The following is an 89,939-nucleotide window of genomic DNA, read 5'->3' on the forward strand; positions in this document are numbered from 1 at the left end:
ATTTCTCACAGCATACTGGTATCTCTGAAGATAAAAACGTTAAAGATGGCAATACCTGTGTAAAAGGCGTAGTAACTGGCCTACAAGAGCTTATCGAAGAGCAACGCCAAGTATCTACCCTAGCGGCAGAAAGCGATGACCAAGGTTCAGCTGACTTAGTTGATGCTTACGTACAAGAGCAAGAAAAACTGGTCTGGATGTATAACGCCTTTTTAGCTTAACATTATCTAGCGCTCTAATTAAAACCATAAAAAAGCACCTATATAAGGTGCTTTTTTATGGCTTAGGCTTTATTAAAATATAGTTATTTACTGCTGAATCCATTGACGCATTTTTTCACGCTCAGCCGGTGTTGAATCAAGCCATAGCTTCATAAACTGATCGAGGGTCTTGCTAGACTGGCTGACAGTGGTCGTTGGCGTCTGGTTGATAGTGGCGGTTGGCGTAACCGTATACTTCGTTGAAGACACTGCTCCAGAGTTCACATTATTCTGATTAGCTCTAGTAGCCTCAGTTGGCTGGCCTAAAGCGGCAATAGCTCGCTGGTTTTGTAATTCAGCATTACTACTGCCACCAAATACGCCGCCTAAGGCTTTACCTAATCCTGAGAAGATACTGCCATCATTACTGTTAACGCTCTGCTGACTTGCGATGACGGTATTGTTCTGTTGTATGGCTAGCGTTGGACGCTCAGCATAAGTTTTAGCCGCCGCATAGTCTTCTGGTTGACCTGGCATAATTAAACGGTAGGTTTGGTTGTCCGTCATGTCTGCGGCCACACTGATGTTGCCTGAGCGCAGATAATCATGCTCATCACGACGCAAATTATATAAACGGTCATATTTAGCAGTAATCACATGCTGACCAGGCTGCAAAGTAAATTCTTTAGTTATTGGCTGAAAGACGCTTGCTTTAAGCTCCTGACCATTAATAGCGGTAACCTTGATATTGTCGTCGACTAACAAGGTGACTGCGGCATGAGACAGCATAGAAACTGACCCTCCCCCAACCAATAGCATGCTGACGGTTAGTTTTTTTAGCCCAGAGAGGGTGTTTTTCATAAGAATTCCTGTCAATGGTAAAAGCATTTGGGGGTGAAAATATTTGATAATAATAAATTTTATGAGAAATTTTTTATAAGAAAGTTAGTTTTAATTTTCTAAAAAACTAATGGCTAAAAGTCTAATGGAATAGTATGGTTGTCATGATCAGCGGCTCGTTTGTCCACTTGTGTTTCTTGAGTAATGTCGGCGAGCTCGGCGACAAGCGTTTGCTCATCAATAGTACGCAGAGCGTCACTAATCACCGCTTTAGAGATGTTGCTACGTCCAAGATTAGAGAACATCGGCTGGATATAGTTGAGTACCACCATCATGGCACCGATACGATGCGGTCCTTCATTTAGCAGATGATCACTAATACGCTCATCAAACTGCCAACCACGGCGACGTAAGATAGACTGCAGTAAAGCTTGGCGGTCAGCTAAATCACGCCCATTAGGCACTTTAAAGGTAGGCGCTTGCGACAGCCTACTCAATAAATCGGTCAACTGAAATGGTAGCTCACCCGCCGGTTTGTTGGCGGCAAATAATAACTGACGCTGCCCCTCGCGACTACGATTAATCAGATGAAATAAAGCCTCTTGCCACTGACTGCTATGCTCAAGCACCTCCAAATCATCAATAGCGATAACATCGAAGTTCTCAAGTGAGGATAGGACATTGACATCGGTATGTATCAGCTCGTTGAGCGATAGACAAATCGCTGACTTGTCCATCTCAATGAATGACTCACAAATAGCGGATAGCAGATGAGACTTACCCGTAGCAGGGCTGCCAAACAGGTACAGCTGGCCAATCAGGCCGACATGTAACTGCCGCACTGCATCAATAATCGACATCCAACCGGGACCGGCAAAGTCGCTGAGACTCGCGTCGTGCTTGATATCTAGATTGAGACTTAGCTGTGCTTCTGCCATGAATCATCCACTCGGTTCGCGTAGCGCAATAAGCAATAGATAATTAGAAGGCTACTTTCTATACTATCTTTTCTCTCTATACTGTCTTTTTTTGAACTGTCTTTTATTAAACTAACTTTAAATCTGCGTTATATAAACTTAATTTTTTAATTGAAAATTTTTGTCTGTTTAATAGCGTAATGACATATTACGCTATTAAACCCATTATAGTAACGGTCACATCATAAACATAGGACCTATATATACCATGTTTACAAAATGACTGACAAGCCTTTTACAGCCTAGCAGCGCTGAGCATCACATTTATAACAATAGTTCTTGCGCTAAATACCTGTTATTTCAAATAATACTGAAATTTAGCTTAATTTCAGTATTATTTTTTCCCGAACAAATCCAGCTGCTTACGACCTTTATAAAAATCAGTCGCTTGGTAATAAGTGTATAAATGCCGGAACAAAACATTTAGCACGGCAGATACTGGTAGCGCAATAAGCATGCCAACAAAGCCTAATAAACTGGCGCCTGCCAATACCGCAAAAATTACCCATAACGGTGATAGACCAATTTTATCACCCAATAATAAAGGCTGTAGTACATAGCCTTCAGCTGCCTGTCCTATTAAAAAAGCCCCAACTATTAGTGATAAATGTAACCAGTCAAGACCAAATTGGAATAAGCCGGCAATAATTGCCGCTATGAACCCAAGCCCAAAGCCCAAGTAGGGTACGAAACTGGCAATACCAGCGCCCATACCGATGATCAGCCCGAGCTCAAGGCCAATCAATTGCAGCTGTACTGCGTAAATGATACCTAATAATACCATGACCAGCAGCTGGCCTTTGATGAATGCCATCAACGCCCGATCACACTCTTGCGCAATTCCGATAACTTTTTTGCTATAGGCGTTAGGAATGGCCATCTTCCAAGTATACAGACGTTTGTCCCAATTGAATAAAAAATAAAAGGTCAAAATCGGCACTAACACAATAAGACCAGCGCTATTGATAAAATTCATACTTGACGATAGTAATTGCGTCATCACCGTACTGGCATCAGAAAACTTATAATGCGCTTGCATATATTCTACCAGCGTTTCAGAAAAACCCTTAGCTTCTAAAGGCGGCAGACGAATGCGGGTGTTACCGACAAACCACTCACGCACCACTTGATTATACCAGTTCAGAACTTGGGGCAAATATTCCCAAGCAGCTTGCAGTTGGTACCACAATGTCGGTATCAGCCACCACAAGAGCAGCACCATACCTAAGGTAATAGTCGCATAAACGACAATAATAGCAATCCAGCGTTTGACGTATTTTGACAAATGCTTGACCAGCGGATTGAATAAATAAGCGAGCACAAAAGCGACGACGAACGGTACAATAACCGGCATCATCAAATGCAACAAAACAAATATCATCACCAACACTATGACGATGAATAAGCGCCGAAAAAAAGGATCTATCGGTTGGTTTATCATTAATTACAATCCTACGAGTAAGCTGATAGCGATGATTTAAGTGGTCAATGCTAAATTCCTTATTATTACAGAGTACATAAAAAAAGCAGTCATTTTTTGTTTCCTAGCTTTTTTATTTAGCATTTATTTTTAGTGTTAGCCCCATTATCGACCATGTTAATCGAATATGGACAAGTCGCTTTGCGAGTGCGGTCTATTTTTGGGTATAATGCACGCACTGTAATCAAATCCTTCTACACTGATTTCGATCACTGACTCCAATTACCCACCCTAACTGTGAGATGACCATGAGTGACAAGCCTTCTTTAAGCTACAAAGATGCTGGCGTTGATATTGATGCCGGCGATGCGCTGGTCCAGCGCATCAAATCCGTGGCAAAAGCCACTACTCGTCCTGAAGTGGTGGGCGGACTTGGTGGTTTCGGTGCTCTATGCCGTATTCCGACCGGCTATACCTCACCGCTACTGGTTTCAGGTACTGATGGCGTGGGCACTAAGCTAAAATTAGCATTACAGCTCAATCGCCATGACACTATCGGCATTGACTTAGTCGCCATGTGTGTCAATGATTTGTTGGTTTGCGGCGCTGAACCTTTATTCTTCTTAGATTATTATGCGACAGGCAAACTTGATGTCGATACTGCCGCGACTGTGGTAACTGGCATTGGTGAAGGCTGTAAGCTTGCCAATTGCGCTCTCATCGGTGGTGAAACGGCTGAGATGCCAGGTATGTACCAAGACGACGATTACGACTTGGCCGGATTTTGCGTCGGCGTGGTCGAAGAAGCGGAAGTCATCACTGGCGAAAATGTAGCAGAAGGCGATGTACTGATTGCCTTAGCTTCAAGTGGCGCGCATTCTAACGGTTATTCATTGGTACGCAAGGTCATTGACGTCAGCGGCATTGATGTGGTTAATAGCACTGAACAGTTAGATGACCAGTCTATCCAAGACGCGCTAATAGCACCAACGCGTATCTATGTTAAAGCCATTAAAGCGCTACAAGATACCCTTGGTAATCAAAATCTTCATGCCATGTCGCATATTACCGGTGGCGGCTTAACGGACAATTTACCACGCGTCCTCCCTGATAACTTAGCAGCCAGTATCGATACTAAGAGCTGGCAGTTCTCAGAGCTGTTCACTTGGCTACAAGCTCAAGGTAATATTGACCAAAGTGAGATGTATCGTACCTTTAACTGCGGCGTAGGCTTTGTGATTGTGGTTCCTAAAGATCAGGCGAATACTGCGATTAAAACTCTGAATGATGCTGGTGAACACGCTTGGCAAATCGGTGAGATGGTCAGTCGTGACTTAGATACAGATGCAGACGCCGTGGTATATCGCTAATGTCTGTTGATAACTTACAGCAACCAAGCAAGCAACAGCAAACCAGCCCGTTACGCATTGCCGTTTTGGTATCAGGCAACGGCAGCAACCTACAAGTTTTAATAGACGCCATGCAGGCTGGTGCGCTACCGATTAATATCGTTGGCGTTATTAGCAATCGTGATGATGCTTATGCTATCACTCGTGCTCAGCAAACCAATATCCCAGTGACCGTGCTATCCCATACTGCCAACGGCAAACGCATGGCAATTAAAACTTTTGAGACTCATGCCAGTGCGCAATTTGCAACATGGAAACCGGACTTGATTGTGCTTGCCGGCTTTATGCGGGTATTAAGTGCCGCATTTATTGACAGCACGCCAGCGCCGATGATTAATTTGCATCCGGCGCTATTGCCTGCTTATAAGGGAATGAACACCCATCAGCGCGCTGTACAAGCTGGTGAGCGTTATCATGGTTGTAGCGTCCATGTGGTCACTGTTGAGCTTGATGCAGGTCAAGTACTAACCCAAGCCGTGCTCAATGTAAATGCAAAGGATAACGCTGATAGCTTGCAAACACGCGTGCAAGTGCTGGAGCATCAGTTATTACCGTGGACAATATTGTTATTAGCAAAAGGCGTTCTACCGCTCAACGCTAATGATAAACTGCCAGATACAATATCTCATTTACCGATTTTACCCTTACGGCTTTGTTTAGATAATTAAGATTTATTATCCAAAATAAACAGAAGCGCTGTAAGCTACAGATATAAAAATACCCCGCTGCTGAGCAACGGGGTATTTTTTATTACTATCTTAAATAAGGTAATCTCAAAAACTTAAGAGCAAATATAAAAACTAAGCAGGTTTTTTGCCAACTACATGTACCGATTTGATGTTAACGAACTCTTTTATACCAAAGCCACCATGCTCACGACCATAACCTGAGTCTTTGACCCCACCGAATGGTAATCCCGGATTAACCAAATCATAACCATTGATATAAACCATACCGGTATCGAAATACTGTTGGGCTAGGCCGATAGCCTTATCTTCGTCTTTGGAGAAAATAGCACCGCCTAGTCCATAACGGCTGTCATTAGCAATACGCAGCGCATCATCTTGGTCTTTAGCACGAATTAAGGATGCCACAGGGCCGAACAACTCATCTTTATAGGCAGGCTGATCCGGTGTAATGTTTTCCAAAATCGTTGGTGGATAAAAAGAACCGGGCTCATCTGGTACTTCACCGCCTAAGGTAATGGTTGCGCCTTTACTGACACTTTCTTGGACTTGCTTGTGCAAATCATCACGTTGCTTGCTACTCGATAGTGGGCCTATATCAACTGAATCGTCCATTGGGTCGCCCACTTTATAGTTATTGAACTTCTCAATGACTAGCTTACGAAACTCATCATAGACACTATCCACTACCACAAAGCGTTTGGCAGCAATACAGGTTTCGCCATTATTATATAAGCGAGCATGGGCACAAGTTGCGGCAGCTAAATCTAAGTCTGCATCTTCTAATATGATGAATGCGTCATTAGACCCAAGCTCCATGACTGTTTTCTTCAGAGCTTTAGCCGCTTGTTGGGCTACGACTCTACCGGCTACATCACTACCTGTCAGCGTCACACCGCGTACTTTTTCATGTTCAATAACTTTTTCTGATTGATCATGACCTATAATTAGTACTTGGAACAAATCATTAGGTAAATCAGACTCATGGAGTATTTTTTCGATCAATAAGGCAGAACCCGTAACGTTTGAGGCATGTTTTAATAAAATGCTGTTACCTGCCATTAAGTTCGCGATAGTATAACGAAACACTTGATAGGCTGGGAAGTTCCATGGTTGGATACCATAAATGATACCAATAGGCTCATAGCTGATTAAACCTTTCTTTATACCCGCAATATCGCGCTCGTCTTCGGCTAGGGCGGCTACACCATTACCAGCCGTGTAATCACAGATACCTTTACATAAATCAACTTCACCTAAGCTGTCCTCATAAGTTTTGCCGCGCTCTTCGGTCATCAGCTTGGCAAGTTCTTCTTTATGCTTCATTAAAGAATCACCTATAGAGTTGATAGCTTTTGCACGCTCTTCGTGACTAACCCCACGCCACTCTAAAAAGGCCTTATGAGAAGCATCAATTATTTTATCGATCTCTTCTGCACTCATATAGCTATAATCTTTGATGTCTTCACCCGTCGTTGGGTTCACGGTCGTAATATCTGCCATGATAATTATCCTTTTTTTAGTAAAATCTAGTTTTAGTTATTTCTACTCAACTCTAATTTTCTTAGCGAACGTTATCTTTTAAACTATTCATCTTCGTTACTAACTATTGATTTACTTAGAATTTTAGTATTATTTATCTCTACGCATTCACTAATCTTTATCTAATATAGCAGAAGCATTACCCTTAAAGTTTTACAAGATATTGTGAAATGTGTTTGAGTTGTTAACCATGTTAACGACTTACTAAATATCGAAATAATAAAAAAACCAGCACAATGACTGGTTTATGTTAATAGTTAATAGTTAATAGTTAGTACGTTGTTATATAAACAACACCCTAAAACAAGTGATTAATAATCGGTATATCTTGCTCTTGGTTTTCTTCTTCAGCCACCAATTGCCGCGCCACATGCATAATCAATTGGCGTAACCATCTGTGTGCAGGATGGTGTTGCAACAGCGGTGACCATGCCATCGTTAGCTCAAATTCAGGAATAAAAAATGGCGGCTCTTTCATAATAATGCTGTCATTGGTCGCTTGCATGCGCGCAACACGGGTCGGCAAGGTTGCAATAAGGTCTTTGTTTGCAGCCAACATCGCAGGCATCTGATAATGACGAGTGAAGACGCTAATCTTCCGCTTTTGACCCAGACGCTGCAAGGCTTGATCAATAGACCCAAGACCGCCAGACTTTTCTGGATTAACGCCGAAGCCTACACCCATGCCGGTCTTAGATACCCAAACGTGCTGGCCTTTTAGATAGTTTTTTAGGTTAAAGCGATTGGCGTAAGGACTGTCAGCCGATAATAAACAGCTAAAGGTATCGCGCCAAACCAAAACTTGATGGAAACTCTGGGGAATCTCATTAAAGCGGTTAATAGCCAAATCAACGCGCCCCTGCTCCATGTCACGATAAGACACATCAGACGGGGTTAGGAAGTCCAAGATAATGTTTGGCGCCTCCGACCGTAATGCTTTGACCAATTTAGGGACGAGTGTGGCTTCGGCATAGTCTGAGGTCATAATACGAAAGACGCGCGAGGTACTATAAGGACGGAACTCGGTACGCGGCTCTAGGACTTGAGTTAAGTCAGCGAGTACTTCACGGATGCGTGGCTGCAGCTCAAGCGCGCGCTCAGTTGGCGTCATGCCCTCAGACGAGCGCACCAGTAATGGGTCATTGAATAGCTTACGCAAGCGCCGCAAGATATTACTCATGGCAGGCTGGGTTATTCCCAATTGCTCCGCTGCCCGTGTAACATTTTTTTCTCTAAGCAATACATCTAAATGTACCAATAAATTCAAATCAACCCGCTGCAAATTCATATGTATGTCTCTTTGCCTTAGAATAAATGCCACTCAAATCTTGGCAATTTTATGTGCTATTCCTGTCCAAATGCGACTTAAAATAGCACGATAGGACTATTTTTCATTTAGATTCTATTTATCCAGTTGTATTATGATGTGACTTATTATACTCAAAATATTGTTTTTACTACATTATCAAATTAAAAAATGTCTAAGATAAAGATCATGAACTAGATAAATCTTGGCAAGACCGTTATAGTGAGTACTATATATCAATCAAGTACATACTTTAAATCTCAATTCGAGCCACAAGCTGTTTTATATAATTTATATAAAGGCCATACAATAAAGGCGAGAGATAAGAGATAGTCACCACTGATTTATAATATTGGAATACTAAACTTTATAAGTATGACGCTATCACTACGAAGTTAGGGTTGCTGACTATTTATTAGCTACATTCATATTAAATATTTACTTGGTTTTAGATTAACTGAACTCAGTAACACTATGAGAATTTGAATTTGCTACAATAGGTAGCGATCAATAATTAGCTATAACCTACCTGAAACTTAACTAGCAATATTCAACTGGTTATTATAGCATTTCTTATCGGTAAGTAGCGAAACTGCCGTCTTGTAACTACTCAAAGTTGATCACATTGTAAGCATTAAGTAAATACCTTGCCTGTTTATGCGCTGATTGCTGATTTTTAGCAATATGCTCACGCAAAACACTTGTATTTTTCGACAGGTTTGTTTAGGGTAATAGGCCTAAGAGGATTGGACAATCACTGGTTGTCGTTTACGGATAGAACTCCAATACCCTCTTAGCCATAGCAGCAACAATTAAGTTTCGATATAACCAATGTAATCGCAATCCCCCGCAACTCCAATACAACATAGTTATAATCACTTTATTACTTGATTTTTTGTGCGTTAATTTTTTATACCCCACCAAGGAGAAGTCTAGATGTCAAATTATACATCTGCGTTAGAATTAGTACGTAAACTAAAGAAACAACATGGCAATTGGGAAAATATCAGCGAAAATGATGCCGCTCGTATGATGGTACAAAATCGCTTTAAAACTGGCTTAGATATCGCTCAATATACTGCAGATATCATGCGCGAAGACATGGAAGAGTATGATAAAGATAGCTCTCAGTACACTCAGTCTTTAGGTGCTTGGCATGGTTTTGTTGCCCAACAAACTATGTATGCTAAGAAAAAACACTTCGGCACTACATCAAAAACCTACATTTATCTATCAGGTTGGATGGTTGCAGCCCTTCGCTCAGAGTTCGGTCCATTACCTGACCAATCTATGCACGAAAAAACAGCGGTACCAGATCTTATCGAAGAGATTTATCAGTTCTTGCGTCAAGCGGATACTAAAGTATTGAATGACTATTTCCGTGAATTGAATGCTGCGGAAGAAGCTGGTAAAGATACTAAAGAGATTCAAGACAAAATCGAAAACTTTGAATCACATGTTGTGCCAATTATTGCTGATATCGATGCCGGTTTCGGTAATGAAGAAGCGACTTATCTATTGGCTAAAAAGATCATTGAAGCGGGTGCTTGTGCCCTACAAATCGAGAACCAAGTTTCTGATGTCAAGCAGTGTGGACATCAGGCTGGTAAAGTGACTGTACCGCATGAAGACTATATCGCAAAGCTTAACGCTATCCGTTATGCCTTCTTAGAGCTTGGTATCGAAAATGGTATCATCGTTGCTCGTACTGACTCTGAGGGTGCATCATTGACCCAAAAAATCCCAGTATCAAATGAACCTGGTGATTTGGCCTCTAAATATATCGACTTTATCGATATGGAAGAAGTTACTCTTGAAACTGCAAACGAGAATGACAGCTTACTTAAGCATGACGGTAAACTAGTTCGTCCAGTGCGCCTAGCAAACGGTCTATACCAGTTCCGCGAAGATACTAACGTTGATCGCGTTGTACTTGACTGCGTAACTGCTTTAGAGAATGGTGCTGATTTACTATGGATCGAAACGCCAACACCAGATATCGAACATATCAAAATGATGGTTGATCGTATTAGAGAAGAGCAGCCTAAAGCGAAATTGGTCTATAATAATAGCCCATCGTTTAACTGGACGCTAAACTTCCGTAAGCAAGTCATGGCTAAGTGGGAAAAAGAAGGCCATGACATCTCTAAATATAACAAAGACGACTTGATGAGTTCTGATTACGACAATACTGAACTCAATACAGAAGCTGACAAGCTTGCGAAGAACTTCCAAAAAGACGCAGCACGTGAAGCGGGTGTATTCCATCACCTCATTACGTTACCTACGTATCACACCACTGCTTTAGAAATGAATAACCTTTCTAAAGGTTACTTCGGTGAAGACGGTATGCTTGCATATGTAGCTGGCGTACAGCGTAAAGAAATCCGTGAAGGCGTATCCGCCGTTAAGCACCAAGCAATGGCTGGTTCTGACATCGGTGATGATCATAAAGAGATCTTCTCAGGTGAAAACGCGCTAAAAGCTGGCGGCGGCAAAAATACTATGGGTCAGTTCGGCTAGACCACAAGTATGTATTGTTAAATACAGCTTGAAGTAAAAAAACCGCTCTACTCTAGGTAGGGCGGTTTTTTTATGGTGTTTAAAATAATGGTCTTTAAAATAGTTCTGCTTATCATTCTATAACGAACGCCCCTTATAGGATGATAGAATCAATTATCATTATTCAAAACTATTATTCAAAATTGAGGGGAAAAGTCATGCACGAAATAGAATTGAAGTTCTTAGTACCAGAGGCACGATTAAAGGGTCTAATACGCCAAGCAAAGGTTAAGTCCTCGCAAGATATTCACATGGCAGCCCACTATTTCGATACCCCCAAGCAAACGTTAGCAAAGGCGGGCATTGGTCTGCGTATTCGTAAAGAAGGTGATACGTGGGTACAGACTATTAAAGCAGGCGGCGATGGTATTGCAGCGCGCTTAGAGCATAATGCGGGTCTTGATAACGAACATATACAAACCATGCTAGATAATGATAGCTTAATGCCTGACTTAAGTATTTATAAAGAAACTTCAATCGCGCCCGTTCTGGCTGATTTTAAGTTAAAAAAACTAACTAAAGCCTTAACTCGTCAGTACGTAACCAATGTACAGCGCACCACGCGCCTACTAGAAGATGGCAGTAAAGACGACGGCAGTGAAAATAACAATAGTATTGAAATGGCTTATGATTCTGGCGAGCTTATCCACGGTAATGATGACAGCCAGCGGCAAGCGATTCAAGAAATTGAGTTTGAACTGGTTTCGGGTGATCTGGAGTTTTTATTTGCGACCGCTAAAATCTGGTGTAAGCGCTATAAGCTCTGCTTGTCTACCGTAACCAAAGCGGAACGTGGCGGTTTGCTCATCAAAAGGCAAGACTATAGCCCAGCAGTCAAAGCTGATTTGCAACTGCTGAACGTCAATAAAGACAGCAGCATCTCTGCCTTTATACGTGCCACTGTGCACAACTGTCTACTCCAAATACTACCGAACAGTAGCGCCATTGTCGCTGGTAGCGAAGATAATGGTCATCTCTTACAGCTGCGTATTGGTTTGCGCCGCCTGACGGTCGCTCTAGATACATTTAACAAATTCTCAGAGCAGCTGAATCCTGAATGGCAGCCCATACTCAAACAAACTGCTGCCCTACTTGACGACTACCGCGAGCTTGCTTATCTAGCATCGCATATTGAGCCAACGTTAGAGCAGCATGGTGCGCCTAGTATTGATTGGACGGCTGACGTTAAGCAAATTAAAGTGACCCCTATTAATGCGGTAGGTGCCAATGACTTCCAGCTGACTTTATTAGAGCTGATTGCCTTTACTATGAGTGATGCGAGTACTGAATCGCAAGCAGATAAGCTCGCAATAGATAAATTGGCAAAAATCTTATCCAAAAAATATATGAAATTACTCAAAGCTGAACAAAATTTTGACGATTGGAGTTATAATAATTCGGATTGTGATGACTGGGGTTGCGATGACAGGGAGACTGAAAGCTCTAAGATTGTTAATCTAAGAAATGATGATTCAAATCATAGCTGTTCAATTGGTAGTATTTTGCAGAAGACCCACAGTCACTTAAAAGACTTATGCTACATCAGCGAGTTTGCCGCACCGTTATATGCCAAAAAGAAAAGCAAACGTTGGTTTAAGAATTTAGCTAAAGCACAAAAATCACTGGGCCAATACTATGACCATCTGCAATACCAACAGCGCTATCAGCAAAAGGCCGCAACAGACGCTAACGCCTTGTATGGTGCCGGATGGTTTACTGTGACGCTAAAAAATGATTATAAACGTTGTCAAAAGGACTTAAATCGTATCCAAGATAATGCTGCTTTTTGGTAATAGTACCTTGCTAAGAAAAAATGGCTATAAAAAAGACAGCGCCATTAATATGGGCTGTCTTTTTTTGATCTTGAATTTATTGGCTTTTAACTTAATAGATTTTAACGTATTGCGCTCTTTAGCTATCAAGTCCCAACACTTTCATACGTTCATTAAGCGGCTGATAAGTTTTCTCTCCAGCGGACTCTAGGATATTGCCAAATGGCATTTGCGCGACCAATTCCCAGTTATCAGGAATAGAAAACGTAGCGGCAATATCGTTATCAATCAGGGGATTATAGTGCTGCACACTCGCTCCAACATTTAAGGTACTCAATTCTATCCACATCGCATACTGATGCATGGCTGAAGTTTGGTGCGCCCATAGAGGAAACTTAACAGCATATAGCGCAAACTTTTCTTGTAGCGATTTGACAACGTCTTTATCTTCAAAAAACAGTACCGTCCCCGCCGCTGCACGAAAGCTGTCCATCCTTTGTTTGCTACCCGAGAAATCGCCGTCACCCACTTGCTTACGCAATTGAGCTTCGGTAATATCCCACAGTTGCTGATGCTGCTCACCAAATAAGACGACCAGCCGCGACGATTGAGAATTAAAGGCAGAGGGAGTATGTAGAAGTACGCGCTCAGCAATATTGACAATGGCCCGTGGATCTACTGGCAAATCGTTACCCAACTCATAGATTGTACGACGTTCATCAAAAGCCTGTTGCACCGTTACTAGTGTTGCTGTCGTCATTATTATTATCCTCGTTGCTATGGTTTATCTTTATTATCTATTCATTCTGTCGTTTGATTATTTAGGTATCTAATAGCTCATCAAGCATCATCTAATCGTGCTTCTGATTTGCTGCTATTAAATACGATAACTATTATAACAACGCCTTAGCGTTACCGCGTTATTATTAAATTTATTTTATAAATAGTCTTGTAACCTTGTCTGTTCAGCATTTCAAATATTGAAATTAGCTATTAGTCGTTACTATTCTTTAATCAGCAACGATAGTGACTGGCGTACCCTCACCTACCTGTGCAAACAGCTCAATAATATCCTGATTACGCATACGCACGCAGCCGTGTGAGCGCGGTATCCCCATCGGTTGGTTATCAGGTGTGCCATGAATGTAGATATAACGCTGATAAGTATCGCAGCCTCCTTGGTTATTGCAGCCTTTATTGCTGCCTTCTTCTAAACCTGCCAGCCATAAAATCCGGCTTAATATCCAATCGCGTTCAGGGTTTTGTGCATCAAGAGTAGCGCTATAGATTTCACCGGTTGGCACGCGCCCAACAAATACTGAACTAATAGGCTGACTGCCACCTATTTTTTGGGCGATAATATGAGCACCAAGTGGTGTACAGCCGCTATCTTGCTGACTACCGATGCCGTTCTTAGCGGTAGAAATACCATAGCGGCAAACTTCTATCCCTTGTTGGTATAAAATCAGTATCTGCTCAGCAATATTAATCAGTAGCTCTGAGGCTAGTTTCTGATTGTCAGTCATAGGCTTTATTGTCCGATTATTGTAGGTTTTCTGCCACAAAATAGTTTGTAAATAAGTTATAAACAGGCTGTTTATAAGAAAAATTCTAACTTTAAGGGATTGTATCGAGGCAATTGGCACCGTAATATAGGTGCACACTTTTTGATGCTAGCAGATTATGACGACTATTTCACCGACACGTGTGTCGATGTATGATTTTTTATATCAAGATATCCAGCCGATGGTATCGCTATTAGCCGATGCTGCACAGCTGTCATTGCCACAAACGCATCTAGCGATAAGTCACAGCTTGCAGGCTATCGTCAGCGCTCTACTCGCTTATCAGCAGCACTATCAAGGTCAAGCCATTAGCAAAAAGTTATTTACCCGTAGTGCCGTCAAAGAGCTACGCAAATATAACTCGATGAACTTTGTGACCACGAATGCTATCTTATATCATCGTCATGATGTGGCAGATGCGTTATTTGGTAATAGTGCACGGGTCATTACTACTAGCGAATATATTGCCCAACAGATCAAGACCACAGCGCCACAAGCGCAAATCCTGCTTACTTCTCTATGTGTGATTGCCTTACGTGAATTGGCTATCTTAGCCGATTATAGTCAGCTAGATTATGAAGAAATTGATAACTGGTTCGTATTGCAACCGCAATTTTTATCAGCCGAGCGCTTTGCTCATACCGACTCCGTAATACCGATTATGGTGTCGATAGACGCTAAAGCAACAAATACCGAATCAATAAATGCTGATAAAAACACCAACAGTAAAACGGACATTAATAATAACATCTCAGAAAGCACAATGCTGCCTGAAGTGGTAACTACAAATCCAGCAGAGGCTAGCGTTCATGCTACAGTTATGGATCTGACTCCGCCACCTTTCGACCGTTACTGGTACGAGCTGAACAAGTTTACCCCCAAGAGTACCGTGCCCATACAAGACATGCAGCAGGCCACCTCTAACTATCTAAAAGCAATTGGCCGCTCACCAGAAAATATGCAAAGCGGCTCCCACAATGATATGTTGGTATTTTCGCAGATGCCAGCTATCTACTTGCCTCATCAGCGTTGGTTGCTACAATTGGCAAAAATTTCTGACATTTATCTTAGCCGTAATCGTCTGCGTATCACCTCCGAACCGATAAACCCACCGACGCGACCGCTGGTTAATTTACGCTCAATTGGTAACAAAAATGACAATCCATCCAAGCCTGCCAGTGAGACTACTATTAAACACGATACAACATATCCTATTTGGAAAAACCCGATTATTCTTATTATTATTGTAGTGCTTGGTACGCTTAGCGCTCTAGCTACTCTCAAATACCAAACGAAAAAATCCAACGGAGTACTACCCGCAACTGAAGCGGTCATAGAGCAAGACCTTGCCCAAGAGCGCGCCCGACGAGAAGCAGCTGCAGCTAATGATACAGATAAACAAGAAAAACCCACAACCAATTAAAAGCGTTCGACAATAAAAAGCAGAGACATCATGCCTCTGCTTTTTATTACTTTTTTTAGCTCAGCTTATTTAAATAAACGGCTTAAATCTTTTATTTAGATAAGTCGCGACCACGGCTGGCTTCAATTGCCAAACGCAGACCGTTTAGACGGATGAAACCTTCCGCGTCTTTTTGATCATACGCGCCAGCATCATCTTCAAAAGTAGCAATTTTCTCATCAAATAATGAATCATCTGACTTACGACCAACCACACTCACGCTACCTTTATATAGTTTCAAACGCACAGTACCATTGACATATTCTTGTGACTTGTCAATTAAGGCCTGTAGCATGAGACGCTCAGGGCTGAACCAATAGCCGTTATAGATAATCTTTGCGTAGCGCGGCATAAGCTCATCTTTTAGATGCGCCGCTTCTCGGTCTAGCGTTAGTGATTCGATACCACGGTGCGCTTTTAGCATAATCGTACCTGCTGGAGTCTCGTAGCAACCGCGTGACTTCATGCCAACATAACGGTTTTCTACGATATCCAAACGACCGATACCATGATTGCCACCGATTTCATTCAGTTTAATCATAATCTCATACGGCTTAAGCGTCTCGCCATCGATAGCAACAATGTCGCCTTTCTCGTATTCTAACTCTAAATACTGTGCTTCATCTGGCGCTTCTTCTGGGCTGACTGTCCAGCGCCACATGTCGTCTTCTGCTTCGGCGTATGGGTCTTCTAGAATACCGCCCTCATAAGAGATATGCAATAAGTTGGCATCCATTGAATAAGGAGACTTGGTCTTATTACCAGCATAGTCGATAGCAATGTCATGTTCTTTGGCATACTCCATCAAGCTTTCGCGGCTAGACAAATCCCACTCACGCCAAGGAGCAATGGTTACTACGTCAGGCGATAGAGCAACAGCGCCAAGCTCAAAACGTACTTGGTCATTACCCTTACCGGTTGCGCCATGGCTGATGGCATCCGCGCCATGCTCGGCAGCAATTTCAACCAAACGCTTGGCAATAAGCGGACGTGCAATAGAAGTACCTAGTAGATATTCGCCTTCATAAATGGCATTAGCACGGAACATGGGGAACACATAATCACGCGCAAACTCTTCGCGCAAATCTTCAATATGGATACTCTTGATACCCATGGCTTCCGCTTTGGCACGTGCCGGCTCAACTTCTTCGCCTTGACCAATGTCAGCGGTAAAAGTAATCACTTCAGCGTCATATGTATCTTGTAGCCACTTGGCGATGATGGACGTATCGAGACCACCAGAATAAGCCAAAACAATTTTATTAATATTTTTTGGGTCGAGCTGAGCCATAAATAACTCCTCATATTAGAATTTAGTGATAAAAATACTGATTAGAATAAATTAAAAAATAGAGTGCCTACTCAGTGTACATCATATTTGGGATAGGCAAAAGTGTAACCACCGCGTGACGCTAGGATTTATCACAGTTTCACCTATTGTTTAAGTGTACGAGTACTCAGCTCACAATCATTTAATCCCATATTCAGCCACATATTTAGTCAGACAAGCAAATCTGTTATTATAGCTATAGATCAAAGGCTATCAATATCCGCCTTCTACCCCTTCTTTTTATTCCCGTATTGACGATACAGAGCACTGTGACCCCTATGACTGATTCAATTACAGAGTTAACCCTTCTGCAACCTGACGATTGGCACATCCATTTACGTGACGACAACGCACTGGCGACCACTGTGCCACACGCAGCGACGAACTTTAACCGCGTTATCTGTATGCCAAATCTGGTGCCGCCAGTCAAAAATGCTGACGATGCCCGCGCTTATCGTGAGCGTATATTGCACCACCTGCAGGCTAGTGACGTGAGTGCCGCACGCAAAGCTGCCTTTAACCCACGCATGACCTTATATATGACTGACCACACCTCGATCCATGATATCGAAATGGCCGCAAAATCTGGTATCGTGCAAGCGGTTAAGCTTTATCCTGCCGGCGCCACCACCAACTCTGCTGATGGCGTGACTGATATTAATGCCCGCGCCAAGGTATTTGCAACCATGGAAAAGTATAATTTACCACTATTGCTACATGGTGAAGTGACTCACGACCATGTGGATATTTTCGACCGTGAAAAACGCTTTTTGGATGAAGTCTTGGTGCAAATTATTGCTAATTTCCCCACCCTAAAAATTGTGCTGGAACATATCACTACCAGTGATGCTGCAGATTTTGTCTTAGCTCAGGGTAGTCAAGTTGCTGCTACGATAACGCCGCAGCATCTGATGCTTAACCGCAATCATCTACTACTAGGTGGTATCAAGCCGCACTTTTATTGCTTGCCAATTTTGAAACGTGCTACCCATCAACAGGCGCTACTGGCTGTAGCAACCAGCGGCAGTCCAAAATTCTTTTTGGGTACCGATTCAGCGCCACATGCGACGGATAAAAAAGAAGCCACTTGCGGCTGTGCAGGTTGCTACAGTTCAGCTACTGCCTTGCCCTTGTATGCGACTGCTTTTGATAGTATCGGTAAAATTGATAAGTTAGAAGGTTTTACCAGCCGCTTTGGCGCAGAGTTTTATGGACTACCGGTTAATACCAATACTGTAACTATAATCAAGACCCCGATGCAAGTACCCACAGACTATCCCTATTTTGATGGCTCAACGCTCACACCGCTGATGGCTGGCGAGACGTTACCTTGGTCTATTAAGGCATAATCTAGCTACTGTGTGTTTCCTTAACATAAAGAACAGCTGGTTTGACCCGATGGTGTAGGCGACATGATTGAACTATATGATTAGATCATTGACGTCACTAATCACCCTATACCATCTTGCACTTATTTATTTTTAATATATCTTGTACGACCGATAAAAGTGATTTGATCTGATATGACCTTCCCAAATAGCACCGACTTACCTACTGATGATTTAATAACTGATACATTAACCGACGCAAAAAATCAGCCAGTAACCAATCAAGACGATAATCCAAAGACCAGTACCAATTCTAACAATACCGTTAATAGTCATAGGGTTAATAGTAATACGGTTAATAATGAAGGCACTCCTAATAGTGAAACTTCTACTGATACCGAAGAGTTAGCACCGATGACCTTAAAAGAGCGGTTTCGCAAGTTCTTGCCAGTGGTCGTCGATGTCGAAACTGCGGGCTTTAACTCGCAGACTGATGCGTTGTTAGAAATTGCTTGTATCCCTATCTTATTAAATGAAGATGGAGTATTTTATCCAGGCGAAGCTTTGAACGCTCATATTGAGCCTTTTGAAGGCGCAAATCTAGAGCCTAGCGCTTTGGCATTCACTGGTATCGATCCTAATAACCCGATGCGCAAAGCCATTGCGGAGGACGAAAAAACCGCACTACGACGAATATTTAAGGGTTTAAAAGAAGTACGTAAGGCTGAAGAATGTCGCCAATGTGTCCTCATAGGCCATAACGCCCATTTTGATTTAAGCTTTTTGAATGCAGCAGTGTTACGTACTAATAGTAAAAACCACAACCCTTTCCATCAGTTTTCGGTATTCGATACCGTCACCTTAGCCGCACTGGCATTTGGGCAAACGGTACTAGCAAGGGCTTGTAAGGCTGCTGGCCTTGATTTTGATGGTAATAATGCCCACTCCGCCTTATACGACACTGAAAAAACGGCAGAGCTGTTTTGTCATATTCTGAATAGCTACCCCATGCTGGCCAACGCTTTACATACTAAACCAAGCACGGTAGAGTTAACTGACAACAACAATAATAATAAGTAAACAACAAATAAAGAGATTTCGTTTATAATTAATGGTCAGTAGCGATTTATGGATAACTGTCTACTGACCATTAATTATAAAAGACAATAATACTGTTTTGCTCATTTAATAAATTTTAACTCACTAACCAACTAACTTTACCATCTTGATTTCGCAATCAATAAGGATATGATTGATACGATGATAAGCAAGTCAACTGTCAGCCCAAATTGGTTTGATGTACTGTCTAAATGGAATTGATAGTTCACTCACTTGTTACTGTTCTCGTCTTAGATGACGCCCTGATATCCTGTCGATGATTTAAGTTGCTCACCCCGCCTCGATGGCATGCACCATGCTATTCTAGGCCTAATAAGAGGGACTTTACCATGGAACTGGAACCGCATCACATATTATGGGGAACAATTTTTGGTTATATGCTACTCGCTTTAACCATCAGCGCTTGCACTTCCCTATGGATTCGTCATCATTTAAAAAACAATGACCTGCACCCACGTCGCGCTATTAGAAAAAATTATTTAACTGCGAAAAGACGTCAAAAGTATAAAAATTCAAAAAAAAATCGAAAATAGCTTGACAGTATTTAAGATTGCCACTATTATGTGCACCACTTCAGCGTAAACAGTGAAATTAGCTGAAGTATCACTAGTCCCCATCGTCTAGTGGCCTAGGACACTGCCCTTTCACGGCGGTAACGGGGGTTCGAACCCCCCTGGGGACGCCACATATTAAAAAGCTATTAATAGGTGTTAGTAATAATAGTTATCAGCGTTAATAATAGCTTTTTTAAAACCCTCAAAGTCTATAAGATTTTGAGGGTTTTTTTATGGCTGTGAGCTTTTGACTTTATACATACTCTCAGGCTTTCAGCCCGCCGCAAAATTTATATATCCTCTAACTTATACTACTATGCTTTAGCACTCTGATTTTTAGATCAACCTGAGCCTGCCTCACTAGTATTTGACTGCTATAGAACACAAAAAAGCCAGCAAAGCGCTGACTTAAATTATAAAACCTTCGAGTCTTTTAACTCTTAAATTAAAACATCCTTAGATAAGCTTATCTGCCAACATAAGCCACAGTAGAGTTAGTACAATGAGCGCGCCTAACACCGTCTGAATCAAGAAAAACGCTTGGTGCTCGCCGACTACTTTGGTAAGGGTTAGACCTAAAGCACTATACTTAATAGGCTGAGTATCTACCTCACCTAATCGTTCTTGGTCTTTATAGTGGTGCTGTAATAATTCTAAGAACTGTTGGCTCTCTTCCTCACTCCAAACATAGGGCTTGAATGGCATCAAAGCTTTGGCTCTAGGATCTTTGATTAACCACCGTTCCAGAACGATAGAACGTAGCGACCAGCCTTGAAAATGACGCGCTTCAATCGCTGAAAAGTCTAACGTTTGTAAATCTTTATGTCGTCCATCCATCAACAACTGATTTTTTAGATTGGTCAACGCCTGCTCAGTTCCCTCAACACACTGAAAAAAATACCCATTACCATAACAAAGAATGCCAGTAATATTATTTTCTTTATTATTTTTTATAGATACTTCGGCAATATCATTGAGCGTGCTAGCGCCTGATAAGCCACTTGAGGTGATTCGGCTTATATATACAAATTGGTAAAGATCCATCACTTCTGGACGGGTCCTATCAATGAGAGTCGACAATCAGCTTCTCCTTATTATTAGGCAAACTTGGCTAAGCAAGTCAGCTGATGGCTATCAGAAAATAACGTAGCAGGCGCAGTACTGAAATGGCTTGGTATGTTATTGTTTTTATAACTAATTATAGTTATTGTATTAACTTAGTTACATCATAGGTTAGTTCAGTCAACAAAGCAAATTATTACGATAATACAACAATTATTTATTGTAACCAAACAAAATTTATTCGTCTATTTATATGGATAAAAGTGAATATATGATGTCCTATGGCTGAGTGGGATATCCAGACAATGTAGAGCCACCAACGCTAATAGAAAAGGCGCGTGATAATTTGATATCTTATAATAGGCAATATAATAGTTACTTGTAGAGAAGGTTTTGATAATGGTAGGCGTGAGAGGATAGCTTGTGGAAGAGTCTTCGGGGATGGAAAAATATACCAAAAGCCGCTCATAGAAACAAGCAACCTCAAAGTGGCTCTATGTATGAGGTCATATCCTTGAAGCGAAATTCATAGTGCTCTGTCTATAAAAAAAGAGGTTATTGTTGGGCTTCAAGAATCGCTGCTATTAAAATGGCGTCATCAGGATAGGTGAGCTTAATATTTTGGCGACTGCCGCTGACCAGACGGATAGGCAGGTTTAAATGTTCAAAAGCACTGGCTTCATCGGTAATAGACAGATCACGCGCAGCAACATACGACAGTACTTTGCGCAACTGACGCACACGGAATACCTGCGGCGTTTGCGCTTGCCAAATATTGGTACGATCAATGGTTCGCGCGGCATAGCGATAAACATTATCATTGGGGCAGAGAGTAGAATTAGATTTAGCCTGCTTCAAGGTATCAGCAACCGGTGTGGCTAAAATAGCCCCGTAAGGCTCACACATTGCCGCTGTAATGACATTATCAATATCATTATGAGGTACGGCTGGGCGCGCAGCATCGTGAATCAACACTAAGTCTGTATCGTTAGCACCAGCATCAATAATTGCCTCAAGCCCCGCTCGTACCGACTGCCAGCGTTCAGCGCCACCAAAGGTATAATGAATAGGTAACGCAAAATCTAACTTCTGCGCGGTTTTATCGTCTGCGGCAATAACGAGTAAGCAATCATCGATATAACGGCTACCTGCCAATCTTGCGACACTATGTTGCAATAAGGTTTGACCGTTAAGTGCCAAATATTGCTTAGGTATAGATGTACCAAAGCGACTACCGCGACCGGCAGCGACAATCATGGCGTACACTTGCGGATTAGTTTTCATGGTTAGCTAGCTGCGGCTTGATAGTTATAGTTTAGTAGTTATGAGGTAAGTTTTATTTTATCGTACAAAAGGGAGAAGTATAAAAGGTAATAGAAAATAATAAGAAGAAAATAGGAAATCAAAACTATTACTATAAAGTCATAAATAACAAAACTGAAACTCTAATTATTAAAGGTGGTTAACGGCTATGGGTCGTAGGTGCAGTAGACACTTGCACAAAAGTCTCATTAGGTTTAATTAACCCTAAATCTAAACGCGCATGTTCTTCTACCGCCTCTAGACCATTTTTTAAATCATGAACATCAGTACGCAGTAAGTTATTTACAGAAGTTTTATTGCCATTTAAACGTTGCTGCGTCTCAATTTGAGTCAGTAATTTATTATGCTCAAAACGCCCATTTTCACCCAGCCAATATTGATATTGCAGACCTAATAATACTGCAACCGCTAAGGCGAATAACATAAACTGGCTAAAGTATTTCATATAATAACAACGTGTCTCATATAATAATGACGCCAAACAAGATAGCAATAAGAAGATATAGAACGGCTGAACACGCTAGGCAGTATATAAAAATAATTCTATACTACCTAGCTGGATAATTAATCTAGTTTTAGCCATAATAGCTAAAATTAGGTTAATTAAATTGGACTCTAAGCAGCCTAAAATTCTTAGCTGCGTAAACCGATAAACTCTTCACGACCACGATAGCTTGCACGTACTTGCTGTTCGATACGTAGCAATTGGTTGTATTTTGCAACGCGATCTGAGCGGCATAGCGAACCGGTTTTAATTTGGCCGGCAGCGGTACCAACGGCAAGATCTGCAATAGTCGTATCTTCAGTTTCGCCTGAACGATGCGAGATAATAGTAGCGTAGCCGTTTTCCTTCGCTAAATAAATAGCATCTAAGGTTTCTGATAGCGTACCAATTTGATTGAATTTAATCAAAATAGCATTGGCAATATGCTTATCAACACCTTCTTGTAAGATAGCAGGATCGGTCACAAACAAATCATCCCCGACTAACTGTATTTTATCGCCAAACTGCTCAGTTAAATATGCCCAGCCATCCCAATCCGACTCATCAAGCCCATCTTCGATAGAAATAATAGGGTATTGACGGGCAAGTCCAACTAAGTAATCCGAGAAGCTCTGGCTGTCAAAGGTTTTATTACCCTCGCCCGCTAAGATATACTTTCCATCTTTATAGAACTCGCTAGCAGCGCAATCAAGGGCTAAGTGAATCTGGTCACCTGATGTATAGCCGACTTGTTCGATCGCCTGTAGGATGACAGTGATGGCTTCTTCATTGCTCCGTAAGTTCGGCGCAAAGCCGCCTTCGTCACCTACCGATGTATTTAAGCCTTGCGACTTCAATACTGACTTTAGACTATGGAAAACTTCAGTACCGGCACGTAACGCTTCTGAAAAGCTATTAAAACCAACTGGCGTAATCATGAATTCTTGAATATCTACGGTATTGTCCGCATGCTCGCCACCATTGATAATATTCATCATCGGTACCGGCATAGTCAGCGAAGTCTGATCACGTAGGTTAGCGATATACTGATGTAGTGGTAGGCTTTGTGATTTTGCGGCGGCTTTGGCAGCAGCCAGTGACACCGCTAATATGGCATTAGCACCAAGGCTGTCTTTATTATCCGTACCATCAAGCGCAATCATCGCGTCATCAATACGTTGCTGCTCGGTCACGTCGGTATTCATTAACATACTGCGAATTTGGCTGTTAACATTAGCAACCGCTTTTTTAACCCCTTTGCCCATGTAGCGGTCTTTGTCGCCATCACGTAGCTCAACTGCTTCACGTGAGCCTGTTGATGCGCCACTAGGGGCTACCGCACGCCCAATGGTTCCATCAGCGAGAATAACATCGGCTTCGATCGTTGGGTTACCGCGCGAGTCTAAAATTTCACGAGCGCGAATGTCTTTAATTTGGGTGACGTTCTTGGTTTCTTCAGCGTACATGGTGTCTATTAATTCCTTTGGTCATGCCAAGTTTGTGGGATAAAAAAGGGACAGTAAAATAAAAAAAATCAAATCATGGTATAGTCAGTCTACTACCAAACAGTCAATTAATCTGGCTTATAAAGCAGGTTATAGAGGCGCTTGGGCTGTTGATCATACTTAGCTACAATGCTTGGCATCATAGCATAAATCTCATAAAACATCGCCCATCTTAAGGCGCAGCATTATGGATTAAATCAAGCGTTAACAGTACTGTTTTTATTGGTATCAGACTCAGTCATGGTTACCGTGTTGTCTAGCTCGACATCCGTTTTAAAGGTAGTTAAGCGCAATGCATTCATCAATACTGAGATGGAACTAAGCGCCATTGCTGCCGCCGCAATCATTGGGTTTAGGAAACCAAAAGCGGCAAGCGGAATACCAAGGCAATTATAAACAAAGGCAAAGAATAAGTTTTGTTTGATGTTGCGCACTGTCGCGTGAGCAATCTTTTGCGCCGCATCGATATGCATGAGCGACTCACCCATTAAGCGTGCAGAAGCACTGTGCTGTGCGACATCTGTCCCTTCGAACATCGCAAAGCTAGCATCAGCCGTCGCCATCGCGGGCGCATCATTAACGCCGTCCCCTGCCATGGCTACTTTATGACCTGCTGTCTGTAATTTGGCGATTTGGCTGGCCTTATCACGCGGACTCATCCTACCGTAGGCCGCCGTGATACCCAAATGGTCAGCAACATGGTCGACTACCGACTGCTTATCGCCACTCATTAAAATCACACTTAGACCCCCATCTTGCAGCGCAGTAATCGCTTGCGCAGTATCGGCTTTTAAATCATCTGCTAAAGCAAAAGCGCCTAACGGTTCATCGTTAATGCTAACCGCAACGGTACTGGCAATTTGCCATACCTTTGGCATTAATTTTGGTAGGGTCAAATTCGTAAATTCTGCAGTACCGACTTTTACTATGCCAAGGCCTTCAATTTTTGCTTGAATGCCAGCACCTTTAATAACGCTAATATCAGTAACCGCTAATAATGACAAGCGACGGTCTTTAGCAGCATTGACCACGGCTGTCGCTAGTGGATGACTGGCATGAGCCTCGACACTGGCGGCCAGCTGTAACACGTCATTAATGGCTATTGATTTATCAACCATCATTTGCTCAACGATGGCAGGTTTACCTATGGTCAAAGTACCCGTTTTATCCAATACCACAGTATCGATATCACCTGCGGCCTCCAAGCTTTGCGCGTCTTTAAACCAGACACCATGACGCGCGGCCACACCCATACCCGCCATAATGGCAGCGGGTGTTGCTAGCCCAAGGGCACAAGGACAGGCAATAACCAGTACAGATACCGCATGCATGAGGGCAGTATCGACCATACCGGTGAGCCACCACGTCAGCCCAAAGGTGAGCAATGATATTCCGACTACCACTGGCACAAAAATTGCGGTTATTTTATCGGCAAGGCGCGCCAACTTAGCTTTTGAGCCTTGGGCATCGCTAAGCGCTTGTACCATATCGCCAAGTTTGGTATCGCTACCTTTAGCACGGACACGGTATAATAAGCTGCCGTTTTCGACCAATGCCCCTGCTAATAGCTCATCGCCTTCCTCCTTTTTAAGGGGGACCGACTCACCCGTTAAATGACTCTCAACGCACCAACCACTACCATCAATGACCACACCGTCAGTTGCGACACGGCTGCCTTGCTTGGCTCGCAAAATATCGTCTACCTGTACGTCTTGTAGCGAGACATTATGAAAGTCGCCATTGGGCTGCTGCTGTTCAACCTTATCTGGAGTCAATGATAGCAATAAATCGATACTGTTTAGACTGTGTTTCTTGGTACGATCCTCTAAATATTTACCGGTGCGCACAAAGGCAATGACCATCACCCCGGCTTCAAAATATACCTCAGGGCCATGATTAACCGCATCTTGCAGCATAGCTCCCATACTACTGTCGCCATGAGTGAGCCAAATATAAGTCGAATACGCCCAAATAGTCACCGTACCGATGACTACCAGCACATCCATATTAGCCAGACCACCTTTGATTGATGCCCATGCGCTTTTATAAAATGGCAATGCCAAGCCAAACTGTACAATCGTGGCTAACACAAACTGTATCCAAACCGGCGGCATCCACGCCATACCCTGTCCGATCAGCATGCCAGCCATACCCACTAAAAACGGCAGTAAACAGATCCACAGTGCAATCAGTCGCCACGGCAAACGGGTAGCAGTATCTTCATCCGTCTGCGCAAATAAACTATCAGCAGCTTGCAAGTTTGCCACAAAGCCTGTTTTATCAACCCATTCAGTGATTTGCTCCGGCGTTGTTTCAGTTGGATTATAATCGACATTGGCCGTCTCACCCGCGAAGTTGACGCTTACTTCATAAACAGACGGCTTTTTGTTCAACACTTTTTCTATTCGCGACGCACACGCCTGACACGACATTCCATCAATCGCCAGTTGCAAATGTGCGCGTTGCGGCCGCAACTGAGTATTGGCTTGGATATCGGTCTCTACATCATAGGATGGTTCAGTAGTGCGTGGAGCATCATTCATAACTAAAACTCGTCATGGTATTTATAAAATCATAGGAGTGTAACAGGGTAAAAACATGTCATCCGGTTAGTTTATTCATACAGATAACAATACAGGTCAAGCTTGCATTGAGATTAGGCTTTCGTTTGGATTTTCAAGTAGGTGAGCGTCAAAACTGAGGTTATTATACTAAAAAACATACTAACTAGTCCATTAAGAACAGGGACAATATATGGCTTTTAGAATCAAATGAAGGCATCGATAAGTCCGATAATTTTGTTTGTCAATTTTAAGACTAAGCTTAAAAATGGCCTTTATATTTATGGCCCATAATTTCAAGAAGCTGTCAGATGTAAAGAACACTGTTAAACAATCCCTCTTAAAAAACTCCAATAAAAAGAACCAGCTATTATAGCTGGTTCTTTTTATTGGGTTTACTTAGTTTATGAGTTAGCAACGCTGGTTTCGTAGCCAGCATCTTCAATTGCTGAAGCAATTTTCTCAGCACTTGTCATGCTATCATCAAAGGTCACCGTGGCTTGATTGGTTGGTAGCTCGACAGTCAGACTAATTAGACCATCAATGTCACCTGTGACACTGTGTACGCTTTCAACACATTTTTCGCAAGTCATACCATCGATTTTAATAATACGCGTTTGATTGGCCATGGTAGGGTCCTTATTGTTGTTTATAAAAGTTTCTATTTATAGTCTTACTAATAATATATAGCTTAATTAATCACTATTAGTGAATTAACCACTATTAGTGAATTAACCACTATTAGTGAATTAACCACCTATACGTTAAGTGATATCAACCTTAACATCAAGTCAGTTTAGTAGATGCTTTATTACAATTTTAGTAACTATTTAAATAATTCTTAGTAGTTTAGGCAATTAATGATAGCGTGGATTTTGCGGTGCATCGATAGGATAGGGCTGAGTGACATAATCAACCATGCTGATCGCGGCGGTAAACGCATGGATCGTAGTATCCGTGTCATCATAGCGTATCAAAGCGGTGCTAGTAGCAGGATCAAGCTCAATAGCCGTCACACCAGTAATATTTTTGAGCGCGGTCATTACGCTATCAACGCCTTCAGCATCGTCAATATTTTCGATACTCACTTTTGCAATTTTAATCGCCATTATCTTATCCTCTTATTATGATTGAATAACTATTGAGTATCTAGAATATCAAAACCTTTAACCAAGTCATCAATTTGCTTTAGCTGCTGCAAAAATGGCTCTAATTGATTCATCCGTAATGCGCATGGACCGTCACATTTTGCAGTTTCTGGACTGGGATGCGCTTCTAAAAACAACCCTGCCAAACCGGTTGCCATACCAGCCCGTGCAAGCGTAGTAATTTGCTCGCGGCGACCGCCAGCACTATCACTACGCGCGCCCGGCTGTTGCAAACTATGGGTCACATCAAAGAAAACTGGCACATTCATTTGCTTCATAGTATCAAAGCCAAGCATATCAACGATTAAATTATTATAGCCAAAGGCGCTACCACGCTCACATAAGATCAGCTTATCATTGCCAGCTTCTAAGCATTTATTCATAATATGGCGCATCTCATGCGGCGCTAAAAACTGGGCTTTTTTAATATTAATAACTGCACCAGTCTTGGCCATAGCTTCTACTAAATCGCTCTGTCTCGAGAGGAAAGCAGGCAGCTGGATAATATCGGCAACCTCAGCAACGGGTGCGGCTTGATACGGTTCATGAACATCAGTGATAATCGGTACTTGATACTTCTCTTTAATTTGCCCGAGCCAATCGACGCCTTTTTCTAAACCAGGGCCACGAAACGAATGCAAACTTGAGCGATTGGCTTTATCAAAGCTGGCCTTAAACACATAGCTAATACCCAAACGCTTACAAATATCGATATATTGCTCAGCAATCTCAAAGGCTAATTGTTTTGACTCTAAGACGTTCATACCACCAAACAATACAAAGGGTTGGTCATTACCGATATTGATGGTGGCGTTGCTGCTACCATTATTATTGCTATGAGGCGTATCAAGCTGAATATGCGATTGTGCCGTTAATAAATTATCCATTAAAGTGCTGCCCTCTTTATTGTTATTGATGATTTTGTTGTTAATAGCTTTGTTGTTGATAATCTCGTTATTGATGCTACTAAATATATTGTAACCGATACCGTGATAAAAAAAAGACCATAGACGTAACTTAACGCTAGTCATTCAATAGCTTAAACCGCCTAGTAACCGTAATCTTCCTATTTAGGATAACTGTATCTAAAAGACAAAAAAAAGACCAATCTAAGAATTGGTCTTTTTTTTCACTTGGCTATATTACTTGGTCAAAAAATATCTAATTGGATTCTTACTTACTCGCGCTATAGGTTTTTGCTGCTTTCACAAAGCTATTGAATAGCGGATGACCACCACGTGGCGAGCTGGTAAATTCAGGATGGAACTGCACCGCGATGAACCAAGGATGATCAACAATTTCAACCGATTCAACCAAATGCTGCTTGGCAGAATAGCCTGATACGGTCATACCGGCTTGCTCTAATGGTTCGATATAACGACTGTTCATCTCATAGCGATGGCGATGACGCTCAGTAATAGTGGTTGCGCCATAGATTTGGCTAAGTTTGCTGCCAGCGACCAGTTCTGCTTGCTGCGCGCCTAAACGCATCGTGCCGCCCAAATCTGAATCGTCACTACGAATTTGTAACTCGCCGCGCTCATCCAACCATTCAGTAATCAGACCAATGATAGGCTCAGCAGTCTTACGATCAAACTCAGAAGAATTGGCATTGATATTGAGCACATTACGCGCGTATTCGATTACCGCTAGCTGCATACCAAGGCAAATACCTAAATATGGTACGTTGTTTTCACGCGCATAAGTAATGGCTTTTATTTTACCCATCGTACCGCGCTCACCAAAACCGCCGGGTACTAAGATTGCATCGGCATCACTTAGCCGCGCCAGTAAAGTAGCATCGTCTTCTAAACGCTCGGCATCAATATAGTCAATCTTGACCGCCGCTTTATGCGTAATTCCGGCATGGAGCAGTGCTTCGTTAATAGACTTATAAGCGTCAGGCAGCTCAACATATTTACCCACCATCGCGACCGTCACGGTCGACTCGGGATTAAGCTGGGCGGCAACTACTTTGTCCCAATCACTCAAATCAGCTTCAGGCAAATCAAGACCAAAACGCTCACAAACTAGATCATCAAGGTCTTGCTCAAAGAGTGTACGCGGAATCTGATAGATGCTTTTGGCATCTTCACACATAATAACCGCACGCTCTTCAACGTTAGTAAATAGCGAAATCTTACGGCGATTATCAAGTGAAATATGGTGCTCAGAGCGACAAATCAAGATATCAGGTTGCAGACCGATAGAGCGCAGCTCTTTAACCGAATGTTGGGTAGGCTTGGTTTTGGTCTCGCCAGCACTAGCGATATAAGGGACGAGCGTTAAATGCATGAGCATGGCGTTGTTACGACCCAGCTCTACTTGCATTTGACGTACTGCTTCCATAAACGGCAAAGACTCAATATCACCGACCGTACCGCCAATCTCAATAATGGCAACATCGTAGCCTGCGCCACTGGCGATAATTTTACTTTTAATCTCATCAGTGATGTGCGGAATGACTTGTACCGTACCGCCAAGATATTCACCGCGTCGCTCTTTATTCAGAACGTTCTGATAGATGCGACCACTAGTGAAGTTGTTGCTTTTGCTCATCTTTGAATGACGTAAAAAACGTTCGTAGTAACCCAAATCAAGATCGGTTTCAGCGCCATCTTCAGTGACGAATACCTCACCATGCTGAAATGGACTCATAGTGCCTGGATCGACGTTGATATACGGGTCCATCTTGGTCATTGTCACATTCACACCGCGGGCTTCAAGTATCGCAGCTAAGGAAGCTGCGGTAATACCTTTTCCTAGTGAGGACACTACCCCACCGGTCACAAATATAAACTTGGTCATAGTATTCTTCGGTAATTGGTAAAGGAGGATTTTACTAAAAATACGTCACAAAATATAGGGCAAAAGCCAAACTCTCTTAAACTCTTAGGTTTTAGTGCCCAGCTATCATATCGTCTTAACCTTTTAAATGCTTACAACAAAAAAACTCATCCCCAGAAGGATGAGTCTTTTAGCATAAGGTCTACGCGATGGTTTGATTTAGAAAAGATATTCTAGACCACCGCCGATAGCGAAGACATCAGCATCGCCACGTGCGCGAACTAATTTATTAGCATCGCCGTCTTCGTCTCTCACAACATAAAAATCATTCTCCAAATCAGCAGAATTTTGACCAATATAGGCATGAGCAATCATATTATCTTTAAACTTGTATTTGCCGCCTAGAACGGTTTGGTCTGAATCATTGTTATCAAGGCCACCTAAGTTCTTAGTTTTGTCATACTGAAGATAAACAGAAGCTGGACGGGCAAAGTTCGTTAGGCTCATCTCAGCGCTCACCACTAAACCTTTCTCTATTGCAGAATTATAGACTTTATCGCCGTCATAGTCAGCTTGTTGATATAGAGCGCCTAAGGTTACAGGATAAGCAATATACTCACCTAGATCGACAGTAGCGCTACCACGAAGAATATCACCGCCAAGACTAATAGACATATCTTTATCATAAGCAATACCAGCAGTGAAGCCTGTACCTGGGTTGAACATTAATGAAGCACCAAAGCCATTACCACGGACATCATCGTCAGATACAAAAGCTTCATCAGCGCCATACTGTAGGGCAAGCTCCAATGGCAGGTCCTTATATTTAGGGACAATCCATACGATTGAACTATTGACACGTCCACCATCAGTTAGGGTTAAAGCATTAGTAAACGTATCGTTGTTACCAAGAGAACTTGCGCCGATATTATCCCAATAACCTTCATTGACCGTTACATTATTTATATAATCAGTGACTGAGTAGTTACGGCCGAAGCGGAACTGACCGTAGTCCTTATTGGTAAAACCTAAATAAGTATCACGGCTTTTAAAGCCTATGTTATCGTCACCACTGTCATCAATCTCGATACCATATTCTAATTGATAGATTACATCAGTATTAGCAGTTATCGCCTCAGAGCCTTTAATACCTAGTTTCGAAGTATTTGAGTTGATTTGTACTGAGTTATTATCTTCGTTGATATTGTCATTAGGGAAATCCATAGATTGACTATCAAGTTCAGCGTTGACATAGTCAGCAGTAAGGAAGGCTTTACCATAGAAAGTTGGTGCCGCTTGCGCTGTAGATACAAATAGAGCAGCAACTGCTGTAGCTAAAAGTAATTTTTTCATGAGTATATCTCGACTTTACAATTTTAATGATGGGCGACTTGAATAAGCTAAAACCTAAAATGGTGTCGTTACAAACAACTCAAATTTGTGATGGGTAACTGGTTGCTGAGTAGGCTTAACTCTAGTCCTCCCCGTGCTTTAATATACGGTGCGGGATTACCTGCACCGTACTACCAGACTCTTTTTATTCAGTACTGTCCGACAAATGCGACAACTAGTAAAGTTGTTGCCATGACTCATCTATAAGCGTGGTTATAGTAATTTATTGGTAATTGGCAAAAGAGAATTTTACTAAAAATGCATCATAAGATATAGGACAATACTCAAACTCTCCTAAACTATTGGTTTTTAGCGTTTGTTTATTATGCCATGCTAACTATTTAAAATGGCTATAACAAAAGAAACTCACCCCGAAGGATGAGTCTTTTATTATAAGTCTATACTGTTGCGAGACTAAAAAAGGTATTCTAGACCGCCACCGATAGCGAATACATCGATATCTGATTTGATATTACGGTATTCTGCATCAACAACGTCACCCTTTGCATTTAGGATACCAACTTCACCAACTCGTACATAGTCAGCTGAGTTTTTACCAATATAAGCATGGGCAATCATGTTTTTCTTAAACAAGTATTTGCCGCCTAGAACGATTTGATCTGATTCAGCATCGTCAAAACCGTTTAGGTTATCAGTTTTGTTGTACTGTAAGTAAACAGACGCAGGCTTAGCAAAGTTGCTCAGACCCATCTCACCACTAACTACCAGACCTTTTTCTTTACTAGAACCAGCAAAGTCATAATCTGCTTGCTGATACATCACGCCCATAGTTACTGGATAAGAAACGTATTTAGCTAAATCAGCACTAACCGTAGCACGGATAACGTCGCCGCCATATTCTATATCACGGAAACCGTTTTCTGCTGTAGTATCTAACAGTCTAATTTCGTCATTAACATCCATATCTTTGCTATAAGCAAGACCCGCAGTGATGCCAGTACCTTGGTCAAACATCAATGACGCACCAAAGCCGTTTTTGCTATCGGTAAACTTTTCGTCGGAAGCATACTGTAAAGCCAGCTCTAGTGGTAGATTGTTATATTTAGGGGCGATCCAAACGATCGAGTTGTTTTGGCGTGAGTCATCAAGCATATTTAGCGCTTTAAGTTCATTTTCCGAGTCAAGTTTACTCTCACCTAGGTTATCCCAGTAACCCTCAGTTAGCGCAACGTTATTCACATAACCTAGGACTGATGAGTTACGGCCAACGCGGAACTGACCAAAGTCTTTGTTAACCACACCTAAGTAAGTGTCACGGCTTTTAAAAGTATTGTTCTCGCCATCCACACCAATGCCATACTCCAACTGATACACTAGATCAGTATTAGCAGATAGGGCTTCAGAGCCTTTGAGGCCTAGTTTTGAACCATGTGAGTTAATCTCTACTGTATTTTCATCATAATCTGATAAAGCATTGCTTGGTTTTTCGTACGCTCTAAGATTCATATCTGATTCAACGTTGACATAATCAGCAGTAACGAACGCTTTACCATAGAAAGTCGGTGCTGCTTGGGCTGCAGATACAGATACGGCAGCAATTGCTGTAGCTAAAAGTAGTTTTTTCATGGGGGTATCTCCACTTTACAATTTTAGTAATAAGCTAGCTAAGATTAGCCGGTGCTCATAATGGTATCGTCACAAATCCTCAGAGATATAATGTGTAACTGGCTACCGAGATTAGTCAGAAACAAGTGTGGCGAAGTGCTATTACCGTAAGATGAAAAGAACCCTGACTTACATAACATCCACTATAGATGTAACCCTCATGTAAAATTAGGTCTTTTGCGCTCTAGTGCGTAACATCCGTTACCAAACTCATACTTCGCTTACAATCATAACAACTTTGACATAATTTGCAACAATTTTTTATATTTATCTATAGGCTCTCTATAACAACGGAATCTAAGTAAAAATTTAGTCAATGTCTGATATTTACAATAGCCATAGGTATAAAAAAAACCATCATCTGCTTTAGCGAATGATGGTGTTTTTTTATAAGACTAGTTAGTGAAACTGTCTATTTGAAGCAGATCGTTATTTATTGATAAAAATAAATTTATAGAAAGCAATCTATAGCTATAGCTATTTAGGTTCTTTGAACCATTTAAAAATATAAACTAGGCACTATCCATCAATCGCTTGATGAATAGTGCCTAGTCTTTAAGTTAGCGTATTGTCACCTTAACGTATTGACTTAGATGCTGGCTTTTAGATCTCGACGCGCTTTATGTAATAATGGCTCAGTATAGCCATTCGGCTGCGTCCGACCTTTAAATATCAAGTCACAAGCTGCTTTAAAGGCGTATGAGTTATCAAAATCAGTCGCCATCGGCATATAATCTTCATCACCGGCATTTTGCTCATCGACAACTTTAGCCATACGTCTCATCGCGTCCATAACTTGTTGTTCGCTGACAATATCATGATGTAACCAATTAGTGATGTGTTGGCTTGAAATACGCAGGGTTGCACGATCTTCCATCAACCCGACGTTATCAATGTTAGGCACTTTGGAGCAACCAACGCCTTGATTCACCCAGCGTACAACGTAGCCTAAGATGCCCTGAGCATTGTTTTCAAGCTCTTGCTGTATCTCTTCCTCTGTCCAGTTGGTATCTAGCACTAGGGGGATGGTCAAGATGTCGTCAATATTGGCACGTTCGCGTGACTTTAGACTGTCTTGAACCTCATGAACGTTGACCGCATGGTAATGCATGCTATGCAGCGTTGCCCCTATCGGTGAAGGGACCCAAGAGGTATTGGCACCAGCTTGTGGGTGAGCAATTTTGGTCTCTAACATATCTTTCATATTGTCAGGCCGTGCCCACATGCCTTTACCAATCTGAGCGTGACCTTGCAGACCAGTTTCAAGACCGATGTCGACGTTCCACTGCTCATAAGCCGGTTGCCATGCTTGCAACTTCATTCTGCTCTTACGCACGAACGGTCCTGCATTCATGCTGGTATGCATCTCATCACCGGTGCGGTCTAAAAAGCCGGTATTAATAAAGATGACACGCTCTTTCGCTTGACGAATGGCTTCTTTGAGGTTCACCGTCATTCGACGTTCTTCATCCATTATGCCCATCTTGATGCTATTGCGCGGTAGATTAAGATTATCTTCGGAGGCGGCAAACAATTCATTGGTAAATTTTACTTCATCAGGGCCGTGCATTTTGGGCTTCACGATATACATAGAGCCTTTGCGCGAGTTAGATAGCTTATTATTACCTTTGATATCATTTATAGTTAGTAGCGGCGTGACTAAACCATCCATGATGCCTTCAAATATTTCTTCTTGTCCGTCACCAAGGTCAACTAAGATCGAAGGGTGTTGCATCAAGTGACCGACGTTACGGATTAGGAGCAGTGCGCGTCCTGGCAAAATAAGCGTACCGCCATCCGGAGAGGTGTATTTACGATCTGGATTTTGCGTACGAGTGAGCACTTTTCCATTTTTCTCAAAGGTCTCTTCGAGATCGCCATTCATTAGGCCAAACCAATTGCGATAGGCTTCAACTTTTTCTTCAGCATCCACAGCGGCTACGGAGTCTTCACAATCTTGAATGGCACTTAACGCCGCTTCCATCAATAAATCTTTAATACCAGCTGGATCAGCTTTACCAACCGGACTATTGGGGTCAATCTGTATCTCAAGATGCAAGTTATTGTTCTCTAGTAAGATAGCCGTAGGGCTACTTGCCTTACCTTTATAGCCATCAAACTTGCTAGTGTCTTGCAGCTGAGTACGGTTATCGCCTTGAGCAACTTCAAGCTGACCATCAACCACACTAAAACCAGTAACATCGTTATATGAGCCTGATGCTAGCGCGAAATTCTCGTCTAAAAAGTTTTTGGCATAAGCCACGACAGCTTCGCCGCGAGTCGTATTATAGCTACGAGTGATTTCTTGACCATCATCTTCGCTGATAACGTCTGTACCATATAAGGCATCGTATAAGCTGCCCCAACGGGCGTTGGTCGCATTCAGCGCATAGCGGGCATTAAGTACCGGAACCACTAACTGCGGTCCAGCAATACGCGCAATCTCATCATCGACGTTTTCTGTAGTGACTTTAAAGTCGTCGCCCTCTGGTAACAAGTAACCGATATCTTGCAAAAACTGCTTATAAGTAGGGTAATCAATCTTGCCATTCTTGGCAGGATGATCTAAATGCCATTGATCAATTTTTGCTTGTAATTCGGCGCGGGTGGCCAGTAATGCCTTGTTGCGCGGCGTAAACTCTTTAACGATCTTCTCAAAACCTGACCAATAGCTATCTGAATCCACATCAACTTTCGGTAGCACTTCATTTTCAATAAAGTTATACATCTGTGGGTCGATTGCAAGAATTCCTTTTTGGATGCGATTAGTGTGAGAAGCCTGGCTCATAGTGGTGTCCTTATCTGTTGTGAGAGATGTCAACGTTAGTTTATTGCGTCGGCTGTTTAAACTAATTAACGTTTAGCGCCTAGCATTCATTCCAAATTTGAACGCTAATCTAAACGGATGGCTATATTACGCTTTATAATAGACACTTATAATGAAAAATATATTTGTCTATTATAACTTTAGCTGTATTGAACCATCCAATTTTACCAACCCGTAATATCTAATTATTAATCTATAGTTATCAGCTTAAAAACTGTAATACTTAACCCTGAGGATTCTCAATAATTGTCTTCTAGTTAGGTACTGCTAACTGGGTACTGCCTGACTGTTAATTAAGTAGCCATCTATTACCGATGACTGTTTATAACTAGATAGTTATTAATAGAGAGATTAATAAAGTAAAGCTATTAGTAAAGCATTTAATAAAAAGCTAGTAACAATCAGGTGACAATCAATAGTATGACAAAACGTCCCAAAAGCAAAACGCATCCTACTATCAAATAATAAAATTAACAAGAAATAGCCATTCACAAAATAAATAATGAAGTTTTATAATAATGATACCCTATAAGGTATCGGCCTTTAACAGTATAATAGCCACTGCTCAGTGACATGACTAGAGAGTAAGACTAAACTGTAAGTAATCATTACAAAATCTATTTGTACTTAACGGTCACCTATTATGGTAATTTTTTACTCGTTATCGCTAATAGCCTTTATCAATGCTGCTCTCTAGGCAGATAGACTAAATAATGCTTCATACTGTTAGATATAGTAAGCTAAATAATAACCTTAATATGACCTTCAATACAGGCTCATGAACTTATGACCACGCATCAAAATAAACTCTCAGAAATAGAGTCGCAGCAAGAAGACAGCATCGATACTGCCAAGCTCCGTACTCCCATAAAGGTAGATCTGTCTGCTATTTATAATTTTTTGGGCAGTAGGACCTCGCAAGCATGGGTAGATGCTGCACTTGATAATCTGTCATTAATTATTCAAGACCATGCCAACTGCGAAAAAAAGGCAGCCGGTACCGCGATGAACTTAATTTTTCGCTATGAATTCTCTTATGACTTGCAGTGTAAGCTAGCGCAGTTGATCCGTGAGGAGATGCTGCATTATGAGCAAGTGCTTGGCATTATGAATGAGCGTGGGCAAGATTGGGAGTATCTGAGTGCCGGGCGTTATGCTAAAGGCATGCTCAAGCATAAGCGTACTTATGAGCCAGCAGCAATGGTCGATATATTGATTATTGGGGCATTTATTGAAGCTCGCTCTTGTGAACGCTTTGCAGCACTAGCGGCGGGGATTGATGATGAGCGTTTAGCAAAATACTATCGCTATCTGCTCAAGTCAGAAAGTCGGCATTTTGAGGATTATCTGGCGTTAGCGCAGTCTTTGTCTGAAGATAATATTGATGAGCGCGTGGCGTTCTTTAAAGACGTGGAGGCTGAACTGATAGTCAATCCCGATAGCGAGCTGCGCTTTCATAGCGGCATGCCAGCCTAGAAGTGATTATTAGCCTCCTTACCTATTGGTGATGCTCATACTGCAACAACAGGGCCTACTATTAATAGTAGGCCCTGTTGTTAATACTAAGCTGTTAGTATTCAACATACTTAAAATTATTTATCACTTCTCATTAATGAGCTATTTATTATCTTCCGACAATGAGCTATCGAATTGCTTATGATCTTTGACCACATTGTGCGGGTCATGGTCATTAGTTGCGCGTTCAGCTGCAGCTGGATTGACGTTTTGTAGGGCTTCGTCAGGAACAACACCTTTATTATCTGCCGCGTCCTTTAACTTATAATTTTTACTATTACCCTGTTGGTCATCTTCATGATCACTATTAATATCTTTTGGCGTACTCATAATTATTCCTTATTATAATAATTGTTAAAGAATGGACGAGGTAGATTACAATAGAGTGAGTATGCGAATTTAATCTTCCTCATCAGGAGTCAGAACACGGCTTTGGGCGTTATCGAGAGTAGAATAACGATTCATATCAGTAATATCGTCGCTTTTTGGCTCTTCACTACCAACAGTATCTTCGTTAATGCCTTCATCAAATGGGGTACTGCCTTCCTGATCACGGGGATCGGGCTGACGGGCAGGATTATCACCCTCATTAACATGCTCTGAATCTACTATGCCTTCTTGGAAGGTATCTGTACCTTTATTAACAGTGGTTTGGTCTTCAATATCACCATCATCAACATGTTCTGAACCTACTACCGTTTCTTGAAAGGTATCGGTGCTTTTATTGATGGTGGTATACTCTTCAATATCATTATTAGTAGACATAACATTATTATGATTATGGTCGATATCTCCATGACTATGATCGTCATCGTCACTAACATACCTGCTACCTATCACCGTCTCTTGCAGAGTTTGAGTATTTTTATTCTCATTATTGTCTTCGAGATCGACGTGGCTATGAGAGTTGTTTGTATCACTAGTATTAGCATCAGTAATACGAGTTTTGGTCAATGCAGGGTCTTTGGTTTCCATAGTGTTATCCTTAAAATAGTGTCTTCAAAATATCTAAACAACTGTCTTTAGAAGCTGAATACGGGCTTCTATCCTATATTTAATAGCCAGCTCTTTTATAATAACTTTTCTGAAAACTGTACTTACTTTTCATTGTTTTTCCGGCTTAAATCGTGAGCACTTAGATCTCCGATACTTTTGCCCCCCGCCGGCAGATTTTCTTCTTTACGTGGATCTGTGTATATTTCATCAGTCTCTTGTGACGCCTGCTGAGGGCCATCTATATCTGGATCATACTTGCGTCCCTCGTAGCTGTCTTTTGTATTTTTCGGTGCTAAAGCTGCTGAGTCATGAACCTCCACTTCTTCTTCATTATTCGGCCCCTTACGATTGGCTGCATGATTTGTCATAACGTATACCTCGCGTTTATATTATAAAAGGTTAGATAGTTATTACTTAGCGACTATTTATCGGTCCGTACTTCTTCATCAATGAATGGAACTTGCTGATCTTCGGTTAATTGCTCCGGTACATCAGTTGGTTTATTATCTTCTAAATTTTTTTCAATCTGCTGAACATCTACTTGCTCAGCGGCTTGTTTAATATCTGAGTTACCGTTACTAGGGGTGCTCATGTCGGAACTCCTCGCTGATTCTTACTATTATAGTGGATGAAATTTAATGTCGTTAATAAAACTAACTAGTTACTAAATCGGATTTTATTTATCTAATAGCAATTGCTTTTCCTATATTAATTATAGATAAATTATTGGCCACTGCACCAGTGTACTGCGGTATCAATATGTGAGTATGTGTGAGGTTGAAAGACAGTTTGTAACCAGACAAAAGAAAAACTAAGCACGGAAGTTGCTCTGCACTTGGTTTTTTATCACTAACATTAAAATAAATAGCTATTCATTTTAATGTTAGCCAGCTCCATACCCTATCCTGGCTTACCGACGCTATTGATGACTTTTAATAAGTGATCTTGGGCAATATGCAGCGGCGCATCCCCTACTGGTTGGTTTTGCGTCCAACGCCCTTCCCCATTCAGTGTCCATGCCTGGACGTTATCTTGTAAATAATTCAGCAGTCCGTCTTGATAGATTTGTTTAAATAATGCTTTATCCTCAATTGGAAATGCCACTTCTACACGATGGAATAAATTGCGATCCATCCAGTCGGCACTACCGCAATACATGCGCTCATCACCATCATTATAGAAATAATAGATGCGCGTGTGCTCTAAAAAGCGGCCAATAATGGAACGGACAGTGATGTTCTCAGACAAGCCTTGTACTTGCGGACGCAGGCAACACATGGAACGTAAAATCAGATCAATCTTAACCCCTGCTTGCGAGGCATCATACAGCTTATCAATCAGTTTGCGCTCGGTCAAAGCGTTAATCTTGACAATAATATGCGCCGGCTTACCTGCTTTGGCATGGGCAATCTCATCATCGATAAAGCTCATGAGCTTATCATGCAAGGTAAACGGCGCATGAAGGAGTTTTTTGAGATTGGCAGGTTTGCCCATTCCCGTCAGCTCTTGGAATATTTTGTGCACATCTTCTGAGATATCAAGGTCAGCTGTGAATAAGCCGTAGTCAGTATAGACCTTGGCGTTGGCAGCATGATAGTTACCGGTGCCTAAATGCACGTAACGGCGAATGCGGTCATCTTCACGGCGGACGATAAGCATCAGCTTGGCGTGGGTTTTATAGCCGACGATACCATAAACCACTACTGCGCCCGCTTCTTGGAGATAGTTAGCGACTGCAATATTGGAGGCTTCGTCGAAGCGCGCACGCAGCTCAATAACGGCGGTGACTTCTTTGCCGTTACGTGCAGCAGCAGCCAGCGCTTTGACAACTTCAGAGTTAGTGCCCGAGCGATATAAGGTTTGTTTAATTGCTAATACTTTTGGGTCATTAGCGGCTTGCCATAATAGGTTGATGACTGGGGCGAACGAATCAAACGGATGATGTACCAGCACATCACGCTTACGCATGGCCGCAAACATACTGGTGGTTTTATCCAGCTTATCGATATCACGGCGGAATGGCTTGGGTACAATGTGGGTAAAGGGCTGATAGCGTAACGCTGGGATGTTAAAGTCAAATAATAGCCGCGTTAAATTCACAGGCCCATTAACGCGGTAAAGTTGGTTATTATGCAGCTCAAACTCATTCAACAAATAATCGCTAATAGGCGTTGGGCAGTCGGTGGTCACCTCTAAGCGTACTTTGTCACCAAAACGGCGGTTTTCAAGCTCGCCCTCTAACGCTTTTGCAATATCATCAACATCATCTGCCAAATCCAAATCTGCATTACGGGTCAATCTAAATTGATGACAGCCGGTGACATTCATTCCTGGAAACAGCTCACCGACATGCTCATGAATAACAGCCGACAGCATAATATGATGCTCTTTGCCGCCAGTCAGCTCATCGGGGAGACGAATGACACGCGGTAGACTGCGCGGGGCAGGAACAATAGCCAGATTAATATCACGACCAAAGGCATCTTTGCCCTCTAAGCTGGCGATGAAGTTTAGGCTCTTATTCACTAAGCGCGGGAACGGATGTGCCGGATCAATACTGATAGGGGTCAATACAGGCGAGACTTGTTCTATGAAGTAGCGCTTCATCCACGCTGACTGCTCGGCATTAAGCTCATCGCGCTTTAGATAGCGGATATCCTGCTCAGCAAGCGCCGGCAAAATGTCTTCATTGAGAATACGATATTGCTCAGCAATAGCCTCATGGGTCACTGCTGATATCTCATTAAGAATCTCACTAGGACGCATACCATGTGGACTGGTCACTACATCCCCTAAATTTAGCTTTTGCATAATCCCTGCGACGCGAATCTCAAAAAACTCATCCATATTTGATGAAAAGATAATCAAAAAGAACAGCCGTTCTAATAAAGGATGGTGCGGACTGGCCGCTTGTGCTAAAACACGCAGATGGAACTGCAATAAGGACAGGTCACGATTGATATAACTGCTTGGAGAGTAGTTACCATCTTCTGAGCGTTGCCACCCAATTTGAGTCATGGTGGTAGTGGTATCTTTTATGTGGGTTGATGCCTTAGTTGGCACTGTCGTTTTTGCTGTGGGCTTCTCAATAGACGCTCTAGGTTTTCTGACGGCTTTAGGATTTTCAGTGCTCGTCACTGTTGTTGTCGGCTCATCAGCTATTTGAGCTTGATTGCTGTTATTACATTCACTATTGGTAGTATTATTAATAACACTTTCACTTTGGTCATTATTTGCGCTAGTCATACAATTACTCCCCTATCATCGTAACGATATTACTGGTATTAGTTCTGCTATTGATTTCTTTAAAGTAATTTTTTAGAATCTGTTTATCTTAGTCCTAACTGCCAGCTTTGTCCTTTGCTAAAATGCAATCAGTTCAACAGCGCCTACGTTGCTTACGGCAATACGGCATTATTCAAACGTTTTTGGATAATACGTTGCTTATTACGTAGACGTTTATCACCACGATTTTTTTCGTAGTATTTCGGATTGGTTAGCATACTAATCAGTAGCGCTGACTCGTCACGATTCAGCTTAGCAGCAGACTTATTAAAATAGTGATACGCGGCGGCATCAACACCATAAATACCGTTGCCAAATTCCGCGACATTTAAATAGGCCGTTAAAATACGCGGCTTATCCCATAAAGTTTCAATCATAACGGTAATAATAGCTTCTTCGCCTTTACGCACATAAGAGCGATGGGAGGTTAAAAATAGATTCTTAGCCAGCTGCTGGGTAATGGTAGAGCCGCCTGCAGACATCTTGCCAGTGGCTTCATTCTTTTTCCTTGCCGCCTCAATACCCTTAATGTCAAAACCATTATGTTGACTAAACGTCGAGTCTTCACTGACAATCGCAGCTTGCTTAGCAGTTTTGGCAATGGCGTCGTACTCCGCCCACTGTTGGGTAACGCTCCCACCCGTCAGCCGATGAGTCAGCATAAACATGCTGTTATTAATGGGTTGGGTTTTCCAAATCATCAGCAAACCTGCTACTAACACATGAAAAGCCACGACCAATAGCATCACTGCCAAAAACAGTCGTTTGATAAATTTGCCAATACTTGTCATGCGTGCAATATCCGAGTGATTAAAAGAGTGAATAAGTTAAAGGTGCCACCGTAGCGGAAATATCGATGTTTGACTATGGTGATAAGGAGCAGGCTATCTTATCCTAATCTCACAATCGCTGTCATTATTTGCACAGTTTCTTTATGATATAGAAATAGGCCAGTATGATTAATGCTGATAAACATAAATCTTGCAATGCGTTATTATGACAGTAATACCTAAAATAAATATGAGTGATAGTGGCGGTGTTTGTTTTAGTAGTAGTTATAGCAGTAATAATAATGACAATGAAAATACGAGTACAGCGATGCCTAATAATGACAATATAAAAGCGCTACGGGCGCGTATTATTAATGCGGTTCCTAATTTTAATAAACCTGAATATCACGACGAATGGTGGTTACTGGGCACGCCTGGCTGTCATTTATGTACCGATGCCGAAAAGCTGCTAACACGCTTTCAGGCGGTGCAGCCTATCACTTATCAGCATGTTGATATTGCAGACTTTAATGAAACACTAATGATGGAATTTGCCACCACTATTCCGGTATTACTGACGCCATATAGACGCTTAAACTATCCATTTTCGGTAATGGATTTGCAGCAACTCGTATAAAAATGACCAATTACTGACTCAGCAATCCAGGCAGTAGAGAGAAACCCATGAAAGATTTGAGCAAAATTACTGAAATTGAAGATCTTCGTCAAGTCGCTCAGCGTAAGCTACCGCGCATGTTTTATGATTATGTGGACTCAGGCTCGTGGACTGAGACCACTTACCGTAATAACGAAACCGACTTTGATCGCATCAAATTGCGTCAGCGGGTGCTGGTCGATATGGAAGGGCGCTCACTTGCCACCGAGATGCTAGGCAAGCCAGTAAATATGCCGGTCGCCATTGCACCCACTGGCTTTACCGGTATGATGTGGGCAGATGGGGAAATCCTTGCTGCACGTGCCGCTGAAAAATTCGGTGTGCCATTCTCGCTATCAACGATGAGTATTTGCTCCATTGAAGATATCGCGGAACATACCAGTGCACCATTTTGGTTTCAGCTATATATGATGCGCGATCAAGACTTTATAGCCGATCTCATTCGCCGCGCCAAAGCGGCTAATTGTTCAGCGTTAATTTTGACCGCTGACTTACAAGTGCTCGGCCAGCGCCACAAAGACATCAAAAATGGTCTATCCGCGCCACCAAAACCGACACTTGCCAATATCTTAAACCTGATGACCAAACCGGAATGGTGCATGAATATGCTGGGTACAAAGCGCCGAACCTTTGGTAATATCGTCGGTCATGCTAAAAATGTCGAGGATCTCTCCTCGCTATCAGCATGGACGAGTGAGCAGTTTGACCCGGCACTCAGTTGGGACGATGTGGCGCGCATCAAGGATATGTGGGGCGGCAAGCTAATTATCAAAGGAATTATGGATCCTGAAGATGCGATAATGGCTGCCCGTAGCGGTGCTGATGCGCTGGTGGTCTCAAACCATGGCGGTCGTCAGCTTGATGGTGCACCTTCCTCTATCGCTGCCCTCGCTGATATCGTCCAAGCAGTCCACGCCGAAAGTAGTGATATTGAGGTATGGCTAGACAGTGGTATTCGCTCTGGTCAAGATGTGCTCAAGGCCATAGCATTAGGCGCAAAAGGGACTCTTATCGGACGCGCCTTTCTCTATGGACTTGGTGCTTATGGTGAAGATGGGGTGCGCCGTGCGCTTGAGCTCATTTATAATGAGTGTGATATCAGCATGGCATTCTGCGGTCATACGGATATCAATCAAGTGCGCGATGATATTTTAGTTAAAGGTACGTACGAACACCTTAAATCTGCGCTACCTTATGTCGCACCGATGCGCTGGTAGGCCTTGGTAGGTAAAGAGAAGATAGCTTTCTTTATACCTCCCATACCCTTTATAATCTACCCATACCTTTTAATTAATATATAGCGCTATGACTATTCAACAACTGCTAAAAACGGCTCCGGCCACCACGGTATTACTGGTCTGTTTCATTGGATTGTATGTACTGCAAGTGCTATCAGGCGTTGATGCCAATCACCCATCGACCGAGGCACTGCTAAAATGGGGAGCGAATGCATTGCCCTATACAATGGGCTACGAGCCATGGCGACTGGTCAGCAGTGCTTTTTTACATATTGGCTTTATGCATTTGTTGTTTAATGGCTTTGCTATGTACTTTTTTGGCCAGATTGCAGAGCCCATGTTTGGTTCGACTAAATTTTTGGCACTATTTATCCTGTCTGCCATTGGCGGTAACCTACTGAATAACCATATTACCTGGCAAGGGATTTTGGATGCGACTGCGCAGCCGGGGTTATCTGCTGGCGCGTCTGGTGGTATTATGGGTATCGGGGCAGGGTTATTGATAGCGGCGTTGTTTAAAATATCCGTTAATAACATGGTGCTAAATCTCAAAAGCTTAGTATTTATTATGGCCATTAACTTAGTATATGGTTTTGCCGTACCCGGTATTGATAATGCCGGACATATCGGCGGCGCGCTTACTGGCTTAGTGATTGCACTAGCCATAGGTATTGCACATCGTCAGCGATTAATAACGACACCAGCCATTCCGCCTAACAACTATCAGATGGACTATAAAAGCAATCAATCTAGTAACCAAACGAGCCATCAAACCGATTATAATAGCTATTCAAGCGATAGTACTGTTGATAGCAATAGCCAAACAGCCAATATAAATGCCAGTATTCATAATAGCAGCGCTCCTTTTACTAAACCCGCTATTGCTAAGCCTACCCTTCTTTGGCAGTTATTACCGTGGATAGTTATGTTACTGGTGACCATTGTCTTTATCTGGTGGTGGCAAGATATTCATAATCAAATATTACAAGTGTTAGCTGCCCAATAAATACCGCTTAATCCAACCTTTCTTTACTCGCTTATGAGACCCGTTTATGTCAAACCTTCCTACCTTCAAAAAATCAACATTAAAAAACCCTGCAATCTCTATTATTAGTACGCGCGCCTTGCTTGGCACTTTAACAGCAACGATGCTAGTGAGCGTGGCAAGTATGGCAAATGCTGCGCCCTTTAAAAACTTACCGGCGGATCAAGATGCGGTATTAAGTTTGGGCTTGAATGTCTTAATCAACAATTCAGCTTATGATTTGGATGACGGTACTAAAGTTCGCGCATTGCCTGGTGTTTTTTATGACAATAATAAGTTCTACGCTCGCGGCGCACAAGCCGGCGCCTATTTAATTAATGATGGCACCAATCAGCTCTCCGCCTACGCGCAACTTGCTGGCAATGAGTTTGATCCTGATGATGCCAATGGCGCGCTGGCAGGACTTGATAAGCGTAAATGGTCAGCAGCGGCAGGCCTTAGCTACTTGCGCCGCACTCCTGTCGGTGGCTTCCGTGCGCAAATAGCTACCGATATCTTAGATCGTAGTGGTGGCAATACTGCCCGCTTGACTTATCTTGCTAAAATCAGCAAAGACAAGCTAACCGTCTATCCAAGCATAGGCTTTGAGTTTTATGATAAGGATTACAACAATTATTACTATGGCGTTAGTGATGAGGAGTCGGTGCGTACAGACATTGATGCTTATGAGTCTAGAAATAGTGTAAACCCTTATATTAATATCAGCGCCAATTACGACTTTAATGATAAGTGGGCAGGATTTGCCAATCAAAACTTAAGTGTTCTACCGAATGAGCAACACGATAGTCCGATGGTTGACTCACGTACTGAGTCAACGACGACACTTGGGTTGTTGTATAAATTCTAAAGTATTTTAAGTGATAGATAAAAAAAGACCTTGCTCATTTATCATGTCGAGGTCTTTTTGTTACAAAATGAAAAGACCACATGTTCTTAGTTTTTAAAATTTAACAATTCATAAAATCAAATATTAAGTTCGGAAGCGAACTATAAATGTATACCTGTATAATTTTAGGTGCTATTATTGTGAATATTTCTCGAAAAACACTCCTAAAGGGGGTTCTATGCTAATTGAGTTCACAGTAAAAAATTATAGATCTATCAAAGAAGAGCAAACTTTGAGTATGGTTAAAAATAATGGAGAAGAACTTGAGACTACAAATAGTTTTATTCCAGAAACTCATTCTAGTATACCTTTACTGAGATCAGCTGTTATCTATGGTGCTAATGCGGCTGGAAAATCTAATGTGATAAAAGCTATTATGACGATGGAGTCAATTATCCGAGATTCTGCTTCTGCTAGCCAGGAAGGTGATGATATCGGAGTTACTCCTTTCTTATTCAATAGCCAATCTAGCAATGAGCCCACATTATTTGAAATGATTTTTATTAGTGAAAATGTTAAATACCAATATGGGTTTAGTACAACAAATTCAAAAATTGTTAGTGAATGGCTTTTTGCTTTCCCAAAAGGTGTAGCCCAAACATGGTTTGAAAGACTTTATAACGAAGACACAAAGAAACATGATTTTAAATTTGGTAAACTTTTAAAAGGTCAAAAAGTTATATGGCAAGATGCGACAAGAGACAACGCCTTATTCTTATCAACGGCAGTACAGTTGAATAGCGAACAGTTAAAACCCGTATTTAACTGGTTCAAATCCGTTCTACGCCCTACAAGAACAAGTGGTTATGGATTAGGATTTACAGCATCCCTATGTGATAGCGAAAATAAAGATAAAGTATTAGAATTCCTGAATTCTGCTGACTTTAGTATTCATGACATTGAAGTTGAAAAAGAAAAATTTACCGCTGATCTTTTGCCTGATAACCTACCTTCTTTATTTAAAGAAGAGATTGTAGATAGAATGAAAGATAAGGAAGTTATCGAACTTAAAGCAGTTCACAAAACTGAAGAAGGCAAATTAGTCTCTTTAGATTTTGATGAAGAGTCTGATGGTACTCAAAAATTCTTTTCTTTTGTTGGACCTTGGATTGATAGCCTAGAAAAAGGGTACGTACTAGTTATTGATGAACTTCATAACAACTTACACCCCAAAATGGTCAAATATTTAGTAGATTTATTTAATAACTCTCAGACAAACCCTAAGAATGCACAACTAATTTTTTCAACTCATGAAACATCTATTTTGAGTCAAAAAGTCTTTAGAAGAGATCAGGTTTGGTTCTGTGAAAAAGATACTTCGCAGGCAACTAGACTTTACCCACTGACAGACTTTCATATTCGTAAAGATAAGATTAATTTAGAGTTTGCTTACTTAGATGGTTTGTATGGAGCACTTCCATTTATTCAACCGCTTACATTAAATCAAGAGGTGTAAAAATGGGAACTGACAATTTACACCACAAACGTAAAGCTAGAAAAAATAAAGACTTAAGAAGAAAACAAGCTCAAAAATCTGACTATGAAAAAATTTTAATCGTATGTGAAGGTGAAAAAACGGAGCCTTATTACTTTAATAACTTAATTAACTATCACAAGCTTAATACAGCTAATATTAATGTTGTTGGTGATTGTGACTCAGCCCCTATAAGAGTATTAGAGCGTGCGAAAGAACTATACGAAGAATCTAAAGATACTATTCCATATGACAAGGTTTATTGTGTATTTGATAAAGACAGTCACTCGACTTACTTACAAACATTAAATATAATAAAACAAATACTGCCTTTGGAAATTTTTATAGCTATTACGTCAATACCCTGTTTTGAATACTGGATATTATTGCACTTTACAGATACAACTAAGTCTTATAATAACTATAGAGAGGTTAGCCAAGACTTAAAGATATTTTTACCTCTCTACGAGAAGAAAAACAAAAATATTTATAGTGAGTTATTACCCTATCTCGAAGTAGCAAAAAGAAATGCCAATAAGGCAAATATGGCAGCTATAAAGAATCAAACTGATAATCCAAGTACAAAAATCCACGAGCTAGTTGAAGTTTTAGAAACTTTAAATAAAAAACAGAAATCGCAGGCAAAATATTAGCAAAAAGCAGGAACAGCTCCTAAAACTTCTAATGTAAAAAAAAACTTGCCACATTACATGACAAGGTATTTTTATTGCTCTAATAAACTATTAGATAGCTTAAGAAGGATGCACCATATCAGCAGGCGTTACCCACTCATCAAACTGAGCTTCGGTCATTAACTCCATTTCAACGGCCACTTGCTTAAGGGTTTTGTCTTCTTTATAAGCCGTCTTAGCAATTTTAGCTGCGTTTTCATAACCAACATGACGGTTCAATGCGGTTACTAGCATTAATGAGTTATGTAGGTAGTAGTCTATTTTTTCTTTAACAGGCTCAATACCCGCAGCACAGTTTTCATTAAAGCTATTGCACGCATCGCCCAACAGCTTAATAGACTGCAATAAGTTAAAGGCAATCACCGGTTTAAAGACGTTTAGCTCAAAGTTACCAGACGCGCCAGCCATATTGATGGTAGTGTCATTACCCATGACTTGGGCGACAACCATCGTCATCGCTTCTGACTGAGTTGGGTTCACTTTACCTGGCATGATTGATGAGCCCGGCTCATTTTCTGGAATAGTAATCTCACCAATACCGCAACGTGGACCTGATGATAACCAGCGGATATCATTAGCGATTTTATTTAGGCTACCTGCTAAGGTTTTTAATGCGCCTGAGGCAAATACTTCGGCATCACGAGCCGCTAGTGCTTCAAATTTATTTGATGAGGTCACAAATGGCAAGTCAGTCAAGGTGGCTAATTGCTCAGCGGCTTTTACCGCATAATCAGGATGGGCGTTTAGACCCGTACCAACCGCAGTACCGCCGAGTGGCAATTCATATAAGCCTTGTAGCGCATTATCAATACGTACTAGTGAGTGGTCAAGTTGGCTCACATAGCCGCTAAACTCTTGGCCTAAGGTCAAAGGCGTGGCATCTTGTAAATGCGTACGACCGATTTTAACAATGCTATCGAACTCTTTGGCTTTTTTGTCCAAGGTATCTCGTAAGGCTTTGATTGCTGGAATCAACAAGCTATTAATCTGACGAGCGGCAGACACACGAATAGCCGTTGGGAAGCTGTCGTTGGTTGATTGCGCATGGTTCACATGGTCATTGGGGTGAATCGGCTGATAGCTACCGCGCTCAGAACCGGCAATCTCATTAGCACGATTGGCCAATACTTCGTTCATGTTCATGTTTGACTGCGTGCCAGAACCAGTCTGCCATACCACTAACGGAAACTGGTCGGTTAAGCCGCCATTAATCACTTCATCAGCGGCTTGTATGATTAAGTCACGCTTATCAGTATCTAAACGCTTTAGGCTCGCATTGGTAATCGCTGCGGCTTTTTTGACCAGCGCCATCGCCTCAATCATCGGGCGCGGTAAGGTTTCACCACCAATTTTAAAGTTCTCGCGGCTACGCTGGGTTTGCGCGCCCCAATAAGCATCAACCGGCACTTCTACGTTGCCCATGGTATCTTTTTCGGTACGAGTCGCCTGATTCTGTGTCGACATAACTACCCTCTCTGATGGTTTGTTAACGAATGATTTATCCGTAAAAAGTGCAACACCCGCTGCACATAAGGAAAATAGGATGTAAAGCGCCATTATGATAGCATGACTTATTATAAATTTCTCAAAGACCGCGAGGGGCACGGATGTCCAACCAGCAAACATCATCATCAACTAAAAAGCTTGAAACCACTACTGCAAAAGGCTTATCAAATAACTCAACTACTCCTGTTAGCAACGCTAGCGCAAATGTTACTGAAAGTATGATAGCCAGTAATAACGCTGATGATACGAAAAAATTAATTCCAAATACCATAGCGAGCAATCCGCCCAGACGCCAATTTACCCGTCAGCGCAGACAACTCACTGCTAGTGAACGTCAACAGTGTGCCCGTGATGCCAGTTTACACTTAATTAAACTACAGCAGCGGCTGCCAGCTAACGCCCGAATTGGCTTATATTATGATGGCTTTGGTGAACTACCCACCCAGCCGCTATTGGACTGGTGTCAAAGGTTGAGTTATCAGCCTTACTTGCCAGTGGTCGGCTCATTAGGGAATGACGATAAGCGCCTGCGTTTTGTACCGATTTATCAGCAGAAACTATTAAATGTACCCACACGTATACATAATTTGGGCATGAAGCAAAACCACCATCGCAGGTTATTATGGGCGCGGGAATTGGATGTCATTATCTGTCCATTAACTGCCGTCGATAATGATGGTAATCGTATGGGAATGGGCGGCGGTTTTTATGACACCACCCTTGCTAAGAGCTATCAGTCTGGCACTAAGAAACCCCTTAAAATTGGCTGGTGCTATGACTTTCAAGTAGTCGAGCAACTCCAGCGCCAACCTTGGGATGTGCCGCTTGATGGCTTGATTACGCCTAGTGGCATACGGTGGTTTTGATGACAGACGATAAACGGTTATTACCTACGAAAGAAGTCTCTGGAATAGAAAGCTCTAAAGCAGAACACTCCGAAACGGATACCCAAAAAGACTCCAGCGCTGATAGCGTTAATCGGCATTTGCAAGAGTTAGAAAATAGTAATAATGAAAACCTTGAAATTTTGCAAATTGAGGAGCAAAGTTTTAGTGACGCTGAGCTGGCTCGCCTTGTAAATAACGAAAAATTGCAAAGTTTGCTTAATCAAAGCGATGAGTTTTTAAGCCATTTATCTGGTGAGATAAATGGCTTTGATGAAGGCAGTGATGAATAAAGAGTTTGTTACATAGGTCATCATTCATTTGCCCTGCTGGTAGCTGTCAGTAACTTTAAAACCTTTACCTTACCCAAAAAACTTATCTGGAATTTATCATCTACGCACTTATAACACCATCGCCGCTATCCAACCAAATAATAATAACGGAATATTATAATGGAGAAAAGTAGGTATCACACTGTCTTTGATATGGTCATGCTGTCCATCAACGTTTAGACCTGAAGTCGGCCCAAGGGTTGAATCTGAAGCAGGAGAACCTGCATCCCCCAACGCGCCAGCCGTACCGATAATCGCAACGGTTGCTAAGGGTGAGAAACCCAGCGAAATACATAATGGTACATAAATCGCGGCCAGAATAGGAATGGTAGAGAACGACGAGCCAATCCCCATCGTCACGATGAGACCAAGTAACAACATAATAAAGGCCGCTATAGCTTTGTTACCAGCAAATAATGAGGTAGCCCCATCAACTAACGGTTGAATCTGCTCCGTCGCTTTCATCACTTCAGCAAAGCCCTGCGCGGTTATCATGATAAAGCCAATCATCGCCATCAGCTTAATACCATCATTAAAGACGGTATCGGCATCACGCCACTTGACCACGCCGGTCGCCATAAACACCCCGAAACCAAACATTGAACCGAGCAATAGCGAATCGGTATAAAGCTGTACTACAAAGGCAGTAACAATCGCTGCTAACGCTACCAGTGTTTTAAGCTTACTTTGTTTTTGAGCCTCAGCAGCCGTTTTGCTTAGCGCATCACCTTCTACCACGGCATCACGCGCTTCTTTATCGACTGTAAGCTGCTGATATTGGCGCGGCTTACGATAACTAATAAATATCGCAGTCAACAAACCCACGAACATACCCACTGCCGGAATTGCCATCGCTTTAGTAACCGAAATATTACTGACATCAATCCCAGCTTCACCCACATTTTTGAGCATGATTTGATTGAGATAAATATCACCAAACCCATAAGGAATGAACATATAAGTGGTCACCAAACCAAAGGTAATTAAACAAGCTATCAGCCGTCTATCAATATGCATGCGGTTAAACGCTAATAACAACGGTGGCACTAACAAGGGAATAAAGGCAATATGAATGGGGATTAAGTTTTGGCTAAAGCAGCTCATCATGACGAGACCGGCAAACAGCATATACTTAATCATACCGCTAGTGCCGCCAGCGTCGATACGCTTGATGACCGCACCTGCCAGCGACTGTGGCAGCCCTGAATGAGCAATCGCCACCGCAAAAGCACCAAGCAACGCATAAGACAGCGCAATTTGTGCACCATTGCGAATTCCCTCTTGAAAGGCATTTAAGGTATCGGTCATCCCGAGACCCGCTATCAGCCCGCCCGCCATCGCGCCAATTAATAAGCTTAGCACCACATGTACTCGCGCCAGTGACAGCCCCAGCATAATGACTACCGCCAGTAGCACCGCATTGATTGTCATGTTATCGCCCTCTTCCCTTGCATTTTTAGCTTATTGTTTAACTACTATTGTCTTTTCAACACTCTTGCCTTAGAGCCAAAAACGAATACTCACACTAACTTTTTAGCATGGCGCAGCACGCGTTTAAGACGCGCGCCAGTTTACCTGATTTTATAGCTAAAACCTATGCGCAGAACCTCGCAGGCATAGGTTAAAGTTTGCTTAAAGAAAATGATTGCACTATTTTAAATGTCACATTTATGGTTAAGGGGCTGCGATATGTAGCGGGTTTTGTGTAAAGTTGCTTATTTCAGGCACATAAGCAATATTTTCTATCCTCTTAAACCTTAAGCCTTGTAATTTTTGATGAGAGCACCATTTATCTAAACATGAACCACGAACTTGACTTTACAAGTCTGGTTAACGAGGAAGAGGTACCTATGAGTAAACACGAAACTAATATCGAAAATGATAACATCGAGCAGAATGATCTTGAGCAAGAAGCCCGCGAGACAGAAACGCTTGAGCAAGAGACCGTAGAAAAAGACAGCGTTGAAGAAGAAAATACTGATCCTGAGAACACACCTGTAGAAGCGGACGACGCTGAGACGGATAGCGCTTCAGATGACCCTGTAGATAGCTATCTACCGTTATTGGCACTACGAGATGTCGTTGTCTATCCGCACATGCAAATTGCGTTATTTGTTGGTCGTGCGCCATCCGTAAAAGCCGTTGAGCTAGCACAAGCCGAATATGGCAATAAAGTACTGGTCGTCGCCCAAAAAGATTCGCTAACAGAAGATATTGACCAAGACAACTTATATCAATACGGCACTGTTTGTCGCATCGTTAGCACCATGCCGCATGACAGCGATGAGAATTGCATTAAAGTCCTTATCGAAGGTCAATATCGGGCGCGTGTCGATACCATAGAGAACCATGATGAGCTGCTGATGGCGAGCTTTGAGCGGGCTGACCTTGATGTTCCCATGGATGACAGCCAGCAAAAAAACACGGTAAAAACGTTAACCGGTTTGTTCGAAGGCTATGCCGATGCGCGTCTGCGAAATGCGCGTGAGCTAACCCGTGTGGCAAAACGTATCGACGACTTGCTTGAGCTGGTATATTTCATCTCAACTCGCGTCTCTATGGACCTTGATGTTAAGCAGTCTTTTTTAGAAAACAACGACATCAAAGCGCATATTAATACTTTGACCGAATACTTAGTCAAACAAAGCGCTGAGCAAAATATTGAGCAAGATATTCAAGACGCTGTCCGTCAGCAAATGGAAGAAAATCAGCGCGAATACTTCTTAAATGAGAAGATGAAAGCCATTAAAAACGAGCTGTCAGATATGAGTGACGGCGCGTTTGATGGTGAAGATGATGTTGGCGAGCTTGAACAACGTTTAGAGAAGGCTGATTTGCCAGACGATGTGCGCAAAAAAGCAGAGCAAGAGTTTAAAAAGCTAAAAATGATGCCGCCTGCCTCCTCTGAGTCTTCAGTAGTACGCAACTATATTGAATGGATCTTGGATACGCCGTGGAATGCGACGACTAAGGTAACAATCAACTTAGAGAAAGCCAAAACTATCTTGGATGAAGACCATTATGGCCTGCAAGATGTAAAAGACCGTATCTTAGAATACTTAGCCGTACAGTCACGGGTTAAAAAGCTTCGTGGTCCAATTCTCTGTCTCGTTGGCCCTCCAGGTGTGGGTAAAACCTCACTGGGTGAATCAATTGCGCGAGCAACTGGTCGTAAGTTCGTCCGTATGGCACTAGGCGGCGTGCGCGATGAAGCTGAGATTCGTGGTCATCGCCGTACTTATATCGGGGCAATGCCCGGTAAAATCGTGCAGTCATTGGCGAAAGTAGAAGTCAAGAACCCGCTATTCTTATTAGATGAAGTCGATAAGATGGCGCAAGACTTCCGCGGCGACCCTGCTTCAGCCTTGCTTGAAGTATTAGACCCTTCACAAAATCACAGCTTTAATGACCATTATCTAGATATGGATTTGGACTTATCACAAGTCATGTTTATCTGTACCGCTAACAGTATGGATATTCCGCCGGCGCTCCTTGACCGCATGGAAGTTATTCGCTTGCCAGGTTATACCGAAGAAGAAAAAGTCAATATCGCGCAAAAATACCTAGTGCCAAAAGCCATTACACAAAATGGTCTCAAAGAAGGCGAGATTGAGATAGTAAAAGCGGCATTACATAGCATCGTGCGTAGCTATACGCGCGAAGCGGGCGTACGTAACCTTGAGCGTGAAGTGAATAAAATCTGCCGTAAAGTCGTCCGTGGCTCGGTCGAAAGTCATGGCGCGCGGGCTCCGAAAAAAGCAGAGCGCGAGCTGGTCGTAGTTGACGATACTAACATTGATGACTATCTTGGCGTCCATCAGTATGACTACGGTCTGGCGGAAGAAGAGCCTGAGGTTGGTCGTATTACTGGACTGGCTTGGACCCAAGTTGGTGGCGAGTTACTCACCATCGAAGCGGTAGCCATGAAAGGCAAAGGCGAGCTTGCATTTACCGGCTCCCTTGGCGATGTGATGAAAGAATCTATTCGCGCTGCCATGAGTGTCGTTCGAGCGCGTGGTGACAGCTTAGGTATCGATTACGAAACCTTTAAAACTACGGATGTCCATGTGCATATGCCAGAAGGCGCGACACCAAAAGATGGTCCATCCGCTGGTGGTGCGCTAACGACAGCGTTAGTCTCGGCCTTGACTGGTATTGCTATTCGCCCAGATATTGCCATGACAGGTGAAATTACCCTGCGCGGTAAAATACTACGCATCGGCGGCCTTAAAGAGAAGCTATTAGCAGCGCATCGCGGTGGCATCAAGCATGTATTGATTCCAGCGACCAATGAGCGTGATTTGGCTGATATTCCTGATAACGTTAAAGCCGGTCTGACCATTCAACCAGTCGCGACGATTGATGAGATATTAAAAGTCGCCTTAGTAAGTATGCCAACGCCATTGAAACCCGCTAAAGTAACTGTAGATACAACCTCTAAGAGAGCGCTACATAACTAAGTCTAATATGGATAGATGATTGATATAAAAAAGGCCGCAATTATGATTGCGGCCTTTTTTCGTGGTTGGTATTTGAAGTATATTTTACTTCTTTAAATTTTGATCATTTAAGTTTACTTTTTTATCTATTTAATTGTAACCGTCATATAATAAGGCTTTGGCGTATTGCCCTCGCGCGCTTGGTTGCGTGGTTGTAACACTCGAATGGTATGCTCGCCCGTTTTATCGAGTGTTACTGTCTCAGTGCTTAAATCTGGTGAATTAGTACCATAAAGTACAGGATATAAGTCATCGCTACCAACAATGGTAGCACTTACTTTTTGACCTTTTTTGGCATAAATTTGGTATTCACAGTATTTACTGCCTTTGATTGCCCCAGCTCGGCTCACATCAAAGCTGCCTTTTGCCATGCGCAACTCTTTGACACCGCAATCTGCCGTGTAATGCAAGTCACCACTTTGGCTAGCAGCCGAAGCCGTCGTTATGCCAGTACTCATCATTCCTACAGCCAGTGCAGTCGATCCAGCTAATGTAACCAATGATTTCATATTAATTCCTTATAGCAGTTATTGTAATAGCCGTTATTTTTATCAAAAATCATATTTTGTATAAGCGCTATTCTGCACTACTGCTACCCACTTAACCATTTTATTTCGTTAGCTTATCTTAAGCCTTTGTTAAGGGACTCTCCTTCTGTATTATATAAGATATGTTATCAGTGACTTACATATATTAACGCTTTGTTGCGCTTCTAATGAATATCTATCATCCATGCTTAGCTATACTGGTTATGAGTTTAATAAAGAATATAGCGAGTTTAGATATAGCTATATTTGTAGCAATACATTTAATGACAACTAAGAAAGCTAAATACAACCGTTAACGATGACGGAAAAATATTAATGGAGACAACAATGAAAAAAATTATGCTTGCGAGTGCTTTATTATGTGGTTCGGCTTTGGCGATGACCGGTTGCCAAAGCACCGAAGGTCAGCTGAAAACTGGCAACCCACTTAACCAGCCAGCCCTAAAATCAACACTCAAAACTACCGATGACAGCAATCAAGAAGTCGGACAAGTTTATCTACGTCCAGTTGATGGCGGTGTACAGGTCTATGGTAAGCTCATGAATATGACACCAGGTAAGACTGTGGCACTACACATTCACGAAACGGGTAGCTGTGATGTTATGGGTAAAGCGGCAGGTGGTCACTTTAATCCAGACAACCATCCCCACTCTAACCCAGATGACATGAATGGTCATGCCGGCGACTTACCAAACTTGACTGCTAATGATAAGGGTGTTGCGACTATTAACTACGTGAATAAGCAAATCTCTGCTGCTCAAGCAGGTAAATATAGTGTTTATCGTCGTGCCTTTATCGTTCATGCCGGTGCCGATGACTACACCAGCCAACCAGCAGGCGCAGCAGGTGACCGTATTGCTTGCGGTATCATCGAGGCAAACTAATTATCTAAGCAAACCTATCATAAAAGCTAGCTTAATATAATTAGACTTAAAAAAACCTCTTAGATGATCTAAGAGGTTTTTTATTGGGCGATTTTTAAATCAATTATTACTTATAACAGAAGGGCCTAGGCTGTTCTTGAATCACTCTTCTACCCATTCGCCTTTACGCCAGTACACACCCCAACGTGATGCCTTACCGTTTTTCTCAGAACCAATATACTGCTCTTTTTTCTTACGTGACCATCGCAGAATAGTTGGGTTACCCTCAGGGTCTTCGTCCGGCCCTTCAAACAGATACTGGAACTTATCTTCCATCTGATCTTTAATAACTCGCATTTCTGCCAGTTTTGGCGCACGCGTTTCGCGTACCTTAGGGAACTTAGACGCCGCTAAGAACATGCCAGCCGCTCCTTCGCGTAAGATAAAGTAATCCTCATGCTTAACTGATTTTAGCTCTGGCATGTGGATTGGGTCCATACGTGGCGGCGCAGGCTCGCCGGTTTTGAGAACCTTACGGGTATTATCACATTTCTGGCAAGCAAAGTACGGGCCAAAGCGTCCGGTCTTCAGTTCCATCTGTCCATCACACTTATTGCAGTCAATGGTTGGCGCATCTGAGCCAGGAATTTCGAACTTGCCTTCTTCTAAAATATAACCGTCACAATCAGGATTGTTACCGCAGATATGGAGCTTAAGCCCGCCATCGACGATATAGCCGTCCATTGCCGTTGCACATTTTGGACAGCGCTTTTTCTCCATCAAATCTTTGACTTCCGCAGCTTCGTCATCGCCTTCTCCGTCATCAAGATTGGCAAAAGCTTCGACCGGCATGAGGTTCTTGGTGCCTTTACAGCGCTCTTTTGGCGGCAAGTTATAACCCGTACAGCCTAAGAATACACCAGTAGAACCGGTACGTAGCTGCATCGGACGACCGCACAAATCACAATGAACATCAGGCACATCGGTTGGATCGTTAGGACGCATGCCATCTTTATCTTTAGCATGCTCAAGCTTAACTTTAAAGTCACCGTAGAAGTTATCTAGAACATCTTTCCAATCTTTTTCACCTTCAGCGACGCCATCCAGCTTGTCTTCTAACGCGGCGGTGAAGGTATAATCCATCAAGTCTGGGAAGCTTGCCGTTAATCTATCGGTGACGATATCACCCATTTTTTCAGCAAATAAGCGTTTGTTTTCTAACTTCACATAGCCGCGATCTTGAATGGTTGAGATAATTGAGGCATAGGTGGACGGACGACCGATACCTTTTTTCTCAAGCTCTTTAACCAAACTGGCCTCAGTAAAGCGCGGTGCAGGTTTGGTAAAGTGTTGGCTAGGATCTAGCTTGTCTAAAATAAGCTCATCACCTTTTTTGACATCAGGTAACAAGCTGTCGTCAGTTTTTGCTGGCGCTTGTACTCTAGTATAACCATCAAAGGTCATAGTACGCCCACGAGCCTTTAACTCAACATCATCAGCAGTTACGAATAAATTAACCGATAGATATTTTGCTGGCGGCATCTGACAAGCGACAAACTGACGCCATATTAGCTCATAAAGACGAATGGCATCACGCTCTACCCCCTTCATCTGGGTAGATTTCATATTAACGTCGGACGGACGAATGGCTTCATGCGCTTCTTGAGCATTTTGTTTATTACCGTAGAAGTTCGGCTTTTCTGGCACATATTTAGCACCAAAGCTGTCCTCTAGATAGCCACGAACCGCCGCCAATGCATCACCAGATAAAAAGGTAGAATCGGTACGCATATAAGTGATATGACCCGCTTCATACAGCCGCTGCGCCAAAATCATGGTCTTTTTCACTGAAAAGCCCAAACGCGTACTGGCTGCTTGTTGCAAAGTCGAGGTAATATATGGCGCACTGGGACGCGATTGGGTTGGTTTTTCTTCACGCTCTTTGACCAAATAGCTTGCTGATTTCAGAACGTCTAGTACTTTATCGGTCTGCTCTTTATTACCCAGCTTAAGGGTTTTGCCAGCTTGCTTGGTCGCCTCTAGACGGATACCGATTTGCTCAGCGTCTTTTGCACTGTTGTTGTTAAGGTCTGCGATATGAGTATCCGCAAAAATCTGCCAGTATTCTTCAGGGATAAAGGCGCGAATTTCATGTTCACGCTCAACCACTAAACGCATAGCGACCGACTGTACACGACCTGCGGACAGACCACGAGCGACTTTTTGCCAAAGTAGAGGTGACACCATAAAGCCAACGACCCGATCTAAAAAGCGTCGGGCTTGTTGCGCATTGACGCGATCGATATCAAGTTTGGATGGCTGCTTAAAGGCATTTTGAATGGCTGTTTTGGTAATTTCATTAAAAACCACCCGCTCATATTTACTATCCGCGCCGCCAATAACTTCTTTGAGATGCCAAGCAATAGCTTCCCCTTCCCTATCCATATCCGTTGCCAGATAGATTTTATCAGCGTTTTTAGCTAAGGCTTTTAGCTCTTTAATCACTTTAGTCTTATTGGGAAGTACTTCATAGACGGCATCCCAATCGTGCTCAGGATCAACGCCCATACGCCGTACTAGTGCTTGCTGCGTTTTTTGTTCTTTGGTCAGGCTCTCATCTTTTTTAGTCGCTGCCGCTTTTTTAGCGCCTTTACTGGCACCCACCGGTAAGTCGCGTACATGCCCAATACTGGAACGTACGATAAAGTCATCGCCAAGGTATTTATTAATCGTTTTTGCCTTGGCAGGTGACTCGACAATCACCAAGGATTTCCCTTTAGGATTCTTGGAGGCGGAGTCTGCAGATACGGAACTTTTTTTACTTGTGGTTTTTGCCATGTGTGACGACACCATAATGAATGGATTAAATATAAATAAGGAGGTATTAGCGTTGCCAATTATTATCGCTAAACATTTTATTATAAAGGCAACTGCTAATAAAAATTGGTCATAAAGCATGCAATAACTATAGAATTACTATACAACAGCGGTAAATTCATTAAGACGTTACACTGCTAAGAGTTGAGATGTCAACCGTAAATAATTATAGATGGCCCAAAATAGCTTACTTCTGGATAGTAAGTGCGACTAATAAATATCAATAACCTAGACTCTTATCATTTTTTAACCAAGTATTACTTAAAGGCTTTTATTGAGCATCCTACTACTAGCGCCACTATTATAATAAGCCGTCGCTTTGCCAATACTGTTATTAATGCTATTATCATCGTTAGCGCTATAGCGCGGGCTGGTCTGCATCTGTAAAGCCCACTGCTCCATCTGCACTTTAAGTGCCAATAAATCAGCTTCAATAGCGCTGGTCTTATAGTTAGGATTGGTCAAAGGGCGCACATAAGCGATATCTTCCCAGTACACCACAATACTATTGGCTTTAATCAATAAGGCTTTTATAAAGGGTTCAATAGACGCTGGCAACTCCAATGCTACTTTATCCAAATTAAAACTGGCAGACGACATAGCAGTAGTATTGGCAATGCCATTAATACTAGCATCGCTATCCGGACGCCATTGGCCATCAATCACCCGATAGCGCGTATAAGGCATCTGTACATTGTCCAGCACTAGGCCATATTGCCCCAGCATGCCGCGACCATATTCATTGTTTTTACCTTTTACCCAATCCGGACAGGCAACCAGCTTCGGATTGAGCTGTAAGCGCCGCGCAGTCATACGCAGCTTATCCAAGCGCTGGTCAATGCCGTTAGGTTTGAGCGCCATCATACTCCCATATACGAATAGTACAATGGCAATAACAATCCATACACCCATGATAGTTTGGCCTTTTAGCTGGATTAAAATGTTGCGGGTAAAAGAAGATAGCAGGTATTCATAATGAGCACAAACGATTATAAATCAAGCGTTGCTCTCTCATTTATAATAAAAGCACCATTATTAACAGTTCAATATCAGTCACTTAGCAAGCGTAAATAGTTTCTTACTATAACAAGATGCAAAAAGTTGCTACGCGCAAAAAGTGCTATGATAAATCATAATTTTAAACGCACGCAGGTTTATTATGACTTATATTGTTCAACTAATCTCATCATTCAAGCCTATGATGAAAAAACCTACTGTCAAATCAACTGCCGCGTTGAGCTTGATGTCGGCAGCACTAGTGACGTTATCAGGCTGTGCCACCACTCAAAGCTTAACCCCAGAGCAGTGTCAAGCCAGCAACTGGCAACAAGTCGGCTATAATGATGGCTCGCGTGGACGTTCAGGCGCATACTTTGGGCACTATACCAATAGCTGTGCCAGTGTCGCCGGTGCAACGCCCAATCGTATGCTGTGGGAACAAGGGCGCCAGCAAGGGCTCAAGAAGAACTACTGTACTGAGCTGAGTGCTTATAAGCATGGCCGCGAAGGCTATGATTGGCAGCCAGTCTGTCCACTCGAAGGCATCGATAAGTTAGAAGAAGCCTATGCGCAGGGACGCTATTATTATATCCGCCAACGCGACCTCGATAACTTACGCTCACCCTCTCCATTTGGTTATGGGCATGGGCGTCTTGGTTACGGTTATCACCCCTTTGGCTATGGCTGGTAAAAACTAAATTGGTGAAAGCCTAAAATAGAATAAAGGAAACCTCGCAAAGTAGACTTTGCAAGGCTGGAGGTAAGTTTTATTATTTTATTTGTTCTTCTTATTATCTTAGTTATTTTTTTATTAATAGCAGGGCTGGTTTATGTGACCAGCTTATTTATATAAAAAGCTACTCATTTACAAAGGCTATTTTGCTAAGTCCCGCTTGACTGGCAGAGGCCAATACTTGTGCCACCGCGTCATATTTACTTTCTCTATCCGCCCGCAGCTGAATAGCAGGGTCGCTACCACTGGCACTCTCTTGCTGCAAGCGACTATCTAACTCTTCGATACTAATAGGATCGCTATCCCAAAAGATACCGGCATCTTTGTCAATGCTGATTTGAATCACTTCTGGCGGCTGCTCGTTGACTACTGCGCTGGTCTTGGGCAAATCTAACGGCACGGTAGGATTTAGAACGGTAGCGGTCAATAGAAATATAATCATCAATACCAACATGACATCGATAAGCGGAATGAGGTTCATCTCATTCATACTTTGCGCGTCATCATCACCTAACTGAAATGCCATAATAGTCTCAATCGTGGGTCATTTTTCTATATGAATTTAAGCTTGTATAAAGGGTTGCTTATAGAACTATTTCTAGCACAATTAATTATAAAGCTATTAACTTATAACAGCTGACAATAGCCCTGAACCAGCCTTATGAGCGTGAGGTCACCGAGTTCTGATAGCCTGCATTTTGCTTAGTATTGTTCACATTAGCCGTTGCTACATTGGCTGCCACCTGCGGCTTAACTGCTGGCTGCTGAGCTTCTGTTAACTCGGCAGTTTTTGCCAATAGCTCATGGGCTCTATCATTGGCATGGTACATGACACTACGATTAATACGTACGGCAAGGTTATAAAACACCACCGCTGGAATAGCCACGGCAATCCCCAAACCCGTCATAATGAGTGCTTCACCCACTGGCCCGGCCACTTGTCCAAGCCCTGCTTGTCCGCTAACACCGATATTATGTAGCGCATGAAAAATACCCCACACTGTACCGAACAGTCCGATGAATGGCGCAATGGCAGCAGTCGTCCCTAAAATAGGCAAACCACGCTCACTGTTATAGCGATAACGGCCGATATGTTGCAGTAAGGCTTGCTCGGTAACCAAACGCCGGGCTGCCGTATCTAATCCTGCTAATGCTGAACGCTTTTGTTGAATAGCCTGACTCAAGTCATCAGCCACTTGGCTTGCAAGCTTGCGGCTTTGTAGTACGCGGATAATCCCTGTCACCCAAGAGAGTAACGACAATACCAGCAGTATAAAAAACAGCCCTTTGGTCACAATATCGCTTAATTGCCAGTAGCTTGCAAAGTCCATGTCAGACTCCTTAATGAGTTGTACAATCACATGAAGACGTTGCGACTATCGCATCTGCTCTTATCATGAAAAAGTTATAAATGAATGTTTTTTAATAAAGTTGCTAAAAAATTAATAAAAACAAAATAAAGAATTAATAAACAGTTATTAGGGCACTGCATAGCTGATGGGTAAAGTCACATTGCCGACCACTGGCACCCCATTTTTCTTAAAGGGTCTAAACTTGCCAGAGCGAACTTGACGCTGCGCTTCCCTATCTAAAATAGCGTTACCAGAAGATTTTGCCAAACTAACGCTATCGATGCCACCTTGCTTGTTCACTCGTAGTACCAATACAAGGTTAAAGGTATCGCCCGAACGTGCGCTACGTTTGGCACGATCAGGAAAGCTAAAGTTAGGCGCGGCGGCCCAATTGGCATTACTGGCATTGAAGTTGACCGGTGTATTGCTGGCATCAGCATCGGCTTTCGCTTCGGCATCAGCTTTCGCTCTAGCATCTGCATCGGCTTGAGCATCACGAGCACGTTTTCTAGCGGCGTTTCTAGCAGCATCCTGCTCTTGTGCTGCCAAAGACCTAAGTTGATCATCAGTAGTTGTCGTACCGACTCTAGGTTCTTGTGAAAACTTTTGACTGGGCTGATTCTGACTGACGAAAGGCTCTGACTCTATTTCTTTAGGTTTTGATACCGTATTAGGCTTTTCAGGCTTGGTTTCTTTCACTATCGTTTTTGTTGTGGTGTTTACAACGGGCGGCGTTTCCGGTTCAGGCTTGGCTTCAACCACTGGTTCAGGCTTGGCTTCTGGTTTAGGTTCGACCGCTGGTTCAGGCTCGGTTTTAGGTTCTAGGCTAGCCTTAGATTCAGGCTCAGACGCTGAAAGTGGTTCGGTTTCTATATTTTCTTGAACCTCTTCAACATCTTGTTGAACCTTTGCAACCTCAGTCTGTACTGGTTCAGACTCTACAGCTTCTGTCTCTACTGGTTCAGGTATTATTTGTTCAATTTGTGGTACTTCGGCAGGTAGCGTCACCATTTGTATTTCGATAGGGGCCGGCGTATTGTGCACTTCATCTATAGGTGATGGTGGTTTCATGGCCACTAATGCCATCGCGGTAAGCAAATGTAGCCCCACAACGGCACCAATCGCTATTAATGTCAATTTACGTGGCGGCGCGTTAAAATTGGTTGAGCCCATAACACCCTAACAGTTAGCTGAAATCAAAGTGGCTTAATATTAATACAAACGATAACTATTATCAATAAAATAATAAAACTATTACTGATCTTTGTACTTATTCACTTATAAAAAACGCTCTCAAAGCTTTTAAAAATGGTCAGCACACCGTTTATCTATCCTGTAAAACACTGCTTTTATTATAAACACAAACCTTATTATTAATGGCAATCGTTATCATTATCATTGATAAAAATTATTATTTCCTTTATTATAGGCAATATCAGTTTACTCTTATGCATGATGTCAGCCATGACCAACCAAGCTTAGTTTATAGCATTAATAACAGCCGATGAGCATTGTTTTAGCATCCTATTTATAATGCTAAGCGGGCTCTTTTCCTTTTTATACCTTGCCGGCGTTTTATAAGCGTACTGGTTATAACCTGTAATATACCGAGTGTTTTATGTTGATCAATACCCTAGCCACTGCTAATTCAGCAAGCCCTTCGTTATTCAAACGTCCTCTATTAACAGTAGTGACTGCCGCATTATTCGCCAGTATTAGCTTGACGGGCTGCTCATCGCCTGAATCTAGCGATTCTACACCAGCAGAGACTAAGGTGGAAAATGACACCCCTAATGTGTCAGATAATATTGCTAATAACGATGCGGTCTCTATTGCCTCCGTTGAGGTTGATACGGTTAAAGGTAAGGTAAGCTTACCGATGAATCCATCGCCTATTGTGGTGTACGACATGACGTTGATGCAGGATTTGGCAGCGCTTGATGTGGCTATCGATGGTAAACCAAGCGGTCTACATTTAAATAACTTACAATCAAAAGTACAACCCGATCCAAAAGAGGTGGGTACCATATTTGAGCCGGATTTTGAAGCACTGAATGCTATGAAGCCGCAAGCTATTTTAGTCGGTTCGCGTATGGCTGAAAAATACAATGAGCTATCAAACATTGCGCCAACGCTTGATATGAGTATCGATACTGCCAATATTTATGAATCTAGCAAGCAACGCTTACATGACTTAGGTGCCTTATTTGGTAAAAGTGATCAAGCGCTAAAGCTACAACAAAATATTGATGGCCTCATTGATCAAAATCAAAAGTTAACCAAAAATAAAGGTGATGGCTTGGTGGTGATGGTTAACGGTAACAAGCTGTCAGCATACGGCGATAAGTCACGCTTTGGCTTTGTACATACCATACTTGGCGTACCGATGGTTGACAATCAAATTAAAGATGCCAATCATGGTCAGCCAATCTCGTTTGAATACTTGCAAAAGACCAATCCAGACTGGTTATTTGTGGTTGACCGCAGCGCCGCTATCGGTGAAGACAGCGCAGGTGCCAAAGCAGTATTAGATAATCCATTAGTGGCACAAACCACCGCCTGGAAAAAAGACCAAGTGGTCTATCTTAGCCCAGATTCTTATTTAGCATTTGGTGGCTATCAGCAGTGGATGCAAGACTTGACGGCTATCAAAACTGCCTTTAGCGCTGCTCAGTAGTCGTTATAGTCGTGAATTATGTAGGCTATAAATAGTTATGTCGTTATTTTCTAATCGTAGCAATGATAGCGTTATTGCTGAGCCTGGCGATAGCAATTCCTTGCCAGCTCTTCCAACATGGCGGCGGCGCGGTTTTAGCAGCAGTGGCGCTAATAAAAGCCGCCGCGCTACACTACCACCATGGTTGATAAACACAGGAAGCCTCATTGTAATGGGGCTTTTAGTGTTGCTAAGTTTATCTATTGGGGTAGCTGACTTTTCATGGTCTGGTATCTTTCATAGTCTGATTAATGGGAGCGCTAACTCAGACAGCTCGCTGATGCTGGTCAGCCGCTTGCCGCGTACTATCGCTATTATTTTGACCGGTATTGCGATGGCCGTTGCTGGCATGATTATTCAAGTAGTGCTCAAAAACCGTTTCGTTGAACCGTCAATGGTTGGCGCCACTCAGAGCGCGGCACTGGGTTTATTAGTGGTCAGTCTCTTCTTTCCTGCCAGCGCGCTTATTATCAAGATGAGTGTAGCTACTATCACTGCGGTGTTCGGCATGATGCTGTTTATGCTGCTTATTCACCGTATTCCGCCGACTGACTTTTTGATGATTCCACTTATTGGTATTGTCTTTGGTGGGATTATCGATGCCATAACGACCTTTATTGCTTATCAAACTGAGACTTTACAGATGCTCAGCGTTTGGCAATTCGGTGACTTTTCAGCCGTATTAGCAGGACGCTACGAGCTGCTGTGGCTAACCGGTGGTCTGTGTGTCATCGCTTATATTATTGCTGATAAGCTGACTATCGTTGGCTTAGGCGACAATATTGCCCTGAACTTAGGTATCAGTAAGCGCCATGTGACGTGGATTGGTGTTGGGATGGTTGCAATGATGAGCGCGGTGGTGGTGGTCACTGTTGGAGTCATTCCTTTTATCGGTCTGATTGTTCCTAATATCGTCAGTCGAATAATGGGCGATAAGCTCAGACGTAGCTTGCCAGCGGTTGCCTTACTGGGGGCTTCAGCAGTATTGCTCTGCGATATTATTGGTCGCTCTATTCGCTATCCTTTCGAAGTTCCTGTAGCGACAGTCTTTGGTGTGGTAGGTACGGTGGTGTTTTTATGGCTGTTATTACGTGCGCCTGCGGAGCCATAAAAGCCATAAAATCGGCGATAAGTTATTAGAGGCTTGGTATTATCTAGCAGTAAATTAATAAGCACTTATCCAGGCAGCCATACAGGCGTTAATGGCCTATTTATCGTCTTTTCGTCGCCTTATTTGTCCTATATTCTTATAAGACTAGCTTTATACCATCAGCCTTACAGGATTCGCGCATGCGCTCACCTTCTGCCTCTACTACAACAGATATGGATACTCATATTGAGTCATCTGAGCATGCCAAGTTATTAGGATTTTGGGCAAGGCTGTGGTTGGCAATCACTCAACATCCAAAATCAATTGCTAGCGTTATTTTATTAATCTCAGCCATATTATTTTTGACTGTTAACGTTAATGGTTATTGGGACTTTGCACTGCCATTACGTGGTAAAAAACTATTGGCATTAATGGTAGTTGGCTATGCGATTGGGGTGTCAACTCTTCTATTCCAGACCTTAACCCACAATCCTATTTTGACCCCGTCTTTACTCGGCTTTGACTCGCTATATGTATTACTGCAAAGCTTATTGGTATTTTTCTTAGGCTCCATAAGCTATACCAGTATTAATCCGATAGCAAAGTTTGGGCTTGAGATTGTCTTGATGTTTGGCGCGTCGTTGCTACTGTTTAAACTACTGTTCTCGAAGAGCAGTCAAGATTTAACACGGCTCATTTTAGTGGGTGTTATTTTTGGGGTGCTATTTCGTAGCCTATCGGCATTGATTGCACGACTGATTAATCCTGATGACTTTGTGGTTGTGCAATCGGCCAGTTACGCGCAGTTCAATACGGTTAATCCTGACCTACTTAGTATTAGCGTCATAATTTGTGCGATTAGCGCTGTGTTTGTCTGGCGCTGGCGTTATCAATTTGATGTATTAATGCTAGGTAAAGACCAAGCGATTAACTTAGGTATTAATTATCAACGCTTGGCTTTTGGGCTATTAACCGTTATCGCTATTTTAGTAGCGACCGCTACGGCATTGGTCGGTCCAGTGACCTTTTTTGGGCTATTAGTCTGCGCCTTGACCAATAGACTCGCCCGCCATATGTATCATAGTGAGCGGCTAATACTGGTCAGCTTAGTGGCCATGATTTGCTTGGTATTAGGCCAAACGGTATTCGAGCAAGTATTAGGTATGGCTGGGGTGTTATCAGTAGTCATTGAGCTAGCAGGTGGTTTGGTATTTTTAGTATTAATATTTATGACCCATCGCCGCTAGCGCTTAATTAATCGTATTTGGCACTATAAATAGGCGTACTTGACATTATCAATAAGAAACCGCTTAAAACGTATTAAAAATTCAGCTTAAAATAAGAGCGACTATGATTAAAATAAACAACGTATCGCATCATATCGGTAAGCAGCAAATTCTGCACGACATCAGCTTATCGTTGCCAAGCTCACAAGTAATTGCTCTTATTGGCCCTAATGGAGCGGGTAAGTCTACTTTATTTTCGGTGATGTCCCGCCTGCAACCGTTGCAAGCAGGACAAGTTAGCTTTGCTGAGCACAATATTGTCAGCTGTAATGCGCGTACCCTTGCCATTACAGTCGCTACGCTGAGCCAAGACAACCAAGTCCAAGGGCGACTGCGCGTTCATGAGCTATTAATGTTTGGGCGCTACCCTTATCATCAAGGCCGCCCGACTGCCAACGACCATCAAAAGGTCGATGAGATTATAGAGCGCTTTGAATTAGAGCTATTAGCCGATCGTTTCTTATCTGCTCTATCTGGCGGACAACGCCAGCGAGTACTAATTGCGATGATTGTCTGTCAAGATACGCCTTATTTACTACTCGATGAGCCGCTTAATAGTTTGGATATGTATCACTCTGGACGCTTGATGCGTGAGCTACGTGAGTTAAGTCATACTCAACAAAAAACGGTGGTGATCGTCTTGCATGATATTAATCAAGCCGCACAGTTTGCCGATACCGTAGTGACTATGAAAGACGGTCAAGTAATGGCAACTGGACGTCCAGTTGATGTTATCACCCAAGAAACCATGAAAGAGCTTTACAACGTGGACATCACCGTTCTTAAGCATCAAGGTCGTCCGGTTATTGTCGATAGCTTTTAACCTTTTATAAGTAAAAATCAGTATTAAACCCCACATAAAAAGACCGCCTATAAAATATAAGCGGTCTTTTTATTACCTAGAATCAAAATAGTGTCGTTTAGAATTGATAGGTTAAAGACGCTTTAATATTACGGCCTGGCTCAAAGTCAGTACGCAAGTAACCATCATCAGGGCGTGGCTCAATGATGCGTGACGCGTGGCTGGCATAAGTTTCATCAAAGATATTATATACCCCAAGCGTGGCCTTTAGGCCATCAACTTGTTTTGGCATATAGCTCATAAAGATATCATGCACATCATAGTTAGGCTTTTTAAGTTCTACTTTTTCAGTATTAGGTGTCAGCGCGGTGACGTAAGTACTGCGCCAGCCAAGCTCGGTGGTATCCGTTGGCTCATAAGCTAAGTTAACCATATATTTATCACCAGAGTCAGAGCTACTACCGCTCACTGAAGAGATACTATAGCCAGTTTCCTTGCCCTTACTGCGTGCTCTTGCATAGCTTAGACCCATACTGAAGTTATCGACTTTATAATCGGCTGCGAGCTCTACCCCTTTAATCTTATAGTCTTCGTCTTTATTGATAACACCCTGACAACTGCCATTCAGCTGTCCTGTATTACAATCTAAACCAGGGTGACGACCACCTTCTCGAACAAATTCAATGTAGTTCTCAATATTAGTCTCAAAATATTTACCACTCAGTTGTAGGGCATCATCGGCGGTGGTCAGACCGCGCAAAGTTGTCGCAATACCTACTTCCGCGTTATCGCCTTCTTCTGCCTTTAAGTTACTATTTACATAGGTATCATTACCATCTTGGTTAAAAATAGCTTGGCTTAAGTCTGGGCCATTAAATAACTGGGTATAGCTGGCAAATACTTGCGTGCGTGGCGCTATCTCATAGCTGGCGGCCAGTGCACCTACGACATTGTTATAAGTTTTTCCAGCAGACACAAATTCAGGGGACTCATAGCGGTCATAACGTACGCCAGGGGTCAAAGTTAATTTACCCATCTGCCACTGATCTTCTAAATATACTGAAGTGTTTTTTGCCTCATCAGTACCCGTCTTAATGAAATCTCGCGACATCTCAGACTCTTTTTTATAATGCTCAGCACCAGCAATCAGCTTGTGCGTGCCGGGTATGCCATTGATGATGCTGCTATCGATGACACTGGTATTTTGGATTTTAGCGCCTGTGGTTTTGACCCCCGCCTCCCAATCAAAACCGGGGTTTTCAATGTAATCCGTGTCTCGTGAAATTCGAGTTTTTGATTGATACACATTGGCATCGACATCTATTAAGCTATTTATTGGGTTATAGGTATAATCTAGCGCATAAGTATCACGTTTGACCTTTTGCGGGAGAATTGGGTTCCAGCTATCAGGACCGGGAAGACCGGGGCTCGCTGGAAAATCTGGACGTAGCGGGAATCTTCCTTTATTTTCGGTACTACTAAAGCTGGCACCAACATGATGATCATCTTCAATATAGGCACCGGCTTTTAACAGGATATTCTCACCCTTACTGTCTTCGGTTTGAATCTTGCGACCATCACCATCTTCACCAGCATTCGCATCACGCTTACCATAATAAGCCAATAGGTCAATATTCTCTGTTGGTGCCGCAAAAACGGTTCCTGATGTCAACAGCTCGTCATTATTACTAGCATAGCCAACATGTACCTTGGCACCAATTTTCTGACCTGGTTTAAGCAGGTCTGCGGCGTCGACGGTTTTAAAGGCAACCGCACCGCCTAAGGCATCATTACCTAGCGTGACGGAGTTATTACCGACTGATACATCAGCTTGTTTTAATAAATCTGGGTCAATAGTGACATCGCCCATATGGTAGAACATAGCCCCTTCTTGACGGGCGCCATCAATCGTTATCTTTAGATTGGTATCATCAAGCCCGCGAACCCGTATACGCTGATTGACTGCCGAAGTGCCACCTACTGAGGCCCCTGGAACCACGTTCAAAAAGTCACTTAAATGATCTGCTTGCTGAGCGGGCGTATAGTCATCGATATAAACCTGATCTTCTTGAACCTCTTTTCTAGCCGACTTATTTGCCGTAACCGTAATCGTTTGCAGTGAGGTGTGCATCTCCTCTTCAGCACTAGCTACTTGTGAGCCTAAGACAGCGGCTATACCTACTGACAGTACGGTTAATCGACTAGAAAATATTGCTTCACGCATAACATACTCACTTTATATGACTATAAAAACCTAAGAATTTTTTACAATGTGGCTACTCAATAAAATCTTTACTGAGTATTGACCTGCAAATTAAGGGATGAAATTAAATACTGTAAACGCTATTGTGAATACAAATGATAATAGTTAGCATTTGAAAAAAACATAATAACGAATTGTTAATAAATTAGCAACATTTGAAATAAAAAAATTTAATTCTATAGTAATTACTTAGCGATTGACGCTTAGACGAAACCTATTATTGACGATGTAACTATTATTAGCTTACTCAGTAGCGTGGGGTATATTCAATTATCTTGGCCAAGCTCAATGTTTATTGAACCAAATTTCTTATGTTAATAGTTAGCCGATTATCTCAACCCTGTTCATACTCTCGTTTATAGTGTACTTTTCATTTATTTGCAGAATATATAGTGATTATAATATTTCATATATAGAGTTTTATACTCAATAACTACCGGTGATGAACGCTGCATTTTTGGCGATTAAAGGCTTAGAAGTTAAAATAAGCATTGCAATAGCTCACCCTTTCACTATACCCTAGGTAGAGCTGACCAATTAGTCAGGTTTTAATCTTCGCTGATCAATAAAAATAGTCAATAATCATTCATTATTTTTATTAATTAGCACAAGGACACGTGCGTATTTTTGCTGAATTTATAAGATTAGATGGATAGGCAATACGGTAGGTTGAATATTGAAACGGAATTAATATTAACCTTCGCATTTACCATGTTGCCTGAGACCCTCAGCATAGATAGGACTGTAAAGTTATCTTAGGAGTAAGAAGTCATGAGCGAAAAAGCTCAAGGAAATCCGGATTTATTATACGGACTGCATGACCGTCCCGCCCCTGCCAAAGCATTTTTAGGGGCAGTACAGCACGTACTTGCCGCTTTTGTCGGTATTATTACCCCCTCGTTAATCATTGGGGGTGCCTTAGGTTTAGGAGAACACATTCCCTACCTCATCAGCATGTCGTTGATGGTATCTGGGGTGGCTACCTTTATCCAGACTCGCAAGGTTGGCCCCGTGGGTTCCGGCCTTATGGCACTGCAAGGAACCAGCTTTGGTTTCTTAGCCGCGGTACTCGCCGCCGGTTTTGTAGTAAAAAATAAGGGCGGTAGTCCTGAAGAGATTCTCTCTGTCATCTTTGGGGTCTCGTTTCTTGGGGCATTCATTGAGATATTCTTAAGTCAATTTATTACCAGACTTAAATCGTTGATGAGCCCTATCGTTACCGGTTGCGTCATTGTCACCATTGGTCTGTCATTGACCAAAACCGGTCTGACCGATTTGGCGGGCGGCGTTGGTGCTGAGAACTTCGGTAGTATGGAGAACCTATTACTAGGCGGCGGTGTACTGGTGAGTGTGGTACTGATCAGTATCATCAATAACAAAGTAATTCGCTCGAGTGCTATCTTTATCGGTCTGATGCTAGGTTTAATTGCAGCCATGTTTATGGGACGTATTGATTTCTCATTAGTCTCTGAAGCCCCTATATTTACTATACCAGTCCCTTTTAAATTTGGTTTTGGTTTTGACTGGCAGGCTTTTATTCCTATTGCTTTTATGTATGTCATTACCAGTATTGAGACCTCAGGTGACTTAACCGCGACCTCAATGATTTCAGGCGAGCCTATTAAAGGTCCTATATACGAAAAACGTATCAAAGGCGGTGTTTTAGGCGATGGTGTCAACTCAGTAATTGCCGCCACGTTTAATACTTTCCCAGTAACCACCTTTAGCCAGAACAACGGCGTGATTCAAATGACTGGTATCGCCAGTCGCTATGTTGGCCTTTATGTGGCTGCTATCATATTCACTATGGGTCTGTTCCCCATCCTTGGTGCCATCTTTACCCAGTTGCCGAAGCCAGTCGTTGGCGGCGTAACCCTATTGATGTTCGCAACCGTAGCAACCGCTGGTATTCGCATTTTATCAACGGTTAACTTTACCCATCGTAATATCTTGATTATTGCGACCACGCTAGGTCTGTCAATGGGTATTGCCTTTGTCCCGGATGTACTGGCACAAACGCCACAACTGTTCCGTAACATCTTTGGTTCAGCAGTAACGATGGCAGGTGTCGTCGCTATCACGCTTGATATTATTTTACCGAAGAACTATGGCGCTGAATATGATACTCCAGAGCAAAATGAAGAAGAGGGTGTCGTATTGGTTAAAAAAGCTTCTTAAAGAATTTAGGCTTATTACTTAACTAATAGTTAATAAACTAAGTAATTGGTTTATAAAGAAGAAGCGCAGTAGATTGATGCTACTGCGCTTTATATACGGCCTATCGATACAGACCCTAATACGACTGTTATGATTAAGGCGTTTTTATGTGGGTATTTTTATAAGCTGGAAGTTAGATAGGTATGAACAAGGGAACTGTTATAAACTAAAATTCACTGCGAACTGACAGCTATGAAATAACTGACATTATAAAAGTTGGCGCATTACTTGACGCAATACTCCTTTATTCAAGTCCACAACCGCGTAAAATAAAGGGCACTAAAAAGTCAGCAGCACGCGCTTCATCTTGCTTATCGTAAGCCTTTTTTTCCATTAAGCCGACGATTTCTGTTTCAAATTCAGCATAACGCTGGGTGGTGGCCCAGATTAAAATCAATAGTTGTAGGGGGTCAGTAATACCTATTTTACCTTGCTGGTGCCATATTTTCATCACTTCTGCTTTATCAAGCGCCCATTCTTTCATGGTTGTGGACATAAAGTCATGCAAATGCGGCGCACCGCCGATGACCTCAACGGCAAATAGTTTATGTCGATTGGGATGAGCAAAGGCTTGATGCAGTTTGGTACGCACGAACTTTTCAATGACCGTTTTAGGATCACTATCGACGGTCATTGTGACCAAGCCCTCATTCCATTCTTGAATAATAGAGCGCAGCACTACCTTATATAGATTTTTTTTATTTTTAAAATAGTAGTGAATATTGGCTTTTGGTAGTCCAGCTCGATCAGCGATACCTTGCATGGTCGCGCCGCGATAGCTGCGTAAGACAAACTCTTCTTCTGCAGCGATTAAGATGATAGTCTGATTATGCGCACGAATCTCTGGCTGACTGCGATGAGCAGAAGCAGAAGCGCTTGTAGTATTGGCATGTTCATTTTCATTCATAATGGTCATAACTTAGGCCATTCGGCATTTTTAGTAAAAAAAAGCCATATTCCTGCTAGTAATTACAATAAATACTATTTTTTATGGAACATAGCACGACAAATTGAAATATTTTGTATAAAATAGTTGACCATCTGGTCAGGTTTTAGCACAATAGGTAATATAAACCAATTGGTTCTTAATTAGTATCACTTTAGCATATGATTTATCAGGTTAGACTCTAAGACTGTTTTACAGAACACGTTGTCTCCTAATAAAGAACGTCGCCACATAATAAAATTAGTTTACAAGATAATATTAATTTACATGCGACTAGCATTATGTAAAGGGATTGCTATATCATCATTGCTGATAGCCTCTAGACGAGGCAGGCTTTTATATCAAAAGAAAAGGATGTCCTCATGAGCTTAACGTTACCCCAATTTAACAACCTATCCCAAGAAGATGCCACCGTGCAACTTTTAACCTGTTGCACCAGCGCCAGCTGGGCACGGAATCTTGCTAGCGCGCGTCCCTTTTCAGATATCGACGCTCTGCTTGCCTCTAGCGATGAGGCCTGGAACCAAGCGCAAACCAGCGAAGCCAATTTAATTGAGGCATTCGATGGCCACCCACAAATTGGTAATGTTGCTTCTTTAAAAGAGAAATATCGTAATACGCAAGATAGCGCCGCGCATGAACAATCAGGTGCGAACGATGCAGAAGACCAAGTACTGGAAGCGCTTGCACAAGGCAATCAAGATTATCTCGATAAGTTTGGCTTTATCTTCATTGTATTCGCAACCGGTAAAAGCGCACAGCAAATGCTGGATTTATTGCTCGCCCGTCTTCCTAACGACCGCGCTACTGAACTTACTAATGCCGCTGCTGAACAAAATAAAATCACTAGTTTACGCCTACAAAAACTATTTGGCGCGGCTTAACCGATTAGATTAATACCATATACTTGATGTTTATTAAATAAAAGCATCCTAAAAAATGCGATGCATAAGCATCGACAATTACTTTAATACCATACAAAGGAAGCATTATGTCAGCCACCCTATCATCACACATTTTAGACACCCACCTTGGTAAGCCTGCCGCTGATATCGCAGTTACGTTACATCGCATTAAAGACGGCGGCGAAGCCACTTTACTGGCCAATGGTACAACCAACAACGATGGCCGCGTTGCACCAGACAGCTGGGAATTTGATTCTAACGTCGACAGCGCTGAGTGTAACTTAAGTACGGGTCGTTATACCTTGACCTTTGACACTCAGTCTTATTTTGACGCGCAAAAGCTAACCGCGTTTTACCCGCAAGTTGTGATCGACTTTGTGGTGAGCGACGCCACTCATTATCATGTCCCGTTATTACTTAGCGCCCATGGTTATGGCACCTATCGCGGTTCATAGTTTTAAATTGCTTATCAGGGATATTTAAAACCTGATAAGCACCTAAAACTTAAAACTCAGTTATTTTTTTATTATCTGAGAAAACTTTTTATCACCTAAGAACATTACTAATAGCTAACTCTGGTAGTTTGATTCCTTATTTTAATATATTGATTCAACGAATTGCTTATTGATATAAAGTCGTTTAATTTTAGCTACTTATATGGATGATATCGTAGCAATTAATTTGTATATATCTAAGCCGGCACCTCAACCGTTTGCCTCATTATGTTGGTATCACTAGATTGTTATACCAACATAATGCGCAGCCGCCGTTATCACTTACCAAGACATAGCAACACAAAAGGACACCTGCTGCATGGCATATTATCTCGACTGGTTAAGTCTATTCTTCCGCTGGTTTCACGTCATCGCTGCGGTGGCATGGATTGGCGCTTCATTTTACTTCATATGGTTAGATATGAGTTTACGTAAACCGCCACAATGGAAAACAGATAAAGGTATTTCTGGTGACCTGTGGGCGGTGCATGGTGGTGGTTTCTATGAAATTGCCAAATATAAGCTCGAACCTGAAGAAATGCCAAAAACGCTGCACTGGTTCAAATGGGAAGCCTATACCACCTGGCTAACCGGTATGGCGATGCTGACTATCGTCTATTACGCGAATGCTACTGTGTATCTGATTGACCCAAGCAAAGTCGAATTTACCAAGGTTGGCGCTATTGGTGTCAGCTTACTGTTCTTGTTCGGTAGCTACTTTATTTATGAAGTCATTGTGCGTAGCCGTTTAGGTAAGAACGCACTGGTCTTTAGTGGGTTAATCTTTGTATTAACGGTTATCGCGACTTGGGGTTCTTATCAGCTGTTCAGTGATCGTGCTGCGTTTATTACTGTTGGTGCCATTTTAGGTACAATCATGGTAGGTAACGTGTTCTTTGGTATTATGCCAGCTCAGCGTGCCTTAGTAGATTGCGTACGTAAAGGCGTAAAACCAGGTAAAGAAGTAGCAGATTTGGCACTAATGGCCAGAAACCGCTCGCTGATGAATAACTACTTTACCCTACCAGTTATCTTTATCATGATCAGTAACCACTATCCAATGATGTATTCACATGCACATGGTTGGTTGGTATTGGTCTTTGTCGGTATCATCACAGCAACCGCTCGTCATTACTTCAACCAGAAACACTTGGGTCACAGTAAACCAGGTTATTTAATCGTTCCTGCGATAGCAACGGTACTTCTCATTATCTGGATGCGTCCTGCTCCGATTGAGGCACCACCTGTTTCTCCAGTAAAGTCTGCTGTACCAGTAACTGCTGAGACTGCAGATACTACACCACCAGCTACTGACGGCAGTGATGCTACTGATCCAGCTGCCGGTGCAGATGCCGTCCCTGCGACTGCTGATACTGCAACTGCTGAAGCGGTTCCAGCTTCTGCCTCAGGCGATGATGCCGTTATGGCTATTGTCCATGAACGTTGCACCACTTGTCATGCTCTACATCCTACACACGAAATGTTCAATGAGCCACAAGCAGGTATCATCTTGCAAACGTCCGACGACCTGAAAACTCATAAAGATAAAATCGTGACTGCGGTACAAACCAAATACATGCCATTTGGTAATCTTACTAATATGACTGATGAAGAGCGTCAGCAACTTCTAGCGTATACCTCAGCCTTGTAATTTAGAATCACGATTTGCAAATAAGTGGTTTATTAATAGCTGGTCTAAGTGACTGGCTATTAATATTATGTAGGATCTACGCCACGCGGTAATATTATTAGCCCGTGGCGTAGATTTATTATATTTTATAACCCTGTTATCGTTTTCTATATTTTGCAATATTATCAATATCTTAGATATTATTACGTACATTACGTTTTAGTATTCAGCTCCTTATACCCTTCATTATTAGCCGTTATAGAGATAAATCAATAATTATCTTGACCAATCCGTCGGATGCACTTAAAGTAAAGCAAGATTAGTAATAACTGCTGTTTGTCAGAATGAAAAATGACTGGTTTACGCTACTTGATAAAAGTAAAAATGAATAGCCTCTATCAGTATTTAAAGTACTGGTATTTCAACCAAGTCGTTATTACACTTAGCTTAATTCTGTTATAACTCTCAAACTTATTACTATCTAACTAATTAACACCTAAAAATTCAGTACTGCCACAGCCCCGAAGCTGTATTTAGGTCTGCTAGACAATATCTACAGCCTAACCAAACAACATCTAAAACTTATTCAGCTATACCGCGCCTCTTCACTATTGAGTAATAACTTTGAATGTTAAGTGATCGCTCATAAATTAAAACATACGCTCAAGCGCAAACACATGCTCATAACACCAACCATTAACATCAGCTTGCTGATTTATTCAAGTGTGATCCGCTTGTTAATGTTTAATAGTCTGGGTTTTGACAAGCCTGATATTAGTAAGTTCGATCTTAGTAACTTAAGTCTGACGAGTTAATTTTGAGCGGCTGATTAATTTCGGGCAAATGCTTGGTGTGGAGTACTTGGTCAGTTCTGAATAAATCACTACTCTATTTTTATAAAGGAACATTTACGATGACGCAAAAAATAACTAGCGACTTTGATCAGGACGCTTATCCTCGCGACCTAAAAGGCTATGGCGATAACCCACCTAAAGCAAACTGGCCAGGCGGTGCAAAAATCGCGGTGCAGTTCGTATTGAATATTGAAGAAGGCGCAGAAAATAGTGTCCTTCATGGCGATGGCCAATCTGAACGCTTTCTATCTGACGTTCTAGGTACCCCTGAATTCAATAACCGCCATCAATCTATTGAGTCGGCATTTGAATACGGTAGTCGTGTTGGCGTTTGGCGTGTGCTCGACGTGTTTAAAGAATACGGCTTGCCTATTACGACCTTTACTTGCGCGGCTGCCGCTGAAAAAACACCGCACATTATCGAGCGTATCTTAGAAGATGGCCACGAAGTAGCAAGCCACGGTCTGCGCTGGATTACTTATCAATATATGTACCGTGAGACCGAACGTGCACATGTACAAGCGGCCACTAAAATATTTGATCGGATGCTTGGTGGACAGCCATTAGGCTGGTACACTGGTCGTGATAGCCCTAACACGCGTGAGCTAGTAGCAGAGCAAGGTGGTTATATTTACGACTCCGATTCTTACGCTGATGAGCTTCCCTACTGGCTAGATGTCAAAGTACAGGACGGCAACACCATAACTCGTAAGCCGCACCTAGTTATACCCTATACACTTGAAACTAACGATATGCGTTTTGCCTCAAGCCCTGGTTTTACCCACGCCGAACCCTTTTATCAATATCTAAAAGACAGCTTTGATACCCTATATGAAGAAGGCGAACATACGCCTAAAATGTTAACTATTGGACTACACTGCCGAATGATTGGCCGTGCAGGTCGTATCAAAGCTCTCAAGCAATTTTTACAATACATTACCAGTAAGCCCGACGTTTGGGTATGCCGCCGCGATGAAATCGCTAAGCACTGGTATGAAAATCATCCAGCGACTGCAGATAATAGCGCCGACTGGATGTAACCATAGACAGTTTATACCTCAGTGATTCAATTGCTCAAAAACTACATCTTGTGTCCGGTATTTGCTTAGCTCAAATAAGCAAATAGTGGCGATACTTGGCCTAATAGTTTAATAATATGTGCAGCAAACTGTGGCTAAACTGCCTAACCGTAACAATCGTGCAGCGCAAGTATAAACGCTCACGAATAAAAGCTCGAAGAACCGTAACACCGTTATAGACCACTGATGGTCTATAACTTAATAAGTTGCTAAAACAATTAAATAAATGACACTGCTAACTAACCTAAAGGTGAACTTATGACTACCACAATCATTGCCAAGCCTCTGACTAAAGCTGCATTTGCTCCTTATGGCTCAGTGATTGAGCCTTATGATGATCAAGAAAAAAGTCCTGAAAACAGTTGGGATATCAATCGCGGCTACGCCTGTCGTCATAATGCCATCTCAAAAGTTGCCTTAGATGGCGGTGAAGTTGGTTTTAGTATTTTTCGTACTAAAAGACGTGATTGCCCCATTACGCTATCGGTTATGGAATATCATCCGTTTGGCACGCAAGCCTTCTTTTCTATGAATACCACAGACTATCTAGTCGTTGTGGCCAAAGCTGGCGATGCGCCTAAATCAGCTGACGATTTAGAAGTGTTTTATGCTCATTCGCATCAAGGCGTGCAGTATGACGCTAACGTTTGGCATCATCCGCTACTCGCACTAAACGCTGATTGTGACTTTTTGGTTGTCGATCGCATCAATGGTGATGGCAATAATTGCCATGAATTCGAGATTGATGATTGGGAAGTTTGCATCGATGTATCTGCTGAGCAGGCTAAAACTCAGGCCTAATTACTATAGTCAGATGATTAATAATTTTGGTGGTGTTCTAAAAAGTATGTTGCCATCAGACATAGCCATAATTGACATAAAAAATACCAAATCAAACACTCTAAAATAATTATCGAGCTTTTTAGAGAAACAACAAGTTCTTCTAACGGCTTGTTTTAATCGATGTCTGACACGAGAACGTAGCTTTCTTTGTTTGATCGCTTTATCTTGGCAAGATAGTTCAACAGTTCAAGAAAAAATTGATCATTATGTGTATGATTTGCTATAAAAAATTGGTCAAAAAGCACCAACTTTTAAGCCAACATTTATCGGTTGTTTTAATCAGTGTAAGTCATTGCTTTTATTAACAATAATTACTTGTGTACAGTCTGAACTGCTCCCTGATTTGTAAGGGATTAAGACTCCGATTGTGGCCAAGGGTACCATGCGTGATCAGCCATGGATTGCAGCTTACGAAAATTGGAATGTAGATATTGGCCTTGCATGCGGTTTTTCTGGTAAAGCGCAAATAGGTAAAGGTATGTGGGCGATTCCTGACGAAATGGCCGCTATGATGGAATCTAAAATAGAGCATCCACAAGCTGGTGCGAACACCGCTTGGGTACCTTCACCAACTGGCGCAACCTTGCACGCAATGCATTATCATCAAGTCGATGTTTTTGAATCTCAAAAAAGGCCTTCTTGACAGACCTCGTGCGAACATTGACGATATTCTAATGGTCCCTTTATTAAAGGACCCTGAGGCATTAAGCGCACAAGAAATTGAAAATGAATTAGAAAATAATGCGCAAGGACTGTTAGGTTACGTGGTTCGGTGGGTTGATTTAGGCATGGGCGCTTCTAAGGTGCCTGAGATCAATGACATTGGACTCATGGAAGACAGAGCAACTTTACGTATTTCTAGTCAGCATATCTGCAACTGGTTAGAGCATAGAATTTTAGATGAATCACAGGTCCGTGCGTCATTAGAAAAAATGGCAGCAGTTGTCGATAAACAAAATGAAAACGATCCAAACTACCGGGCTATGTCTAACGATTTTGACAATAGATTAGCCTTTCAAGCTGCACTTGATTTAGTGTTTAAAGGGAAATCCCAGCCAAACGGGTATACCGAATCTTTGCTCCATGAGTTCAGACACAAATTTATCGCGGCACAAAACCACTAAGGAACATTAACAATGTCAACAAAAAGTACTTATTACGCACCAACTGGTGGATTGCCTCCGCAAACACAGTTACTAACCGATCGCGCTATCTTCACCGAAAGTTATGCGATTATTCCCAAACGTGTACTAACCGACATTGTTATTAGCTATTTACCTTTTTGGGAAGGAATGCGAATGTGGGTGCTTGCACGTCCTTTAACCGGTTTTTCAGAAACTTTCTCACAATACATAGTTGAAGTAGCACCAAATGGAGGCTCTAAAAAGCCAGAGTTGGATACTAAAGCAGAAGGCGTATTGTTTGTAGTTGAAGGTGAAATGGATATTACTATTGAAGGCGAAGCGCATAATTTACAAGCGGGTGGCTATGCTTTCTTACCACCGGGATGTAAATGGACGTTAAAAAACAACAGTAGCAAGCACGTTAAATTTCATTGGATCCGCAAAGCTTATCAATTTGTAGACGGTATTGATGCGCCCGAACCCTTTGTAACAAGCGATCACGATGTTGAAGCTATTGAGATGCCGGGCACAGAGGGCGTATGGAAAACCACTAGGTTTACAGAGCAGACTGATATGCGTCACGACATGCATGTGAATATAGTCACTTTCCAGCCAGGTGGCGTGATTCCATTTGATGAAACTCATGTTATGGAACATGGTTTGTATGTACTAGAAGGTAAAGCCGTATATCACTTAAACGGTGAATGGGTAGAAGTTGAGGCAGGTGATTTTATGTGGCTGCGCGCATTTTGCGCACAATCTTGTTACGCCGGCGGACCTGGTCCATTTAGATACTTACTATATAAAGACGTGAATAGACAAATGCCGTTTATTCGCCCAGAATGATAAGCAGTATAGATGCATAATCGTTAATTCGAATATGCATTTATTACTTTTTAAAACTGCGCTAGCAATTGCATTGTTAGCGCAGTTTTTTATGAAAAGGAATAAATCTCTCGAGTTAACCTTCACCCTGCATTAAGTATCGTTTCAAACCCCAATAACGGCAACATCACCTAAGAAAAAATAAATTATAAATCAACATCCTCACGTTATGTAGTCTATAGCGTCAAGAGGCTAGTTGATGGTTTTAAATGACAGCAGTTTCTAAAGTAAAAGCATGTTGCTGACAGCCGTTTAGGTGCTAAATATTTATTTGCAACTGACGACTTCTTCGCTGATAAAAGCCGCATCCTAAAGCCTGAATCTCCACAATTCATGGTTGGTAAATTTGACGACAATGGTAAATGGATGGACGGCTGGGAAACTCGTCGTCGCCGTGAGCCTGGTAACGACTGGTGTATCCTTGCATTAGGTCAACCTGGTATTGTTTAGTCTATCGACATTGATACTGCTTACTTTAAAGGTAACTTCCCGGATTCAATCTCTGTGCAAGCAGTCTATGCACCGAATACACCTGAGCAAACTTTGATTACTCAAAGCATGTTCTGGGACACTTTGCTTGATAACGAAAAAACCGTTGTGCATGAAGTGCATACCTTTGGCAAAAACAAGCTTAAAATTGACAAACCTATTACTCATATCCGTGTCAACATCTTCCCAGATGGCGGCTTAAGCCGTGTACGCGTCTATGGTAAGGTTGCTGACGTTAAGGCGGATTCATGAGCACCAAGTTAATTGCTAAAACATTAGTCAAAGCTGATTTTGCGCCATATGGTGCGGTTATCGAACCGTATGGCAAGGATGAAGAAACGCCTGAAAATTGCTATCATATTAACAATGGTTATGCCTATTGCCATGACGCCATCGCTGAAGCATCACTTGATGCCGGTACGGTTGGCATGAGCATCTTTCGTGCCAAAATGCGCGAATGCCCTATTGCTTTATCAGTGATGGAATATCATCCGTTTGGTACGCAAGCGTTCTTTTCAATGACCGGTCAAGACTATATCGTCATTGTTGCCAAAGCTGGTGAGCCACCAAAATCTATTGATGATTTGACCGCATTCTATGCCAAGTCAAATCAAGGTGTGCAGTATGACGCTAACGTTTGGCATCATCCATTATTAGTACTTGGCAGTGATGCTAACTTTTTAGTGGTTGATCGTATCCATGGTGAAGGCAAGAATTGCTATGAGCTTGAGATTGGCGATTGGAATATTTGTGTTGAGTTAGAAAGTGAGCAAGTTGCAGTATAATTGACTCATCTTGGCCTAGGCCAAGACTAACAAAACTCGATATTTCATTGATGAACTCTTATGTTATAAAAGCCAGTTAATTACGATTAGCTGGCTTTTTTATGTTTATTATTCTTCAAATTAATAACCTCAAACCTTAAAAAAGGCCTTTATCTTTAATAAGAGATAAAGGCCTTCTTGTTAATAAGCACTTGTTAGATAAGCGTTTATCTACACCTTACTCACTAATTCGTTGCAGAAATGCTCGCGTACGCGGATGGGTTGATAGCTTAAACATTTGCTCCGCGCTACCTTCCTCAACTACATGGCCATCCTCAATCAACACCACATGGTCCGCTACTTCACGAGCAAAGTTAATCTCGTGGGTGACGACGACCATCGTCCAACCTTCCGATGCTAACTGCTTCATAGTCGCTAACACCTCTTTAACCAATTCTGGGTCAAGGGCGGAAGTCGGCTCATCGAATAATAATAAAGACGGTTCAATAGCGAGCGCCCGCGCAATGCCTATGCGCTGCTGCTGGCCACCAGACAGCTGAAACGGATAAAGGTCTGCTTTATCCGACAACCCCACTTTATCAAGTAGCGTCAAAGCTTGCTTGCATGCCGACGCTTTACTTGTTCCTTGTACTACCACAGGGCCTAGCATTAAGTTTTCGATAGCCGTTTTGTGCGGAAATAGATTATAAGACTGAAAGACCATACCAGACTTACGCTGTAGCGCTAGTAAGGTTTTTTTATTAGGCTTAATACCAAAGTCTACCGTTAAGCTCCCATCATCAAAAGCAATCACCCCTTGATCCGGGATCTCCAGCGCATTTATACAGCGTAAAAAGGTCGTTTTACCGGATCCTGAGGGCCCTAATATTACCACCACATTGCCTTTACGAATAGTTAAATCAATGCCTTTGAGCACTTGATTGCTACCAAAAGCTTTATGAATATTAGTGACTTGAATCATGAAAATTCCTGTTGCGCGCGTATTAGTGGCTGTTTAAAACGATTGATTATAGAACGCTTAATTAATGGCTTATTTGGCAACATAACGGTCCAGTCGCTGCTCAAGCCTACCTTGAATAAAGGTTAAAAACAGACAGATTCCCCAATAAATAAAGGCAGCTTCGGTATAGACCAGCATAAATTCATAATTACGGGCAGTAATGATCTGTGCTTGTTTAAATAGCTCAGTAACCAACACTAATGACGCTAAAGACGTGTCTTTTACCAAACTAATAAAAGTATTGGATAAAGGCGGTACCGATACTCTGAGCGCTTGCGGCAAAATCACGTGGCGGAAGGTTTGTAGATAAGTCAGCCCGACTGTTGCTCCTGCTTCCCATTGTCCTTTTGGAATGGACAAAATAGAAGCGCGCACCGTCTCCGATGCATAGGCACCAATATTCAGTGAAAAGGCGATAATCGCGGATGGAAAAGGATCTAACTTAAGGCCAATACTAGGCAGCCCATAAAAGATGATGAATAGCTGCACCAGCATCGGTGTACCACGAATAGCCGACACATAAATGCGTGCCAGACGATAAACAATTTCATGCATCCAGCCAGCACGCGGCACGATACGAATCAGTGCCACGCCTAGCGCAATCGACATCCCTATCGCAAAGGATATCAACGCAAGCGGTATCGAATAATAAATACCGCCTTTGAGCATTGGCCAAAAGGAGTTGATGACAATTTGCGCCCGATCTGGGGTCATAAATGGCAATAAAGCCAATAGTTCGGCTAACCAGCTCATTAGTTTTGTCGACTTATATCAGCGCCAAAGAATTCTTCACTGAGCTTAGTTAAAGTGCCGTCGGCTTGCAAAGTAGCCATCGCTTCGTCTACTTTGGCAATTACCGCGTCATCACCTTTACGTAATACCAAGCCTGAACCACGCTGCTCACTGGCTGGTGCGACCAGTTTAATCTCAAGGCTACTATCAGGGAAATTTTTAAGATAGTCTAAGACCGCTAAGTTATCATTCATCGTAAAGTCAGCGCGGTCTTGCTTCACCAGTTGTACTGCTTGTGCCATACCATCAACGGCAACAATTTCGGCCTCGTAGCGTTCGGCCAGCTCACCGTAATTACTGCTGAGCGATTGGGCGGTACGCAGACCTTTTAATCCCTCCCACGAGCTATAACGATTGTCATCAGTTTGGGCTAAGACCACTGCACCTGACCAGCTATAAGCCGTTGCTTTGTCATACTTAGCTTTGCGCTCAGGCGTTGTCAAGCTGACTTGGTTGGCCACCATATCGAAACGTTTTGAGTCGAGACCTGCCAGCATTGCATCCCACTGGGTCTCTTTGAACTCTACGTCCACTCCTAGCTTGCCAGCAATGACACGTGTTACTTCAACGTCATAACCGGTAAGTTTACCGGACACATCGTGATAAGTGAACGGCGGATAAGTGCCTTCGGTACCGACGTTAATAGTACCGCCATTGTTGATACGCTGGAGCAAGTCTGAACCTCCAGCTGCGCTATTGTCAGCTGCATCGGTAGTTGTATCGTTAGTGTTAGATTGACCACAAGCAGTGAGCAATAGCGTACTAACGGCAAGGGTTAGCAGGGCGCGGCGTTTCATAAGTTGTCCTTATGCAAATGGATGAGCAAATAAATAAATCGTAGTCAAAAAAAGACAGCTCATAATAGAATAGTTACTTGGCTGCTCGATTTGAGGGTTCACAAGGTAATTTTCAATATGGGTATTACTTTTAATACTGCCTTTAAGAGTAAATTGAGATGCGTCTATACTATCGCGATTGAGTTAGATTAAACGTACACAAACAGTGTGCATACGTAAGATTGTTAGCATTTGGCTGCCAATAATTATTAATGACCTACTTATTATCCTCTGAACTCCTACTGGTCGGCGGTACTATGAACAATAAAAAGCCCCAACCACGATTGTTATGATTAGGGCTTGTTTATGTATAAGAGCTTTATTTTTTATAACAGCCTTACTACTTATAAAAACATCAGCAACTTATGCCGCGTATTTTTTACGCACGATTTCTGTCATCTCGCCCATATTACGTAATTGCAAGCGGACTTCTTCCCAGTTGCGTGTTTTTAGACCACAGTCTGGATTGATCCATAAGCGCTCAATGGGGATATATTTTTTCGCCTCATCAATCACGATTTGCATGTTATCGCTATCAGGGGCGCGTGGGCTATGAATATCATAAACACCTAGACCGATGGCATTTTAATAGCCGCCTTGAGTATTTGTAGAACCATCGGCATTGTTATCAACCTTAAAGGCGTCTAGCAGCTGCAAGCCTGAACGTGCGGTCTCAATAGTAATAACGTCGGCATCCATGGCAGAGAGATGATGTAAGCAATCATGGAAGCTTGAGTAACACATGTGGGTATGAATCTGAGTTTCAGGATTCGCACAGCTGGCAGAATGCTTCAAGCTGTCAACCGCTTGTTTCCAGTAGTGCGCATGTTCCGCTTCTTTCAGTGGTAAACCTTCACGAAAGGCGGGCTCATCAATCTGAATAACCTCAATATCGGCGTCTTGTAAATCGCTCACTTCTTGGTTAATGGCTTCTGCAAGCTGTAGGCACAAGATATCACGGGTGGCAGCATCACTGGGTGCAAACGACCAGTTCAAAATTGTCACCGGACCGGTCAACATTCCTTTCATGGGCCTATTAGTTAAGCTTTGCGCGTAGCTAACCCAATCAACCGTCATGGCATTCGGGCGGCTGATGTCACCGACTACGATTGGTGGACGGACACAGCGCGTACCATAGCTTTGTACCTAGCCATTTTTGGCCAACCAAAAGCCGTCTAAATACTGAGCAAAATACTCAACCATGTCGGTACGTTCCGCTTCACCGTGGACCAATACGTCAAGACCCAATTCTTCTTGATCGGTCACACACTGACGGATTTCAGCCTTCATCGCATCTTGATAATCGCTATCACTGAGCTCACCATTGTACCACTGGCGACGGGCTTTACGAATCTCAGCGGTTTGCGGGAATGATCCGATAGTAGTGGTTGGTAATAGTGGTAGATTTAACTTTTCTTGTTGCTTAGCATAACGGTCTTTGAAGACACCATCACGCGATTGCGCAGCAGACTGAGTTGGGGTTAAGCTAATATCGGTGGCGGTGACATCTGGTTGTAGTTCACCAGTAGCCAATTTAGCACAAATCACTACTTCGCTTAATTTTTGCTTAGCAAAGGCCAGTTTACCTTTCAAGTTTTCAGGTACTTCTTCAGAGGTTAAATCAACTGGTAAATGTAGCAATAATGAACCGCTACCTACCCATAAACGTTCATTGTCCTTACCATCACCCGATTTTGGCTGATTGTGATACGTATTCAAACGCTCATTGGCCTCTAATAAGATATCTTGGGCACGGGCTTGATCCGTTATCCAAACGCTACGGCCATCAACGACACCGATAGATAGTAATTTATGACTTGGTAGATGGTCAATCACTTGCGTGACATATTGCTTAGGCTGACTTGAACGCGTAATATCGATATGAATACCACTGACTGGTAAGTTACAAGCGATATTGCAGTTATTACCTAACGAGTCAAAGTAGTTAGCAACGATCAATTGTGGCGGCGTTTGTTGTAGACCGTTATAGGCACGCTCAAACGCCTGCTGCCAGCGACCATCGAGGTCTAATGATAAGATAGGCTCATCCATTTGTACCCAATCAACGCCTTGCTCACCCAACTGATTAAGCAAGTCAGCATAAACTGGTAGCAATTTATCAAGATGTTCCAGCTTATCATCTAACTTTGAAGTTGCTAGGTATAAGAAACTCACTGGACCCACTAAAACTACTTTTAATGCTTTATCAGTTTGCCCGCTTTTCTGAATAACGGCTTTAACGTCGCTTACTTGTTTAAAGATATGAGTAAAGTCAGTGTTGCTAAAGTCTTCATCCGCTTCCAGCTCAGGCACTAAATAATGATAGTTGGTATCGAACCATTTGGTCATTTGCCAAGCGGCATTGTCTTCATACTGACCAGTATGGTCACGACCACGGGCGAAATAAAACTGACGCTCAAAGGTATCAAGGGTCTTTGCACCTTTAAAACGTGTTGGCTGCACGCCAAAAGCAACGGCTTGGCTTAGCACTAAGTCATAATGCGCAAAATCGCCAGTGGTGATGATATCAAGACCCGCATCGATTTGGTCTTGGATATTGGTAGTGAAAACTTCTGCTAGCGCGGCTTGAGTAGTTGCCTTGTCTTTTTTACCTTTCCAGTAATGCTCTAAAGCAAGTTTGGTTTGGCGTTTGTCACCGATACGTGGATAGCCTAGGATGTGGCCAGGTACTCTAGATTGTGGTTTGATAGTAGACATCTGGTATTACTCCGTTCATCATATTTAATATTTAAGATTGAATATTTAGGGATTGAGATAAATAGTTTCGATGGAGTAATCATAACCGATTGCTAACATGAATAAAAATAAACTTACTTGTCTTAAGATGAATTATATTAATGTTAAGACTAGGGTCTGTATAGAATTCAAATCAGCGGCAGCCAAATAAAGACACAGGCTAGAATCACAGCAGCTTCATAACTGTC

At 42.3% G+C, this 89,939-nt stretch carries 72 protein-coding genes, 1 tRNA gene and 3 pseudogenes (1 of these 76 only partly in view); 36 read left to right on the top strand and 40 right to left on the bottom strand.

The window, feature by feature from the left end:
- Positions 1 to 221 carry the 3' portion of a Dps family protein gene (locus JMY06_RS02865; RefSeq protein ID WP_201616053.1) on the top strand. The gene continues 283 nt to the left of window position 1, outside the view, so the window shows 221 of its 504 coding nt (coding positions 284-504); the start codon falls outside the window, past its left edge; it ends in the stop codon at positions 219 to 221.
- 87 nt (positions 222 to 308) lie between these two features.
- Here JMY06_RS02865 and JMY06_RS02870 read toward each other — a convergent pair whose 3' ends face one another.
- From JMY06_RS02870 to JMY06_RS02880, 3 genes are all read right to left on the bottom strand, one after another.
- Positions 309 to 1,061, bottom strand: coding sequence for a DUF2057 family protein (locus JMY06_RS02870; RefSeq protein ID WP_201616055.1), 753 nt, complete (start codon positions 1,059 to 1,061; stop codon positions 309 to 311).
- A gap of 113 nt (positions 1,062 to 1,174) precedes the next feature.
- Complete coding sequence (gene hda, locus JMY06_RS02875; protein ID WP_201616057.1) at positions 1,175 to 1,978, bottom strand: DnaA regulatory inactivator Hda; 804 nt, start codon at positions 1,976 to 1,978, stop codon at positions 1,175 to 1,177.
- 373 nt (positions 1,979 to 2,351) lie between these two features.
- Positions 2,352 to 3,458 carry an AI-2E family transporter gene (locus JMY06_RS02880; RefSeq protein ID WP_201616059.1) on the bottom strand — a complete coding sequence of 369 codons (1,107 nt, stop codon included), beginning with the start codon at positions 3,456 to 3,458 and terminating at the stop codon, positions 2,352 to 2,354.
- 287 nt (positions 3,459 to 3,745) lie between these two features.
- Between JMY06_RS02880 and purM the strand changes: the two genes are divergently transcribed.
- Together purM and purN are read left to right on the top strand one after the other, a co-directional pair.
- Positions 3,746 to 4,807, top strand: a complete 1,062-nt coding sequence (gene purM / locus JMY06_RS02885; RefSeq protein ID WP_201616061.1) for a phosphoribosylformylglycinamidine cyclo-ligase — start codon at positions 3,746 to 3,748, stop codon at positions 4,805 to 4,807.
- Positions 4,807 to 5,514 carry a phosphoribosylglycinamide formyltransferase gene (purN, locus tag JMY06_RS02890; RefSeq protein WP_201616063.1) on the top strand — a complete coding sequence of 236 codons (708 nt, stop codon included), beginning with the start codon at positions 4,807 to 4,809 and terminating at the stop codon, positions 5,512 to 5,514. Before purM ends, purN begins: the two co-directional genes overlap by 1 nt.
- A gap of 132 nt (positions 5,515 to 5,646) precedes the next feature.
- Here the strand turns inward: purN and JMY06_RS02895 are convergent, their stop codons facing one another.
- Together JMY06_RS02895 and JMY06_RS02900 are read right to left on the bottom strand one after the other, a co-directional pair.
- Complete coding sequence (locus JMY06_RS02895; protein ID WP_201616065.1) at positions 5,647 to 7,035, bottom strand: NAD-dependent succinate-semialdehyde dehydrogenase; 1,389 nt, start codon at positions 7,033 to 7,035, stop codon at positions 5,647 to 5,649.
- Between the two features lie 337 nt (positions 7,036 to 7,372).
- Positions 7,373 to 8,362, bottom strand: a complete 990-nt coding sequence (locus tag JMY06_RS02900) for a LysR family transcriptional regulator (RefSeq protein ID WP_201616067.1) — start codon at positions 8,360 to 8,362, stop codon at positions 7,373 to 7,375.
- 954 nt (positions 8,363 to 9,316) lie between these two features.
- Here JMY06_RS02900 and JMY06_RS02905 point away from each other — a divergent pair.
- Both JMY06_RS02905 and JMY06_RS02910 read left to right on the top strand, forming a co-directional pair.
- Positions 9,317 to 10,903, top strand: coding sequence for an isocitrate lyase (locus JMY06_RS02905; protein WP_201616069.1), 1,587 nt, complete (start codon positions 9,317 to 9,319; stop codon positions 10,901 to 10,903).
- A gap of 197 nt (positions 10,904 to 11,100) precedes the next feature.
- The gene (locus JMY06_RS02910) at positions 11,101 to 12,735 is read left to right on the top strand and encodes a CYTH and CHAD domain-containing protein (protein ID WP_201616071.1); all 1,635 of its coding nucleotides are present in this window, start codon (positions 11,101 to 11,103) and stop codon (positions 12,733 to 12,735) included.
- 118 nt (positions 12,736 to 12,853) lie between these two features.
- Here JMY06_RS02910 and JMY06_RS02915 read toward each other — a convergent pair whose 3' ends face one another.
- On the bottom strand, positions 12,854 to 13,474 hold the full coding sequence (locus JMY06_RS02915) for a nitroreductase family protein (protein ID WP_201528899.1): 621 nt from the start codon (positions 13,472 to 13,474) through the stop codon (positions 12,854 to 12,856).
- Between the two features lie 250 nt (positions 13,475 to 13,724).
- Positions 13,725 to 14,240, bottom strand: coding sequence for a L,D-transpeptidase (locus JMY06_RS02920; RefSeq protein ID WP_201616073.1), 516 nt, complete (start codon positions 14,238 to 14,240; stop codon positions 13,725 to 13,727).
- 157 nt (positions 14,241 to 14,397) lie between these two features.
- Between JMY06_RS02920 and JMY06_RS02925 the strand changes: the two genes are divergently transcribed.
- The gene (locus JMY06_RS02925; protein ID WP_201616075.1) at positions 14,398 to 15,702 is read left to right on the top strand and encodes a hypothetical protein; all 1,305 of its coding nucleotides are present in this window, start codon (positions 14,398 to 14,400) and stop codon (positions 15,700 to 15,702) included.
- Positions 15,703 to 15,793: 91 nt separating this feature from the next.
- Here the strand turns inward: JMY06_RS02925 and JMY06_RS02930 are convergent, their stop codons facing one another.
- A complete protein-coding gene (locus JMY06_RS02930; RefSeq protein WP_201528893.1) occupies positions 15,794 to 17,032 on the bottom strand; it encodes an argininosuccinate synthase in 1,239 nt (412 codons plus the stop codon).
- Positions 17,033 to 17,349: 317 nt separating this feature from the next.
- On the opposite strand from JMY06_RS02930, the gene pyrC reads away from it, so the two are divergent.
- The 4 genes from pyrC to JMY06_RS02950 all read left to right on the top strand — a co-directional run bounded on the left by pyrC (position 17,350) and on the right by JMY06_RS02950 (position 20,203).
- Positions 17,350 to 18,420 carry a dihydroorotase gene (gene pyrC / locus JMY06_RS02935; protein ID WP_201616077.1) on the top strand — a complete coding sequence of 357 codons (1,071 nt, stop codon included), beginning with the start codon at positions 17,350 to 17,352 and terminating at the stop codon, positions 18,418 to 18,420.
- Positions 18,421 to 18,813: 393 nt separating this feature from the next.
- Positions 18,814 to 19,479 carry a ribonuclease T gene (gene rnt, locus JMY06_RS02940; RefSeq protein ID WP_201616163.1) on the top strand — a complete coding sequence of 222 codons (666 nt, stop codon included), beginning with the start codon at positions 18,814 to 18,816 and terminating at the stop codon, positions 19,477 to 19,479.
- A gap of 368 nt (positions 19,480 to 19,847) precedes the next feature.
- Positions 19,848 to 20,051: a hypothetical protein gene (locus JMY06_RS02945; RefSeq protein ID WP_201528889.1), complete on the top strand. Its 204-nt coding sequence runs from the start codon at positions 19,848 to 19,850 to the stop codon at positions 20,049 to 20,051.
- Between the two features lie 76 nt (positions 20,052 to 20,127).
- A tRNA-Glu gene (locus tag JMY06_RS02950) sits at positions 20,128 to 20,203 on the top strand.
- Positions 20,204 to 20,528: 325 nt separating this feature from the next.
- On the opposite strand, the gene JMY06_RS02955 is transcribed toward JMY06_RS02950, so the two are convergent.
- The 12 genes from JMY06_RS02955 to JMY06_RS03010 form a co-directional block, all read right to left on the bottom strand.
- The gene (locus tag JMY06_RS02955; RefSeq protein ID WP_201616079.1) at positions 20,529 to 21,152 is read right to left on the bottom strand and encodes a BLUF domain-containing protein; all 624 of its coding nucleotides are present in this window, start codon (positions 21,150 to 21,152) and stop codon (positions 20,529 to 20,531) included.
- Between the two features lie 537 nt (positions 21,153 to 21,689).
- Positions 21,690 to 22,418: a 2-C-methyl-D-erythritol 4-phosphate cytidylyltransferase gene (ispD, locus tag JMY06_RS02960; RefSeq protein WP_201616081.1), complete on the bottom strand. Its 729-nt coding sequence runs from the start codon at positions 22,416 to 22,418 to the stop codon at positions 21,690 to 21,692.
- 178 nt (positions 22,419 to 22,596) lie between these two features.
- Positions 22,597 to 22,902, bottom strand: coding sequence for an FtsB family cell division protein (locus tag JMY06_RS02965; protein WP_201528885.1), 306 nt, complete (start codon positions 22,900 to 22,902; stop codon positions 22,597 to 22,599).
- 188 nt (positions 22,903 to 23,090) lie between these two features.
- Entirely contained in the window at positions 23,091 to 24,407 is a 1,317-nt protein-coding gene (eno, locus tag JMY06_RS02970) for a phosphopyruvate hydratase (RefSeq protein ID WP_201616083.1), read from the bottom strand.
- Positions 24,408 to 24,643: 236 nt separating this feature from the next.
- Entirely contained in the window at positions 24,644 to 26,989 is a 2,346-nt protein-coding gene (locus tag JMY06_RS02975; protein WP_201616084.1) for a heavy metal translocating P-type ATPase, read from the bottom strand.
- 422 nt (positions 26,990 to 27,411) lie between these two features.
- Complete coding sequence (locus JMY06_RS02980; RefSeq protein WP_201528879.1) at positions 27,412 to 27,636, bottom strand: heavy-metal-associated domain-containing protein; 225 nt, start codon at positions 27,634 to 27,636, stop codon at positions 27,412 to 27,414.
- A gap of 228 nt (positions 27,637 to 27,864) precedes the next feature.
- The gene (locus tag JMY06_RS02985) at positions 27,865 to 28,116 is read right to left on the bottom strand and encodes a heavy-metal-associated domain-containing protein (protein WP_201528917.1); all 252 of its coding nucleotides are present in this window, start codon (positions 28,114 to 28,116) and stop codon (positions 27,865 to 27,867) included.
- Positions 28,117 to 28,145: 29 nt separating this feature from the next.
- On the bottom strand, positions 28,146 to 29,042 hold the full coding sequence (gene kdsA, locus JMY06_RS02990) for a 3-deoxy-8-phosphooctulonate synthase (RefSeq protein ID WP_201616165.1): 897 nt from the start codon (positions 29,040 to 29,042) through the stop codon (positions 28,146 to 28,148).
- 286 nt (positions 29,043 to 29,328) lie between these two features.
- The gene (locus tag JMY06_RS02995; RefSeq protein ID WP_201616086.1) at positions 29,329 to 30,963 is read right to left on the bottom strand and encodes a CTP synthase; all 1,635 of its coding nucleotides are present in this window, start codon (positions 30,961 to 30,963) and stop codon (positions 29,329 to 29,331) included.
- A 198-nt stretch (positions 30,964 to 31,161) separates the two neighbouring features.
- The gene (locus JMY06_RS03000) at positions 31,162 to 32,295 is read right to left on the bottom strand and encodes a porin (RefSeq protein WP_201616088.1); all 1,134 of its coding nucleotides are present in this window, start codon (positions 32,293 to 32,295) and stop codon (positions 31,162 to 31,164) included.
- A gap of 453 nt (positions 32,296 to 32,748) precedes the next feature.
- Positions 32,749 to 33,921 (bottom strand): porin, encoded by a 1,173-nt coding sequence (locus JMY06_RS03005; protein WP_201528871.1) that lies wholly within the window; start codon positions 33,919 to 33,921, stop codon positions 32,749 to 32,751.
- Positions 33,922 to 34,549: 628 nt separating this feature from the next.
- A complete protein-coding gene (locus JMY06_RS03010) occupies positions 34,550 to 36,748 on the bottom strand; it encodes a malate synthase G (protein ID WP_201616097.1) in 2,199 nt (732 codons plus the stop codon).
- Between the two features lie 825 nt (positions 36,749 to 37,573).
- Here JMY06_RS03010 and JMY06_RS03015 point away from each other — a divergent pair.
- Positions 37,574 to 38,263 (top strand): tRNA-(ms[2]io[6]A)-hydroxylase, encoded by a 690-nt coding sequence (locus JMY06_RS03015; RefSeq protein ID WP_201528867.1) that lies wholly within the window; start codon positions 37,574 to 37,576, stop codon positions 38,261 to 38,263.
- Between the two features lie 141 nt (positions 38,264 to 38,404).
- Here the strand turns inward: JMY06_RS03015 and JMY06_RS03020 are convergent, their stop codons facing one another.
- The 6 genes from JMY06_RS03020 to mtgA form a co-directional block, all read right to left on the bottom strand.
- Positions 38,405 to 38,632 carry a hypothetical protein gene (locus JMY06_RS03020; protein ID WP_201616099.1) on the bottom strand — a complete coding sequence of 76 codons (228 nt, stop codon included), beginning with the start codon at positions 38,630 to 38,632 and terminating at the stop codon, positions 38,405 to 38,407.
- 69 nt (positions 38,633 to 38,701) lie between these two features.
- Positions 38,702 to 39,277, bottom strand: a complete 576-nt coding sequence (locus JMY06_RS03025) for a hypothetical protein (RefSeq protein ID WP_201616101.1) — start codon at positions 39,275 to 39,277, stop codon at positions 38,702 to 38,704.
- 122 nt (positions 39,278 to 39,399) lie between these two features.
- Positions 39,400 to 39,666, bottom strand: coding sequence for a hypothetical protein (locus tag JMY06_RS03030; RefSeq protein WP_201616103.1), 267 nt, complete (start codon positions 39,664 to 39,666; stop codon positions 39,400 to 39,402).
- 53 nt (positions 39,667 to 39,719) lie between these two features.
- Entirely contained in the window at positions 39,720 to 39,890 is a 171-nt protein-coding gene (locus tag JMY06_RS03035) for a hypothetical protein (RefSeq protein WP_201616105.1), read from the bottom strand.
- 308 nt (positions 39,891 to 40,198) lie between these two features.
- Positions 40,199 to 42,316, bottom strand: a complete 2,118-nt coding sequence (ppk1, locus tag JMY06_RS03040) for a polyphosphate kinase 1 (RefSeq protein ID WP_227672137.1) — start codon at positions 42,314 to 42,316, stop codon at positions 40,199 to 40,201.
- A 380-nt stretch (positions 42,317 to 42,696) separates the two neighbouring features.
- On the bottom strand, positions 42,697 to 43,374 hold the full coding sequence (mtgA, locus tag JMY06_RS03045) for a monofunctional biosynthetic peptidoglycan transglycosylase (protein ID WP_201616107.1): 678 nt from the start codon (positions 43,372 to 43,374) through the stop codon (positions 42,697 to 42,699).
- 205 nt (positions 43,375 to 43,579) lie between these two features.
- Between mtgA and JMY06_RS03050 the strand changes: the two genes are divergently transcribed.
- From JMY06_RS03050 to JMY06_RS03075, 6 genes are all read left to right on the top strand, one after another.
- A complete protein-coding gene (locus JMY06_RS03050; protein WP_227672127.1) occupies positions 43,580 to 43,990 on the top strand; it encodes a glutaredoxin family protein in 411 nt (136 codons plus the stop codon).
- Positions 43,991 to 44,037: 47 nt separating this feature from the next.
- Complete coding sequence (locus tag JMY06_RS03055) at positions 44,038 to 45,246, top strand: L-lactate dehydrogenase (RefSeq protein WP_201616109.1); 1,209 nt, start codon at positions 44,038 to 44,040, stop codon at positions 45,244 to 45,246.
- Positions 45,247 to 45,334: 88 nt separating this feature from the next.
- Positions 45,335 to 46,273 (top strand): rhomboid family intramembrane serine protease, encoded by a 939-nt coding sequence (locus tag JMY06_RS03060; RefSeq protein ID WP_201616111.1) that lies wholly within the window; start codon positions 45,335 to 45,337, stop codon positions 46,271 to 46,273.
- A gap of 46 nt (positions 46,274 to 46,319) precedes the next feature.
- Positions 46,320 to 47,159, top strand: a complete 840-nt coding sequence (locus JMY06_RS03065; protein WP_201616113.1) for a MipA/OmpV family protein — start codon at positions 46,320 to 46,322, stop codon at positions 47,157 to 47,159.
- Positions 47,160 to 47,376: 217 nt separating this feature from the next.
- A complete protein-coding gene (locus JMY06_RS03070; protein ID WP_201616115.1) occupies positions 47,377 to 48,654 on the top strand; it encodes an AAA family ATPase in 1,278 nt (425 codons plus the stop codon).
- A gap of 2 nt (positions 48,655 to 48,656) precedes the next feature.
- A complete protein-coding gene (locus JMY06_RS03075) occupies positions 48,657 to 49,325 on the top strand; it encodes an RloB family protein (RefSeq protein WP_201616117.1) in 669 nt (222 codons plus the stop codon).
- Between the two features lie 99 nt (positions 49,326 to 49,424).
- Here JMY06_RS03075 and fumC read toward each other — a convergent pair whose 3' ends face one another.
- Entirely contained in the window at positions 49,425 to 50,828 is a 1,404-nt protein-coding gene (gene fumC / locus JMY06_RS03080) for a class II fumarate hydratase (protein ID WP_201616119.1), read from the bottom strand.
- A 143-nt stretch (positions 50,829 to 50,971) separates the two neighbouring features.
- Here fumC and JMY06_RS03085 point away from each other — a divergent pair, with 143 nt between their 5' ends.
- On the top strand, positions 50,972 to 51,736 hold the full coding sequence (locus JMY06_RS03085) for a 5-formyltetrahydrofolate cyclo-ligase (protein ID WP_227672128.1): 765 nt from the start codon (positions 50,972 to 50,974) through the stop codon (positions 51,734 to 51,736).
- Positions 51,736 to 52,047 carry a hypothetical protein gene (locus JMY06_RS03090; RefSeq protein ID WP_227672129.1) on the top strand — a complete coding sequence of 104 codons (312 nt, stop codon included), beginning with the start codon at positions 51,736 to 51,738 and terminating at the stop codon, positions 52,045 to 52,047. Before JMY06_RS03085 ends, JMY06_RS03090 begins: the two co-directional genes overlap by 1 nt.
- Before the next feature lie 108 nt (positions 52,048 to 52,155).
- Here JMY06_RS03090 and JMY06_RS03095 read toward each other — a convergent pair whose 3' ends face one another.
- A complete protein-coding gene (locus JMY06_RS03095) occupies positions 52,156 to 53,517 on the bottom strand; it encodes a Na+/H+ antiporter family protein (RefSeq protein ID WP_227672130.1) in 1,362 nt (453 codons plus the stop codon).
- Positions 53,518 to 53,936: 419 nt separating this feature from the next.
- Between JMY06_RS03095 and lon the strand changes: the two genes are divergently transcribed.
- Complete coding sequence (gene lon / locus JMY06_RS03100) at positions 53,937 to 56,546, top strand: endopeptidase La (protein ID WP_201616121.1); 2,610 nt, start codon at positions 53,937 to 53,939, stop codon at positions 56,544 to 56,546.
- A 125-nt stretch (positions 56,547 to 56,671) separates the two neighbouring features.
- Here lon and JMY06_RS03105 read toward each other — a convergent pair whose 3' ends face one another.
- Positions 56,672 to 57,094, bottom strand: a complete 423-nt coding sequence (locus JMY06_RS03105; protein ID WP_201529631.1) for a hypothetical protein — start codon at positions 57,092 to 57,094, stop codon at positions 56,672 to 56,674.
- A gap of 366 nt (positions 57,095 to 57,460) precedes the next feature.
- On the opposite strand from JMY06_RS03105, the gene JMY06_RS03110 reads away from it, so the two are divergent.
- The gene (locus JMY06_RS03110; protein WP_201529629.1) at positions 57,461 to 58,018 is read left to right on the top strand and encodes a superoxide dismutase family protein; all 558 of its coding nucleotides are present in this window, start codon (positions 57,461 to 57,463) and stop codon (positions 58,016 to 58,018) included.
- Between the two features lie 141 nt (positions 58,019 to 58,159).
- On the opposite strand, the gene topA is transcribed toward JMY06_RS03110, so the two are convergent.
- Both topA and JMY06_RS03120 read right to left on the bottom strand, forming a co-directional pair.
- The gene (gene topA / locus JMY06_RS03115; RefSeq protein ID WP_201616123.1) at positions 58,160 to 60,835 is read right to left on the bottom strand and encodes a type I DNA topoisomerase; all 2,676 of its coding nucleotides are present in this window, start codon (positions 60,833 to 60,835) and stop codon (positions 58,160 to 58,162) included.
- Positions 60,836 to 61,135: 300 nt separating this feature from the next.
- On the bottom strand, positions 61,136 to 61,786 hold the full coding sequence (locus JMY06_RS03120) for a hypothetical protein (RefSeq protein ID WP_227672131.1): 651 nt from the start codon (positions 61,784 to 61,786) through the stop codon (positions 61,136 to 61,138).
- A 247-nt stretch (positions 61,787 to 62,033) separates the two neighbouring features.
- On the opposite strand from JMY06_RS03120, the gene JMY06_RS03125 reads away from it, so the two are divergent.
- On the top strand, positions 62,034 to 62,564 hold the full coding sequence (locus JMY06_RS03125) for a DUF2799 domain-containing protein (protein ID WP_227672132.1): 531 nt from the start codon (positions 62,034 to 62,036) through the stop codon (positions 62,562 to 62,564).
- A 166-nt stretch (positions 62,565 to 62,730) separates the two neighbouring features.
- Here the strand turns inward: JMY06_RS03125 and JMY06_RS03130 are convergent, their stop codons facing one another.
- The 3 genes from JMY06_RS03130 to JMY06_RS03140 form a co-directional block, all read right to left on the bottom strand.
- Positions 62,731 to 63,132, bottom strand: a complete 402-nt coding sequence (locus JMY06_RS03130; protein WP_201616125.1) for an ExbD/TolR family protein — start codon at positions 63,130 to 63,132, stop codon at positions 62,731 to 62,733.
- A 133-nt stretch (positions 63,133 to 63,265) separates the two neighbouring features.
- Positions 63,266 to 63,937 (bottom strand): MotA/TolQ/ExbB proton channel family protein, encoded by a 672-nt coding sequence (locus JMY06_RS03135; protein WP_201529623.1) that lies wholly within the window; start codon positions 63,935 to 63,937, stop codon positions 63,266 to 63,268.
- Positions 63,938 to 64,084: 147 nt separating this feature from the next.
- The gene (locus tag JMY06_RS03140) at positions 64,085 to 65,131 is read right to left on the bottom strand and encodes an energy transducer TonB (protein ID WP_201616127.1); all 1,047 of its coding nucleotides are present in this window, start codon (positions 65,129 to 65,131) and stop codon (positions 64,085 to 64,087) included.
- A 445-nt stretch (positions 65,132 to 65,576) separates the two neighbouring features.
- Between JMY06_RS03140 and JMY06_RS03145 the strand changes: the two genes are divergently transcribed.
- The 4 genes from JMY06_RS03145 to JMY06_RS03160 all read left to right on the top strand — a co-directional run bounded on the left by JMY06_RS03145 (position 65,577) and on the right by JMY06_RS03160 (position 69,873).
- Positions 65,577 to 66,635 (top strand): siderophore ABC transporter substrate-binding protein, encoded by a 1,059-nt coding sequence (locus tag JMY06_RS03145; RefSeq protein WP_201616129.1) that lies wholly within the window; start codon positions 65,577 to 65,579, stop codon positions 66,633 to 66,635.
- Between the two features lie 37 nt (positions 66,636 to 66,672).
- Entirely contained in the window at positions 66,673 to 67,785 is a 1,113-nt protein-coding gene (locus JMY06_RS03150; RefSeq protein ID WP_265087860.1) for an ABC transporter permease, read from the top strand.
- A 179-nt stretch (positions 67,786 to 67,964) separates the two neighbouring features.
- Complete coding sequence (locus JMY06_RS03155) at positions 67,965 to 69,011, top strand: iron chelate uptake ABC transporter family permease subunit (protein WP_201616131.1); 1,047 nt, start codon at positions 67,965 to 67,967, stop codon at positions 69,009 to 69,011.
- 103 nt (positions 69,012 to 69,114) lie between these two features.
- Positions 69,115 to 69,873: an ABC transporter ATP-binding protein gene (locus JMY06_RS03160; RefSeq protein ID WP_201529613.1), complete on the top strand. Its 759-nt coding sequence runs from the start codon at positions 69,115 to 69,117 to the stop codon at positions 69,871 to 69,873.
- A gap of 97 nt (positions 69,874 to 69,970) precedes the next feature.
- Here the strand turns inward: JMY06_RS03160 and JMY06_RS03165 are convergent, their stop codons facing one another.
- On the bottom strand, positions 69,971 to 72,076 hold the full coding sequence (locus JMY06_RS03165) for a TonB-dependent receptor domain-containing protein (RefSeq protein ID WP_201616133.1): 2,106 nt from the start codon (positions 72,074 to 72,076) through the stop codon (positions 69,971 to 69,973).
- Positions 72,077 to 72,886: 810 nt separating this feature from the next.
- On the opposite strand from JMY06_RS03165, the gene JMY06_RS03170 reads away from it, so the two are divergent.
- Entirely contained in the window at positions 72,887 to 74,293 is a 1,407-nt protein-coding gene (locus tag JMY06_RS03170) for a uracil-xanthine permease family protein (RefSeq protein WP_201528123.1), read from the top strand.
- A gap of 283 nt (positions 74,294 to 74,576) precedes the next feature.
- On the opposite strand, the gene JMY06_RS03175 is transcribed toward JMY06_RS03170, so the two are convergent.
- Positions 74,577 to 75,248: a TetR/AcrR family transcriptional regulator gene (locus JMY06_RS03175; RefSeq protein WP_227672133.1), complete on the bottom strand. Its 672-nt coding sequence runs from the start codon at positions 75,246 to 75,248 to the stop codon at positions 74,577 to 74,579.
- A gap of 392 nt (positions 75,249 to 75,640) precedes the next feature.
- Between JMY06_RS03175 and uraD the strand changes: the two genes are divergently transcribed.
- The 9 genes and pseudogenes from uraD to JMY06_RS03220 all read left to right on the top strand — a co-directional run bounded on the left by uraD (position 75,641) and on the right by JMY06_RS03220 (position 84,366).
- The gene (gene uraD, locus JMY06_RS03180; protein ID WP_201616134.1) at positions 75,641 to 76,162 is read left to right on the top strand and encodes a 2-oxo-4-hydroxy-4-carboxy-5-ureidoimidazoline decarboxylase; all 522 of its coding nucleotides are present in this window, start codon (positions 75,641 to 75,643) and stop codon (positions 76,160 to 76,162) included.
- Positions 76,163 to 76,269: 107 nt separating this feature from the next.
- Complete coding sequence (gene uraH, locus JMY06_RS03185; RefSeq protein WP_201616135.1) at positions 76,270 to 76,638, top strand: hydroxyisourate hydrolase; 369 nt, start codon at positions 76,270 to 76,272, stop codon at positions 76,636 to 76,638.
- Positions 76,639 to 76,996: 358 nt separating this feature from the next.
- Positions 76,997 to 78,328, top strand: coding sequence for a urate hydroxylase PuuD (locus tag JMY06_RS03190; protein ID WP_201616137.1), 1,332 nt, complete (start codon positions 76,997 to 76,999; stop codon positions 78,326 to 78,328).
- 892 nt (positions 78,329 to 79,220) lie between these two features.
- Positions 79,221 to 80,201, top strand: a complete 981-nt coding sequence (gene puuE / locus JMY06_RS03195; protein WP_201616139.1) for an allantoinase PuuE — start codon at positions 79,221 to 79,223, stop codon at positions 80,199 to 80,201.
- 297 nt (positions 80,202 to 80,498) lie between these two features.
- Positions 80,499 to 81,041: an ureidoglycolate lyase gene (locus JMY06_RS03200; RefSeq protein WP_201616141.1), complete on the top strand. Its 543-nt coding sequence runs from the start codon at positions 80,499 to 80,501 to the stop codon at positions 81,039 to 81,041.
- Positions 81,042 to 81,444: 403 nt separating this feature from the next.
- Positions 81,445 to 82,207, top strand: a pseudogene (locus tag JMY06_RS03205) (malate synthase G); the annotation flags it as partial.
- Positions 82,208 to 82,219: 12 nt separating this feature from the next.
- Positions 82,220 to 83,053, top strand: coding sequence for a bifunctional allantoicase/(S)-ureidoglycine aminohydrolase (locus JMY06_RS03210; RefSeq protein WP_201528111.1), 834 nt, complete (start codon positions 82,220 to 82,222; stop codon positions 83,051 to 83,053).
- A 345-nt stretch (positions 83,054 to 83,398) separates the two neighbouring features.
- Positions 83,399 to 83,833, top strand: a pseudogene (locus tag JMY06_RS03215) (hypothetical protein).
- A complete protein-coding gene (locus tag JMY06_RS03220; RefSeq protein WP_201616143.1) occupies positions 83,830 to 84,366 on the top strand; it encodes an ureidoglycolate lyase in 537 nt (178 codons plus the stop codon). The pseudogene JMY06_RS03215 and the gene JMY06_RS03220 overlap by 4 nt, the downstream one beginning before the upstream one ends.
- A gap of 217 nt (positions 84,367 to 84,583) precedes the next feature.
- Here JMY06_RS03220 and JMY06_RS03225 read toward each other — a convergent pair whose 3' ends face one another.
- From JMY06_RS03225 to metE, 4 genes and pseudogenes are all read right to left on the bottom strand, one after another.
- A complete protein-coding gene (locus JMY06_RS03225; RefSeq protein WP_201616145.1) occupies positions 84,584 to 85,327 on the bottom strand; it encodes an amino acid ABC transporter ATP-binding protein in 744 nt (247 codons plus the stop codon).
- A gap of 69 nt (positions 85,328 to 85,396) precedes the next feature.
- Positions 85,397 to 86,080: an amino acid ABC transporter permease gene (locus JMY06_RS03230; protein ID WP_201616186.1), complete on the bottom strand. Its 684-nt coding sequence runs from the start codon at positions 86,078 to 86,080 to the stop codon at positions 85,397 to 85,399.
- A gap of 38 nt (positions 86,081 to 86,118) precedes the next feature.
- Positions 86,119 to 86,955: an amino acid ABC transporter substrate-binding protein gene (locus tag JMY06_RS03235; protein ID WP_201616147.1), complete on the bottom strand. Its 837-nt coding sequence runs from the start codon at positions 86,953 to 86,955 to the stop codon at positions 86,119 to 86,121.
- A 402-nt stretch (positions 86,956 to 87,357) separates the two neighbouring features.
- A pseudogene (gene metE / locus JMY06_RS03240) lies at positions 87,358 to 89,712 on the bottom strand (5-methyltetrahydropteroyltriglutamate--homocysteine S-methyltransferase).
- Between the last annotated feature and the right edge of the window lie 227 nt (positions 89,713 to 89,939).

The organism is Psychrobacter urativorans (assembly GCF_904846675.1).
In the GTDB taxonomy this organism is placed as follows: Bacteria; Pseudomonadota; Gammaproteobacteria; order Pseudomonadales; family Moraxellaceae; genus Psychrobacter; species Psychrobacter urativorans_B.

Bases quoted from the DNA above. Each gene is read 5' to 3' on its own strand.
- JMY06_RS02870 (WP_201616055.1), bottom strand. From the start codon at position 1,061: ATGAAAAACACCCTCTCTGGGCTAAAAAAACTAACCGTCAGCATGCTA.
- hda (WP_201616057.1), bottom strand. From the start codon at position 1,978: ATGGCAGAAGCACAGCTAAGTCTCAATCTAGATATCAAGCACGACGCG.
- JMY06_RS02880 (WP_201616059.1), bottom strand. From the start codon at position 3,458: ATGATAAACCAACCGATAGATCCTTTTTTTCGGCGCTTATTCATCGTC.
- purM (WP_201616061.1), top strand. From the start codon at position 3,746: ATGAGTGACAAGCCTTCTTTAAGCTACAAAGATGCTGGCGTTGATATT.
- purN (WP_201616063.1), top strand. From the start codon at position 4,807: ATGTCTGTTGATAACTTACAGCAACCAAGCAAGCAACAGCAAACCAGC.
- JMY06_RS02895 (WP_201616065.1), bottom strand. From the start codon at position 7,035: ATGGCAGATATTACGACCGTGAACCCAACGACGGGTGAAGACATCAAA.
- JMY06_RS02900 (WP_201616067.1), bottom strand. From the start codon at position 8,362: ATGAATTTGCAGCGGGTTGATTTGAATTTATTGGTACATTTAGATGTA.
- JMY06_RS02905 (WP_201616069.1), top strand. From the start codon at position 9,317: ATGTCAAATTATACATCTGCGTTAGAATTAGTACGTAAACTAAAGAAA.
- JMY06_RS02910 (WP_201616071.1), top strand. From the start codon at position 11,101: ATGCACGAAATAGAATTGAAGTTCTTAGTACCAGAGGCACGATTAAAG.
- JMY06_RS02915 (WP_201528899.1), bottom strand. From the start codon at position 13,474: ATGACGACAGCAACACTAGTAACGGTGCAACAGGCTTTTGATGAACGT.
- JMY06_RS02920 (WP_201616073.1), bottom strand. From the start codon at position 14,240: ATGACTGACAATCAGAAACTAGCCTCAGAGCTACTGATTAATATTGCT.
- JMY06_RS02925 (WP_201616075.1), top strand. From the start codon at position 14,398: ATGACGACTATTTCACCGACACGTGTGTCGATGTATGATTTTTTATAT.
- JMY06_RS02930 (WP_201528893.1), bottom strand. From the start codon at position 17,032: ATGGCTCAGCTCGACCCAAAAAATATTAATAAAATTGTTTTGGCTTAT.
- pyrC (WP_201616077.1), top strand. From the start codon at position 17,350: ATGACTGATTCAATTACAGAGTTAACCCTTCTGCAACCTGACGATTGG.
- rnt (WP_201616163.1), top strand. From the start codon at position 18,814: ATGACCTTAAAAGAGCGGTTTCGCAAGTTCTTGCCAGTGGTCGTCGAT.
- JMY06_RS02945 (WP_201528889.1), top strand. From the start codon at position 19,848: ATGGAACTGGAACCGCATCACATATTATGGGGAACAATTTTTGGTTAT.
- ispD (WP_201616081.1), bottom strand. From the start codon at position 22,418: ATGAAAACTAATCCGCAAGTGTACGCCATGATTGTCGCTGCCGGTCGC.
- JMY06_RS02965 (WP_201528885.1), bottom strand. From the start codon at position 22,902: ATGAAATACTTTAGCCAGTTTATGTTATTCGCCTTAGCGGTTGCAGTA.
- eno (WP_201616083.1), bottom strand. From the start codon at position 24,407: ATGTACGCTGAAGAAACCAAGAACGTCACCCAAATTAAAGACATTCGC.
- JMY06_RS02975 (WP_201616084.1), bottom strand. From the start codon at position 26,989: ATGAATGATGCTCCACGCACTACTGAACCATCCTATGATGTAGAGACC.
- JMY06_RS02980 (WP_201528879.1), bottom strand. From the start codon at position 27,636: ATGGCCAATCAAACGCGTATTATTAAAATCGATGGTATGACTTGCGAA.
- JMY06_RS02985 (WP_201528917.1), bottom strand. From the start codon at position 28,116: ATGGCGATTAAAATTGCAAAAGTGAGTATCGAAAATATTGACGATGCT.
- kdsA (WP_201616165.1), bottom strand. From the start codon at position 29,042: ATGGATAATTTATTAACGGCACAATCGCATATTCAGCTTGATACGCCT.
- JMY06_RS02995 (WP_201616086.1), bottom strand. From the start codon at position 30,963: ATGACCAAGTTTATATTTGTGACCGGTGGGGTAGTGTCCTCACTAGGA.
- JMY06_RS03000 (WP_201616088.1), bottom strand. From the start codon at position 32,295: ATGAAAAAATTACTTTTAGCTACAGCAGTTGCTGCTCTATTTGTATCT.
- JMY06_RS03005 (WP_201528871.1), bottom strand. From the start codon at position 33,921: ATGAAAAAACTACTTTTAGCTACAGCAATTGCTGCCGTATCTGTATCT.
- JMY06_RS03010 (WP_201616097.1), bottom strand. From the start codon at position 36,748: ATGAGCCAGGCTTCTCACACTAATCGCATCCAAAAAGGAATTCTTGCA.
- JMY06_RS03015 (WP_201528867.1), top strand. From the start codon at position 37,574: ATGACCACGCATCAAAATAAACTCTCAGAAATAGAGTCGCAGCAAGAA.
- JMY06_RS03020 (WP_201616099.1), bottom strand. From the start codon at position 38,632: ATGAGTACGCCAAAAGATATTAATAGTGATCATGAAGATGACCAACAG.
- JMY06_RS03025 (WP_201616101.1), bottom strand. From the start codon at position 39,277: ATGGAAACCAAAGACCCTGCATTGACCAAAACTCGTATTACTGATGCT.
- JMY06_RS03030 (WP_201616103.1), bottom strand. From the start codon at position 39,666: ATGACAAATCATGCAGCCAATCGTAAGGGGCCGAATAATGAAGAAGAA.
- JMY06_RS03035 (WP_201616105.1), bottom strand. From the start codon at position 39,890: ATGAGCACCCCTAGTAACGGTAACTCAGATATTAAACAAGCCGCTGAG.
- ppk1 (WP_227672137.1), bottom strand. From the start codon at position 42,316: ATGACTCAAATTGGGTGGCAACGCTCAGAAGATGGTAACTACTCTCCA.
- mtgA (WP_201616107.1), bottom strand. From the start codon at position 43,374: ATGACAAGTATTGGCAAATTTATCAAACGACTGTTTTTGGCAGTGATG.
- JMY06_RS03050 (WP_227672127.1), top strand. From the start codon at position 43,580: ATGACAGTAATACCTAAAATAAATATGAGTGATAGTGGCGGTGTTTGT.
- JMY06_RS03055 (WP_201616109.1), top strand. From the start codon at position 44,038: ATGAAAGATTTGAGCAAAATTACTGAAATTGAAGATCTTCGTCAAGTC.
- JMY06_RS03060 (WP_201616111.1), top strand. From the start codon at position 45,335: ATGACTATTCAACAACTGCTAAAAACGGCTCCGGCCACCACGGTATTA.
- JMY06_RS03065 (WP_201616113.1), top strand. From the start codon at position 46,320: ATGTCAAACCTTCCTACCTTCAAAAAATCAACATTAAAAAACCCTGCA.
- JMY06_RS03070 (WP_201616115.1), top strand. From the start codon at position 47,377: ATGCTAATTGAGTTCACAGTAAAAAATTATAGATCTATCAAAGAAGAG.
- JMY06_RS03075 (WP_201616117.1), top strand. From the start codon at position 48,657: ATGGGAACTGACAATTTACACCACAAACGTAAAGCTAGAAAAAATAAA.
- fumC (WP_201616119.1), bottom strand. From the start codon at position 50,828: ATGTCGACACAGAATCAGGCGACTCGTACCGAAAAAGATACCATGGGC.
- JMY06_RS03085 (WP_227672128.1), top strand. From the start codon at position 50,972: ATGTCCAACCAGCAAACATCATCATCAACTAAAAAGCTTGAAACCACT.
- JMY06_RS03090 (WP_227672129.1), top strand. From the start codon at position 51,736: ATGACAGACGATAAACGGTTATTACCTACGAAAGAAGTCTCTGGAATA.
- JMY06_RS03095 (WP_227672130.1), bottom strand. From the start codon at position 53,517: ATGACAATCAATGCGGTGCTACTGGCGGTAGTCATTATGCTGGGGCTG.
- lon (WP_201616121.1), top strand. From the start codon at position 53,937: ATGAGTAAACACGAAACTAATATCGAAAATGATAACATCGAGCAGAAT.
- JMY06_RS03105 (WP_201529631.1), bottom strand. From the start codon at position 57,094: ATGAAATCATTGGTTACATTAGCTGGATCGACTGCACTGGCTGTAGGA.
- JMY06_RS03110 (WP_201529629.1), top strand. From the start codon at position 57,461: ATGAAAAAAATTATGCTTGCGAGTGCTTTATTATGTGGTTCGGCTTTG.
- topA (WP_201616123.1), bottom strand. From the start codon at position 60,835: ATGGCAAAAACCACAAGTAAAAAAAGTTCCGTATCTGCAGACTCCGCC.
- JMY06_RS03120 (WP_227672131.1), bottom strand. From the start codon at position 61,786: ATGGGTGTATGGATTGTTATTGCCATTGTACTATTCGTATATGGGAGT.
- JMY06_RS03125 (WP_227672132.1), top strand. From the start codon at position 62,034: ATGACTTATATTGTTCAACTAATCTCATCATTCAAGCCTATGATGAAA.
- JMY06_RS03130 (WP_201616125.1), bottom strand. From the start codon at position 63,132: ATGGCATTTCAGTTAGGTGATGATGACGCGCAAAGTATGAATGAGATG.
- JMY06_RS03135 (WP_201529623.1), bottom strand. From the start codon at position 63,937: ATGGACTTTGCAAGCTACTGGCAATTAAGCGATATTGTGACCAAAGGG.
- JMY06_RS03140 (WP_201616127.1), bottom strand. From the start codon at position 65,131: ATGGGCTCAACCAATTTTAACGCGCCGCCACGTAAATTGACATTAATA.
- JMY06_RS03145 (WP_201616129.1), top strand. From the start codon at position 65,577: ATGTTGATCAATACCCTAGCCACTGCTAATTCAGCAAGCCCTTCGTTA.
- JMY06_RS03150 (WP_265087860.1), top strand. From the start codon at position 66,673: ATGTCGTTATTTTCTAATCGTAGCAATGATAGCGTTATTGCTGAGCCT.
- JMY06_RS03155 (WP_201616131.1), top strand. From the start codon at position 67,965: ATGCGCTCACCTTCTGCCTCTACTACAACAGATATGGATACTCATATT.
- JMY06_RS03160 (WP_201529613.1), top strand. From the start codon at position 69,115: ATGATTAAAATAAACAACGTATCGCATCATATCGGTAAGCAGCAAATT.
- JMY06_RS03165 (WP_201616133.1), bottom strand. From the start codon at position 72,076: ATGCGTGAAGCAATATTTTCTAGTCGATTAACCGTACTGTCAGTAGGT.
- JMY06_RS03170 (WP_201528123.1), top strand. From the start codon at position 72,887: ATGAGCGAAAAAGCTCAAGGAAATCCGGATTTATTATACGGACTGCAT.
- JMY06_RS03175 (WP_227672133.1), bottom strand. From the start codon at position 75,248: ATGACCATTATGAATGAAAATGAACATGCCAATACTACAAGCGCTTCT.
- uraD (WP_201616134.1), top strand. From the start codon at position 75,641: ATGAGCTTAACGTTACCCCAATTTAACAACCTATCCCAAGAAGATGCC.
- uraH (WP_201616135.1), top strand. From the start codon at position 76,270: ATGTCAGCCACCCTATCATCACACATTTTAGACACCCACCTTGGTAAG.
- JMY06_RS03190 (WP_201616137.1), top strand. From the start codon at position 76,997: ATGGCATATTATCTCGACTGGTTAAGTCTATTCTTCCGCTGGTTTCAC.
- puuE (WP_201616139.1), top strand. From the start codon at position 79,221: ATGACGCAAAAAATAACTAGCGACTTTGATCAGGACGCTTATCCTCGC.
- JMY06_RS03200 (WP_201616141.1), top strand. From the start codon at position 80,499: ATGACTACCACAATCATTGCCAAGCCTCTGACTAAAGCTGCATTTGCT.
- JMY06_RS03210 (WP_201528111.1), top strand. From the start codon at position 82,220: ATGTCAACAAAAAGTACTTATTACGCACCAACTGGTGGATTGCCTCCG.
- JMY06_RS03220 (WP_201616143.1), top strand. From the start codon at position 83,830: ATGAGCACCAAGTTAATTGCTAAAACATTAGTCAAAGCTGATTTTGCG.
- JMY06_RS03225 (WP_201616145.1), bottom strand. From the start codon at position 85,327: ATGATTCAAGTCACTAATATTCATAAAGCTTTTGGTAGCAATCAAGTG.
- JMY06_RS03230 (WP_201616186.1), bottom strand. From the start codon at position 86,080: ATGACCCCAGATCGGGCGCAAATTGTCATCAACTCCTTTTGGCCAATG.
- JMY06_RS03235 (WP_201616147.1), bottom strand. From the start codon at position 86,955: ATGAAACGCCGCGCCCTGCTAACCCTTGCCGTTAGTACGCTATTGCTC.